The sequence below is a fragment of the Pseudomonas sp. GL-RE-29 genome (genome assembly GCF_019947275.1).
GTDB classification, from domain to species: domain Bacteria; phylum Pseudomonadota; class Gammaproteobacteria; order Pseudomonadales; family Pseudomonadaceae; genus Aquipseudomonas; species Aquipseudomonas fluorescens_A.
Map to the genome: position 1 here is coordinate 57,315 of NZ_JAGYGD010000012.1, position 92,939 is coordinate 150,253.

95 protein-coding genes and 1 pseudogene (1 of these 96 only partly in view) are annotated in these 92,939 nt (G+C 58.8%); 42 read left to right on the forward strand and 54 right to left on the reverse strand.

The window, feature by feature from the left end; all coding sequences use genetic code 11:
- The 8 genes from KGB21_RS12205 to hmpA all read right to left on the reverse strand — a co-directional run.
- Positions 1-451: the 5' portion of a RidA family protein gene (locus tag KGB21_RS12205; RefSeq protein ID WP_034147109.1), read on the reverse strand. Its footprint begins 44 nt before the window's first position; 451 of the gene's 495 nt are visible here — the first part of the coding sequence; the start codon lies at positions 449-451; the stop codon falls past the left edge of the window.
- A gap of 245 nt (positions 452-696) precedes the next feature.
- Positions 697-1,584 carry a heme o synthase gene (cyoE, locus tag KGB21_RS12210; RefSeq protein WP_020796846.1) on the reverse strand — a complete coding sequence of 296 codons (888 nt, stop codon included), beginning with the start codon at positions 1,582-1,584 and terminating at the stop codon, positions 697-699.
- Between the two features lie 10 nt (positions 1,585-1,594).
- Positions 1,595-1,936: a cytochrome o ubiquinol oxidase subunit IV gene (gene cyoD / locus KGB21_RS12215; RefSeq protein WP_034147023.1), complete on the reverse strand. Its 342-nt coding sequence runs from the start codon at positions 1,934-1,936 to the stop codon at positions 1,595-1,597.
- A complete protein-coding gene (locus KGB21_RS12220; RefSeq protein ID WP_034147024.1) occupies positions 1,937-2,563 on the reverse strand; it encodes a cytochrome o ubiquinol oxidase subunit III in 627 nt (208 codons plus the stop codon).
- A gap of 3 nt (positions 2,564-2,566) precedes the next feature.
- Positions 2,567-4,597, reverse strand: a complete 2,031-nt coding sequence (gene cyoB / locus KGB21_RS12225; RefSeq protein WP_034147025.1) for a cytochrome o ubiquinol oxidase subunit I — start codon at positions 4,595-4,597, stop codon at positions 2,567-2,569.
- Between the two features lie 3 nt (positions 4,598-4,600).
- Positions 4,601-5,536, reverse strand: coding sequence for a ubiquinol oxidase subunit II (gene cyoA, locus KGB21_RS12230; protein ID WP_034147026.1), 936 nt, complete (start codon positions 5,534-5,536; stop codon positions 4,601-4,603).
- Between the two features lie 828 nt (positions 5,537-6,364).
- Positions 6,365-6,874: a disulfide bond formation protein B gene (locus tag KGB21_RS12235; RefSeq protein WP_034147028.1), complete on the reverse strand. Its 510-nt coding sequence runs from the start codon at positions 6,872-6,874 to the stop codon at positions 6,365-6,367.
- 227 nt (positions 6,875-7,101) lie between these two features.
- A complete protein-coding gene (hmpA, locus tag KGB21_RS12240) occupies positions 7,102-8,283 on the reverse strand; it encodes an NO-inducible flavohemoprotein (RefSeq protein ID WP_223505245.1) in 1,182 nt (393 codons plus the stop codon).
- 156 nt (positions 8,284-8,439) lie between these two features.
- Here hmpA and norR point away from each other — a divergent pair, with 156 nt between their 5' ends.
- The 5 genes from norR to KGB21_RS12265 all read left to right on the forward strand — a co-directional run bounded on the left by norR (position 8,440) and on the right by KGB21_RS12265 (position 12,832).
- Complete coding sequence (gene norR / locus KGB21_RS12245; RefSeq protein WP_223505246.1) at positions 8,440-9,990, forward strand: nitric oxide reductase transcriptional regulator NorR; 1,551 nt, start codon at positions 8,440-8,442, stop codon at positions 9,988-9,990.
- Between the two features lie 150 nt (positions 9,991-10,140).
- On the forward strand, positions 10,141-11,043 hold the full coding sequence (locus KGB21_RS12250; RefSeq protein ID WP_034147031.1) for a chemotaxis protein CheV: 903 nt from the start codon (positions 10,141-10,143) through the stop codon (positions 11,041-11,043).
- Positions 11,044-11,070: 27 nt separating this feature from the next.
- Complete coding sequence (locus tag KGB21_RS12255) at positions 11,071-11,532, forward strand: GNAT family N-acetyltransferase (protein WP_223505247.1); 462 nt, start codon at positions 11,071-11,073, stop codon at positions 11,530-11,532.
- 146 nt (positions 11,533-11,678) lie between these two features.
- Positions 11,679-11,999, forward strand: coding sequence for a hypothetical protein (locus KGB21_RS12260; RefSeq protein ID WP_034147032.1), 321 nt, complete (start codon positions 11,679-11,681; stop codon positions 11,997-11,999).
- Between the two features lie 83 nt (positions 12,000-12,082).
- Positions 12,083-12,832 (forward strand): YkgJ family cysteine cluster protein, encoded by a 750-nt coding sequence (locus KGB21_RS12265; RefSeq protein WP_034147033.1) that lies wholly within the window; start codon positions 12,083-12,085, stop codon positions 12,830-12,832.
- 157 nt (positions 12,833-12,989) lie between these two features.
- Here the strand turns inward: KGB21_RS12265 and KGB21_RS12270 are convergent, their stop codons facing one another.
- Positions 12,990-13,247, reverse strand: a complete 258-nt coding sequence (locus KGB21_RS12270) for a hypothetical protein (RefSeq protein ID WP_034147034.1) — start codon at positions 13,245-13,247, stop codon at positions 12,990-12,992.
- 201 nt (positions 13,248-13,448) lie between these two features.
- On the opposite strand from KGB21_RS12270, the gene KGB21_RS12275 reads away from it, so the two are divergent.
- Both KGB21_RS12275 and KGB21_RS12280 read left to right on the forward strand, forming a co-directional pair.
- Positions 13,449-14,423 (forward strand): 2-hydroxyacid dehydrogenase, encoded by a 975-nt coding sequence (locus KGB21_RS12275; protein WP_034147035.1) that lies wholly within the window; start codon positions 13,449-13,451, stop codon positions 14,421-14,423.
- Between the two features lie 175 nt (positions 14,424-14,598).
- Positions 14,599-15,108: a DUF2165 domain-containing protein gene (locus KGB21_RS12280; protein ID WP_223505248.1), complete on the forward strand. Its 510-nt coding sequence runs from the start codon at positions 14,599-14,601 to the stop codon at positions 15,106-15,108.
- A gap of 29 nt (positions 15,109-15,137) precedes the next feature.
- Here KGB21_RS12280 and KGB21_RS12285 read toward each other — a convergent pair whose 3' ends face one another.
- Complete coding sequence (locus KGB21_RS12285) at positions 15,138-16,040, reverse strand: DMT family transporter (protein WP_223505249.1); 903 nt, start codon at positions 16,038-16,040, stop codon at positions 15,138-15,140.
- Between the two features lie 276 nt (positions 16,041-16,316).
- On the opposite strand from KGB21_RS12285, the gene KGB21_RS12290 reads away from it, so the two are divergent.
- Positions 16,317-17,192 carry a helix-turn-helix domain-containing protein gene (locus KGB21_RS12290; protein ID WP_034147038.1) on the forward strand — a complete coding sequence of 292 codons (876 nt, stop codon included), beginning with the start codon at positions 16,317-16,319 and terminating at the stop codon, positions 17,190-17,192.
- A 123-nt stretch (positions 17,193-17,315) separates the two neighbouring features.
- On the opposite strand, the gene KGB21_RS12295 is transcribed toward KGB21_RS12290, so the two are convergent.
- The 8 genes from KGB21_RS12295 to KGB21_RS12330 all read right to left on the reverse strand — a co-directional run bounded on the left by KGB21_RS12295 (position 17,316) and on the right by KGB21_RS12330 (position 25,622).
- A complete protein-coding gene (locus KGB21_RS12295; protein WP_223505250.1) occupies positions 17,316-19,742 on the reverse strand; it encodes a TonB-dependent siderophore receptor in 2,427 nt (808 codons plus the stop codon).
- A gap of 197 nt (positions 19,743-19,939) precedes the next feature.
- A complete protein-coding gene (locus KGB21_RS12300) occupies positions 19,940-20,929 on the reverse strand; it encodes a FecR family protein (protein WP_034147040.1) in 990 nt (329 codons plus the stop codon).
- Entirely contained in the window at positions 20,926-21,513 is a 588-nt protein-coding gene (locus KGB21_RS12305; RefSeq protein ID WP_223505251.1) for an RNA polymerase sigma factor, read from the reverse strand. The genes KGB21_RS12300 and KGB21_RS12305 overlap by 4 nt, the downstream gene beginning before the upstream one ends.
- A 4-nt stretch (positions 21,514-21,517) precedes the next feature.
- Positions 21,518-21,844: a DUF3325 domain-containing protein gene (locus KGB21_RS12310; protein ID WP_034147041.1), complete on the reverse strand. Its 327-nt coding sequence runs from the start codon at positions 21,842-21,844 to the stop codon at positions 21,518-21,520.
- Positions 21,845-23,425: a PepSY-associated TM helix domain-containing protein gene (locus tag KGB21_RS12315; RefSeq protein WP_034147042.1), complete on the reverse strand. Its 1,581-nt coding sequence runs from the start codon at positions 23,423-23,425 to the stop codon at positions 21,845-21,847.
- Complete coding sequence (locus tag KGB21_RS12320) at positions 23,422-23,727, reverse strand: hypothetical protein (protein ID WP_034147043.1); 306 nt, start codon at positions 23,725-23,727, stop codon at positions 23,422-23,424. Before KGB21_RS12320 ends, KGB21_RS12315 begins: the two co-directional genes overlap by 4 nt.
- Before the next feature lie 322 nt (positions 23,728-24,049).
- On the reverse strand, positions 24,050-24,460 hold the full coding sequence (locus KGB21_RS12325; RefSeq protein ID WP_034147044.1) for an HPF/RaiA family ribosome-associated protein: 411 nt from the start codon (positions 24,458-24,460) through the stop codon (positions 24,050-24,052).
- A 214-nt stretch (positions 24,461-24,674) separates the two neighbouring features.
- On the reverse strand, positions 24,675-25,622 hold the full coding sequence (locus KGB21_RS12330) for a LysR substrate-binding domain-containing protein (RefSeq protein ID WP_034147045.1): 948 nt from the start codon (positions 25,620-25,622) through the stop codon (positions 24,675-24,677).
- 135 nt (positions 25,623-25,757) lie between these two features.
- On the opposite strand from KGB21_RS12330, the gene KGB21_RS12335 reads away from it, so the two are divergent.
- Both KGB21_RS12335 and KGB21_RS12340 read left to right on the forward strand, forming a co-directional pair.
- Positions 25,758-27,134 (forward strand): L-serine ammonia-lyase, encoded by a 1,377-nt coding sequence (locus KGB21_RS12335; RefSeq protein WP_223505252.1) that lies wholly within the window; start codon positions 25,758-25,760, stop codon positions 27,132-27,134.
- Between the two features lie 392 nt (positions 27,135-27,526).
- The gene (locus KGB21_RS12340; protein ID WP_034147047.1) at positions 27,527-27,841 is read left to right on the forward strand and encodes a DUF3509 domain-containing protein; all 315 of its coding nucleotides are present in this window, start codon (positions 27,527-27,529) and stop codon (positions 27,839-27,841) included.
- Here KGB21_RS12340 and KGB21_RS12345 read toward each other — a convergent pair.
- Positions 27,838-28,338: a phosphate-starvation-inducible protein PsiE gene (locus tag KGB21_RS12345; protein ID WP_008054441.1), complete on the reverse strand. Its 501-nt coding sequence runs from the start codon at positions 28,336-28,338 to the stop codon at positions 27,838-27,840. The genes KGB21_RS12340 and KGB21_RS12345 overlap by 4 nt on opposite strands.
- Positions 28,339-28,629: 291 nt before the next feature.
- On the opposite strand from KGB21_RS12345, the pseudogene KGB21_RS12350 reads away from it, so the two are divergent.
- A pseudogene (locus tag KGB21_RS12350) lies at positions 28,630-28,869 on the forward strand (YebG family protein); the annotation flags it as partial.
- A gap of 235 nt (positions 28,870-29,104) precedes the next feature.
- On the opposite strand, the gene KGB21_RS12355 reads toward KGB21_RS12350, so the two are convergent.
- Positions 29,105-30,124: a Glu/Leu/Phe/Val dehydrogenase family protein gene (locus KGB21_RS12355; protein WP_034147049.1), complete on the reverse strand. Its 1,020-nt coding sequence runs from the start codon at positions 30,122-30,124 to the stop codon at positions 29,105-29,107.
- Positions 30,125-30,307: 183 nt separating this feature from the next.
- Between KGB21_RS12355 and KGB21_RS12360 the strand changes: the two genes are divergently transcribed.
- Complete coding sequence (locus tag KGB21_RS12360; protein WP_223505253.1) at positions 30,308-31,111, forward strand: SirB1 family protein; 804 nt, start codon at positions 30,308-30,310, stop codon at positions 31,109-31,111.
- Between the two features lie 85 nt (positions 31,112-31,196).
- On the opposite strand, the gene maiA is transcribed toward KGB21_RS12360, so the two are convergent.
- The 3 genes from maiA to hmgA are packed head-to-tail and all read right to left on the reverse strand — an operon-like array spanning position 31,197 to position 34,458.
- Positions 31,197-31,832 carry a maleylacetoacetate isomerase gene (gene maiA, locus KGB21_RS12365; protein ID WP_223505254.1) on the reverse strand — a complete coding sequence of 212 codons (636 nt, stop codon included), beginning with the start codon at positions 31,830-31,832 and terminating at the stop codon, positions 31,197-31,199.
- A 13-nt stretch (positions 31,833-31,845) separates the two neighbouring features.
- Positions 31,846-33,150 carry a fumarylacetoacetase gene (gene fahA, locus KGB21_RS12370; RefSeq protein WP_223505255.1) on the reverse strand — a complete coding sequence of 435 codons (1,305 nt, stop codon included), beginning with the start codon at positions 33,148-33,150 and terminating at the stop codon, positions 31,846-31,848.
- Positions 33,151-33,153: 3 nt separating this feature from the next.
- A complete protein-coding gene (gene hmgA / locus KGB21_RS12375; protein ID WP_034147053.1) occupies positions 33,154-34,458 on the reverse strand; it encodes a homogentisate 1,2-dioxygenase in 1,305 nt (434 codons plus the stop codon).
- Positions 34,459-34,623: 165 nt separating this feature from the next.
- Here hmgA and KGB21_RS12380 point away from each other — a divergent pair, with 165 nt between their 5' ends.
- Positions 34,624-35,406, forward strand: coding sequence for an IclR family transcriptional regulator (locus KGB21_RS12380; RefSeq protein ID WP_034147054.1), 783 nt, complete (start codon positions 34,624-34,626; stop codon positions 35,404-35,406).
- A gap of 3 nt (positions 35,407-35,409) precedes the next feature.
- Here the strand turns inward: KGB21_RS12380 and KGB21_RS12385 are convergent, their stop codons facing one another.
- From KGB21_RS12385 to KGB21_RS12400, 4 genes are all read right to left on the reverse strand, one after another.
- On the reverse strand, positions 35,410-36,096 hold the full coding sequence (locus KGB21_RS12385) for a hypothetical protein (protein WP_223505256.1): 687 nt from the start codon (positions 36,094-36,096) through the stop codon (positions 35,410-35,412).
- 215 nt (positions 36,097-36,311) lie between these two features.
- On the reverse strand, positions 36,312-38,858 hold the full coding sequence (locus tag KGB21_RS12390) for a LuxR C-terminal-related transcriptional regulator (RefSeq protein WP_223505257.1): 2,547 nt from the start codon (positions 38,856-38,858) through the stop codon (positions 36,312-36,314).
- Positions 38,859-38,998: 140 nt separating this feature from the next.
- Positions 38,999-40,369, reverse strand: a complete 1,371-nt coding sequence (locus KGB21_RS12395) for a DUF1329 domain-containing protein (RefSeq protein WP_034147057.1) — start codon at positions 40,367-40,369, stop codon at positions 38,999-39,001.
- Between the two features lie 23 nt (positions 40,370-40,392).
- The gene (locus KGB21_RS12400) at positions 40,393-42,186 is read right to left on the reverse strand and encodes a DUF1302 domain-containing protein (RefSeq protein WP_223505258.1); all 1,794 of its coding nucleotides are present in this window, start codon (positions 42,184-42,186) and stop codon (positions 40,393-40,395) included.
- Positions 42,187-43,364: 1,178 nt separating this feature from the next.
- On the opposite strand from KGB21_RS12400, the gene KGB21_RS12405 reads away from it, so the two are divergent.
- A complete protein-coding gene (locus KGB21_RS12405; protein WP_223505259.1) occupies positions 43,365-45,143 on the forward strand; it encodes an S-type pyocin domain-containing protein in 1,779 nt (592 codons plus the stop codon).
- Positions 45,127-45,390 carry a bacteriocin immunity protein gene (locus tag KGB21_RS12410; RefSeq protein WP_223505260.1) on the forward strand — a complete coding sequence of 88 codons (264 nt, stop codon included), beginning with the start codon at positions 45,127-45,129 and terminating at the stop codon, positions 45,388-45,390. Before KGB21_RS12405 ends, KGB21_RS12410 begins: the two co-directional genes overlap by 17 nt.
- Before the next feature lie 47 nt (positions 45,391-45,437).
- Here the strand turns inward: KGB21_RS12410 and KGB21_RS12415 are convergent, their stop codons facing one another.
- The 4 genes from KGB21_RS12415 to KGB21_RS12430 all read right to left on the reverse strand — a co-directional run bounded on the left by KGB21_RS12415 (position 45,438) and on the right by KGB21_RS12430 (position 48,972).
- On the reverse strand, positions 45,438-46,349 hold the full coding sequence (locus KGB21_RS12415; protein ID WP_223505261.1) for an SDR family oxidoreductase: 912 nt from the start codon (positions 46,347-46,349) through the stop codon (positions 45,438-45,440).
- Positions 46,350-46,610: 261 nt separating this feature from the next.
- Entirely contained in the window at positions 46,611-47,513 is a 903-nt protein-coding gene (locus KGB21_RS12420) for an alpha/beta fold hydrolase (RefSeq protein WP_223505262.1), read from the reverse strand.
- The gene (locus KGB21_RS12425) at positions 47,513-48,295 is read right to left on the reverse strand and encodes a class II aldolase/adducin family protein (RefSeq protein WP_034147062.1); all 783 of its coding nucleotides are present in this window, start codon (positions 48,293-48,295) and stop codon (positions 47,513-47,515) included. Before KGB21_RS12425 ends, KGB21_RS12420 begins: the two co-directional genes overlap by 1 nt.
- A gap of 221 nt (positions 48,296-48,516) precedes the next feature.
- Positions 48,517-48,972, reverse strand: a complete 456-nt coding sequence (locus KGB21_RS12430) for a flavodoxin (protein ID WP_034147063.1) — start codon at positions 48,970-48,972, stop codon at positions 48,517-48,519.
- Between the two features lie 103 nt (positions 48,973-49,075).
- Here KGB21_RS12430 and KGB21_RS12435 point away from each other — a divergent pair, with 103 nt between their 5' ends.
- Both KGB21_RS12435 and KGB21_RS12440 read left to right on the forward strand, forming a co-directional pair.
- Positions 49,076-49,552 (forward strand): PAS domain-containing protein, encoded by a 477-nt coding sequence (locus KGB21_RS12435; RefSeq protein WP_034147064.1) that lies wholly within the window; start codon positions 49,076-49,078, stop codon positions 49,550-49,552.
- Between the two features lie 54 nt (positions 49,553-49,606).
- Complete coding sequence (locus tag KGB21_RS12440; RefSeq protein WP_034147065.1) at positions 49,607-50,212, forward strand: hypothetical protein; 606 nt, start codon at positions 49,607-49,609, stop codon at positions 50,210-50,212.
- Positions 50,213-50,215: 3 nt separating this feature from the next.
- Here KGB21_RS12440 and KGB21_RS12445 read toward each other — a convergent pair whose 3' ends face one another.
- Entirely contained in the window at positions 50,216-51,175 is a 960-nt protein-coding gene (locus tag KGB21_RS12445; RefSeq protein WP_223505263.1) for a MerR family transcriptional regulator, read from the reverse strand.
- A gap of 220 nt (positions 51,176-51,395) precedes the next feature.
- On the opposite strand from KGB21_RS12445, the gene KGB21_RS12450 reads away from it, so the two are divergent.
- The 7 genes from KGB21_RS12450 (at position 51,396) to KGB21_RS12480 (ending at position 55,992) form a co-directional block, all read left to right on the forward strand.
- Positions 51,396-51,965 carry an antibiotic biosynthesis monooxygenase gene (locus KGB21_RS12450; protein ID WP_223505264.1) on the forward strand — a complete coding sequence of 190 codons (570 nt, stop codon included), beginning with the start codon at positions 51,396-51,398 and terminating at the stop codon, positions 51,963-51,965.
- A gap of 133 nt (positions 51,966-52,098) precedes the next feature.
- A complete protein-coding gene (gene folM, locus KGB21_RS12455) occupies positions 52,099-52,809 on the forward strand; it encodes a dihydromonapterin reductase (protein WP_034147067.1) in 711 nt (236 codons plus the stop codon).
- Between the two features lie 20 nt (positions 52,810-52,829).
- Complete coding sequence (folE, locus tag KGB21_RS12460; RefSeq protein WP_034147068.1) at positions 52,830-53,408, forward strand: GTP cyclohydrolase I FolE; 579 nt, start codon at positions 52,830-52,832, stop codon at positions 53,406-53,408.
- Complete coding sequence (folX, locus tag KGB21_RS12465; protein WP_008026970.1) at positions 53,408-53,779, forward strand: dihydroneopterin triphosphate 2'-epimerase; 372 nt, start codon at positions 53,408-53,410, stop codon at positions 53,777-53,779. Before folE ends, folX begins: the two co-directional genes overlap by 1 nt.
- Positions 53,780-53,873: 94 nt before the next feature.
- Positions 53,874-54,170: a DUF1244 domain-containing protein gene (locus KGB21_RS12470; RefSeq protein ID WP_223505265.1), complete on the forward strand. Its 297-nt coding sequence runs from the start codon at positions 53,874-53,876 to the stop codon at positions 54,168-54,170.
- Positions 54,163-54,501, forward strand: a complete 339-nt coding sequence (locus KGB21_RS12475; protein ID WP_034147070.1) for a HopJ type III effector protein — start codon at positions 54,163-54,165, stop codon at positions 54,499-54,501. The genes KGB21_RS12470 and KGB21_RS12475 overlap by 8 nt, the downstream gene beginning before the upstream one ends.
- 237 nt (positions 54,502-54,738) lie before the next feature.
- Entirely contained in the window at positions 54,739-55,992 is a 1,254-nt protein-coding gene (locus KGB21_RS12480) for an aspartate aminotransferase family protein (protein ID WP_223505266.1), read from the forward strand.
- Positions 55,993-56,133: 141 nt separating this feature from the next.
- Here KGB21_RS12480 and trxB read toward each other — a convergent pair whose 3' ends face one another.
- A complete protein-coding gene (trxB, locus tag KGB21_RS12485) occupies positions 56,134-57,090 on the reverse strand; it encodes a thioredoxin-disulfide reductase (RefSeq protein ID WP_034147072.1) in 957 nt (318 codons plus the stop codon).
- Between the two features lie 315 nt (positions 57,091-57,405).
- Between trxB and cysZ the strand changes: the two genes are divergently transcribed.
- Positions 57,406-58,158, forward strand: coding sequence for a sulfate transporter CysZ (gene cysZ / locus KGB21_RS12490; RefSeq protein ID WP_223505267.1), 753 nt, complete (start codon positions 57,406-57,408; stop codon positions 58,156-58,158).
- A 40-nt stretch (positions 58,159-58,198) separates the two neighbouring features.
- Positions 58,199-59,398: a glycosyltransferase family 4 protein gene (locus KGB21_RS12495; protein ID WP_223505268.1), complete on the forward strand. Its 1,200-nt coding sequence runs from the start codon at positions 58,199-58,201 to the stop codon at positions 59,396-59,398.
- 114 nt (positions 59,399-59,512) lie between these two features.
- Here KGB21_RS12495 and KGB21_RS12500 read toward each other — a convergent pair whose 3' ends face one another.
- From KGB21_RS12500 to KGB21_RS12510, 3 genes are all read right to left on the reverse strand, one after another.
- A complete protein-coding gene (locus KGB21_RS12500; protein ID WP_223505269.1) occupies positions 59,513-60,616 on the reverse strand; it encodes an NADH:flavin oxidoreductase in 1,104 nt (367 codons plus the stop codon).
- Positions 60,617-60,818: 202 nt separating this feature from the next.
- Entirely contained in the window at positions 60,819-61,301 is a 483-nt protein-coding gene (locus KGB21_RS12505; protein ID WP_034147076.1) for a glutathione peroxidase, read from the reverse strand.
- 122 nt (positions 61,302-61,423) lie between these two features.
- Positions 61,424-61,909, reverse strand: coding sequence for a peptidylprolyl isomerase (locus tag KGB21_RS12510; RefSeq protein ID WP_008054392.1), 486 nt, complete (start codon positions 61,907-61,909; stop codon positions 61,424-61,426).
- Between KGB21_RS12510 and KGB21_RS12515 the strand changes: the two genes are divergently transcribed.
- Genes KGB21_RS12515 through KGB21_RS12525 form a run of 3 tightly spaced genes read left to right on the forward strand, consistent with a single transcriptional unit; the run spans position 61,878 to position 65,270 of the window.
- Entirely contained in the window at positions 61,878-62,204 is a 327-nt protein-coding gene (locus KGB21_RS12515; protein ID WP_034147114.1) for a DUF3565 domain-containing protein, read from the forward strand. The genes KGB21_RS12510 and KGB21_RS12515 overlap by 32 nt on opposite strands.
- Before the next feature lie 60 nt (positions 62,205-62,264).
- A complete protein-coding gene (gene pta, locus KGB21_RS12520; RefSeq protein WP_034147077.1) occupies positions 62,265-64,364 on the forward strand; it encodes a phosphate acetyltransferase in 2,100 nt (699 codons plus the stop codon).
- Positions 64,365-65,270 carry an acyltransferase gene (locus KGB21_RS12525; RefSeq protein WP_034147078.1) on the forward strand — a complete coding sequence of 302 codons (906 nt, stop codon included), beginning with the start codon at positions 64,365-64,367 and terminating at the stop codon, positions 65,268-65,270.
- Positions 65,271-65,429: 159 nt separating this feature from the next.
- Here KGB21_RS12525 and cysN read toward each other — a convergent pair whose 3' ends face one another.
- The 3 genes from cysN to KGB21_RS12540 all read right to left on the reverse strand — a co-directional run bounded on the left by cysN (position 65,430) and on the right by KGB21_RS12540 (position 69,276).
- Positions 65,430-67,328 (reverse strand): sulfate adenylyltransferase subunit CysN, encoded by a 1,899-nt coding sequence (cysN, locus tag KGB21_RS12530; protein WP_223505270.1) that lies wholly within the window; start codon positions 67,326-67,328, stop codon positions 65,430-65,432.
- 9 nt (positions 67,329-67,337) lie between these two features.
- Complete coding sequence (gene cysD, locus KGB21_RS12535) at positions 67,338-68,255, reverse strand: sulfate adenylyltransferase subunit CysD (RefSeq protein ID WP_034147080.1); 918 nt, start codon at positions 68,253-68,255, stop codon at positions 67,338-67,340.
- Positions 68,256-68,517: 262 nt separating this feature from the next.
- Positions 68,518-69,276: a Nif3-like dinuclear metal center hexameric protein gene (locus KGB21_RS12540; RefSeq protein WP_034147081.1), complete on the reverse strand. Its 759-nt coding sequence runs from the start codon at positions 69,274-69,276 to the stop codon at positions 68,518-68,520.
- A gap of 103 nt (positions 69,277-69,379) precedes the next feature.
- Here KGB21_RS12540 and algW point away from each other — a divergent pair, with 103 nt between their 5' ends.
- From algW to KGB21_RS12555, 3 genes are all read left to right on the forward strand, one after another.
- Positions 69,380-70,540 carry a Do family serine endopeptidase AlgW gene (algW, locus tag KGB21_RS12545; RefSeq protein WP_034147082.1) on the forward strand — a complete coding sequence of 387 codons (1,161 nt, stop codon included), beginning with the start codon at positions 69,380-69,382 and terminating at the stop codon, positions 70,538-70,540.
- Positions 70,541-70,670: 130 nt separating this feature from the next.
- On the forward strand, positions 70,671-72,776 hold the full coding sequence (locus KGB21_RS12550; protein ID WP_223505271.1) for a TonB-dependent siderophore receptor: 2,106 nt from the start codon (positions 70,671-70,673) through the stop codon (positions 72,774-72,776).
- A gap of 12 nt (positions 72,777-72,788) precedes the next feature.
- Complete coding sequence (locus tag KGB21_RS12555) at positions 72,789-73,508, forward strand: DUF4198 domain-containing protein (RefSeq protein WP_223505272.1); 720 nt, start codon at positions 72,789-72,791, stop codon at positions 73,506-73,508.
- Between the two features lie 113 nt (positions 73,509-73,621).
- Here KGB21_RS12555 and hisC read toward each other — a convergent pair whose 3' ends face one another.
- The 10 genes from hisC to KGB21_RS12605 all read right to left on the reverse strand — a co-directional run bounded on the left by hisC (position 73,622) and on the right by KGB21_RS12605 (position 81,571).
- Positions 73,622-74,674, reverse strand: coding sequence for a histidinol-phosphate transaminase (hisC, locus tag KGB21_RS12560; RefSeq protein ID WP_223505273.1), 1,053 nt, complete (start codon positions 74,672-74,674; stop codon positions 73,622-73,624).
- Between the two features lies 1 nt (position 74,675).
- Complete coding sequence (gene hisD / locus KGB21_RS12565) at positions 74,676-76,001, reverse strand: histidinol dehydrogenase (RefSeq protein WP_223505274.1); 1,326 nt, start codon at positions 75,999-76,001, stop codon at positions 74,676-74,678.
- 125 nt (positions 76,002-76,126) lie between these two features.
- A complete protein-coding gene (gene hisG / locus KGB21_RS12570; protein WP_034147087.1) occupies positions 76,127-76,762 on the reverse strand; it encodes an ATP phosphoribosyltransferase in 636 nt (211 codons plus the stop codon).
- 127 nt (positions 76,763-76,889) lie between these two features.
- Positions 76,890-78,155, reverse strand: coding sequence for a UDP-N-acetylglucosamine 1-carboxyvinyltransferase (murA, locus tag KGB21_RS12575; RefSeq protein WP_034147088.1), 1,266 nt, complete (start codon positions 78,153-78,155; stop codon positions 76,890-76,892).
- A gap of 22 nt (positions 78,156-78,177) precedes the next feature.
- Positions 78,178-78,417 carry a BolA family protein gene (locus KGB21_RS12580; protein WP_007901566.1) on the reverse strand — a complete coding sequence of 80 codons (240 nt, stop codon included), beginning with the start codon at positions 78,415-78,417 and terminating at the stop codon, positions 78,178-78,180.
- Between the two features lie 114 nt (positions 78,418-78,531).
- Entirely contained in the window at positions 78,532-78,837 is a 306-nt protein-coding gene (locus KGB21_RS12585) for a lipid asymmetry maintenance protein MlaB (protein WP_223505275.1), read from the reverse strand.
- The gene (locus tag KGB21_RS12590) at positions 78,834-79,487 is read right to left on the reverse strand and encodes a phospholipid-binding protein MlaC (RefSeq protein ID WP_034147090.1); all 654 of its coding nucleotides are present in this window, start codon (positions 79,485-79,487) and stop codon (positions 78,834-78,836) included. Before KGB21_RS12590 ends, KGB21_RS12585 begins: the two co-directional genes overlap by 4 nt.
- 10 nt (positions 79,488-79,497) lie before the next feature.
- On the reverse strand, positions 79,498-79,965 hold the full coding sequence (gene mlaD, locus KGB21_RS12595; RefSeq protein WP_034147091.1) for an outer membrane lipid asymmetry maintenance protein MlaD: 468 nt from the start codon (positions 79,963-79,965) through the stop codon (positions 79,498-79,500).
- Positions 79,965-80,762: a lipid asymmetry maintenance ABC transporter permease subunit MlaE gene (gene mlaE, locus KGB21_RS12600; protein WP_034147092.1), complete on the reverse strand. Its 798-nt coding sequence runs from the start codon at positions 80,760-80,762 to the stop codon at positions 79,965-79,967. Before mlaE ends, mlaD begins: the two co-directional genes overlap by 1 nt.
- On the reverse strand, positions 80,762-81,571 hold the full coding sequence (locus KGB21_RS12605; protein WP_034147093.1) for an ATP-binding cassette domain-containing protein: 810 nt from the start codon (positions 81,569-81,571) through the stop codon (positions 80,762-80,764). Before KGB21_RS12605 ends, mlaE begins: the two co-directional genes overlap by 1 nt.
- 272 nt (positions 81,572-81,843) lie before the next feature.
- On the opposite strand from KGB21_RS12605, the gene KGB21_RS12610 reads away from it, so the two are divergent.
- The 10 genes from KGB21_RS12610 (at position 81,844) to KGB21_RS12655 (ending at position 88,872) form a co-directional block, all read left to right on the forward strand.
- Positions 81,844-82,818, forward strand: coding sequence for a KpsF/GutQ family sugar-phosphate isomerase (locus KGB21_RS12610; RefSeq protein WP_034147094.1), 975 nt, complete (start codon positions 81,844-81,846; stop codon positions 82,816-82,818).
- Positions 82,818-83,342, forward strand: a complete 525-nt coding sequence (locus KGB21_RS12615; protein WP_034147095.1) for a KdsC family phosphatase — start codon at positions 82,818-82,820, stop codon at positions 83,340-83,342. Before KGB21_RS12610 ends, KGB21_RS12615 begins: the two co-directional genes overlap by 1 nt.
- Positions 83,343-83,350: 8 nt before the next feature.
- On the forward strand, positions 83,351-83,923 hold the full coding sequence (gene lptC / locus KGB21_RS12620) for an LPS export ABC transporter periplasmic protein LptC (RefSeq protein WP_034147096.1): 573 nt from the start codon (positions 83,351-83,353) through the stop codon (positions 83,921-83,923).
- Entirely contained in the window at positions 83,910-84,458 is a 549-nt protein-coding gene (gene lptA / locus KGB21_RS12625) for a lipopolysaccharide transport periplasmic protein LptA (protein WP_034147097.1), read from the forward strand. The genes lptC and lptA overlap by 14 nt, the downstream gene beginning before the upstream one ends.
- Complete coding sequence (gene lptB, locus KGB21_RS12630; protein ID WP_034147098.1) at positions 84,458-85,183, forward strand: LPS export ABC transporter ATP-binding protein; 726 nt, start codon at positions 84,458-84,460, stop codon at positions 85,181-85,183. The genes lptA and lptB overlap by 1 nt, the downstream gene beginning before the upstream one ends.
- Positions 85,184-85,367: 184 nt before the next feature.
- Entirely contained in the window at positions 85,368-86,861 is a 1,494-nt protein-coding gene (locus KGB21_RS12635) for an RNA polymerase factor sigma-54 (RefSeq protein WP_034147099.1), read from the forward strand.
- A gap of 74 nt (positions 86,862-86,935) precedes the next feature.
- Positions 86,936-87,244, forward strand: a complete 309-nt coding sequence (gene hpf / locus KGB21_RS12640; protein ID WP_007941242.1) for a ribosome hibernation-promoting factor, HPF/YfiA family — start codon at positions 86,936-86,938, stop codon at positions 87,242-87,244.
- A gap of 12 nt (positions 87,245-87,256) precedes the next feature.
- Positions 87,257-87,721: a PTS IIA-like nitrogen regulatory protein PtsN gene (ptsN, locus tag KGB21_RS12645; RefSeq protein ID WP_034147100.1), complete on the forward strand. Its 465-nt coding sequence runs from the start codon at positions 87,257-87,259 to the stop codon at positions 87,719-87,721.
- Between the two features lie 2 nt (positions 87,722-87,723).
- Positions 87,724-88,581 (forward strand): RNase adapter RapZ, encoded by an 858-nt coding sequence (gene rapZ, locus KGB21_RS12650; RefSeq protein WP_034147101.1) that lies wholly within the window; start codon positions 87,724-87,726, stop codon positions 88,579-88,581.
- A gap of 15 nt (positions 88,582-88,596) precedes the next feature.
- Positions 88,597-88,872, forward strand: a complete 276-nt coding sequence (locus tag KGB21_RS12655) for an HPr family phosphocarrier protein (RefSeq protein WP_034147102.1) — start codon at positions 88,597-88,599, stop codon at positions 88,870-88,872.
- Between the two features lie 173 nt (positions 88,873-89,045).
- Here KGB21_RS12655 and KGB21_RS12660 read toward each other — a convergent pair whose 3' ends face one another.
- From KGB21_RS12660 to KGB21_RS12680, 5 genes are read right to left on the reverse strand one after another with little or no spacing between them, the layout of a single operon-like run.
- On the reverse strand, positions 89,046-89,939 hold the full coding sequence (locus tag KGB21_RS12660) for a ZIP family metal transporter (RefSeq protein ID WP_034147103.1): 894 nt from the start codon (positions 89,937-89,939) through the stop codon (positions 89,046-89,048).
- A gap of 30 nt (positions 89,940-89,969) precedes the next feature.
- Complete coding sequence (locus tag KGB21_RS12665; protein WP_223505276.1) at positions 89,970-90,581, reverse strand: superoxide dismutase; 612 nt, start codon at positions 90,579-90,581, stop codon at positions 89,970-89,972.
- A 1-nt stretch (position 90,582) separates the two neighbouring features.
- Entirely contained in the window at positions 90,583-91,023 is a 441-nt protein-coding gene (locus KGB21_RS12670; RefSeq protein ID WP_034147105.1) for a hypothetical protein, read from the reverse strand.
- Positions 91,024-91,053: 30 nt separating this feature from the next.
- Positions 91,054-92,430 (reverse strand): class II fumarate hydratase, encoded by a 1,377-nt coding sequence (locus KGB21_RS12675; RefSeq protein ID WP_223505277.1) that lies wholly within the window; start codon positions 92,428-92,430, stop codon positions 91,054-91,056.
- Entirely contained in the window at positions 92,411-92,818 is a 408-nt protein-coding gene (locus tag KGB21_RS12680; protein ID WP_034147107.1) for a hypothetical protein, read from the reverse strand. The genes KGB21_RS12675 and KGB21_RS12680 overlap by 20 nt, the downstream gene beginning before the upstream one ends.
- Positions 92,819-92,939 lie beyond the last annotated feature (121 nt).

Sequence of the window (92,939 nt, forward strand, 5' to 3'; positions counted from 1 at the left end):
TGGCCGCATTTTTCGGCAATTGATAGACGCCGACCGTGGTGCGCGTGTGTTTACCGGCATCTCCCAACACATGACTGAAGACATCCGACGCGCCGTTGGCCACTTCACTCAGGTCGACAAAATCCCCGGTGGATCTGACGTAAACCGTGACCCGCAGTAGCGACTTGATTTTGTCCAGCGAACCCACGGCATCGACGATCAACGCCAATCCGCGCAGTGCACTGATGCTGGCGGCTTTTTGCGCATCTGCCAGCGACAACTCCTGCCCTACCCGGCCCGGGTACTGAATCTCGCCATTCATCCGCGGTACCAGGCCGCTGATGTAGAGCTCATCGTGATGCCGAATCAGCGGAGCGTAATGCCCGCCAGCGGTATTCTCGCCGTAGATGTCGTAGCCAAGCTCTTTGGCCAGCGCGATGAAGCGTTCATCGCAAGTCTTGTGTCCAGTCATCTGCGCCCCTTGATCGATCATTGGATCCAATGGCTTGACAGATTAGTTCAGATTCACAAGATAAGGTATTCCCCTGTAGGAACTGCCGCACGCTGCGATCTTTTGATCTTAAAAAAACAAGATCAAAAGATCACAGCCTGCGGCAGTTCCTACAGGGTTCGGCGTTGTACTAGCCACTAAAAACCGCCAACAAAAAGCCCCGCTCTTCTCTCGAAGGCGGGGCTTTTCGTTTTTGCATCTGAAGCTTAAGGCGCGTACGTCAGCAGCAACTCGGTTGGCACTTTGAAGTCCAGGGACATCATCACGCTCAACGCGGTAATGGTGAAGATCGAGAACACGAACAGCTTGCGTGCCCAGACCGTGTCATCCACTGCCTTGTAGCCGGTCCAGGCCATGTACAACCAGTACATGCCCATGGCCGCGGCGACGGCGAGGTAGCTCATGCCGGCGTAGCCGCTGAAGGTCAGCATCAAGGTCGCCACGAGGAAGGCCAGGATGTAGATCAGGATGTGCTTCTTGGCCACCTGGATTCCTCGCTTCACTGGCAGCACCGGAATCGATGCGGCCAGGTAATCGTTGAAGCGGAAGATCGCGATGGCGTAGGAATGCGGCATCTGCCACAGGCTGAACATCACCAGCAGGGTCAGCGCAGCCATGTCGAAAGTGTTGCTGACGGCGACGTAACCGATCACCGGCGGCATCGCGCCCGACAGGCTGCCCACCAGCGTGCCGTGAACCGACTTGCGCTTGAGGTACAGGCTGTAGAAGCCGACGTAGATCACGAAGCCGATCACGGCGAACAAAGCGGCCAACGGGTTGGCCACCTTGTACAACAACGCAACGCCGAGAACACCCAGGACGGTCGCATAGATCAGGGCCAGTTTCAGGGAGATGAGGCCCTGGACCAGCACCCGGTTCTTGGTACGTTCCATCTTGATGTCGATGTCGCGGTCGATGCAGTTGTTGAACACGCAACCGGAGGCGACGACCAGGGAAGTGCCGATCATGGCTGCCAGAAACACGGCCAGATCGACATGCCCTTTCGAGGCCAGGAAGAACCCGCCTGCCACAGAAAGCACGTTACCGAAAATGATCCCCGGTTTGGTGATTTGGATAAAGTGCTTGAGCGACATCGGGTCTACCTCACTTCGCCATCATGAACGTGTGGATGCTGAACATGATCCACAGCGACAGGCCAACCAGCAGGACGATCACGATCGCGGCGAAGACAAATGCAATCACGTTGTTACGCTGCGCGGCCGAACGGTCCAGGTGCAGGAAGTACACCAGGTGCACCAGCACCTGGATGATCGCGAAGGCCAGAACGATCAACAGGGTGATCGACTTCGGCAGCGTCGGGTACATCACCAGACCGAATGGAATCAGGGTCAGGATCACCGACAGCACGAAGCCAATGACGTAGGACTTGACGCTGCCGTGACCGGCGTCGTCGTGGCCATTGTGGGAATGAGCTGCGTTAGCCATTTACATAGTCCCCATCAGATAAACAACCGTGAATACGCAGATCCACACCACGTCCAGGAAGTGCCAGAACAGGCTCAGGCAGCTCAGACGGGTCTTGTTGGTCGCCGTCAGGCCGTTTTTCTGCACCTGGTACATCATGATCGCCATCCAGATCAGACCGCTGGTCACGTGCAGACCGTGGGTGCCGACCAGGGTGAAGAACCCGGACAGGAAGCCGGAACGGCTAGGGCCGTAGCCCTCGGAGATCAGCAGGTGGAACTCGTTGATCTCCATGCCGATGAAGCCCAGGCCGAACAGGAAGGTCATGCCCAACCAGCCCAGGACTTGCTTCTTGTTGCCACGGAAGAACGCCAGCATGGCGAAGCCGTAGGTGATCGAACTGAACAGCAGCAGAGCGGTTTCGCCCAGTACGTATGGCAGTTCGAAGATGTCGTGGCCCGACGGGCCACCCGCTACGTTGTTAACCAGTACCGCGTACACCGCGAAGATCGACGCAAACAGAATGCAGTCGGTCATCAGGTAGAGCCAGAAACCGAATACGGTCATCTCGCCCGAGTCGTGGTGGTGGTCATCATGCCCATGTCCATCGACATGGGTGTGTCCAGCATTGGTCACTAAGTTCGACATGGTTTAAGCCTGTTCCAACGAGGTTTCAACACGGGTGGCGGTGGCTGGGACTTTCCCGGCCGCTACCAGACGCTTGTGCTGCTCGGCTTCGATGCGCTCGATCACGTCGACCGGCACCATATAGCCTTGATCATCACGGGCCGCGTGGATCACGAAGTAGATCACGGTGCCGGCCAGGCTAGCGATTGCCAGCCACCAGATGTGCCAGATCATCGCGAAACCGAACACGGTCAACAGAGCACCCATGACCACACCGGTGGCGGTGTTGTTTGGCATGTGGATCGGTTCGTACTTGGCCGGAGCCTGGTACGCGGTACCGTTTTCCTTGGCTTCGGTGAACGGATCGATGCAGTCGGCTTTCGGCAACACAGCGAAGTTGTAGAACGGAGGTGGCGACGAGGTCGACCATTCCAAGGTATGGGCATTCCACGGGTCGCCGTGTTCGCACATGTTCTCTGGCTTCTTGCGGTCACGCACACTCACGTAGAGCTGGATCAGCTGGCAAGCGATACCGACAGCGATCATCACCGCACCGAACATGGCGACGTACAGGTACGGCACCCACTCAGGGTTGGTGGTGGCGTTCAGACGACGGGTCATGCCCATGAAGCCCAGTGCATAGAGCGGCATGAACGCGACGAAGAAGCCCGAGATCCAGAACCAGAACGCTGCTTTACCCCAGCCTTCGTGCAGCTTGAAGCCGAACGCTTTCGGGAAGTAGAACGCGAAACCTGCGATGTAGCCGAATACCGCGCCGCCGATGATCACGTTATGGAAGTGCGCGATCACAAACAGGCTGTTGTGCAGAACGAAGTCAGCACCCGGGATGGCCAGCAGTACGCCGGTCATGCCGCCGATGGCGAAGGTCACCATAAAGCCCAGGGTCCAGAGAACCTGGCTGGTGAAGCGCAGACGACCTTGGTAAATGGTGAACAGCCAGTTGAATAGCTTCACACCCGTCGGGATGGAAATCAGCATCGTCGCCAGACCGAAGAAGGCGTTGACGCTGGCACCGGAACCCATGGTGAAGAAGTGGTGCAGCCAAACCATGAAGCCCAGGATCGAGATCGCGCCCGATGCGTAGATCATCGAGTGGTGGCCGAACAGTTTCTTGCCGGTGAAGGCCGAGATGACTTCCGAGAAAATGCCGAACGCCGGCAGGATCAGGATGTACACCTCAGGGTGACCCCACGCCCAGAACAGGTTGACGTACATCATTGGATTGCCACCAAGTTCATTGGTGAAAATGTGGAAATCCATGTAACGGTCAAGCGTCAGCAGTGCCAGGGTAGCGGTCAGGATCGGGAACGAAGCCACGATCAGGACGTTGGCCCAGGTGCAGGTCCAGGTGAAGATCGGCATGTCCATCAGCTTCATGCCAGGGGTACGCATTTTCAGCACGGTGGCCAGGAAGTTGACCCCCGTCAGCGTCGTACCTAACCCGGATAGCTGTAGCGCCCAGATGTAGTAATCCATCCCCACGCCCGGGCTGTATTGCAGGCCCGACAGCGGCGGATAGGCAACCCAACCGGTCTTGGCGAATTCGCCGACGCCCAGGGACAGGTTGATCAGCACTACGCCGGAAACCAGCAGCCAGAAGCTCAGGGAGTTCAGGAACGGGTAGGCAACGTCACGCGCGCCGATCTGCAGCGGCACTGCAAGGTTCATCAGGCCGGTGAAGAATGGCATCGCCATGAAGATGATCATGATCACACCGTGAGCGGTGAAGATCTGGTCATAGTGTTCAGGTGGCAGGTAGCCAGGCGAACCCTCGGTGGCCATGGCCAGCTGGGTACGCATCATGATGGCGTCGGCAAAGCCGCGCAGCAGCATGACCATGGCGACGATGATGTACATCACGCCGATTTTCTTGTGGTCGACCGACGTCAGCCACTCGGTCCACAGATAGGTCCACTTCTTGAAATAAGTGATACCTGCAAACAGTGCCAGACCACCCAGCGCGATCATGGCGATGGTCACCATCACGATCGGCTCGTGGAACGGGACCGCTTCCCAACTTAATTTACCAAACATCGTTTACTCCTCTGCCCCGGCAGCTGAATGCGAGTCCATGTCCGTAGCGGCCACTTCTTTCTCTTTCTTCTCGTGCTTCACTTTCGGGCCTGGTTTCATGCCTTCGTACTTGTCGACGATGGTCTGGAACAGGTTCGGTGTGACCGAGGAGTAGAGCTCGACTGGGTTGTTCTGGCTCTGCTTGGCAAGGGCTGCGTATTCAGCTTGTTCAAGCTGTTTAGGTGCCTTTTTGACTTCACTGACCCAGGCGTCGAAATCTTCCTGGGAAGTTGCGATCGCTTTGAATTTCATACCGGTGAAACCGGCGCCGCTGTAGTTGGCGGAGATACCGTCCATCTCGGCGTTCTCGTTGGCGATCAGGTGCAGTCTGGTCTGCATGCCCGCCATCGCGTAGATCTGGCCGCCCAGCGCAGGGATGAAGAACGAGTTCATCACGGCGTCGGAAGTGATCCGGAAATTGATCGGGGTGTGCGCCGGGAACACGATCTTGTTGACCGTGGCGATGCCTTGTTCCGGGTAGATGAACAGCCATTTCCAGTCCAGCGCGACCACTTCGATGGTCACCGGCTTGACGTCGGATTCCAGCGGCTTGTATGGGTCCAGAGCGTGGGTCGACTTGTAGGTGACGTAACCCAGGGCAATGATGATCAGAATTGGAACGGCCCACACCGCGATCTCGATCTTGGTGGAGTGGTTCCATTTCGGGGTGTAGGTGGCGTTGGTGTTGGACGCGCGGTATTTCCAGGCGAACAGGAACGTCATGACGATGACCGGAATCACGACCAACAGCATCAGCAGCGTTGCGGTGATGATCAGGTTTCGCTCGTCCAGACCGACCTGGCCCTTGGGATTGAGCAAGGTCATGTTGCAGCCTGACAGCAACAACGTGCCGATCAGCGGCAATAAGCCTAGTAGTCTGGGGTACCTGTTTTTACTCATCTCACGACCTCTAAAGCAGCTTGCGCAATGCAGTTGGGTTTTGATCGCCAACACTTCACCCTGCCAAGGGTTGGCATTTTTCTTGGATTGAATAAGGGCTGGCCCGTCGTGCGTCAGACGCGTTTCGACAAATCCTGGGCTAGCGTTGAGTTCTTATTCGAATTCGTGGTCAAAGGCCTTGTTACAGACCAATTCCATTTGGTGCGGATAGTTGGAGGCACCGACACCAGGGGGTCGCATGAAGCCACCCGGCCTCTCGACACCCGGTTTCTGCTCATGCAACTGAGTGAGAGCGAGCAGAGTCGGGAATTCAGTGCGGGCGATTGTAGATATGTAGCGTTTTATAAACCATGTCTTATCCCGAAATAATTTTTATCCGAACTGGCAACAATGCTTACCGATTTTCGCAAAAGTGGCGCATCTTATCGAAATCGATTCTCAACAAAAACACCAAAAATAGTAGGCCTACCATCCGCAATTCAGACAGCATCGAAGGCTCGACAGCCGTCCCCCACCCGGCCCAAGCCCCGATATGACAAGGGCTCTGGCAAATTGCCAACACCTGTTAAAACTGCCTGCTCCAGCCTTGCAAGTGAAATGCTGCGCACCGCTAAACCTGACCAATTTCTTCCCATGACGTTGTGCCAATCCCGTCTTTGGAAACTCGGTGCGACACCAAAGATGTGACAACATGTCGCACACGTGTCGCACCCCTTCGCTGTCGCACATCACGTTCTTTTTACCTCGGCACTGAAATGAAAAAACGCCCCGCTCCTCTTATCGAGGATCGGGGCGTTTATGTGCACGGCAGCAGTACGGCAAATAGCTTCAGCGCAGCGCTTTGCGATTACGCACAGTGAGCAGCGGCACCAGCACCACAACCAATACGAAGGCCACCAGCGCCCATTGCGCCAGGGACAAACCGAGGATCGGCGGGTATGGCGTCGAGCAGAATCCATCGACCTGGAAACCCAGCGGGAAGATCTTCGCCAGCGGCAGGCCATCGACAATCGGTTGCAGCACATCGATGCCGCAACTCACTGCCGGGTAGAACTGCGTGTAGACGTGATGCCCGGCCACGCCGACGCCTGCCAGCGCGCAGATCACCACCAGGGTTTCAAACACTGTGATGCTGCGGCGGGTGCGCATGGCCGCGCCGATGAAGGCGAAAATCGCGATCAACAACAAGGCATAACGTTGCAGGATGCACAGCGGGCACGGCGCCTCGCCCAGGACGATTTGCATGTACAGGGCGCCGCCGATCAGTGCCAGGCAGATGACGCCCAGCAACACCAGATAGCGTCGTTCACGCCCCAACCGCATTGTTTCCTCGCTCATCGCGTTTCCCTTCAAGATATCGATTGCCTGCCAGTCTACACGCTGGCCCTGACGTTTGAGAGCCTGGCGCGTATCGGCGGGTGTCGGAGGGAATAGACGACAAGACGGTTAAGAAGGGATTAACTTTTAAACAGAAAGAGCAAAAGATCGCAGCCTCCGGCAGCTCCTACAGGGGGATGAATTGCGTCCTGTAGGAGCTGCCGAAGGCTGCGATCTTTTATGAAGTGTTACTCCAGCGCCGCCGCCGGCCCGAAGAACTCGTAACGGCTTTGCTTCTCTGGCACACCCAAGGCTTTGAGGTGACGCTTGATCGCCGCCATGAAGCCTTTAGGCCCCAGGAAGTAAGCATCCACATCGCGCTCTGCCGGCAACCATTCGCCCAATTGCTCCTGGCTCAACAGACCAACCTTGTGCGCCGCCGGGCTGACACCGTCATCTTCGGCATAACAGTAGAAGCGCTTGAGTTGCGGGTGACGCTCGGCCAAGCCGTCGATCCAGTCGCGGAAGGCGTGAACGCTGCCGTTGCGGGCGCAGTGGATAAAGTGCACCGGGCGCTCGGTTTCCAGCGCCGCTTCGAGCATCGCCAAGGTCGGGGTGATGCCGACGCCGCCACTGATCAGCACCAGCGGTTTTTCGCTGGCGGTCAGGGTGAACTCGCCCGATGGCGGAAACAGCTGGATGCTCGAACCTACGTGCAACTCGTCGTGCAGGTGATTGGAGGCGCGACCGCCCGCTTCACGTTTGACGCTGATGCGGTACTGGCCCTTGTTGGCCAAGGCCGACAGCGAGTAGTTACGACGAATTTCTTCGCCATCGAGGATCAGTTTCATGCCGATGTACTGGCCTGGCTCTGCCGCCAGAATTGGACCTTTGTCAGCCGGTTCGAAGTAGAACGAGGTGATTTCCGCGCTTTCCTCGACCTTGGCCGCGACGATGAATTCCCGCGCCCCGCGCCAGCCGCCGGGTGCTTGTTCTTTCTGGTCGTAGATGCTTTTTTCGGCGCCGATCAGAATGTCCGCCAGTTGACCATAAGCTGCACCCCACGCCACGATGACTTCCGGGGTGGCGATTTCTTCGCCCAACACTTCGGCGATGGCACGCAGCAGGCAAGTGCCGACAATCGGGTAGTGCTCCGGCAGAATCTGCAGGGCGACGTGTTTGTTGATGATCTTGGCCACCAGGTCGCCCAACTGGTCGAGCTGGTCGATGTGGCGCGCATACATCAGTACGCCGTTGGCCAGGGCACGTGGTTGGTCACCCGTGGCCTGGTGAGCCTGGTTGAACAGCGGGCGAACTTGCGGATACTCGGAGAGCATCATGCGGTAGAAGTGAGTGATCAGGGCTTCGCCACCGCTTTCCAGCAGCGGCACAGTGGATTTGACGATGGCACGGTCTTGGACGCTAAGCATAAAGTGACTCCTGAGCAACGAGGGTTTCTTAACTATTGCCCTATGCTTATCAGGTTCCGTGCCAGTTTTAATATTCTTATAAATCAATAACCTAAAACACAGATAGTCATATCGACACAGGCTGCTTTATAGTCACACCGACTACATGGAGTCACTATGACTGCAAAATCCCTGCTCACCGCTCTGTTGCCACTGGTCTCCGACCTGTCCCGCGAACTCCCTGAAGGCGAGCGCTACCGCCGTCTGCTGGAAGCCATGCGCGCCCTGCTCCCCTGCGATGCCGCCGCCCTGCTGCGCCTCGACGGCGAATGGCTGGTGCCGCTGGCCGTCGACGGGTTGAGTACCGACACCCTCGGACGACGTTTCAAGGTCAGTGAACACCCGCGTTTTGAAGCGTTGCTCAGCAGCACCGGCCCGACCCGGTTCGCCGCCGACAGTGACATGCCCGATCCTTATGACGGCTTGGTCGATGGCCTGGATGACCATCTGGAAGTCCACGACTGCATGGGTTGCCCTCTGTTTATAGATGAGCGTCCATGGGGCCTTTTAACCCTCGATGCCCTGGATCCGGAGCAGTTTGAACCGATCGAACTGGATGCCCTGGAAGCCTTCGCCAGCCTCGCCGCCGCCACTGTTAATGCCGCCGAGCGCATCGAACGCCTGAACAATCGCGTCGAAGACGAGCATCAGCGTGCCGAGGTCTACCGCCAGGCCAGCGGTCAGCAGAACCGCGAAATGATCGGCCAGAGCAAGGCGCACAAACGCCTGGTGGAAGAAGTCAATCTGGTGGGCGGCAGCGACCTGACCGTGTTGATCACCGGGGAAACCGGGGTCGGCAAGGAACTGGTGGCCCAGGCCATCCACGCCGCTTCGCCCCGCGCCGACAAGCCGATCATCAGCCTCAATTGCGCCGCGTTGCCGGACACGCTGGTGGAGAGCGAGCTATTCGGTCATGTGCGCGGCGCCTTCACCGGGGCGATGAATGATCGACGCGGCAAGTTTGAGCTGGCCAATGGCGGCACGCTGTTTCTCGATGAAGTGGGTGAACTGTCGCTGACCGTGCAGGCCAAATTGTTGCGTGTCCTGCAGAGCGGCCAACTGCAGCGCCTGGGTTCGGACAAGGAGCATCAGGTGGACGTAAGACTGATCGCCGCGACCAACCGAGACCTGGCCGAGGAAGTGCGCAGCGGCCGCTACCGTGCTGACTTTTATCACCGCCTCAGCGTTTATCCGTTATTGGTGCCGGCCCTGCGTGATCGAGGGCGGGATGTGCTGTTGCTCAGCGGCTACTTTCTGGAGCAGAACCGTTCGCGCATGGGCCTCAACAGCCTGCGCCTGAACGCCGACGCCCAGGCTGCGCTGTTGAGTTACGACTGGCCCGGCAACGTCCGGGAACTGGAACACTTGATCGGCCGCAGCGCCCTCAAGGCACTGGGCAATTGCAAGGAACGCCCGAAGATTCTCAGCTTGAGTGCCGCCGACCTCGATCTGCCCAATGGCAGCATCGAAGTCACCGCCGAACAACCGGCCGCCACCGCAATGGCATTGGTAACAGGTGATTTGCGCGAGGCGACCGAAAACTATCAGCGCCACTTGATCGGTGCGTGCCTGGAACGGCACCACAACAACTGGGCGAGCGCGGCCCGTGAGCTAGGCTTGGATCGGGCGAATCTTGGGCGGATGGCCAAGCGGTTGGGCATGAAGTAAGAAAAGATCGCAGCCTTCGGCAGCTCCTACAGGTTCGGTTGTCGATGGGTAATTGACCTAAAGCCTGCCCCCGACAAGTCGATAACCCGGCATTGATAGCTGTTGGCGATCCTTGCGGTCGACCATCACCTTTTTCCATAGAAGGTTTTTATGTCCTCCACCAAAGCCCGCGCAGATTCACTTTCGCTTCTGCTGTTCACCTTGCGCAGTGGCAAGTTGATGGCGATCAACCTGCTCAAGGTCAGTGAAATCATCCCCTGCCCGCCGCTGACCAAACTCCCGGAGTCGCACCCTCACGTCAAAGGCATCGCCACGTTGCGCGGAACCTCCTTGTCGGTGATCGACCTCAGCCGCGCCATCGGCGAGCGTCCTCTGGAAGACCCGAACGGTGGCTGCCTGATCGTCACCGATGTCAGTCGCTCCAAGCAGGGCTTGCACGTTCAAGCGGTAAGCAAGATCGTCCACTGCCTGACCACCGACATCCGCCCGCCGCCCTTCGGCTCGGGCGGCGGGCGCTCGTACATCACCGGCGTGACGTCGGTCGATGGCACGCTGGTGCAAGTGCTGGACATCGAAAAAGTCATCCACGGCATCGCCCCGGCGCAGATTGAAACGGCCCCGACCGAACTCAGCATGGAAGATGCCGAAATACTGGGCAGCGCGCGAATTCTGGTGGTCGATGACAGCCAGGTCGCCCTGCAACAATCGGTGCACACCCTGCGCAATCTCGGCCTGCAATGCCACACCGCGCGCAGCGCCAAGGAAGCCATCGATTGCTTGCTGGATCTGCAAGGCACGGCCCAGCAGATCAACCTGATCGTCTCCGACATCGAAATGTCCGAGATGGATGGCTACGCCTTCACTCGTACCCTGCGTGAAACCCCGGACTTCGCGCACCTCTATGTGTTGCTGCACACCTCTCTGGACAGCGCAATGAACAGCGAAAAGGCCCGCCTGGCCGGCGCGAACGCGGTGCTGACCAAATTCTCTTCGCCCGAGCTGACCCAGTGCCTGATCACAGCAGCCAAGGCTGTTACCGAACAAGGTTACTGAGTTTTGGCCGCGGACTTTTGCTTTCTGATGCGGCGCAACCTGGCTGAGGTTGTGCCGCCAATCACTTGGCCAACCGGCATTCAATTGTCCGAATACCGACCTGAACTTGCGGCTTCGGTGCACCACCTGATGGAAATGGGTTACCGGGAGGGCGGCGGTCGGGTATCGGAGCTGGATGTCTGGCAGCAGCGTTTTGAAACCGATCCGGAGTACGATCCTGGCCTGTGCTTCATCGCCCTGGATGCCGAAGGCATCGTTGCCGTGTGTCAGTGCTGGACCAGTGCCTACATCAAGAACCTGGTGGTGCATCCTCGCGCCCAAGGGCAAGGCCTGGGACGCGCGCTGCTGTTGAATGCATTCAAGGTGTTTCAACAACGCCGGGAAGGATTTGTGGATTTGAAGGTGCTGGAGGACAACGAGCGGGCGCGGCGATTGTATGAAAGTGTCGGGATGTATGCAGTCCGCCGGGAGCTGGTTCCGACCCGCTAAAAGATCGCAGTCTTCGGCAGCTCCTGCGTTGGAATGCATTCTCCTGTAGGCGCTACCGAAGGATGCGATCTTGGCGATGGCCCTCAGAAAATATCCCCTGAGGCATACTCCAACCTTGGCCATTACCCTCCAAGGATGCCTGATCAATGAAAGCCGCAACCCTTACCTTCCTTTGCCTCATCGCCCCCCTGGCCCACGCCTCCAGCCCCGACGCCTGGGCGGCCTACGACAAAACCGTGCTCGCCAGTTGCACCAAGGCCAGTGGCCTGAAGAATGTGAAACCCGTTGGCGACGCCGCTCAGTTCGATGACCGGGTCGGTTACACCGCACTCCTGCTGCAAGGGCAGTACCCGCAAAAACACATGAAAGGCCAGCAAGGCACCGAGCTGTGCCTCTACAACAAGAAAAGCAAAACCGCTTTTATCACCGAGTGGGACTCCATCCGCCCAACTGCCAAGGCGCAATGACTGGCGCATAAGTTGCTTCAACAGCCACCTTCGCGGTGGAATTCTGTCGCCGTTTAATGCCTTTGAAAGCGACTGACTGCTCAATGAATACAAGGTTTTCCTGCGTTGGCTGTGGCAAATGCTGCAATGATCACCATGTGCCCCTGACCCTGCCTGAAGTCCGGATGTGGGCGGCCGATGGTGGCCAGGTGATCGTGCTGGTGGAGGGTTTTCTGGGCACCGGACTGGGGCTGCCGGCACAACAACGAGAACATGCGCTACGCCGTTCGGCGCGGGTTCGCAGCGCCAATGCGGATGCCTACGTCGCTATCACCTTTGCCGCCTACAACGTCGGTGCCTGTCGGAATCTTGACGAAGACAACCTCTGCCGCATCTACGAACGCCGCCCCCTGGTGTGCCGCATTTACCCGATGGAAATCAATCCGCACATCCCCCTCAACCCGGACATCAAGGAATGCCCGTCCGAGTCGTGGGAAAAAGGACCGGAGCTGATTGTTGGCGGCGAGCTAGTGGACCGGGAACTGTCGGAGCTGATCCAGCGCTCGCGTCAAGCGGATCGCGATGATATTCAAGCGAAGGTGGCGATTTGCGCGTCGCTGGGGATTAGGACGACGGCGCTGAAGGGCGATGGGTTTACCGCTTATCTGCCGGATATGAGCAAGTTTGCCAAGATCATCGACGACTTGGCCGGGCAGCCATTACCGCAGTGGGACAACGAATGGCTGTTCCATGTCTCGGGTGGCGATATCGCTGGGCAATTACTGGCAGCCGGCGCGCAAGTGGCGACGGATGTGCCGGTGAACTACGCGTTTATTTCGTTGCGGGCGGTTTGAGCCCGAGGGATTTATCGCCTGTGATGGCTTCATCGCGGGCAAGCCCGGCTCCTACAAGGGTTCGTCGGTGAGCACAGATGTTGTGTACAACCACGATCCCCTGTGGGAGCGGGCTTGCCCGCGATGACGGCAGCACCATCACCGCACAATTTGAACTTTAGCGCTTACCCATCGAACGACGAGTCCCCGGAGGCGCCATACCCGGGGTCTTGGTGTGGCCGTTCTTGGCGCCGTTCTTGTACCACGGCTGATTGGAGTTCTTGCCAGCGGCCAGTTCGCCCGGTTTGAACGGGAACTTGAATGCCGGGATTTCGGCTTTGGTTTCGCTGTCGGCGCTGGAGTCGACGCTGTCTGGCAGCTCTGCCTGCTCGTCGCTCAAGGTGTCGGCGACCGGCGGTTGTTTCGGGGAAGTCATGAAAGCTCCGGGTGATACGTAAAGTGTCGGGCCCGGTCAGCGAGCCACGAAAGGCGGACAGTATAGCGGAACGGCAGCTACAAGCTTCAAGCAGCAAGCTTCTGGTTAAAAGCGATGAGGGACGGCTTTTAACTTGCAGCTTGCCGCTTGAAGCTAGTAGCTTGCTAAGCAATCTCCACCGCCCGACGAGCCCTGCCTCCCATGAAAAAGACTGTCCTCGCCTTCAGCCGCGTCACGCCTGAAATGGTCGAACGCCTGCAACAAGACTTCGACGTCATCGTGCCGAATCCGAAAAACGGTGACATCAGCGCCCAGTTCAACGAAGCCTTGCCCCACGCGCACGGCTTGATCGGCGTCGGCCGCAAACTCGGCCGTGCGCAACTGGAGAACGCATCCAATCTGGAAGTGGTGTCGAGCGTTTCGGTGGGCTACGACAACTATGACGTCGCGTACCTCAGTGAACGCGGAATCATGCTGACCAACACGCCCGATGTGCTCACCGAAAGCACCGCCGACCTGGCCTTCGCCTTGCTGATGAGCAGCGCCCGACGTGTGGCCGAACTCGACGCCTGGACCAAGGCTGGTCAATGGCAAGCCACCGTCGGTGCGCCTTTGTTCGGTAGCGATGTACACGGCAAAACCCTGGGCATCGTCGGCATGGGCAACATCGGCGCGGCTATCGCCCGTCGTGGTCGCCTGGGTTTCAACATGCCGATCATCTACAGCGGCAACAGCCGCAAGACTGCACTGGAACAGGAGTTGGGCGCGCAGTTCCGCAGCCTGGATCAACTGTTGGCCGAAGCCGATTTCGTCTGCCTGGTGGTGCCACTCAGCGAAAAAACCAAACACCTGATCAGCCATCGCGAACTGGCGTTGATGAAGCCCAGTGCCATTCTGGTGAACATTGCCCGAGGCCCGGTGGTAGACGAACCAGCGCTGATCGAAGCACTGCAAAACAACCGAATTCGCGGCGCTGGCCTGGACGTTTACGAAAAGGAACCGCTGGCCGAGTCTCCATTGTTCCAACTGAAAAACGCCGTGACCTTGCCACACATCGGTTCGGCCACCCATGAAACTCGCGACGCAATGGCAAACCGTGCCCTTGCCAACTTGCGAAGTGCCTTGCTGGGTCAACGACCGCAGGATCTGGTCAATCCGCAAGTCTGGAAAGGCTAAAATAAAAACGGGCAGGCGTTATATACGCCTGCCCGTTAACCAAGAATCCATCCTTACCAAATTTTATATATCCCCTACATACCTTGCAACTCAGTTCAGCACCTGACAAACAACCCGCGATATAAACTCTCCAGACTAATCACTCCGATATTAATCGGCTTTGGAGAACAACACGTTGAACAAACTTACTACCAGCCAGGCCATCAAGATCAGTAAGGCCAGCATAATGTTGTTTATCAGTTTCTTCGGCATATTGATGATGTACAGCAACGTTACCGATTACGCTACCAACTATGAGTATCTGGCTCACATCCTGAGCATGGACACGACACGCGACGGTCATAAATACGCTCATCGCGCAATCAACTCGCCAATGATGCATCATCGCATCTACTGGCTCATCATTACACTTGAAGTCATGTTTACAGTATTTTGCACAATGGGAACCATCCAACTATTCAAGAACATGAACACTAACGCGACAGCGTTCCACGAAGCCAAAAAATTCGCGATCATTGGATTATTGATTGCGCTATTTCTCTATTACGTCTGCTTTCAAGTTATCGGGATTGAATGGTTCAACATGGACGAATCGCTACAGTGGAGTTACAAGGATTGGGCCAGACATATAGTTGGCTTCATATTGCCTGCACTGATATATCTGGCGATCAGGATCGAAAACTGAAGGCGAACACTTTCGACCCTGACGCGGTTTCAAGCCAGCTTGCCAGTACCTGCCACTATGGGTGCCTTGGGCTTACGAAACACCAGCACGTTCCCCATCATCACCAGTACCAGCCCCACCAGCGCCGGAGCAGTCCACTGATAGCCCTCGGCAAACGCCGACACATTGAGCGCCACCACCGGGAACAACACGGTGCAGTAGGCGGCACGCTCCGGCCCCATGCGCCCGACGAGGGTCAGGTAGGCGGTAAAACCGATGACTGAGCCCGGGATGACCAGATACAGCAGTGAGCCGATGTAGCGGGCATTCCATTCCATGTCGAACGGAATCCCTTTGACCAGGCACCACACCGACAGCATTGCCGCGCCGTAGGCCATGCCCCAGGCGTTGGTCGTCAGCGGCTTAAGCCCGGCTTTCTGTTGCAGGCTCGAGAGCATGTTGCCCGCCGAGAAACACAAGGTGCCGAGCAACGCCAGGCCCAGACCGAGCAGGGTTTCCGGGCTGGCCGTGTGGCCCGCGAGTTCAGGCCAGAACAGCAGACCCAAGCCCGACAGGCCCAACGCGCCGCCCATTAGCACATTGCGGGCGATTTTCTGGCCGAAGAATACCCGCGCATTGAGCGCGTTCCACAGGGTCGCGGTGGAAAACACCACGGCCACCAAACCACTGGGAATCCACTGGCTGGCCGTCAGGAAGCACATGAAGTTGATGCAGAACAGGCACAAACCCTGCGCCAGGCAGATCAGATGCCCACGGCGGTTCATCACTTGCAGCTTGCGGCTGAGCAGCAACATCACGAACAGCACCAGCGCGGCGAGGCCGAAGCGATAAACGATCGACACGGGAATCGCCACCACGCCCAGTTGCCATTTCAGGGCGATCCAGGTGGTACCCCAGATCAGCACGGTCAGCAGGTACAAAGAAAGGTTCATGGCATGGGCTCCCAAAATGAGGCATGGCAGATTGCTTTTGTGGCGAGCGAGCTTGCTTGCGTTGGGCTGCGCTGCGGCCCTTTTGTGAGCGCTACGCACTCAAGCGGGAGCAAGCTCCCTCGCCACAAAGCCCTGCCTGGTCGAGGATCCAGTGTGCTGCGCCAAACGCGCACGCACTTGCATAAACTTGCGCTTTTGTCAGGCGACGGGCTGGCACGCAGAGGTCTACGGAGTAGGATGCAAGGCGTTGGATGCAGGTGTTAGAGAGCAACAATCATGGCCGCACTGGAAACGCTACAAGTCTTTCAAGCACTTAACCGCTCGCCCAATGCTCGCCTCGAGCACAGCGCCGAGCTTGGTGACGGCTTGTCCGCAGCTTTGTGGAGCAACCATCACGACGCGCAGGATTACGAAGCGCCAAGCCACCATACCCTGTCCTGCTACATCGCCGGCGGCACCGGGACTTTCCGTCGCGACCAGCCCGGCAACAAGGGCGGCCCGGACAAACTGTGCATCCTGCCGGCCGACCATCAGTCCGGCTGGGTGATCAACGGCGACATTCGCCTGGCGCACCTGTATTTCAGCCCCGAACAATTTGCCCTTGGCTGCGTCACGCTGCTCGATCGCGAACCACGAGAAGTGCAGCTACGTGAGCAAACCTTTCTGGATGACCCGCAGCAAGCATCACGCTTCAGGCAGTTGATCAGCCTCAACTGGGACGAGCCGGGTGAGCGTGTGCTGACCAGCAGCCTGGCCCATGAGATGCTCAGCCATGCCTTGCTGAGTCAGGTCAGCAGCCGTCAGGGCCTGCGCCTAAAGGGTGGCCTGGCCGCGCATCAACGAAGGCTGTTGGTGGAGTACATCGACAGCCAATTGGCTGAGGCCATCAGCTTGGGACAATTGGCGGCGTTGTGTTCACTGTCGGAATACCACTTCGCGCGGATGTTCCGGGAGAGCTTCGGCTTGCCGCCGCATCAGTATGTATTGGCGCGGCGTCTGAGCCGGGCGCGGGAGTTGTTGCGCTCGACATCGCAGCCGTTGGGAGAGATTGCGCTGGCCTGCGGGTTTGCCAGTGCCAGTCACTTTACCAATCGGTTCCGGCAGGCGTTGGGTGGGACGCCGGGGGAATATCGGCAGGCGTTTTTGCGCTAGCGCTGAGATTTTCAGTGCCTGCAAGGCCGCCATCGCTGGCAAGCCAGCTCCCACAGGTTTTTGTGTCGACGCAAACCCTGTGGGAGCTGGCTTGCCAGCGATGAACGATGACGCGGTTTAAAGTCAAAACTCCAACGTGCTGGACAACGTCACCTGCCGCGAATCCCCCATCGACACAAAGAACCGGCTCGCCGCCGAGGTGTAGTACGTGCGGTCGAACAGGTTCTTCACATTGAGTTGGAACTTGACCCGCTGCCCGTCGAGTTGAGTGTCGTACGTGGCGAACGCATCGGCGACGGTGTAGCTCGGCAGCTCGAAATCGTTCACCGCATTACCCGCCCGCTCCCCGACATAACGCGCGCCCGCGCCGACCCGCAACTGATCGCCACCGATGACCGAGCCGAAGTCGTACACCACCGACAATGAGCCGCTGTTCTTCGCAACGTTTTGCAGTTTCTTGCCTTTGTAGTCCGGGTCTTCTGTCACTTCGGCATCGGTATAGGCGTAGCTGCCGATCATGCTCCAGCGCTCGCTGAGCTGGCCGCTCAAATCCAGTTCCAGACCTCGGGAGCGCACCTCGCCCGCGGCACTGTAGAGCGTCACCGGGCCTTCCGAATTAGCTACCAACACGTTGCGTTTCTTGATGTCGAACAAGGCGACGTTGCCGGTGACGCGACCCGGCATATCGAGCCTGGCGCCGACTTCCCAGGACTTGGCTTCTTCCGGCGCAACGCTGCCGTCGAGCACCGTGCTGCTGCCACTCAATGGCGCGATGGTCGAGTTGGGTTTGAACGATTCGGTGTAGCTGCCGTAGAACGACAACTCATCGGTGTAGCGATAAACGAGCCCCGCGCGCGGCACCCATTTCTGGCCGTTGCTGTCGGTGTTGGCCTTGAACGGCACACCTTTACCCGCGTACTGGTCGTACTCCTGGAAACGTCCACCGGCCACCAGGATCCATTGGTCGGTGAGATGGATCGAGTCCTGCAGAAAGACCGAATCGCTACGCAGTTTGTCAGTCTGCGCGCTGTCGGCCGGGCTGACCGTGGTGCCGGCGACTTCACGGCCATACACCGGATTGAGATAACTGAACGTGGTCAGGCTTTTCTGGCGGATCAGGTCTTCGCGGTAAATCTTGCGGTACTCGTCATCGATGCCGAACACAACGTCATGGCGCATGCCCGCGACATCGACGTTGCCTTCAAGGCTGGCCGTGGTGAAGCGGTCGGTGCTGAGCGCATTCTGGGTGCCGTCCATGCTGCGGGTCAGGGTGCCTTTATTGGTGTCGATGGCTGTCACGCGCACTTGGCTGGCGTCGTAGGTTTCGCGGTTCCAGCTGTAGCCGAAGTGCGCATTCCAGTTGTCGTTGAGTTGGTGATCGGCTTCGAAGTGATACAGGTCGGAACGCCCTTCCATGTTGTTGAAGGGTTCGTCGAGCCGGCGATCGCGGGGGATGTCCAGCGGATGATTGTCGCGCGGGTCTATCACCGTGCCACGGTCGAACGGGGTCAGGAATTCACGGTGCTCATAGGCGAATAACAGCTTGGTGTTTTCGCCGAACCAAGCCAACGACGGCGCCACCAAAGTCTCGCGATGCACACCGTAGTTACGCCAGTAATCTTCGTCTTCGTGGTCCAGCACCATGCGATAGGCCAGCCCGGATTCCCCCAATGCGCCGGTGCTGTCGAAGGTGCCCCCGCTGCCATTCTTGCCTTCGCCATAGGTCGAGCCGCGCACGGTCAACGCGTTGTATTGCTCAAGCTCAGGCTTCTTGCTGACCATATTGACCACGCCGCCCGGGTCCTGAATCCCGTAGAGCAACGAGGCCGGGCCCTTGAGCACTTCGACCCGGTCCACCGTGGCGTTCATGCCACGGCCCTGCACGATCGGCATACCGTCGCGCATGATCGAACCGTTGCGATTGTCGCCGAAGCCGCGGGTCATCACCGAATCCTGAGTGCTGCCCAGTGTGTTGCCTTGGGTGATGCCACTGACGTTGGCCAGCGCATCGTCGAGGTTGCGCGGCGTCTGATCGCGGATGACCTGGGCCGGGACAATGTTGACGGTCTGCGGAATTTCCTGAAGCGATGCCGAAGTGCGCATCACCGAACTGGTGTCGGGCGGCTGGTAGCTCGTCGACTGATCCATCACTGAAGTAATGGTGGTCGCGCCCAGGTTCAAGGCGCCTTCGGTGGGCAGCGGTTCCAGCACCAACGTGTGGCCGTCGGTACGACGGAAGGTGAAACCTGAACCGGCGAGCAAACGCTGCATCGCCTGTTCGGCGCTGAACTGCCCGCTGACGGCCGGGGCAGTGATGCCGTAAGGCGCTTCATCGGTGTAGACCACGCTGATGCCGGTGATGCGGCTGAAGTCACTCAGGGCCTGGGGCAGCGGTTTGGCAGCCATCGAAAAGCTGAACTGTGTGCGTTCCTGGGCACTGGTTTCTGCCGCCATCGCCACATTCAGCGGCAGCAACGCCAACGCCGAGAAGCTCAACGCAGAAACACCCAACCATTGTTTGACCGAACCCGATTTTGCCCTGGACTTCATCACTCATGACCTGTGTAGAACCGCAACGGATGCGAATGACTCGCAGTTTCAGTCACTACACGGATGGCGCCCGGTTTTACCTCAGCAGAAAGTTGAAAATATTTTGGGAGGATCAAAAGATCGCAGCCTTCGGCAGCTTCTACAGGGGACGTGATCCATGTAGGAGCTGCCGAAGGCTGCGATCTTTTGATTTTGCCTCAGCGCAGAATAATCAGACGCCCCAACACCTGATGCTGTTCAAACCCCAATACCCCCTGCAAAGAATTCAGCACCGCTTGCGGGTCCTTGCTCGGAAAGCTGCCGCTGACCCGGCGCTGGGCCAGTTCATCGTCAAGCAACACGATCCGCCCCGGGTGATAGCGGCGTAAATCCTCCACCACATCGGCCAGTGTCGCCTTGTAGTAATTGAGCCACCCTTGACGCCATGCCAACTGCGCTTCGCTGTCCACCGCGTGAAGCTTTTCCGCTGAGCCTTCGCCGTACGCCACTTGCTGGCCAGCGGTGAGAATTTGCTGCTCGGCATTCTTGCCAGCCGTTACGCCAACCCGACCAGACAACACCGTGACCTGCGCCCCATGGGGCCGCAGGCGCACCTCAAACTGCGTGCCCAACACCCGCGCCTGGCCGTTCTCGGCATCCACCACAAACGGCTCGCCAGTATGGGTCACGCTGAAAAATCCGGCACCGCGACGCACCTGCACATGCCGCTCACCACGACTGAAATCCACGGCAATTGCACTATCGGCATCAAGAGTAACTTGCGACTGATCGGCCAAAATGACGGTGCGGATTTCCCCCGGCGCCGACACATAATCGGCGCCCAGATCGTCGATCCAGCGCGATGGCTGCCAACCGCTGCCGAGGCTGACCATCAGCAGCAAACACGCAGCCATAACCAGCGCTGCGGACCAACGCCGGACACTGCCGCGGCGTGAGCGGTTCATCGCATTGAGGTAACCCTGCAGAGCCAATGCGTCTTCATCGGCGAGCGTGCGCGCCGGCCCTTCGCTCAATTCCCATAGCACCTGCGCACGGGCATACGCCTCGGCATGGGCCGGGTCAGCCTGCAACCACTGGCTGAACGTGGCCTGATCGCCGCTGCTCGGCTGGTCATGCAAGAGACTCAGCCAGGCCAGCGCAGCCTGCTCCTGAGCCGGCGTCGGGGTGACGCGTTCCAAGTTGTTCACAGTGCTTTCCCTGGCATGCGCGGGTCGGGTTCCCGCAGGCTGGCCTTGCAGGCCTCGAGCGCGCGCATCATATGTTTTTCCACGGCACTTTGTGACAGGTCCATGGCCTTGGCGATTTCAGCGTATTTGCGGCCATGGATGCGATTGAGCAAAAAGATCTGCCGCGTGCGCTCGGGCAATGCACGCAATGCCGCTTCGACATGACGTAAATCGTTGCCCGCCTCCAACGCCGCTTGCGGTTCGCCGCCCACGCTGTCCGACGGCTCCGCCATCAAGCCTTCGTTGGCGCGGACCCGCGTGCCTTCACTGCGTAAATGATCGATCGCGATGTTGCCGGCGCAGCGCAACAGGTAGGTGCTGAGCTCTTCGACCTGCACCAGCGGCCGTCGCCAGAAACGCAGGAACAAGTCCTGCACCAGGTCCGCGGCGGTCGCCCGGCACCCCACGCGGCGACTCACCAGCGCTTCCATTTGCGACCGCTGCGAGAGGAACACTTGGAGAAAATGCGCACGGTCGCCGCGCGGTTCATCGCGCTCACCTTCACAGGGCTCTTTTTCACAGAGTCGGGGCGGACGACTGATCATCGATTCAAAACTGCGCCAACGCGGCAATCGGGCTGGCCACCAGGCTCAACCCGGCCAGCGACAACGCCAGACGCGGGCGATAGGGCATCAGCAACACCAGAAGCAAGGCGCTGAGCATCAACACCGCGCACCACTCCACCAGTCCCAGCCCCCAACCGGTGCTCGACACTGCCGCCCACAACGACAAGGCAAGCAGCAACCAGCCCGCGAGCTTCAGCCATGGGCGCAGGCGCGGTGAAAGTTTGCGCCCCAGCAGATCAGCATGATGTCGATCCATGGATAAGCAGAGCGCAGTGAACGCGCCGTAGCAGAGCAAACAGGCGAGCAGCATTCAGTTCGCCTCCTGCTCTGGGATGACGGCGCGCGCACGTTGCTGGCCGGTGAGTTCAGGCTGTCCGGCGCGCTGCATTTTCCACGCCGCCCAACCGAGGAACAGACCGCTTCCCAGGCACGCCAGATCGAAACCGGCCATGGCCCAATCGCCCTGGACCAGCGTCACGCCCAAGTGATACGGCGTGGTCACGGCGTTCAACAACGGCACCGCAGCAAACAGCAACGCCGCCAGCGCCAGTTGCTCCACCCACGCGGTACGACCGCGCCGGAGCATGGCATGCAGCAGGCACAGGCCCCAGACGATAAAGAAGCTGTTGACCTCCCAATCCGCCCGGCCGTCCAGGTCGACCGGCAGCAAACGGTTAGCCCAGAAGAACACCGCCACCGCGACCACCAGACCCGACATGCTGGCGATGTTCAGCACTTCCACCAATCGCAGTTCGAACGGCATCACGCCGCTCTTGGCGTGCTTGAGTTGACGCTTGCCGAGCCAGATCACCAGCCCGGTGCCGATCATCGCCGTGCTCGCCAGCCCGCAAATAAAGTACAGCCAGCGCAACACCGGCCCGGCGAAATGGCCCATGTGCAAGCCGTAGAAACTGCCGGCAATCGCCATCGGTAACGCTTGTTCAGGTGTCGCACCCAGCAATTGACCAGTCACACCGTTGAAGGTCACGGCGCTACCAAGGTCGTGAACCACGCGATCCGCGCCATCGCGGGCCAGCACCACCGTGGCATTCGCATCGCCCGGATTGTTCACGGTCAATCGTCCGACTCGCCCGCCCGACCACTGCTCGCGAGCCTTTTCCAGCAACGGCGCCAATGGCAACAACGGCGCAACGTCGCCGGAGGCTTTTGCGGTATTGCCCGCGGGAAACACCTCGCTGAAGAACGCCTGCGCATCACCTTTGTACGAGGCCAGGATGCTTGCCGGCATGACCATGGACATGAAAATCACGAGGCTGCTATAGGTGATCATCAGGTGAAACGGCAGCACCAGCACGCCTACCGCGTTGTGCCCGTCGAGCCAGGAGCGCTGGCCCTTGCGTGGACGGAAGGTGAAAAAGTCCTTGAAGATTTTCTTATGGGTGATGATCCCGCTGATCAGCGCGACGAACATCACCATGGCTGCGATAGTCGACAGCCAGCGGCCCCACGGATAAGGCATTTGCAGCTGAAAGTGGAAGCGGTAGAAGAACTCGCCGCCGCGCGTATCCCTGCCGTGCACTTCACTGCCGGTTTGTGGGTCGAGGAGTTTTTCCGTGAGCTGGCCGCGCTCGCCGGGTTTGGCCGGGGTTTGCTGCCAGCGCACCGAAAGACCGGGCTCACGGGAGTCGGGCAAATCGATGATCCAGCGCGAGGCATTTGGGGCGTTTTGCTGGAGATAGCCTTGAGCCAGCGTCAGGCTGGCTTCGGAAGTCACCGAACGCGCAGGGATTTCCGGCTGCATCCAGTGATTGGTCTCGTCCTTGAAATAGGCGAGCGTGCCAGTCAGAAAAATCGCAAACAGCAACCAGCCGAAGGTCAAACCGGCCCAGGTGTGCAACCAGGCCATCGCCTGGCGAAAGCCCTCTTTCATGACCGTTCCATCCAGTACGCCAGCCCCGCTGCCGCCGTCAATACCAGGCTCGTCGCGATCAACCCGAACCAGGCCCGCCAAGCCGTGCGACAGGCGAAACACCAGATCACCGCCACCAGATAGACCAAGAACGAGCTCATCATTCCGGTCACTACCGCTTCGGTGCGGGCCATGGGTACCCAAAGCGTCAGGCAAACGCTGGCCAACGCCGTCACGAAGTACCCGCCGAACACAGCCGCCAGCACCCGCGAAGTGACCGCCAGTCGATAGGAAACGGGGAGCGTGGCGCTTTTGGCTTTCATGTCGCGACCTTGAAACCGGGTGAGGCCGCATGAACGTCACGGGCCAGCAAGGCGCAATATTAATGATAAATATTCTCATACGCAAAAGAAGCGGATGATTGATCGCTAAATCAGTGGTGAGGGAGCTCGCTCCCGCTGGGGGTGCGAGCGCCCCCCAAAAACATCCAGCGCGTTGTGTCAGGTAAATCTGATTAGCCGGGCTTGCGACTGCTGCGCAGTCGAGCGGGAGCAAGCTCCCTCAGGGGTATCAACGAACTTCAGAAACAAAACGGGCCTGCAATGCAGGCCCGTTTGAGTGGGAAGGTAAAAAGTGAATCAGGCTTCAGCCGTTTTGCGCAGCCTGTTCGTTTTCAAGAAACTCTTCTTCCAGTAGCACATCGGCATGAGCCCTGCGCTCGAACGGCACCACGGCGGCGCGTGGTTTGCCTCGCAATTTGCCGAACAGATGTTCCAGCGCATGCTCGAGTTTCTCGGCGGCTCCATCGATCGCCAGTTCCAGGCTGGCGGCTTTATGGGTGACAGAAATCGGTTGGTGGCCTTTTGGCCGCGCTTCCAGTTGGCAGCGCAAATCGTGGGGACCGGGCTTGTCGCCGTTCTCGTCCCTCAGGTGTACCTCGACACGAGTCAGGTCTTCTTCGTATCGTTCGAGCGTGCTCTCAATGGTAGTACGTACCCACTCCTCCAGTCGGATGCTGCTTTGAATATGGTTATCGCTATTGACTTGGATTTGCATAGTTCATCCCTTATTTCAGCTAGCTCGCGAGAGGCCGGTCAGCTAAGCCCTTGGGCGTCATCACCGTGACCTCTTGTTTACACAATCGGTCTGTACGCTGAACAATTCAACCCCTAAAAAAAGATAAATTTGTAATCGCAAAAAAAGCCGGACAACCGGCAAAAGCGCTGTTAAGGTCGGGAGTTGAGTCGCCCAGCTTCTCTGTCACAAATTCTCACATCTGCTGGTCCGCCAGCGGGTGCAAGCCACGAAAAATCCCCGCTTCTTCCACCAGCCAGTCATGCACCGCACGCACGCCCGGATGGCTCAGCGCACCCGGCGCATAAAGCACCATGTAGCGCTTGTGATTGGGTACCGCCAAACCAAACGGCACGATCAACGCCCCGCGCTCCAGCTCATCGTTGAGCAGCGTTCGCCGCGCAATCGCCACGCCCATCCCGGCGATGGCCGCTTCGATGGTCAAGTGATTGCGATTGAAGGTGTGTCCACGCCGAACATCCGCGCCTTCGAAGCCGATGGCATTCAGATAGAACTCCCATTCCGCGTATTCGTAACTGCCGCGCCAGGCGGTGATGTCGTGCAGCAGCGGGAAATGCATCAGGTCCGCCGGCCCATGCAAGGGCGGACGACCGCGCAACAGCCCCGGCGCACACACTGGGAAAATCTGCTCGTCGAGCAAGGCTGTGGATAACAATCCGGGGTAGCTGCCGTCGTTCAGGTCGATGGCCAGATCGAAGTCGCCCTCGTGCAACGGCACGCTGCTGTCCTCGGCCACCAGGCGCAGTTGAATGTCCGGGAAACGCTGCTGCAAACGCGGCAGGCGCGGAGTCAGCCACTTGCTCAGGAACGACGGAATCGACCGCACCCGCAACGTGCCGCTGATCATGCCGGCATCCAGCCGGCGCAACTCCGCATCGATGCTGCCATAGGCCTCGTTGACGGTAACGGCCAACCGCTGGCCTTCGGCACTCAGCTCCACTCCCCGCGCCCGCCGATGAAACAAGCGAAAACCCAAGCGCTCTTCCAGTTGGCGGATCTGCTGGCTGACCGCTCCGGGCGTGATGTGCAGCTCTTCAGCGCAACGGGTGAACGACAAGTGCCGCGCGGCGCAGGAAAACACCTGCAGCCACACATAAGTCTGGGCGTGCAATTGACGGCTCATCGTTTAGTCCTGCTAAAGGCTGTCTTAGGAAGTTTCGTTGGTCACGTAGGACCGAGAGAGGCAGTATCGCTGAAAGTGCGCTTGTCCTACAGAAATGGCAGCGATTTATCTTCCATTGCAGGAATAGGCTTTAGCATGGCTATCAGTGTTTTCGATCTCTTCAAAGTCGGCATCGGTCCATCCAGCTCCCATACAGTTGGTCCGATGCGTGCCGCTGCGACCTTCGCCCAAGCGCTGGTTGACCAGCGGTTGGTCATTGACGTTCGACGAGTAGAAATCCGCCTCTACGGCTCCCTGTCGGCCACGGGTGTCGGTCACGCCACCGACCGCGCCTGTGTCATGGGCTTGATGGGCGAATGGCCGGATCGTATCGATCCAAGCACCATCGACAGCCGTATCCAAACCCTGCGTGAAACCGGTGAACTGTCTCTGGCAGGCCAAGTAACCATTGCCTTCAACTGGTCGCGCGATCTCCTGCTGCTCGACGAGAGTTTGCCCTACCACCCCAACGCCATGTCCCTGACGGCCTTTGGCGAAACCGGCGAACTGTTCGAGCAGACGTACTACTCGGTCGGCGGGGGTTTCATCATCGAAGCCGCCGAGGCCGAATCCGGTGTTGCACCCGCCAGCGACGTTGTGCTGCCGTACGATTTTTCCAGCGCCGCCGAACTCCTCAAGCTCTGCAATCAGCACGGACTACGGGTTTCCGAACTGATGATGGCCAACGAACGGGCCTGGCGCAGTGACGAAGAAATCCGCCAGGGCCTGCTGAACATCTGGTCGGTAATGCGCGAATGCGTCGAGCAAGGACTGGAACACGAAGGGATCTTGCCCGGCGGTCTGAATGTGCCGCGCCGCGCGGCGAAATTGCACCGCAGCCTGTTGGAAATCGGCAAGCCGAACGTCATCACATCGACCCTGTCGGCCATGGAGTGGGTGAACTTGTTCGCCCTCGCCGTCAACGAAGAAAACGCCGCCGGCGGGCGCATGGTGACGGCACCGACCAACGGCGCGGCAGGGATCATTCCGGCGGTGCTGCACTACTACATGAAATTCAACCCGGACGCGTCGGACGATGACGTCGTGGCGTTCTTCCTCGGCGCGGCAGCCGTCGGCATTCTCTGTAAGAAAAATGCTTCGATCTCCGGTGCTGAAGTCGGCTGCCAGGGCGAGGTTGGCTCGGCCTGCGCCATGGCCGCCGCCGGATTGGCCGATGTGCTCGGCGCAACGCCGGAGCAGTTGGAGAACGCCGCTGAAATCGGACTTGAACACAACCTCGGCCTGACCTGCGACCCTGTCGGCGGCCTGGTGCAAGTGCCCTGCATCGAGCGCAACGCGATTGCCGCCGTGAAGGCGATCAATGCCACGCAAATGGCCCTGCGTGGCGACGGCAAACACTTTATTTCGCTGGATCGGGTGATCCGCACCATGCGCGATACCGGCGACGACATGCACGACAAATATAAGGAAACGTCACGGGGCGGCCTGGCAGTGAACTGGGTGGAGTGCTGATCGCTTAGGAGGCACGGCCAAGCGAATTGCCCTGGAACGGGCAAAAAACTGTAGGAGCCGGCTTGCTGGCGATAGCGGTTCATCGGTCGCCATTTGTGGCGGTTGTTAGCACGCTATCGCCAGCAAGCCGGCTCCTACAGGGTAAGCGCACGCGAATCCGATATAGCGCCCACGTTATTTTCACGCCCTTGATTGTCCGACAATCTTTCCGGCATGCCCCTTGCTACACCTCCTGCAGGGGCTGCCGCAGGCTGCGGCAGCCCCTGCAGGAAATCGATTGCGCAAAAACGATGATGGCGATGTGGCCAGGAAAAGGCCGATGGTCTGGAGTTGCGAACTAATCCCGATCACGGCCGTCAACAACTGCACGTTCAATCAGGCGGTGACGCATCATGGACAACCCTTTTCAGCTCATTACCGATGCTTTTGCAGCGGATTATCAGATCAACCTGAGCATTCAGGGTCTGGATGGCAGCATCATGCTGACCCTTTCCAACAGTGGCCGCGTAGTAGCCAAGCGGATGATCAGCAGCGAACAACGTAATGACCCCGAGCGCCTCAAACGTCTGGTGCAAAGCATTCAGTTCGGCATTGCCATCGAACAGGGCCACAGCGCCGTGGCCATCCTTGAAGCCATGACCGATGGCAGCACCCGCAACCTGCCGCCACCTGTCAAAGGCCGGCCACGACCGGCCATGGGGCTTTAAAGCTCGCCCTTCTCCACTTCCGGATGTTCACCTGAACCCGCGCCAGTCTTACGGTGCGGGTGTTCGATCTTCACCGAGGGGAATTGCGACGAGGCGTAACGCACCACCAGGATTGCAAACGCCAACAGCAAGATTCCGCCGCACAGGTAGATGATCCCCAAGTCAGGCGGATTGTGGTGCGATACGTTGGAGATCAGCAGGCGTGTCAGCGCGGTGATCGCTACGTAGATCAGGAACCGCACCGGCATGTGGTTGGTCTTGAAATAAATCCCGACCATCGCACCCAGTTCCAGGTAGATGAACAGCAACAAGATGTCATCGATCTTGATGTGTCCCTGTTCGAGCATCCCGAGAAACTCCATCACCGCCGCCCATGCGGTCACCGCACCAATGGCGAAGAGCGCCAGGTAGTGGAAGGTTTCGACGAACAGGTTGCCGAGGGATTCAGCCAGCTCATGCACGTTCTGCCGCAGCTTTTCGGCCCAGTTGATTTTCACGATGATGCTTCCTTAGGTCGGCTCGACCGGATAATGCAGGGTGGACGTGACGATTGTTCTGCATGCAGAAACAAGGCCACGCCATGATGGCGAGCCGCCGTAAAATGCGCTCCGTGGCGTTTGGTCGCACCCGAGCGAACCTGCTCGCGATGGATTCACCTGACAAACCCTGAATCCGGTCTACATTAAAAAGCCACTACCCAAACCCCGAGGATTCGCTTATCCTTTTCGCTGTATATAAATACAGTAGTCGAAAACGACAACCAAATGTGAAGGCATGTGAGGTGGTGAATGGCCGTCGAAGTGGTATACCGCAGCAGCCGAGATCTGGAGCGCTTGTTCATGGATAAAGCCGAAGCTGACCGTCATGACAAAATGCTCGAACTGGCCGAGTTGCTGGCTGAAGTGTTGCAAAAAGCCGTTCCGTCCCTGACCGAGCAGCAAGTGGAAGAAGCCGGGATCTACATGGCGAAAAACCGTGATGTGTTTGCCAAGGCATTCAAGAGCCAGCCGGACGCCTTGTCCGAATTGCTCGCCGCCCCTGTTGAGGTCGCGGAGCCGGTTGCAGTAGCCGCACCTGTGGAAGAGGCAAACGTTGAGCCAGTTGCTCCGGCCAAGCCTGCGAAGGCCGCCAAAGCAGCAAAGTAGGCAACGCCCGAATTGAATAGGCCCTGAGTCCATTGGACTCAGGGCCTTTTTCATTTATGGAATTCACAAGATCCCAGCCTCTGTAGGAGCTGCCGCAGGCTGCGATCTTTTGATCTCGCTATCGGTACAACACTTTCTCCGCCAACTCATCCGCCACCCGCGCCGGCGACCGTTTTTCCGCCTGGGCGTGGGCGAAAACCTCGGTGAGTCGCGAACTGATTTTCGACAGGTGCGCGGTGATAGTCCCCAGCTCTTCGCCCCGGTGCTTGAGCGAAACGTAGATCAACCCGCCGGCATTGATCACGTAGTCCGGCGCATAAAGGATGCCCCGCCGTTCCAACTGATCGGCAACGTCCAGATGAGTCAGCTGATTGTTCGCCGAACCGGCCACTGCCGAGCAGCGCAGTTGCGTCACGCTGTGGCTGTTCAGCACCCCGCCCAGACCGCATGGCGCGAGAATGTCACAAGGCGTGCTGAGCAGAGCGTCGTTGGCAATCGGGTGCGCGCCGAGTTGCTCCATCGCCAATTGCACCTTGCCGTGATCGATATCGCTGACCAGCAGTTCAGCGCCCGCGGCGTGCAACTGTTCGGCCAAGGCAAAACCGACATTGCCCAGGCCCTGGATGGCCACACGCAAGCCTTCGAGGTTATCGCTGCCCAGTCGCGCCATCGCCGTGGCGCGAATGCCGGTGAACACGCCCATCGCCGCATGCGGCGCAGGGTCGCCCGCCGAGGTGGTGCTGGTGACGTGTTGGGTCTGTTGGGCGATGCAATCCATGTCCGCCACCGAGGTGCCACTGTCGATAGCGGTGATGTAGCGCCCGTCGAGCTGATTGATGCAGCGCCCGAAGGCTTCGAACAACGCAGCACGATTGGCCACGTGAACGGGTCGAACAATCACCGCCACACCGCCACCCTGGGCCAGACCGGCCAGTGCCGCCTTGTAACTCATGCCTTGGGCAAGGCGCACTGCATCCTCGACCGCGGACTCGTCGCTGGGATAGGCAAGGTAACGACACCCGCCCAGGGCAGGCCCCAAACGGCTGTTATGAATGGCAATGACCGCCTTCAACCCGGTGACCGGGTCGACGCTCAGATGCAGCGATTCAAGGCGAGTGCTTTGCATGAGAGCGAACATCGTAAGGCTCCCGAATCACTTCTTGTAGTCGCCAGTATAGGCTTGCGCCCGAAAATTGCAGAAGCACACCGGAATAAGCGGCGCCGCCAATCAGGCTTTCGGAAATAACTCCGGTACTCGCCTTTATGGCACTGGACGAATGCTGGAGACGGGGCTAAAACGAGGCATTGCCCGGAGATTTTGATGACACCGCGCCAATCGTTTTTCGCTTGCCTGCAACGTTCACCGTCCGCGCTGTTCGAGGCGGCGCTATGGATTGCAGTCGAGCATGACAAAGAGGTGAACCCGGAAGCGGTATTGAAAGATTTCAAGGAACTGCAACAGCGGGTCAGTTACGGTTTGCCAATGCTGCCGGTGAGCGAATTGGCGCAACCGTTGTTACGGCGCTTGAATGATCTGGGTTTCGCCCAGGACGACTTCACGCCCTTGCGCCCGCAAGCGGCGTTAATCGATAAAGTCCTTGAACGCCGGCGTGGTCAGCCACTGGCGTTGGGGATGATTGCACTGGAGTTGGCCAAAGGCCTGGAAATCCCCATGGTCGGAGTCAACTTCCCAGGCCATTTTCTGTTGCGGGTGCCGGGCGCCGATCACCTGCTTGACCCGTGCGGCGGCAGGCGGCTGTACCCCAATGATTGCCGGGAATTGCTGCATCGGCAGTACGGCCCGAACATGAAGCTCAGCGCCGAACACCTGGTCACCGCCGAGCCTGTGCAAATGCTCCAACGCCTGTCGCGCAACCTGCGTCAGCTGCACCTGTCCCATGACGACTACATCGGCGCCTTGATCGACGCCGAACGCGTGCTGGAACTGGGCAACGCCAATGCCGCCGATTACCTGGCCCGGGCCAGCCTCTACCAACGACTGGAATGCCCCAATGCCGAGCGTTTCGACCTGGAACATGCCCTGCTGCTGAGCGACGACCCGATCCAGCGGCTTCGGTTGACGGAACGACTGGGGCATTTGCCGCCCAATTCCATCGTCCATTAAAAGCAAAAGATCGCAGCCTGCGGTAGCTCCTACATTGATTCCCTGTAGGAGCTGCCGCAGGCTGCGATTTTTGATCCTGCTCTTATCAAGGCGTATCTGGCTGATTCGCCGGATGCGCCTCGATGAACGCCGGATGCGTCGCCGCCAGCGCCGCCACCCGCCGGATTCGCGGATAGCCCTCAAGAGAAATATTGAAACGCTCGGCCGCGTACAACTGCGGGATCAAGTAGACATCCGCCAAACCTGGCTCAGGTCCGAAGCAATATCCTTCATCACCAATCAACTGTTCAACGGTCGCCAGACCCTGGCCGATCCAGTGCCCGATCCACTCCACCACCTGTGCCTCATCGTGACCCAGCGCACGCAGTTTGTTTAGCACACTGACGTTGTGCAGCGGGTGCACATCGCAGCCAATCACCGCCGCTACGCCACGCTCATGGGCGCGAGCAGCGAAGTCTTTGGACAGCAGCGGCACCTGTGGATAACGCTCCTCCAGGTACTCGATGATCGCCGGTGACTGGATCAGCAGCTCGCCGTCCTCGGTGCGCAAGGCCGGTACGCGACCTTGCGGGTTGATCGCCAGGTACGGCGGCTGACGATGTTCACCACTTGGCGGCGCAATCAGGTTGATCGGCAGCGCCTGGCAATCCAGCCCCTTCAACGCCAACGCGATCCGCACCCGATAGGACGAGGTCGAACGGTAATAGGTATAGAGCTCCATGACCCGGATCCTCTTAACGCGCCGACACGACTTTGCCACGGCATTCGCCGAAACCGATGGAGGCAAAACCGTCGCGGCTGCAACGGCCACGCAGAATGATTTCATCACCGTCTTCGAGGAATTTGCGCACCTCGCCCGATGCCAGTTCAATCGGTTTTTTACCGCCCTCGGTGATTTCCAGCAGGCTGCCGAACTGACCGTTTTCCGGCCCGGACAAGGTACCCGAACCGAACAGATCACCGGCCTGCAGCTGGCAGCCGTTGACGCTGTGGTGCGCGACCATTTGCGCCACGGTCCAGTACATGTGTTTCGAGTTGCTCAGGGTCAGGCGATGGGCTGGCAGGTTCTGCTCGCGCATCGTTTCGGTGAGCAGCAGCACTTCCAGTTCGATATCGAATGCGCCCGCAGCTTGATCGCGTTTATCAAACAGGTACGGCAGCGGCTGTGGATCGCCTTCCGGGCGTACAGGCTGGGCGCGACGGAACGGCTCCAACGCTTCAGCCGTTACCACCCAAGGCGAAATGCTGGTGATGAAACTCTTCGACAGGAACGGCCCCAGTGGCTGGTATTCCCAGGCCTGGATATCGCGCGCCGACCAGTCATTGAGCAGGCAGAAACCGGCGATATGATCGGCGGCGTCGCCAATGGCGATGGAGTCGCCCATGTCATTGCCCTGACCGATCCAGATGCCCAGTTCCAGTTCGTAGTCCAGGCGTGCGCACGGCCCGAACGTCGGCTCGGTCTGACCGGCCGGCAGGGTCTGGCCTTTCGGGCGGCGCACGTCGGTGCCGGACGGGCGAATGGTCGAAGCGCGGCCGTGGTAGCCAATCGGCACGTACTTATAGTTCGGCAGCAGCGGATTGTCCGGGCGGAACAGTTTGCCGACGTTTTGCGCGTGCTCGATGCCGACGTAGAAGTCGGTGTAGTCGTTGATTTTCGCCGGCAGGTGCATTTCACAATCCGCCGCCAGTGGCAGCAATTTTGCGCCTTGGGCTTCGATCTTGCCGTGCAGGGTGCTGCCTTCCTTGAGCAGTTCGATCAAACGTTCACGCAGGGCCACGCGAGCCTCGCGGCCCAGTTCGAAGAACGCGTTCAACTGGCCGTTACGGGTGGCTTGGACGGCGGTTTTTGCAGCGCCATCGAACAGGCCGGCCTCAAGCGCCGCTTCAAGATCAAAGATATGTTCGCCAATCGCCACGCCACTGCGAGGTGCGCAACCCTTCATGCTGAACACGCCCAGCGGCAGGTTTTGCAGCGGGAAATCCGCGTGGTCGTTGGCGCAAGCAACCCAGCTGCGAGGGATGGAAGTCTGCGTCATGGGTTATCTCCGGGTCGGGTCGAAAGTGGCGGGCAGCGTGGCCCAGCAAGCATCGTAGTTGGTTTGCAGCTGCGGGCAATCGAGGGCGTAGCGGCTCGGTCGCAGCACTTGGCTGGTCTCGAACATGAAGGCCATGGTGTTGTCGATTTTCGCCGGTTTGAGCTCGGCGTTGATCGCTTTGGTGCAAGTCTCGCCGTCCGGCCCGTGAGCGCTCATGCAGCTGTGCAAGGACGCGCCGCCGGGCACAAAGCCTTCGGCCTTGGCGTCGTATTCGCCCTGGATCAGGCCCATGAATTCGTTCATCAGGTTGCGGTGGAACCACGGTGGACGGAAAGTGTTCTCGGCCACCATCCAGCGTGGCGGGAAGATCACGAAGTCGAGGTTGGCCAGGCCGTGGACGCTGGTCGGCGAGGTCAGAACAGTAAAGATCGATGGGTCCGGGTGATCGAAGCTGACCGTGCCGATGGTGTTGAAACGGCGCAGATCATACTTGTAGGGCACGTTATTACCGTGCCAGGCGACCACGTTCAATGGCGAATGGTTGAGCTCGCAGCCCCACAATTGGCCAAGGAATTTCTGCACCAGGGTCGTCGGTTGCTGGAGGTTTTCGTAAGACGCCACCGGGGTCAGGAAGTCCCGCGGATTAGCCAGGCCGTTGCTGCCAATCGGCCCCAGGTCCGGCAGCCGCAATGGCGCACCATGGTTCTCGGCGATGTAACCGCGGGCTTGCGAGTCGAGCAGTTCAACGCGGAATTTCAGCCCGCGAGGTAACACGACAATCTCCAGCGGCGCGACTTCCAGCACGCCCAGTTCGGTGGCGATGCGCAGACGGCCCTGTTGCGGCACCAGCAGCATTTCGCCGTCAGCGTTGAAAAGCACGCGCTCCATGGAGCGATTGGCGCGGTATTGGTAGATGCTGATCCCCGCCGGCTTATCCGCGCCGGAGTTAGCCGCCATGCTCACCAGGCCGTCGATGAAATCAGTCGGTTCGGCGGGAATATCCAGCGCGTTCCAGCGCAGGCGATTGGGGGTCACTTCACCCAATGGACCGCCGGCCAATTGCCGATCGAGTTTGACGAACGCCGGGTGATTGGCCGACGGCTGAATGCGGTACATCCACGTCCGCCGCGCTTCACTGCGGGCCATTGTGAACGCTGTGCCGGAGAACAGTTCGGTGTAGAGACCGTAAGGGGCTTTTTGCGGGGAGTTCTGGCCGATGGGCAATGCGCCAGGCAGCGCTTCACTGCTGAATTCATTGCCGAAGCCTGACTGATAGGCCAGTGCTGGCGTCGTTGAATCGGAGTTCATGGAGCCTCCTGAACAGGGAGTCGACAGTGGCCCGTCGCTCTGTTGCAGAGTTCGTGGCACGCCGGGGTTATTTTTATCGTAATTCGATTACGCATAACGTAATTTGATTGGTATTGACCGTCAAGCTATAAAGACGCCCATTCGTCCCGGGATCACACTGCCTCCATGGAAAAGCCTGAAAGCAACGGTAAACAGAAAGTCCGCTCGGCCGAGGTGGGTACTGACATCCTCAAGGCTTTGGCGCAGTTGTCACCCTCGACTTCGCTCTCGCGCCTGGCCGAACACGTGCAGATGCCGGCGAGCAAGGTTCACCGCTATTTGCAGGCGCTGATCGCCAGTGGTTTTGCCGAACAAAATGCCGCGACCAACCATTACGGCCTGGGTCGCGAGGCCTTGCGCGTGGGCCTGGCAGCACTCAACAGTATGGACGTGCTGAAAGTATCCGCCCTGCCGCTGGCCGAACTACGCGACGATTTGAACGAAACCTGTTTTTTGGCGGTGTGGGGTAACCAGGGTGCGACCGTAGTGCATATCGAACCGGCGGTGCGAGCGGTGACGGTGGTCACGCAATTGGGCTCGGTGTTGCCGTTGCTCAGTTCCTCGACCGGGCTGGTCTTTGGTGCGTACCTTCCCAAGCGCGAAACCGTGGATCTGCGCGAGCAGGAATTACAAGGTCATGCAGCCCACGCGCTGGCGGACGATCAAGTCTATGCGGCCATCTGCGAGCAAATCCGCGCACGGGGCCTGCATCATGTGCATGGTTTGCTGATGCCCGGCGTTGATGCGTTGTCGGCACCGGTGTTCAACGCCATGGGCAATGTGGTGGCCGTGCTGACGGTGGTCGGCCCGACATCGTTGTTTCATGCCGATGAAGACGGCCCGGCGGCGCAGCGATTACTCGCGGCAACGCGGGCCGTCAGTTGGCGGATGGGCTACGAGGAACAGTGAAGATCAGATCAGGAAATCCGGAACAATTTCGATCACTAGATGAGTGATATCCCGTGCCATGAGCTGCGGATGCAGATGATCTTCCTCAACGCTGTGAGCGACCGTATAAACGCCAAAATCGCCATAGTAGTAAGGAATTTCATCGTGTTGCAGAGACTCAAATAAATCTTCCGCCAAACGTCGAGACTTGTATATTTTGCGCTCACCGCGCTCCATGAAAAAACTGGTGAGATACACTTCATCAAAGTTAATATCGGCCACACTTTTCTGTAGCGCAGCACGCACATCTTCAAGATCAAGCGAACCAATCGAGCGTTTGGCAAGATTGATTGACGGCTCAGCCGTCAGCAGCTTTACCAGATCAATGACAATTCGCTCAAACTCCACCATTCCCAGTCCGCTTACTTTATCTTTCGGATCAAATGAAAATCGGCGAATGAAGACATCAGTGAGGCGCTGTACGTAATTAGGCACGGCCTCACTCTCCACCCACTCCAGGGTTTCTTCAAACAACGTCCTGGAAGTTTCAACTTCGTAGTCCACAATATCAACCACGGTATTGATATAGGTTTTAAAAGGATTAACTCCAAACTTTTGCAGGCGCTCCGTCAGTAGTACCTCTACCGCAAAGTCTGCACGAATACTCTTCAGCAATTGAATCTTGCCGTGATTAAAAAAACTGTCACTCATAAAAACTTCCTGTCAAAAAATAAGACTCGAACATCCTGTGCGAGCCGTCGATTAAATTCATAAAACCTGGATTACTCCATACCACCCACTCAATCGACACTATTAAAAACTATTTAATACTGCAGCATCGCGAGCCAATGCAACTGTACAGCGTTTAACTAAAAATAAAACAACAAACATGTATTCAATCGTAAAGCCATAAACACACCAACAAATTAATTAACCACTCCCATTGCTTTAGCTTTAGCCACGGCCTGGGTACGGCGCTCCACACCCAACTTGCTATGAATTCGCCGGGCGTGGGTTTTTACCGTATGCAATGAAATAAACAGTTGTTCGGCGATTTGTTGATTTGAGTTGCCTTGGGCGATCAGGCTGAGCACCTCCAACTCTCGAGCACTCAACGGGTTGGCCTCCAGGGTCGACGGCGTCAGGTGGTGCTCTTCACCCAAACGACTGAGCAATGTCGGCTGGCGCAGGCGCAGTTCGCTCAAGGCTTGTTGCAAATGGCAACGCCGCACCAACTCCAGCCCCGCCTGCAAGGCCGACTTTGCCAGTGCTGGATCGCCGGTCAGGTCTGCCACTTCGCAGATGGCCAACTGAAGCTCCGCTTCCAACGCCAGCATCCCGTGCTGTTGCGCGTGATCGAGCAAGGCATTGAGTCGTTCCAGCGGTTGTTTCGCCTGTTGCAGATGAGTCTCTGCGAGCACCAACAAGTATTCGATCCGTGCGATCAGTTCCAGCGTGGCCGGGGGTGCTTGACGGGCATTTGGCCCGCGGTAATGACGCAGCACACGGGTCAGCGCTTCACGGGCGAGTTGCGGCCGACCTTGTTGCAACCAGAAATGACTGCTGACTTGCAGCAGTACACCGCGATAAACCGTGTCGGGAATTTGCCGCTGCTGCATCAGCCGCTCGGCGTCGCGCAGCCGGTCGAACGCGAGTGCGTAATCATGCTGATTGGCCGCCACCTGCGCCTGTCCGAGAAAACCATACAACGCACGTTTGTCCTGACTGTGCAGGCAATCGCGCAGGCCGCTCTGAAAGAATTCGCTGGCCGCCTCATCCTGTCCCTGCCAGAGCGCCAGACGTCCACGCCGCAAGGCAATTCGCCCCAGCAGCGGCGTCGGGCGATCCGCCTGCCGACACAGCAACTCATGGATATCGGCCAGCAAACTCTCGGCGCGCCGGGGCGCGCCGCGCTGCTCCAGCAACTGCGCATGATCGAGTTCGAGCAATCCTTCGAACAGCAGCGAACCTTGCGCGCGCGCCAGGCACAGCGCCTCGCGATTGAGGGCCAGCGCGGCGTCGCAATCGGCAGTAAGCAGCGCTTGTTGCGTCAGGCCGGACAGACACAACAAGCGCGCTGCCCAAGCGTCGTTCCCCAGTTCGGCCAGCGCTTCGAGAAAGTGCGCTCGTGCCGCTTCCATGCGCCCCTGCAGATGCAGCAGCCAACCTTGCTGCGCCTGCCAGCGAGCCAGCAGTTGACGCTGCAGGATCGCCGTCGGCTGCGGGGTGAACCGGACCATTTGCTCAATGCACACGGCGGCCTGATCGAAACGTCCGGCAAATAATAAAGCCGCGGTAATTAACCCCACCAATTGCGGCGATCCGAGGGTCAACTCTTCACCCTGGCGCTCATGCAGGTTCAGCAACAAGCGCACGTTCTCCCGACGGAACAAATGCTCAAAGCTGAAGTGCTGCAACAAACTGACCGCAACCTCGAACTCTTCGGCTAACAACGCCTGCTCGAACGCGCCCTGCCAGTCCTCCTCGGCGGTGAACCATTGGCAGGCGCGGCGGTGCCAGGAACGCCCCGCCGAACCTTGTTCATCACGCATGGCGCGGGCCAGTGGCACGAAGACTCGCAACCAATCGGCGGAGTCCTCCCACGGTTCGATGAAACACCCCATGTCCTGCAAGTCGTGCAAGCACTTCGCGCCTTCGCCAGCACCGAAAAGATGCTCGCACAGGCTGGCATTGAATCGCGGAAGATGGGCCAGTACCTGCCAGGCTTCAACCAATTCCGGCGACAACGTGTTGAACAGTTCATGCTGCAAATAATCGAGCAGCGTCGCCGAACGTTCCTGTTTGTCTTCCCCGGCCGCCCACTGACATCCATCGAGCAAGGCAATACGCACACCGGCGCACCAACCACCGCTGCGCTGAATGATCCGCCGGGCCGTACCCGCGGCCTGCGACGGCGCGACATGGACGAGCAGCAGTTCGATGTCGTGTTCATTAAACGCCAGCGAACGCCCCTCGCATTCGTACAACTCATCATCGAGCAACAACCGGGGCCAGTTGCATTGCGGGCGCCGACGCGTACCCAGCCACCAATTCAACAACGGGTTTCTGACAGCCAGTAAACGGTCCAGCAAGCGATCGAGTTCAGGATTGGGCACGCGACAGTAATCATCGAGAAACAGCCAGGTCGGCACCTGTAACAGGGCCAGTGATTCCAGCAACGTTTGCTCATCCGATGAAGACAACCCGAGCGTATGCGCCAGTCGCCGCTGGAATTCAGCCACACCCAACGACTCACCCAACAAGGGCAGCCAGTACGCCCGACAGTCCGTGGGCGCACGCAACAGGCACTCAGTGAGCAACGCACTTTTGCCGCTGCCGGCCGGCGCACAAAGCAACTTCACCCGCGCCGTCGAGGCCAGCAATGGCTCGATCAAGCGCTCGCGGGACAGGTGATGGGACGACAAACGAGGCAGGAGTCCAGGACGGTCCAGACACAGCGTCATGGCAGTCATAGTGATGCGCCTTTTTATAGTTGTGGCGCCACCCTAGTCCTCTCTTGAGCGCTTGTTGAAGAAGTATTCAGCACGCTGATCTGCAGCCATAAAAAAGGTGACCGCGAAGTCACCTTTATGTGTAAGAGCCTGTAGGACGATTACCTCACACCCGTACTCCGCAGGGCTGCTGGCGTGTAGTCCCCGGCTTTTGCCGCGATGTTGAATTCGAAGCTGCGCTTCTCTTCGTTCTTCATACCCAGTGCGATGTAACGACCGGCAATCAGGTCGTACAGCGCTTCGACGGTATAGGCCGGCACCTGGTGATCGTAGTAGAACTGCGCATGCCCTTCGGCCACACGCCAGAGTTGGCCGCGACCGTCATAGTGATCGGCCAGCGCCACCTGCCAGGTGTCTTCGTCGATGTACATGTGGCGCTTTGCGTACACGTGCCGCTCGTTGGGCTTGACCGTGGCGACAACCTCCCAGACCCGGTGCAACTCATAGCGTGTCAGGTCCTGATTGATGTGCCCGGCCTTGATCACGTCGGTGTACTTCAGGTCGGGCGAATCGAGTTTGTAGCTGTTGTACGGGATGTACATTTCCTTCTTGCCGATCAGTTTCCAGTCGTAGCGATCCGGTGCGCCGGAAAACATGTCGAAGTTGTCGGTGGTGCGCAGACCATCGGACGAAGTGCCGACGCCGTCGTACGCTACTTGCGGAGCACGCCGCACACGGCGCTGGCCGGCGTTGTATATCCAGGCCTTGCGCGGTTCCTGGACCTGGTCGAGGGTCTCGTGCACCAGCAGCACGTTGCCCGCCAGTCGCGCCGGCGCCGTCACTTCCTGTTTGAAATAGCTGAGGACGTTGTCATCGCTGCCCGGTTTCAAATCCCCCAGCAGGGACGGCACGGCCACCTCATCCTTGAAGCGGATGACGGTGAAATCGCCATTGGATTGAGGGGTTGCCTGGGTGATGGTGCGCCGCAGATTGCCGCCGTGGTAACGGGTGATGTGGTTCCAGATCACCTCGACACCGTTCTTCGGAATCGGAAAAGCGTAGTAACGATTGCCGGTGAAATTGGCCAGACCGTTACCGTCGTTGATCGGTGTTACGTTCAGCGCACTGCGTTTGGCCGACTCATAGATTTCCGCCGGCAGAGCCGCGGTGCGGTGCGTCGGATAGACCGGGATTTTGTAGGTCTCCGGGTAACGCTTGAACATCGCCAGCTGTCCGTCGGAGAGCTTGTCCTTGTACTTGTCGACGTTTGCCGCCGTGATGATGAACAGCGGTTTTTCATTGGCGAACGGATCGGCCAGGAAGCCTTTGCTGTCCACCGCCCCGGCATTTTTCGGGATACCACCGGTCCAGGCCGGTATCGAGCCATCGGCGTTACCGGCCTTCTCCCCGCCCAAAGGCGTGAGGCTGGTGCCGAGCTTGTTCGCCTCTTCCGCCGAAACAGCTGCCATCACGTTGACAGCGAGCAGACTCAGGGCCAGGGCGGTGCCAAATTGCAGAATCATCTTGCGCATTGAATTCATCCTTTTCAGCCAGATCAGAAGTTCACGCCGAAGCTCAGCGCCACGAAGTCACGGTCTTCGAGCACGTTGTAGTCACCGCCGAAGAAATCGGTGTAACTGAGACTGGCGGTGTAGGTGTTGCGATAGTCCGCATCGACGCCGAGGCTGACGGCCTTGGCGCCTTCGTTGAACAGCCCGTTGGGGCCATAACCGGCGACGTCGTGGGACCACGACAGGTTGGGTTTGAAGTTGATCCCGGCGATGACGTTGTTGTAATCGAGGATCGCCCGGGCGCGATAACCCCACGAAGTCGAGGTTACGAAACCGTCGGTATCGCCAGCAAAGCCATACTGCCCGTACACCGAGTCGCGGCCATAACGCAGCTTGCTGCGAGACTCCAGGCCACCGACGCGAACCACACCGGCTTCGCCCACCAGGGTCAGGCGATCAGCGCCGGCGACCTGATCGAAGAAGTGCGTCAGGGTGCTCTGGATCTGGGTCACTTCCTTGCGCCGATAGCCTTTGTTGTCCGCGCCGGGTGAGGTCGCAATTGGCGATGCTGCGCCACCGGCAATCGGGTTGAGCAGCGCCAGCGTCAGGTCGTTGGTGTTGACCTGCACCGGTGCGTTGGGGCGGTAGCTGATCTCACCGGTCCACGCGGTGCCGGTGGACAACGTGGTGGAGAAACTGGCGCCGTAGAGACGAATGTCTTCCGGGTACTCGAGGTAATACTGACCACGCCCGAGCATCACACTTTGCGCCAGACCTGCGCCGCTACCCGGTGCGATGCGGTTGGCCGTGGTCACGATTCCCGGAATGCTCGCCAGCGTACTGAGACCGGCAGTGGTGGTGCCGACCGTCGGCGTGCGGCTGTGGTAATTCATGAAATACAGGCCGTACTCGGTATCGTCCCCCAGCCAGCGCAGCGCGGTGCCCCACTGGCCCGAATCCCGGGCATCGCGGTCGCCACCACGGGGAACCACCACACCTTCGCTGGTGACTTCGAAACCCTGGCCGAACGCAGCGGCAATCGGCTGCAACGGTGCGATGGCCGGGTTGGCAACGGTGTAACCCTTGTTGCAACCGTCCGCCACTACGTCGACACCGAAAAAGGTGCCGCAGTTATCGACGACGGTCTGATCCCACTCCAGTTGATAGAAGCCTTCCACGGTCAACTTGTCGGTCAGCCCTTGGGAAGCAAACAGCATGTTCACCGGAATCAGGCCTTCCTTGATCTCGGCACCAGGACGGCGGAACGCGGAAACGTCGACCGGGTTGATGCTGTTGATCGAGTTGCCGATGAAGGTACTTTCACCCCAGCTCACGACTTGTTTACCGGCGCGCGCGGTCCCTGGCAGATCGGCAATGGAATAGTTGTGATAGACGAAGGCATCGAGGATCTGCCCGCCGGATGACTTGGCGCCCTCCTTGCGATTGTGATCGCTGATCGGCTTGAACGGCCGGTCTTCGTCCTTCAATTCGAAGTCGTACCAATATTTGCCACGGACAAACACACCGGTATCGCCGTACTTCAGTTCGAGGTCGTGAATGCCCTTAAAGATCTTCGAGAAGGTTTCGCCCTTCTTGAAATTCTGACGCCCGTCGTCACCGGTCGAAGCCTGCCCGCTACCGCCGTTGACGGTGCCTACCAGTGCATCATCGGCATCGCGCATGCCCCAACTTGCGCCCACTGAAAGCGATGAATCGAACGTCCCCTCGATCTCGCCAATGTTGAATGAAACAGCCTGCGCCTGGGCACAGCAGCCCAAGGCAACCGCGGCGGCCAGCGCCTGCGGTGTGAAGATGGCGCGCATTGTTGTTTTTGTCATGCGTCTTCCCCGGTGAGTGACAGAAGGCCTCACCCTACTGCCGCCTACCGGGGGTGATAAGCGCACCAAGGAGGTATTCGTGGTGTACCTCTTAAGGATTACCGGGGACTTGGAACGGGGGATTGCGCAAGGCATGAATGGGCTGGATTGGGTGCTATCAGCGATGCGCATGTTGTGCGTGCATGATTTCAAGGACTGTTGCGCAGGCTGTAACACTGCATGTCGCGAATCACTGTTTTTCCTTTGCCGGCAACCACTTATCCTTGCCTGGCTTTCAAGGAAAACAGCTTGTAAGCACGAAGCAACGGCGCGTGATTCACCGTGCCGCTCGCGACAGATTTCAGATGAGATTGAAGACTTCGACTCGTCGCCCCGTGTACACCGACGTTGATTTGTAGCTCCTGGATCCAACGTCTACTTGGCCGCTGCGTTTGCAGCGGCCTTTTTTATGGGCGGGATATTTGTCGACTTCGCGCTCAGTTAGATGTTTAACAAAGTCCTACAAGAAGTTCCCTGTAATTTCGTAAGAAATCTCTTTCTTTTACAAAGGATAACTTTGACCCATTGCCCTCCCCGCAGAATCCTCTCTCACTCCCATATGTAAAGACCCACACGCGTTTCGGATCATTCCTTTTGCGTTTCGCTGTAACTTGAAATGGCAAGTAGCAATAGTTTGCGGCCAAATCCATGGCTGGCAATAAGCGGAAGCACTACGCAAATTCATAAGGATACGAATATGCAAAACCCTCCGAAACCACCGCAAAAAAGAACACAAGACCTGGATTTCTTGAAATAGATACGCCTATCGAGACGATAGGAGCCGCACCCGATCATTACATTCCCCCGCCTCGTACAAACCCTAACTTACAACCCGGCCCCTTTGGACGCGGAGTTTCGACTTATTATCAGAATCAAGGAACCGTAAAAAATACAATTCGGGCTCTTGAAGAGGAATACCAGGCCAGATCCATCCAATTACCCAAAACCATCGAGGAAGAACTGGCAGCGACCCGTTATGAGGGGCCAAAAAATCCAGTCCCTCCATTGCAATCAATTGCCCGTGAATTAGACGTACTTAATAAACTTACACAACGTAAAACTGCAGAACTCCATACAAAACCGCAACTGCCAATGCGTTTTATGGAGGAGACCCATTTAATCGGCATATCAACGAGTTTATGTTGAAAGCCACGAAGATGGAGAAATGGCCAGGACCCCATGGCATAGCCATGCAGGCTTTAAATGACTCACTTAGAGCCGCAATCGACACCAGATTGCTGTCTCAAACCTTACAGTCGCTCCACCAGAGAACCGTCAGTCTGCAACACTCTTTCAATGTCATGCAGGCCGCTGAACAAGCACGATTAGCAGCGGAACAGGAAGCTCAACGCGTCGCGGTTGAACAGGCACGTATCCAGGCTGAAGCTGAAGCACTAGCCCACGCGCAAGAGCAGGCCCGGTTAGCCGCAATGGCAGAAGCCGAGCGAGTGGCCGCCGAACAAATACGCGTAAAGGCAGAAGCTGAAGCTCTCGCCCACGCACAAGAGCAGGTCCGGTTAGCCGCGCTGGCAGAGGCCGAGCGAGTGGCGGCCGAGCAAGCGCGGATTGCCGCTGAAGCCGCCGCACGTTACATCGCTGCAGAACAGGCTCGTCTCGAAGCCGAGGCCGAAGTGCAGCGTCAAGCCGAGCGATTGCGCCTCGAAAATCAACGGAAAGCAGAGGAAGAAGCGCGGGAACACAAGCGCCAATTAGCGCTTTTGCAAGCCCAGGCCGAAGCCTTGTGGCAGGCAGAGCAAGCACGCCTGGACGCGCAGTTGCGGGCAGAAACTCAGGCACGGTGGCAACGTCCAGAATTTTCACATGCCGGCTCGATGGCGGCATTCGGCGTAGCAGCTTCCGGTACCCACGGAACCATCCATGTTGGACCGGCGGGCGCCCTGGCGCTGAGATCCGCGCTACGCGCGGCGATAGCCACAATCACCGGATTTGTCACGACTGCCGCCGCGCCAATCCTCGTTGGATTCGCCGCCCTGCTGGCGCCCTCGAGACTTGGCAACGGTGATCTGTATTCCCTGAGCGTTCCGTTATCGGAACTCACGACTGTCTCGAACGCCGATCTGTACGAACTCGCAGTCGTCGGTGGAGAGATCGACCTGCCAGTTACACTCGGCTCGAAGACAATAGGCAACCGGGTAGAGATCGTCGCCGTTGCTACAAACGGTATGACATCTTCCGGAAAAGTGCCCGTAAGGCTTGCCCACTTTGATTCACAGAAAAATGTTTACGCTACTGGCGGCACCGATGTTCAACCCGCCACTATCACCTGGACCCCACTGTTAGAACCGCAGAATCCGTCCATCGGTTTTCCAGTGACCGAAACGGATCTTCCAATCTACGAAGGTGCCACCCTCTCCCCCAACGAGGGGCGGATCGATACATTCCCACAACTGGATACGTATGGTTTTGATGGCTTCATCACTGTCTTCCCCATTGAGTCCGGCATTCCGCCGCTCTTCATTTTACTCAGGGATCGGCGACAAGATCCCGGTGTCGCTAGCGGTATCGGACAGGAGATTTCGGGAAACTGGTTGGGAACAGCTTCAAAGCCGGAAGGCGCGCCGATTCCCGCGGAAATTGCAGATACGCTTCGAGGGAGGGAGTTTTCGAGTTTCAGAGCGTTTCGCAGAGCATTTTGGAAGGCAGTTGCTAATGATGAATACTTTTTTGAGCAATTCAGCCGTTTAAACAAAACCAGTATTAGTCATGGATTGTCGCCAAAATCTCTCCAAAATGAGCATGTTGGCCAAAGGCGCAAATACGAAATTCACCATGTAATACCGATCGAGAAAGGAGGAGCAGTCTACGACATAGATAATCTTCGCATATTAACTCCAAAGCAGCACATTCAAACCCACTCTAAAAAAGCACAGGGGATTAAATATGAACTTAAAGACTAAATTCGAGGATTACACAGAACTTGAGTATCTCACCCTTGTAAGCTCGCTATTTGAGGGAACCTACTCATCAGAGGAAGAGCAGGACAATATTTTTGAAAATATAATCAGCACCTCTGAGCACCCCACTGCCTCCGATGTTTTATGCCACCCAGGAGACGGAATTGAGGACAGTCCGCATGGCGCAGTAAGAATATTTAAACAATGGCGAGCGGCCAACGGAAAGCCAGGCTTTAAACCCGAAAGTTAAAAAAAGGGGGCAAGCATTTCATGCTCCCTCCCTCCTTCCATTCGCTTTTACAACGAATACTTCTGCAAATTCCCCATCATTTCCTTCAGCGCTTCAATGTTGTCCTTCGGATGCGCCGCGCCCTCGAAATCACAGATCTGCTGCCAGTGCGCCGCCACGTCTTCCGGGGAGAAACCGACCCGTGGATCGAACCCGGCGCCTAAGCTGCGCTCCCAGCGCACTTTGCCCATCCAGCCGCCGCCCACTTCGAACAGGCCAGAGGTTTCCTGGCAGTTTTCGCTGGCCAGGTACACCACCAGCGGGCTGACCAGTTCCGGTTTGAGTAGTTCGAACACTTGTGGCGGGATCAGGCCTTCGGTCATGCGGGTGCCGCCGGTGGGGGCGATGGCGTTGACCAGGATGTTGTTCTTGCGACCTTCGATGGCCAGGGTGCGGGTCAAGCCGTAGAGGCCGAGTTTGGCCATGCCGTAGTTGGATTGGCCGAAGTTGCCATAGATGCCTGAAGTGGACGCGGTGAAGATCACCCGGCCGTAGTTTTGCTCGCGCATGTGCGGCCAGGCGGCGCGGGTGACTTTGTAGGCGCCTTCGACGTGGACGCGGTAAACCAGGTCCCAGTCGCCGTCCTCCATTTTGTGGAAGGTTTTGTCGCGCAGGATACCGGCGTTGTTGACCACCACATCGACACGGCCGAAGACGTCGAGGGCATGTTGAACGAGTTTGTCACCGTCGGTGACCGTGTCGTGGTTGGCCACGGCGGTGCCGCCGGCTTCACGAATTTCCGCGACCACGCGGTCTGCCGCCGATGCGTTGGCGCCTTCGCCCTGGGCGGAGCCGCCGAGGTCGTTGACCAGCACTTTAGCGCCCTGTTTGGCGAACAACAGTGCGTGCGCCCGTCCCAGGCCGCCACCTGCACCGGTGATGATCACGACTTTATCTTCGAAGCGCACAGACTCATTCATGGGGAACTCCAGCAGGCCAGGGACATTGCCTTGGAGTTTCAGGCACGGGGCTGCGGGTCACAATGAACAGGGGGGAGGCTGAATGGTGTGCGATAAGGCTGGGGGATGATGAGTGCATCGGACATCGGCGGGACTTTGTGGCGAGGGAGCTTGCTCCCGCTCGGCTGCGCAGCAGTCGTCTATCCCGGATAAATCAAGGTCCGCTTCGCGGCCCAGCGGGAGCAAGCTCCCTCGCCACAGGTGTTCAGCGCTCAGGAGATATCAGGAACAGGCCACCTTGAGCGAAGGTGATATCTGCCGGTCGCGAAATTCCAGGTAATGCTTGAGCACCTGGCACGGCGCCTCGATCTGCGGGTAATGACCGATACCGCTCAACAACACCGCATCCGGGTTGGGAATCAACTCTCTATAGCGCGCAACCATGTGCGCACCGGAGATCGGATCGACCTCGCCATCGATCACCCGCAAAGGCACTTCACCACGTTGCATCGCGCCGACCCAACGCTCGCGCTGTACGCGGCGCTCGGGAATGTAGGTGATCAACTTGTGCATGATCCGAGGCCCGTGATTGCTTTCGATCAGGCTCCAGAAATCATCCATCTCGCTTTCGGTGGGAAGGGTCTTTGGGCCGAAGATCTGGTTGAAGCTCTTCACCAGGCCATCCCGACTGAAAGCGCGCCCAATCATCCAGCCCAACGGGCTGAGCAGCAGCTTCTGGATCAGCACTGGACGGTGGGTTTCCGGGAACAACCCGCCATTGAGGAATACACAACTGGCGACCTGGATACTTGATTCGTAATGCCGGGCCAGCAGCTCCTGGGCCACGCTGTCGCCGTAGTCGTGGGCCAGCAGGTGAACCGGCTGCGTGACGTTCAGGTGTTCCAGCAACGCCTGTTGCAGATCGGCTTGCTCCAGCAAGCTGTATTCATGGTTCACCGGTTTGGCCGAGTCGCCGAAACCCAGCATGTCGCAGGCAATCACCCGGTAGCGCTGAGCCAGCGGCTGCCACAGGTAATGCCAGTCCCAACTGGCGCTCGGGAAGCCATGAATGAGCATCAGCGGCTCACCCTGCCCCGCCGTCCAGTAACGGATGGTCTGGCCACGAAAGTCGAACGTCTGGGCGCGCTTGCGCCAGATGCACAGAGGGATCTCGGCGAGTGCCATCAGAGTTTATAACCCGGGTCTTGTTTATCGAGTTTGCGCAGCAGCGCCGGCCAGGCCAGCGCTCCGCCCATGCCTTGAGCACTTTTGGTAACACCGGCGATCATCGCCTTGGCACCCGCCAGAATCTGCGGTTCGATGGCGATCAACTCGGCACCCCCGGTCTGCGCCATGACCTGGATATCGCAGGCGCGCTGGAAGGTGAACATCATCAGGAACGTGTCGGCAATGGTGCTGCCGCAGGTCAGAAGTCCGTGGTTATGCAACATCAGGAAATTGTTTTCACCGAGGTCGGCTTGCAGTCGCGTCTTTTCTTCGTGGTTCAGCGCGACGCCTTCATAGGCGTGATACGCGAGGCTGGACAGGACAAACAACGACTGCTGGCTGATCGGCAAAATGCCTTGTTTCTGCGCCGACACCGCCACCCCGGACGCCGTGTGGGTGTGCAACACGCAGACGACGTCATGACGAACCTCGTGCACCGCGCTGTGGATGGTGTACCCCGCCGGGTTGATCTCGTAAGGGCTGTCCATCAGCTTGTTACCGGCCTGATCGACTTTGACCAGGCTCGATGCAGTGATTTCGTGAAACATCAGCCCGAACGGATTGATCAGGAAATCTTCGGTGCCCGGCACCTTGGCTGAAATGTGGGTAAAAATCAGATCGTCCCAGCCATGTTGGGCGACCAGGCGGTAACAGGCAGCGAGGTCGACACGAGTCTGCCACTCGGCAGCACTGACCAGGTCTTTGACACTCTGTGGAGATTGGATGGGGGCTACGCTCACGACCAGGAACCTCGGTTTTTTATTATGGAGTGTTTCCAATGACTACCGAGTCTAGTCACCCCCTGCGTTCGCGTAGTTGCATTGGCAGCCAGCTTGATGGCCTAACGAGTCAGGGGGTCAACAAGTTTGGATCCGTGTCAAACGGCCGCCGCCAGACGGGTGACGGAGCGCACATTTAAACGCTCTGTCAGAACCATGGCGATCCCGTTGAGAGGTGCCAATCAGCCTTTCAACGCGCCGACCAATTCCGCCAGCCAAGGCTCGGCATCCGCTTCCGGCGTCACGCTTTCGCTGGCGTCCAGGCGCAACATCGGCAGGACTTCGCGGATGCCCAGCTCACCGAACAACTCACGCATCAGCTCACCGCCGCCGCAGAAGGTATCGCCATAACTCGCATCACCCAGGCCGATCACGGCGCCCTGCAAGCCACGCCAGGCAGCAGGCAAAACGTCACGAATCGAGAAATACAGCGGTTGCAGGTTGTCCGGCAGCTCGCCCATTCCAGTGGTCGAGGTCACTGCAAGAAAGGCTTCAGGACCAAAGGCCTGAATATCGGCCAGGCTGGCACGCGGGTTATGGAAGGTTTCGAAACCGGCGGCTTTCAAAATGCTTGCGGCGTGGCGGGCGACTTCTTCAGCCGTGCCGTACACCGAGCCGGAAATGATGGCGACTTTCATCAATCTTGATCCTGAAGCTGAGTAAAAGACCCGGATATTAACAGCACGGTCCGTATTGTTCTTTTAGAATCCAGCAGACAACCAACAAGGAAGGGTTACGCCGATGATCAACGCAAAACTGCTGCAACTGGCTATCAATGCCTCCAACGACGGCATCGTGATTGCCGAAAAGGAAGGCGATCAAGACAAAATCCTGATTTACGTCAACCCGGCCTTCGAACGCCTGACCGGCTATACCAGCGAAGAAATCCTCTATCAGGATTGCCGTTTCCTGCAATCGGGCGATCGCGATCAGGAAGCCCTGGTGAAGATTCGAGCGGCGCTGAACAGTGAAGGCGCGTGCCGTGAAATTCTTCGTAACTACCGCAAGGACGGCACACCGTTCTGGAACGAACTGTCCCTTTCGACGGTGAAAAACCCGAACGACGGCCAGGTTTATTTTGTTGGCGTGCAGAAAGACGTCACGGTTCAGGTCAAGGCGTTGCAGCGAGTGGCGCAGCTGGAAGCACAACTGGCGGAGGTCCAGTCAGAGCTTGCCGCACTGAAAGCGACGAACGGTCAAAACAAAACGGCGAATTAAAGGTCATTAACTACAATCACCGAACAGTTTGTAACTATTTCTTTCGAGCTAGCCATGCATCGCGACGCGCTCCTGACCCAGGATGAACTTGATTTCATCCAAACCATGCAGCACAACCCGCAGCTCAATGTGCGGGATGCGACGTCGAGCCTGCTCGTGAACGGTGGTTCACAAATCCGTGACCTGCTTACGCGCCTCGCCGCGCATGAGCAGGTCACCATTCAAGCCAACTTCGAAAATCAACAAATGACCTTCCCCCTGCACTTGGTGGAAGACGAGTTTCATGCGATGCATTTACGCCTTGGCGTACCGAGCATTTACGAAGACGGGCCTCTGGTCCGTCCTTGGCGACTGGTGCTCGACGAGCCCGTAGCGCTGGAAAATGCACAAGGCCAACCCGGCACGATGTGGGTGCACGAAATTTCGTTTAAAGGTGCCTTGATCGAAGTACGCAACAAAACCAAGGCACCGAAGCATTTTGCCTTGTGGTTCAGCCCTTCAGGCTATGAACGAATTGCGCTGCGCGGCACGTTCGAGAAAGAAACCGAGCAAGGTTTCTACGCTTATCAGCTGAGCCAGAGCGACACGGATGAAACCGAGCGTCTGCGCCAATTCATCCTGCAACAGCATCGGTTGACGCATCCCGCCCTGCACCTCTGACGCTCAAGTATCCAGGCCACCGGCCAGAAATTGTTGCAGTCGCTGGCGCATCAGCAATCCCTCGTTACCCAGGCATCCGATCGATGACCCCGCCAGGCTGTCCTGCGCCAGATCGGACGCGTCTCCCGCCAACAGCAACGGACACTCCAGGCTCATCGCCAGGCGATTCAAGCGCCGCGGCAGTTCGGGGGTGGGCACATGATTGGAAAACAACACCAGCGCCTGGGGCTTGATCCTCTCGCAAACCAGGGTCAACTCTTCGAACGGCTGGCCAACTGTCAGCACGCGCACCCCCGTTTGCCCATTGCTCAGGAACAACGCGGCAATCAGCAACTCAAGTTCCCGGCACTGCCCCGACAGGGCGCTGACGATGACTCGCCGTTGCGGCTTGTCACGGATCAGCAGCAGGCGTTGCAATACCCGTGAACGCAGAAACCCGTCCAGGAACAACCACTCGCTGGTCACGCCGAATGAGTCCTGGCGTTGCAGGAGTTGCTTCCAGAGCGGGATAAGGATGTCCTGAAACACAACCGACTGCGAGTAAGTGGAAAATATATGGCCGTAGACCTGATCCAGCTGTGCATCGTTAAAGGCAAAAACAGCTGACTGAACCTGCTGCTGCCATTGAGCGTAATCGGCTTGAACCAGGTCATTGGGAATGATGTGCGACAGGGCCTGCAGGGGTTCGGACTTGGCCAGTATCTTGCCGATCTTGCTGACGGCAACGCCGCGTTCGAGCCAGGAAAGAATGCTGCGGACGCGCTCGATATCGGTCATCGAATACAGGCGATGCCCACTTTCGGTGCGCGCTGGCACGATCAGCCCGTACCGGCGCTCCCATGCACGAAGGGTCACCGGGTTGACGCCGGTTAGACGCGACACCTCGCGAATGGGAAAGAGCTCATCCTGCTCTAGTGTGACGCCCTGGCGGGAATCCGAAGCGATGTCAGTGAGTACGGGCATCTGGTTAAACATCCTTGTATCGTTCGAGCCCCATTCTAACTCCCCCGCCCCGTAAAATTTCCGTAAAAATTCAAGACCGCCAGCAGGAAAAAATGTCACAGACGCTCGGGGCAGAATCAGGAATAATCCTTGCTTGTCCCAAGACGCAGCCCACTACCCCGGCGTTGCGCCTGGCGAAACTCCTACCCGGAGTGACGCAATCGTTATACGGAGATACATAATGTCTACCTCACCCGTCACGCTGATGGTTGCGCGCCGCGTCGCCAATGGGCGTTATCAGGACCTGATCGCCTGGTTGCGCGAAGGCGAACAACTGGCCACCGACTTCCCCGGTTATCTCGGCTCAGGCGTGCTCGCTCCGCCGCCCGACGATGACGAATTCCAGATTATCTTCCGCTTTGCCGACGAGCAGACCCTGCACGCCTGGGAGCACTCCGCCTCGCGTACTGCCTGGCTCGTCCGTGGCAGCGACTTGTTTGCCCACCCTACGGAGCATCGGGTCAGTGGCATCGAAGGCTGGTTCGGCGCTGCCGGCCAACGCCCGCCACGCTGGAAACAGGCCGTAGCGATCTGGTTGGCATTCTTCCCGGTTTCGTTGCTGTTCAACTTCGTGCTTGGGCCATTGCTGGGGGAGATGACGCTGCTGCCGCGCGTGCTGATCAGCACCCTGTGCCTGACGCCGTTGATGGTTTATCTCTTCATTCCTTTATCAACCCGATTGCTGGCCAATTGGCTGAACAGCACCCCTGCACGAGCGATACCCGCCGAGCCTTCCACGCAAAACCGCTAAAAGATCGCAGGCTCCAACAGAAAGCGGGAACCTATCCCATCCTGTAGGAGCTGCTGAAGGCTGCGATCTTTTCAGAGGCATCGCACGGCTCCTCGCTGTTATAGTTTTGCTCTCACTGCGACGCGAGCCGTTCATGACCTTTACCTCCGCCCCGATCCTCATCACCGGTGCCGGCCAGCGTGTCGGCCTGCACTGTGCGCAGCGGTTGCTCGAAGACGGCCATCGCGTGATCTTCAGCTACCGCAGCGAACGCCCCGGCGTGCAGATCCTGCGCGATCTGGGGGCGACTGCGGTGTTCGCCGATTTCGCCAGCGAGGCCGGAATTTTCGCCTTCATCAACGAACTGAAAACCCACACCGACAGCCTGCGGGCGATTATCCACAACGCTTCCGAATGGCTGGCCGAAACCCCGGACACCGACGCCGAAGCGTTCACCCGCATGTTCAGCGTGCACATGCTGGCGCCATACCTGATCAACCTGCATTGTGCCGATTTGCTCGAACGCTCAAGCCCCGCCGACATCGTGCACATCAGTGATGACGTGACTCGCAAGGGCAGCAGCAAGCACATCGGCTACTGCGCCAGCAAAGCCGGGCTCGACAGCCTGACCCTGTCCTTCGCCGCGAAATATGCGCCGGCCATCAAGGTCAACGGGATCGCGCCAGCCCTGCTACTGTTCAACCCTGATGACGACGCGGCCTACCGCGCCAAGGCGCTGGCCAAATCCGCACTGGGCATCGAACCCGGCAGCGAAGTGATCTATCAGAGCCTGCGCTATTTGCTCGACAACCCTTATGTCACCGGCACGACCCTGACCGTCAACGGCGGAAGGCACATCAAATAAGTGTCCCGCGAGGATCTTCCATGACGTTATCCCTGCCTCAGAACGCCCTGTCCGAGAGCTATCGCGAGATCCTCATCGGTCTCGGGGAAAATCCGGACCGCGAAGGGCTGTTAGACACCCCGGTGCGCGCAGCCAAAGCCATGCAGTACCTCTGTCATGGTTACGACCAGAGTGTCGAAGAAATCGTCAACGGCGCGCTGTTCGTCTCCGACAACGATGAAATGGTGATCGTCGACAACATAGAGCTGTACTCGCTCTGCGAACATCACCTTTTGCCCTTCATCGGCAAGGCGCATGTGGCTTATATTCCAACGGGCAAGGTGTTGGGCCTGTCGAAGATTGCGAGGTTGGTGGACATGTTCGCCCGGCGCCTGCAAATCCAGGAAAACCTCACTCGGCAAATTGCCGACGCGGTACAACAAGTGACCGGCGCGGCAGGCGTTGCCGTGGTTATCGAAGCCCAGCACATGTGCATGATGATGCGCGGCGTCGAGAAACAGAATTCGACCATGAACACCTCGGTGATGCTCGGCGCCTTCCGCGAATCGAGCAACACTCGCCAGGAGTTCCTGCAATTGATTGGACGGAGCAAGAAGTAATGCCACAACTTCAACCAGGCATGGCACGCATTCGGGTCAAGGACCTGTGCCTACGCACCTTCATCGGCATCAACGAGGATGAAATCCTCAACAAGCAGGATGTGTTGATCAACCTGACCATCCTCTACGCGGCCCAGGAAGCGGTGCGTGATAACGACATCGACCACGCGCTGAACTACCGGACCATCACCAAGGCGATCATCGCCCACGTGGAGGGCAATCGCTTTGCCCTGCTCGAACGCCTGACCCAGGAAATACTCGACCTGGTCATGGCCAACGAGTCGGTGCTGTACGCCGAAGTCGAAGTGGACAAACCCCACGCCCTGCGGTTTGCCGAGTCGGTGTCGATTACGCTGGCAGCGAGCCGTTAGCTTCAAGCTTCAAGCGGCAAGCTGTAAACTTCACCGCACCGCAATCCATCTTGCAGCTTGAAGCTCACCGCTTGAAGCTGGCTCAGAGAGACCTATGACCGATCAACAACGCCTGGAACTTGAAGCCGCCGCCTTTCGCCGGCTGGTCGCGCACCTGGACAGCCGCAAGGATGTGCAGAACATCGACCTGATGAACCTCTCGGGTTTCTGCCGCAACTGCCTGTCCAAGTGGTACAAGGCCGCTGCCGACGAGCGCCAGATCGACGTCAGCATCGACGATGCCCGCGAAGTGGTTTACGGCATGCCGTACGCCGAATGGAAAGCCCAATACCAGCAAGAAGCCAGCGCCGAACAACAGGCGGCGTTCGCCAAAGGAAAACCCAATGAGTGATTTGAACACCCTGCGCGCCAGCCTCAAGAGCGGCGAACACGCTTTCGCCGATACCCTGGCTTTCATTGCCGCTGGTTATGAGTATCAGCCTCAGGCTTTCAACAACGGCGGTGTGGAAAACGCTGCCGGGCAGAACGAAGGTTCGTGCAAGACGTTGGGTCTGGCGCTGCTGGAAGGCTTGAGCGATGAAGAAGCCCTACTGGCCTTCGGCGAGCATTATCGTTCGGTGCTGGCGACGCCTGAAGGCAGCGATCATGGCAACATCCGCGCGTTGATCACCCATGGCCTGGCAGGGGTGAAGTTCACCGAGCAGCCCCTGACTCGCCGCTGATTCACCCATAATCAAAAGCAAAAGATCGCAGCCTTCGGCAGCTCCTACAGGTTGGCATTCATTAGCAACATTTGCGGTGATCCTGCACCTGTAGGAGCTGCCGAAGGCTGCGATCTTTTGATCTTCCCCGCACATTCCGACTTTTAAGATTGACCCGGCAACTTTATTTCGTTTGCCCGTCACCCCTGCTCACGGCTTAGATAAAAGAAGCGTCCCCTTCTTCAGAGTCGGTCATCCATGAGCAGCGAATCCATCAGTCAGTCGATCAACATCGTTCACCCCGTCACGCTCAGCCACGGCAAAAACGCCGAGGTCTGGGACACCGATGGCAAACGCTACATCGATTTCGTCGGTGGCATCGGCGTACTGAACCTCGGCCATTGCCACCCACGCATCGTCGACGCCATTCGCGACCAGGCCACCCGGCTGACCCATTACGCATTCAATGCCGCCCCTCATACCCCCTACCTCGCATTCATGGATCGCCTCAGCGCGTTTATCCCGGTGGATTACCCGGTCAGCGGCATGCTCACCAACAGCGGTGCCGAAGCGGCGGAGAACGCCCTGAAGATCGTTCGTGGAGCGACCGGCCGCACCGCCGTCATCGCCTTCGACGGCGCTTTCCACGGCCGCACACTGGCGACCCTCAACCTCAACGGTAAAGTCGCGCCGTACAAACAGAAAGTCGGTGTGTTGCCTGGCCCGGTCTATCACCTGCCCTTCCCGAGCAAGGACAACGACGTAACCTGCGCCGACGCCCTGAAGGCCATGGAGCGTCTGTTCAGCGTCGAGATCGATGTCGACGACGTAGCCTGTTTTATCGTCGAACCGGTGCAGGGCGAAGGCGGTTTCCTGGCGATGGACGTGGAGTTTGCCCAAACGCTGCGACGCTTCTGCGATGAGAAAGGCATCGTACTGATCGTCGATGAAATCCAGTCCGGCTTCGGTCGTACCGGCCAGCGTTTTGCGTTCTCGCGACTGGGCATCGAGCCGGATCTGATTCTGCTCGGTAAAAGCATCGCCGGTGGGGTTCCGCTGGGCGCGGTGGTCGGGCGCAAGGCACTGCTCGACAACTTGCCAAAGGGCGGCCTCGGTGGCACCTATTCGGGCAATCCCATCGCTTGCGCTGCTGGACTGGCGACCCTCGACGAAATGACCGACGCGAATCTGCAAGCCTGGGGTTCGCAACAGGAAGAAGCGATTGTCAGTCGCTATAAAACCTGGCGCGTGAACGAACTGTCGCCCTATCTGGGCCGCTTGACCGGTGTCGGAGCGATGCGCGGTATTGAGCTGATCAAGGCCGATGGCTCACCGGCTTCGGCGCAGTTGACGCAACTGCTAGCCTTGGCGCGGGACGCGGGTTTGCTGCTGATGCCTAGCGGTAAATCGCGAAACATCATTCGGCTACTGGCGCCGTTGACGACTGAGGCCGCGGTGCTGGAGGAAGGCCTGGACATACTTGAGGCGTGCCTCGCCAAACTGTCCCTGTAGGAGCCGACTTGCTGGCGATGGCGGCGTATCTATCAATATTGATGTCGCCGACACACCGCAATCGCCAGCAAGCCGGCTCCTACAGGTCTGCGTTGACCATAAAAAAACCGGCCGAAGCCGGTTTTTTTTATGAACGCAGAATCAAGCGTTTTTCAGATTGTCGAGGTAGCGCTCAGTATCGAGTGCTGCCATGCAACCGGCGCCGGCCGAGGTGATGGCCTGACGGTAAACGTGGTCAGCCACGTCACCGGCGGCGAAGATGCCTTCGACGCTGGTGGCAGTGGCGTTGCCGTCACGGCCGCCCTGCACCACCAGGTAACCGTCTTTCAACGTCAGCTGGCCTTCGAACAGCGAAGTGTTCGGGGTGTGGCCGATGGCGATGAACACACCGTCGACTGTCACTTCGTCGAAGCTGCCGTCGTTGTTCTTCAGACGCGCACCGGTCACGCCCATGTTGTCGCCCAGGACTTCGTCCAGGGTCGCGTTGAGCTTCAGGATGATCTTGCCTTCGGCCACGCGGGCATTGAGCTTGTCGATCAGGATCTTCTCGGCGCGGAAGGTTTCGCGACGGTGAATCAGGGTCACAGTGCTGGCGATGTTGGCCAGGTACAGGGCTTCTTCGACAGCGGTGTTGCCGCCACCGACTACAGCCACTGGCTTGTTGCGATAGAAGAAACCGTCGCAGGTCGCGCAGGCCGAAACGCCTTTGCCCATGAACGCTTCTTCCGATGGCAGGCCCAGGTAACGAGCGCTGGCGCCGGTAGCGATGATCAGTGCGTCGCAGGTGTAAGTCGCGCTGTCACCGATCAGGGTGTAGGGCTTGGCAGCGAAGTCCACGGCGTTGATGTGATCGAAAACGATCTCGGTTTCAAAGCGCTCGGCGTGCTCTTTCATGCGTTCCATCAGCGCCGGGCCGGTCAGGCCGTGGACGTCGCCCGGCCAGTTGTCGACTTCGGTGGTGGTGGTCAGTTGACCGCCGGCCTGCATGCCGGTGATCAGCAGTGGCTTGAGGTTGGCACGGGCGGCATAGACCGCAGCGCTGTAACCGGCAGGGCCGGAACCAAGAATAATCACACGCGAATGACGGACTTCAGACATGACCTGCTCCTGTTGACCGGCCCGGAACACCTGGCGCGGAACGCCGGGTTGCCGGCGGGAATAAAAAAGAACGGTGTAAAGCACTTGGGGAAGGCTTGAACCCGACCGTCCTGTAAAAAGATTGGGTGCAGCGTATCGAGGGGGCGAAGATTAAGGAAATACGGATTAACAATCCAGCTCATAGGTGGTCTCTATCCCGTCAGCGTGATTATCAGGACGCCTTTGTTACAGTTAATGTCGATGCCGCTACTGCGCTTTCACCTCTTAGGTAAAGCCGGTAAGGTCGGCGCGTTTACCCTCTGCTCGGAGCACGTTATGCCCGCCCCTGTTCTGTCCGGCCCGCAATACCTGCGCGAAGGCCTGAAACTGGTACTCAGCCCCAGCCTGCGCCTTTTTGTATTACTTCCACTTCTGATTAACCTGGTGCTGTTCGTCGGATTGATCTATCTGGCCGGTCATCAGTTCAGCCTGTGGGTCGATACGCTGATGCCGTCGCTGCCTGAATGGCTGAGTTTCCTCAGTTACATCCTGTGGCCAATCTTTGTGGTGCTGGTGGTATTGATGGTGTTCTTCACCTTCACCATGCTCGCCAACGTCATCGCCGCACCGTTCAATGGTTTCCTTGCGGAAAAAGTCGAGGTCGTGGTGCGCGGCACCGACGACTTCCCGGCCTTCAGTTGGGGCGAACTCGTTGCCATGATCCCGCGGACCCTCGCCCGGGAAATGCGCAAACTCGGCTACTTTTTGCCACGTGCGATCGGCTTGTTCATCCTCTCGTTCATCCCCGTGGTGAACATCATCGCCGCGCCGCTGTGGTTGTTGTTCGGGGTGTGGATGATGGCGATTCAGTACATCGACTACCCGGCGGACAACCACAAACTCGGCTGGAACGAGATGCTCGCCTGGCTGCGCGAGAAGCGCTGGCAGAGCATGAGTTTTGGCGGCAGTGTTTATCTGGTGTTGCTGATACCGGTGGTCAACATTTTGATGATGCCTGCAGCGGTGGCTGGGGCGACCTTGTTCTGGGTTCGCGAACGCGGGGCGGAAAATCTGGTGACCCAACGCTAAGCCGGTCACAAATCCATCATCTGAACGTCACAACGCCGACATGGCCTCAGCCGACACTGAGGTCATGACGACAGCTCTGCATATCACCCTGATCACCGAAACTTTCCCACCTGAAATCAACGGCGTGGCCAATACCCTTGGTCGTTTGTGCGACGGTTTGCGCGCGCGCGGGCATCAGGTGGAATTGGTGCGGCCGCGTCAGGACTGTGATCAGCAGAACTGCAGTGACAACGAATTGCTGTTGTGTCGCGGCTGGCCGCTGCCGGGCTACCCCGGCTTGCAATGGGGCCAGTCGTCGATGCACAAGTTGCTGCGGCGCTGGAAGCGTCATCGCCCGGACGTGTTGTACATCGCCACCGAAGGACCGTTGGGATTGTCGGCATTGCGTGCGGCCCGGCGTTTGGGGATTTCGGTGGTCAGCGGCTTTCACACCAATTTCCAGCAGTACTCCAGTCAATATGGGCTCGGCTTGCTGACGCGTTTGCTCACTCATTACCTGCGCTGGTTTCACAATCGTTCGACGCTGACGCTGGTGCCAAGCGTGAGCCAACAAATGGAACTGGAACGCCGGCATTTCGAGCGTCTGGCGTTGCTCTCCCGAGGGGTCGACAGCCAATTGTTTCACCCGACCAAACGGGTGAATGCGCTGCGTGAACAGTGGGGCCTGGGCGAGAAAGACATTGCCGTCATTCATGTAGGGCGTCTGGCACCGGAAAAAAATCTCGGCTTGCTCAAGCGTTGTTTCGAGACGCTGAAAACAACTTATCCACAGCGCAATCTGAAACTGATCGTAATCGGCGACGGCCCACAACGTGCTGTCCTGGAAAAGGATCTGCCCGAGGCGATTTTCTGTGGCTCACAACGGGGCGAAATTCTCGCCAGCCACTATGCCTCCGGGGATGTATTCCTGTTTCCGAGCCTGACTGAAACCTTCGGCAATGTCGTGTTGGAGGCATTGGCTTCAGGGTTGGGCGTGGTGGCCTACGATCAGGCGGCAGCGGCGCAGCATATTCGTCATGGCTACAACGGCGTGCTGGCGATGCCGGGGGATGAGGAAGCGTTCTGCGACGCCGCGGTGTGGTTGTTGGAGAAACGCGAAACCTTGCGCTGTGTGCGGCTCAATGCGCGTCAGCATGCCAGTCGGCAGGGTTGGGCAGCGATTATCGAACAGTTCGAGGGGCAGTTGCGGGGGGCTTGTGCCGGGGAGATGGTGGTGCCGAATGCACCGACCTTGCCTTGAGTTTTTTGTGTTTTTGAGATCGCCATCGCCAGCAAGCCGGCTCCTACAGGTGTCGCGATTTCTCAGAACCTGTAGGAGCCGGCTTGCTGGCGATTGAGTCAGTCCAGACGCCGCTTAAACCAGCGTCATCAACGCCTCACGGCTGAAGGGCAAGATGTCTTCCTCACGACCGTCACGCACTTTCTGCGCCCAGTCCGGGTCCACCAGCAGCGCACGGCCGACCGCTACCAGGTCGAACTCGTCATTGTTCAAACGCTCAAGCAGTTTTTCCAGACTGGCCGGTTGCGCGACCTTGTCGGTGTTGACCATAAACTGCAAGAACTCGCCATCCAGGCCAACGCTGCCCACGGTGATGGTCGGCTTGCCCGTCAGTTTGCGCGTCCAGCCTGCCAGGTTCAGCTCGGAGCCGCCGAACTCCGGCTCCCAGAAACGACGTGTCGAGCAGTGGAAAATATCCACGCCCGCGTCAGACAGCGGCTTGAGGAATTCGCCCAAGGCTTCCGGGGTTTGCACCAGGCGTGCGGTGTAGTCCTGCTGCTTCCACTGCGAGAAGCGGAAGATGATCGGGAAGCCTTCACCGACGGCGGCACGCACCGCCTGAATCAGCTCGATGGCGAAACGTGAACGGTTGGCCAGGCTGCCGCCGTATTCGTCGTTACGCTGGTTGCTGCCTTCCCAGAAAAACTGGTCGACCAGATAGCCATGGGCGCCGTGGATTTCCACGCCGTCCATGCCAATGCTCTGGGCATCCTTCGCGGCTTGGGCGAACGCGGCGATTACGTCCTGAATATCTTGTTGGGTCATGCCGTGAACCACGACCTGGCCGTCCTTCACTTTTTCCGACGGACCGTAGCCCGGCACGCTGGCGTCCGGCTCGGTGCCGATGCGACGCACGCTGCCGACATGCCACAACTGTGGAACGATCTTGCCACCTTCGGCGTGTACAGCGTCGACAACTTTTTTCCAGCCGGCCAGTGCAGCTTCACCGTAGAAATGCGGCACGTTCGGATAGCCGTTGGAAGCCTGGTGACCGACGGTTGTGCCTTCAGTAATGATCAGGCCTACGCCGGCCGCGGCGCGACGACGGTAGTATTCGATCACTTTGGAATTCGGTACGCCGCCCGGCGAAAAGGAGCGGGTCATCGGCGCCATGACGACGCGGGTCGGCAATTCGAGGGTGCCGAGGTGGAACGGTTTGAACAAGGCTTTTACAGGCATGGGACGCTCCACGAAGGATGACTTTATGACGGCGATAATATGGAGGTTCGTGCGCGCTGAAAAGCACTATTGATTTGAATGATTAAGGATCAAAAGGTGGGGAGCCTGTAGGAGCCGGCTTGCTGGCGATCCAGGCACCGCGGTGTTCCTGATACACCGCGTCGCCTGGATCGCTAGCTTGCCGGCTCCTACACAGGAAGCTTCAGCTCAGGGCTTTTTCAATCGCCTGAATCACAGAGGGATCATCCGGCGCCGTACGTGGCGAGAATCGCGCCAGCACACGCCCGTCTTTACCCAGCAAGAACTTTTCGAAGTTCCAGGTGATGTCACCGGGGAACTCCGCACCCTCGCCCGCCAGCAATTTATACAGCTGGTGACGCTCGTGCCCGTTGACTTCCAGCTTGCTGGACAACGGAAACGTCACGCCATAGTTGAGGCTGCAAAACTCCATGATCTCTTGCTCGGTGCCTGGCTCTTGCCCCGCAAACTGGTTGCACGGCAGGCCCAGCACGCTGAAGCCTTTACCTTTGTATTGCTGGTAGAGGTTTTCGAGGGCCGCGTACTGTGGGGTCAAGCCACATTTGGAGGCAACGTTGACCACCAGCACGACGTGCCCCTTGAACGGTGCCAGAGGTAGCGCCTGCCCATCCAGGGCTGTCAAATTAAGGTCGTGAAAAGCACTCATGACGTACTCCAGATTCCAGTGTTCTTCTCGAAACAGCCGCTTGGCGGTGTCGACCGGGACAGCCGCAACTAAAAAGGCGCCCTCGGGGCGCCTCTCCAGTTATCGAAGCTTAGCGCAGAAAATCAGTGGTGATGGCCACCTTCGCCATGGACGTGGCCATGAGCGATTTCTTCCTGACTGGCGTCACGGATGTTGATGATCTTGACCTGGAAATTCAGGCGCTGACCGGCCAACGGGTGGTTGCCGTCGACGGTAACGTCGTCGCCGTCCAGATCGCGGATGGTCACGATCTGCATCTGGCCGTCCGGAGCGGAAGCGTGGAACTGCATGCCAACTTCCAGTTCATCGACGCCTTCGAACATGCTGCGGCTCAGGGTGCTGACCAGTTCGGCAGCGTATTCGCCGTAGGCATCTTCAGGTTCAACGGCTACGGTCAGCTCGTCGCCGACTGCTTTGCCTTCCAGTGCCTTTTCCAGGCCAGGGATAATGTTACCTGCGCCTTGCAGGTAAACCAGCGGCGCGCCGCCGGCGGAGCTGTCGATGACCTCACCAGCGTCGTTGGTCAGGGTATAGTCGATGGAGACAGCCTTATTGGCGGCGATCAGCATGGGGCGAGACCTTTTGCAGAAGAATATTGAAAGGCCAAGTTTAGCGAAGCAATCGCCTGAAAGCGAACACAACCCGGACAGACGGGTTGTGACGATCACGGGCTTCCATCAGGACGAGGACGGACACTGGGTGGCCGAGCTTTCCTGCGGCCATACCCAACACCTGCGACACCAGCCGCCATGGCAGTCGCGTGCCTGGGTCATGGATGCCGCGCAACGTCTTGAAAAAATAGGCCAGCCCTTTGATTGCGGTTGGTGCGCACAAGGCTCGGTTAGCGCTAACCTTGGCGACTGAATTTCGGTAGAAGACCAGCCATAGGTCCTCACCATTGCCATGCTCCTTCAGAGAATCCGCATGCAAACTTTTTTTATCGCGCCCACCGATTTTGGCGTGGGTCTGACCTCCATCAGCCTCGGGCTGGTACGTACCCTTGAGCGAGCCGGCCTCAAAGTCGGCTTTTTCAAACCGATCGCCCAGCCGCATCCGGGTGACACGGGCCCGGAGCGCTCCACCGAACTGGTGGCCCGCACCCACGGTTTGAAACCGCCGCAGCCGTTGGGCCTGGCCCATGTCGAGCGCATGCTCGGCGATGGACAGCTCGACGAACTGCTCGAAGAGATCATCACGCTTTATCAGCAAGCCGCCATTGGCAAGGACGTGCTGATCGTCGAAGGCATGGTCCCGACCCGCAGCGCCAGTTATGCCGCACGGGTCAACCTGCACCTGGCCAAGAGTCTCGACGCCGAGGTGATCCTGGTCTCGGCACCGGAAAACGAAGTGCTGACCGAGCTCTCCGGTCGCGTGGAGTTGCAGGCGCAATTGTTTGGTGGCCCGAAGGATCCGAAAGTCCTCGGCGTGATCCTCAACAAGGTCAAGACCGACGAAAGCATGGAAGCCTTCGCCGCGCGCCTGAAGGAACATTCACCGCTGTTGCGCAGTGGCGATTTCCGCCTGCTCGGCTGCATTCCTTTCCAGCCTGAACTGAACGCGCCGCGCACCCGCGACGTCGCCGATCTGATGGGCGCTCAAGTCCTGAACGCCGGCGACTATGAAACCCGGCGCATGACCAAAATCATCATTTGCGCGCGCACCATGCGCAACACCGTGGAACTGCTCAAGCCCGGCGTGCTGGTGGTGACCCCCGGCGACCGCGACGACATCATCCTCGCCGTCAGCCTTGCGGCCATGAACGGCGTGCCCCTGGCGGGCCTGCTGCTGACCAGCGACACCCTGCCCGACCCGCGCATCATGGACCTCTGCCGTGGCGCCTTGCAGGCCGGCCTGCCGGTGTTGTCGGTGAGCACCGGTTCCTACGACACCGCCAACCAGTTGAACGGCCTGAACAAGGAAATCCCGATCGACGACCGCGAACGCGCGGAGATCATCACCGATTTCGTCGCCAGCCATCTCGATGCCAACTGGCTGCACCAACGCTGCGGCACGCCTCGGGAAATGCGCCTGTCGCCAGCGGTGTTCCGCTATCAATTGATCCAGCGCGCGCAAGTCGCCAACAAGCGCATCGTCCTGCCCGAGGGCAGCGAGCCGTTGACCGTGCAAGCGGCGGCGATCTGTCAGGCTCGCGGCATCGCCCGTTGCGTGTTGCTGGCGAAACCGGCGGACGTCGAAGCCGTGGCCCGCGCCCAAGGCATCGAGTTGCCACCGGGCCTGGAAATCCTCGACCCGGACCTGATCCGCGAACGCTATGTCGAGCCGATGGTCGCCCTGCGCAAAAGCAAAAGCCTCAACGCGCCAATGGCCGAGCAGCAACTGGAAGACACCGTGGTGATCGGCACCATGATGCTGGCGCTGGATGAAGTCGACGGCCTCGTGTCCGGGGTCATCCATTCCACCGCCAACACCATCCGCCCGGCCCTGCAACTGATCAAGACCGCGCCAGGCTGCACGCTGGTGTCGTCGGTGTTCTTCATGTTGTTTCCGGAAGAAGTGCTGGTCTACGGCGACTGCGTGATGAACCCGCACCCAAGCGCCAGCGAACTGGCCGAGATCGCCCTGCAAAGCGCCGATTCGGCGGCCGCGTTCGGCATCACCCCGCGCGTCGCGATGATCAGCTACTCCAGCGGTGAATCGGCCAGCGGCGAAGAAGTCGAGAAGGTGCGCGAGGCGACGTTGCTCGCCCATGAACAACAGAACTCGCTGCTGATCGACGGCCCGTTGCAATACGACGCCGCCGCCAACGAAACCGTGGCCCGGCAACTGGCGCCGAACAGCCAGGTTGCGGGTCGGGCCACGGTGTTTGTGTTCCCCGACCTCAACACTGGCAACACCACGCACAAAGCGGTGCAGCGTAGTGCCGACTGCGTGAGTCTCGGGCCGATGCTGCAAGGCCTGCGCAAACCGGTGAACGATTTGCCGCGCGGCGCGCAAGTCGATGACATCGTCTACACCATCGCGTTGACCGCGATCCAGGCAGCCAACCGACCTATGGATGTTTAAATGCTGGATTTTCTACCTGCCGCTGTACGCGGTGTGATTGCGTCGCTTTTGCTGGCCCTGAACACGATTTTGCTTTGCTCGTTTCTGTTCTGCGTGGCGCTGCTCAAAGTGTTGCCGTTCGCCCTCACCCAGCGCTTCACACTTTGGCTGATGAACCATATCCATGAAGCCTGGATCAGCAACAACAAAGGCTGGATGAATCTGGTCAGGCGCACCCGCTGGCACATCAGCGGCCTGCAAGGCCTCGACTACCAACACTCGTACCTGATCACCAGCAATCACCAGAGCTGGGTCGACATTCTGGTGCTGCAATACGTGCTCAACCGGCGCATACAGCCGCTGAAGTTCTTCCTCAAGCAAGAGCTGATCTGGGTCCCGGTGATTGGCCTGGCGTGGTGGACGCTGGGGTTTCCGTTCATGAAGCGCTACTCCAAGGCGTACCTGGAAAAGCACCCGGAAAAGAAAGGTAAAGACCTGGAAACCACCCGCAAGACCTGCGCGAAATTTCGCAACAACCCGGTGGGCATTTTCAATTTCGTCGAAGGCACGCGTTTCACCGAGGGCAAGCATGCCCAGCAGAAATCACCGTTCCGTTATTTGCTCAAACCCAAGGCTGGCGGTATTGCGTTTGTGCTGGACGCCATGGGGGAACAACTGGAATCCATCGTCAACGTGACCATTCACTACCCGGCCGGACGTCCCGGCTTCTGGGATTTGCTGTGTGGGAATGTGACAGATGCGGTGGTGCATTTTGAGGAGCTGAAGATTCCGCCGCAGTTCATTGGCAAGAATTACGATCAGGATGGTGAGTACCGCTTGCAGTTCCAGGGCTGGATCAATCAGTTGTGGGAAGACAAGGATGCGTTGTTGGGGCAGATGCATCGCGAGTATCCCGCAAAGTTTTGAGGTGTCTGTACCGGCCTCATCGCTGGCAAGCCAGCTCCCACAGTGGTAGGGGCGCTCACAAAACCTGTGGGAGCTGGCTTGCCCGCGATGGCGTCCCAACAGGCACAAAAAACCCGCCGATGATCACTCATCGGCGGGTTTTTCATTTGCGGCTAATGCTTAGATCGCGCCACGGCTACGCAGCAGATCCAGCACTTGCTTCACACCTTCTTCCAGCGACACGGACTGGGTGTCGATCACCAGATCGGCATCCAGCGGCACGTCGTACGGGAAGGATTCACCCGGGATGTTATCCCCGGCTGCCGCGTACAAGCCTTGCGGATCACGTTCGGCACAGACCGTTGGCGAGGCCTGGACGTAGACCGTCAACAGACGCTCCTTGCCGATCAGTTCCTTCGCCTGCTCACGACCTTCGGAACTCGGCGCAACGAACGCCGCCAGGGTCAGCAAGCCAGCCTCGTTGAACTGACGTGCCACGTGCGCGGCACGACGCCAGTTCTCGGTACGCCCGGCGCGATCCTGTGGCAGACCTTTGTTGAGGTCATGACGCAGGTTCTGGCCATCAAGCACAAACACTGCACGGCCCAGGTCGAACAACTTGCGTTCAACGGCGTAGGCCAGCGTACTTTTGCCCGCGCCCGACAAGCCGCTGAACAACACCGTGGCCGGTTGCTGGCCGAAGCGCTGAGCACGCTCTTCGGTGGCGACGTGCGCCAGTTTGCCGTGGTGGGTGCTCGTGCCGTGCGCCAATGGTTGAGCGACGATCATGCCGGCGCCGACGGTGCCGTTGGTCAAGCGGTCGATGATGATGAACGCGCCGGTGGTGCGGTTGCTTTCGTAACCGTCGAGGGCAATCGGCGCGTCGAGCGCGATCTTGACCTTGCCGATTTCGTTCAGCTGCAACGCGCTGGCCGGGCCTTCTTCAAGCGTGTTGACGTCGACCTTGTTGACGATGCTGGCGATGGAGCCCGGCACGTAACTGGTGGCGCGTTTGATGTCGTATTTCTTGCCTGGGAGCATCGGCTCTTCAGCCATCCACACCAGCATCGCTTCGAAGCTGTCGGTCACCGGCGGCACGTTGTCGGCATGCACCAACAGATCGCCACGGGAAATGTCGATTTCGTCTTCCATGGTCAGCGTTACCGCTTGGCCAGGACCGGCATGCTCCAGCTCACCTTCGAAGGTGACGATGGACTTCACGCGGCTGCTCTTGCCCGACGGCAGGACCACGACTTCGTCGCCCTTCTTGACGATGCCGCTGGCCAGGGTGCCGGCGAAACCGCGGAAATTCAGGTTCGGACGGTTGACGTACTGCACCGGGAAACGCAGGTCGGTGAAGTTGCGGTCGCCCGCCACTTCCACGGTCTCGAGGATTTCCATCAGCGACTGGCCGGTGTACCACGGCGAGCGCTCGGACTTGTTCACGACGTTGTCGCCCTTGAGGGCAGACATCGGCACGAAGTGCATGCTGGTCGGCTTGAGCTTCAAGCCTTCGGCGAACTTCAGGTAGTCGGCCTTGATCGACTCGAACACACCCTCATCGAAGTCCTTGAGGTCCATCTTGTTGATGGCAACGACGATGTGCTTGATGCCCAGCAACGAGGCAATGAAGCTGTGGCGACGGGTCTGCGTCTGCACGCCGTAACGGGCGTCGACCAGGATGATCGCCAGGTCACAGGTGGATGCACCGGTGGCCATGTTGCGGGTGTACTGCTCATGGCCGGGGGTGTCGGCGATGATGAACTTGCGCTTGGCGGTGGAGAAATAGCGGTAAGCGACATCGATGGTGATGCCTTGCTCACGCTCGGCCTGCAGGCCGTCGACCAGCAATGCCAGGTCGATGTCTTCGCCGGTGGTGCCGACTTTTTTCGAGTCGCGGGTAATGGCTTCCAGGTGATCTTCGTAGATCATCTTGGAGTCGTGCAGCAGGCGCCCGATCAGGGTGCTCTTGCCGTCATCGACGTTACCGCAGGTCAGGAAGCGCAGCAGCTCTTTACGTTCGTGCTGGCCCAGATAGGCGAGGATGTCCTCGCTGATCAAATCAGATTGATGCGACATGACAGCCCCTTAGAAATAACCTTGACGTTTTTTGTCTTCCATCGAGCCGGCGCCATCGTGGTCGATGACGCGGCCCTGGCGCTCGGAAGTTCGCGTCAGGAGCATTTCCTGAATGATGTCTGTGAGGCTTTCGGCCTCGGACTCCACCGCGCCCGTCAACGGGTAGCAGCCAAGGGTGCGGAAACGCACTTTCTTTTTGACGATGCGGGCTTTGTCTTCATCGCTCAGGTGTTCGAGGATGCGCTCGTCGTCGATCATGATCAGCGTGCCGTTCTTCTCGATGACTTCACGCTCGGCGGCGAAGTACAGCGGGACGATCGGGATGCCTTCAAGGTAGATGTACTGCCAGATGTCCAGCTCGGTCCAGTTGGACAACGGGAACACACGAATGGATTCGCCCTTGTTGACCTTGCCGTTGTAGACGTTCCACAACTCTGGGCGCTGGTTTTTCGGATCCCAGCGGTGCTTGCTGTCGCGGAACGAGTAGACGCGCTCTTTGGCGCGGGATTTCTCTTCATCGCGACGGGCACCGCCGAAAGCAGCATCGAAACCATATTTGTCGAGTGCCTGTTTCAGGCCTTCGGTCTTCATGATGTCGGTGTGCTTGGCACTGCCGTGGGTGAACGGGTTGATGCCCTGCGCCACGCCATCGGGATTGACGTGGGTGATCAGGTCCAGGCCCAGCTCGGCGACCATCTTGTCGCGGAACTTGTACATCTCCTGGAATTTCCACCGGGTGTCGACGTGCATCACCGGAAACGGCAGCTTGCCAGGGAAGAATGCCTTGCGTGCCAGGTGCAGCATCACGGCGGAGTCTTTACCGATCGAGTACAGCATCACCGGGTTGTCGAACTCGGCGGCCACCTCGCGGATGATGTGGATGCTTTCCGCCTCCAGCTGTTTCAGATGCGTCAGTTTGTCGACCATGGCTACTCACGAAATCTTTCTTATGAACGGCCAGCGGGCCGTGTTCGAGCGGGGAATCCTAGCACAGCGACCTCTTCTAATCAGGACGCCAGCTAGATCGAAAGGGTATATGAATATGCCCCCGCGTTTGGGCGAAACGCGTTCCCCCTGTAGGAGCGAGCCTGCTCGCGATGAACCTGAGAACGCCGCGGGGTGTCAGGCTCCCAGCGTTATCGTTGACGACCATCGCGAGCAGGCTCGCTCCTACAAGGGTGGCGTTTCGTCAGATCGGGTTTGGGCAATCGATGAAAATGTGCTCGAGGGCAAAGCGCCGGGCCAGATAGTCGCCCAGCGCCTGAACGCCATAGCGCTCGGTGGCGTGGTGACCGGCGGCGATGAAGCTGATGTCATTTTCACGGGCGCTGTGGAAGGTTTGCTCGGATGCTTCGCCGCTGAGGTACAGATCGACACCCGCCAACACGGCTTGATCGATATAGCCTTGACCGCCACCAGTGCACCAGCCGACCCGGCGAATCATCGCACTGCCTTCAATGAGCAACGGCTCGCGGCCCATGACTTCCTGCACACGGCGGGCGAAATCACGCGGGGTGACCGGCTCATTCAACGAGCCGACCAGACCGACAATCTTCAGGTTGTCCGGGTCCAATGGCCCCTCGACGGTGATGTCGAGCTGACGCGCCAGTTGCACGTTGTTGCCGACGTCCGGGTGCAGATCCAGTGGCAGGTGATAGGACAGCAGGCTGATATCGTGCTTGAGCAAAGTCTTCAACCGGCGCTGTTTCATGCCGGTGATGCAAGGGTTTTCGCCCTTCCAGAAGTAACCGTGGTGCACAAGGACAAGATCAGCGTTAGCTTCAACCGCAGCATCAAGCAAAGCCTGGCTGGCAGTGACGCCACTGACAATGCGCATCACCTGCGGCCGGCCTTCGACCTGCAAGCCGTTGGGGCAGTAATCGGCGATTTTCGAACTGTTGAGGTAACGGTCGGCTTCTTCGACGAGTGTGCTCAGGGCGACGGCCATAAAAGACTCCTAAATATCCCGTTCAGAGGCGCGCGCGGCCTCGTATAATGCGCGACATTATGGGCGGTCTCATACCGCCTGCAACCCTCTCAGGACGTGCTTAATGCTCAAGGCGCTGCGTTTTTCCGGCTGGCCGCTGTTGGCCGGCGTGCTTGTCGCTCTGTTGATAATCCAGCGTTACCCGCAGTGGGTCGGGCTTCCAAGCCTCGACGTCAATCTGCAGCAGGCCCCGCAAACCACCACCATGCAGCAGGGTCCGGTGTCTTATTCCGACGCAGTGACCACCGCCGCGCCGTCCGTGGTGAACCTGTACACCACCAAAGTCATCAACAAACCCAGCCATCCGCTGTTTGAAGACCCGCAATTCCGCCGCTTCTTCGGCGACAACTCGCCCAAGCAGAAGCGCATGGAGTCGAGCCTCGGTTCCGGCGTGATCATGAGCCCGGAAGGCTACATCCTGACCAACAACCACGTGACCAGCGGTGCCGACCAGATCGTGGTGGCGCTCAAGGACGGTCGTGAAACCCTGGCCCGGGTGATCGGCAGCGACCCGGAAACCGACCTCGCGGTACTGAAGATCGATCTGAAAAACCTGCCATCGATTACAGTCGGCCGTTCCGACAACATCCGCATCGGCGACGTCGCGCTGGCCATCGGCAACCCGTTCGGCGTCGGCCAGACCGTGACCATGGGCATCATCAGCGCCACCGGGCGCAATCAGCTGGGCCTGAACAACTACGAAGACTTCATCCAGACCGACGCCGCGATCAACCCCGGCAACTCCGGCGGTGCGCTGGTGGACGCCAATGGCAACCTGACCGGCATCAACACGGCGATCTTCTCCAAATCCGGCGGCTCCCAGGGCATCGGTTTCGCAATTCCGGTGAAACTGGCGATGGAAGTGATGAAGTCGATCATCGAACACGGCCAGGTGATTCGCGGCTGGCTGGGCATCGAAGTGCAGCCGTTGACTCAGGAACTGGCGGAATCCTTTGGTCTGTCCGGACGTCCGGGGATCGTCGTCGCAGGGATTTTCCGCGATGGCCCGGCGCAAAAGGCTGGCTTGCAACTGGGCGACGTGATTCTGTCCATCGATGGCGAGCCGGCCGGCGATGGCCGCCGCTCGATGAACCAGGTTGCGCGGATCAAGCCGACCGACAAGATCTCGATCCAGGTGATGCGCAACGGCAAGGAGCTCAAACTCAGCGCGGAAATCGGCTTGCGTCCGCCACCAGCGCCGGTGAAGGAAAAAGAAGAAAACTAGCTGTAGGAGCTGCCGTAGGCTGCGATCTTTTCGCGGCATAGGCAGCCCCACAAAGCCAAAGCCTTTAACAGCAGACATTCTCATTGGGCATGTTATATTGTTTCAATTCTAGCAATTGGAACAACATAACATGTCGTCTCGAACAAAGGCCTCCGTGGCAAGTCTTGCCCTCGGTCTGCTGGGGATTCCAGTCTTCGCCGATGAGCCTCGAACCCTCGAACTGGACGCGATCAGCGTCACCTCCGACTACGAATCCCCTGCCGGCCCGGTCGATGGCTACCGCGCCACCCGCTCTTCCAGCGCGACCAAAACCGACACCGCCATTCGCGATATCCCACAATCGATCAGCGTTGTTCCCGTCAGTGTGCTCAATGACCTGGGCAGCACCAGCGTCGAGCGCGCGCTGGACTTTGCTGGCGGTGTGTCGAAGCAGAACAACTTCGGCGGCCTGACACTTTACGAATACAGCGTGCGCGGCTTCACCACGTCGGAGTTCTATAAGGACGGTTTCAGCGCCAATCGCGGTTATCCCAGCACGCCGGACGTGTCCAACATCGAGCGCATCGAAGTGCTCAAAGGCCCTGCTGCCAGCCTGTATGGCCGAGGTGATCCGGGCGGTACGGTGAACATCGTCACCAAGAAACCCCAGCCCGAGGCCTTCGCGACCCTGAACACCAGCGCGGGCAGTTGGGATCGTTATCGCACGGCGCTGGACGTCAACACGCCACTGGATGACCAAGGCAACGTGCTGTCGCGGGTCAACCTGGCTGTCGAGGACAACCACAGCTTCCGCGATCACGTCGACAGCCAGCGTGTGTTTGTCGCGCCCTCCTTCAGTTGGCAACTGAACCCGGACACCAGCCTGTTGGTGGAGAGCGAATTCGTTCGCCACAGCTCGACCTTCGATCGCGGCATCGTCGCACCCAACAACACCTGGAGCGGTGTCTCCCGTTCGACTTTCCTCGGCGAACCCGACGATGGCGACATCGACAACCATAACAACATGCTGCAGGCCGCCCTCGAGCATCAGCTCAGCGACAGCTGGAAGTTGCGCCTGGCCAGCCATTACAAGGAAGGCAAACTCTGGGGCTTCGCTTCCGAGGCGCGCCCGCTGAATGCCGACGGTCATACTGTCAACCGCCGCTATCGCGAGCGTGACAACGATTGGCACGACAGCATTACCCAACTCGAACTGCGCGGCTTTTTCGACACCGGCAGTTTGCAGCATGAACTGTTGATCGGCAGCGAATACGAGAACTACCGCAAAAACGAACGGGTGACGACCATTGCCGGCAGCCCCTACGCCATCGACATCTACCAACCGGTCTACGGCCAGCCAAAACCCGACGGCGCACGCTCTGGCACGGACTTCTTCGAACACGTCGAAAGCCATGCACTGAACCTGCAGGACCAGATCATCTTCACCGACAAGCTGCGGGGCATGCTCGGTGTGCGCTTCGAACATTTCGAGCAGAGCATCGACGATCACACCCGTGGCGCCACCAGCACTCAGAGTCACGATGCGCTGACCCAACGGGCCGGTTTGCTTTATCAGCTGATACCTGAAGTCGGTCTGTTCGCCAACGCCTCGACCTCGTTCAAACCGACCAACGGCCTGGACGCAGCGGGCAAATCCTTCGATCCGGAAGAAGGTGTTGGCTACGAAATCGGGATCAAGAGCGAGCTGTTCGACGACCGCGTGAGCAGCACCCTCGCCGCTTTCCACATCGAAAAGGAAAACGTCCTTGCTCTCGACCCGGGCACCGATACCAGCCGCGCCATGGGCAAGGCACGCAGTCAGGGTTTCGACTTGCAAGTCACCGGGCAAGTGACCGACGCCGTGCGGGTGATCGGTGCTTTCGCCTACATCGACGCTGAAGTCACCGAGGGCGACAAGGTCATTCCCACCGGCAGCCGCATTCTCGGCGTGGCCAAACGCAGTGGCAGCCTGTTGGGCGTTTATGAGTTCCAGGACGGTCGACTGCGCGGTTCGGACCTTGGCGCCGCGTTCACTTATGTCGGCGATCGCTCGGGCGAAGCGGGCAGCGACTTTGAATTACCGGCGTATCACACCGTCGATCTGCTGGCCCATTACAAGGCCAGCGACAACATCACGGTGGGCCTCAACCTGAACAACATTTTCGACGAGAAATACTTCGAGCGCTCCTACAGCAACTACTGGGTCAACCCCGGCGAGCCGCGCAATTTCACTGTCAGCCTGACACTCACTCTGTAAAAGGACGTCCTCATGCACCCACTCAAACCCCTGGCACTGCTCGGCTTGCTGTTTGCCACCGAGGTCTCGGCCCATGGCCTGTGGACCGAACAACGTCGCGGCAACATCGAGGTCATTTACGGGCACGGCGCCGAGGACAATGCCTTCAAGGCGCAGAAAATCAGCGGCGCCTGGGCTTTTGACATCAGCGGAAAAATGATCCCGGTGACCGTGCAGCGCCTGGCGGATCACGCGCGCCTGCAACCGCTGAAACCGCCAGCGGTGATGGCGGTGGCTTTGGACAACGGCATGTGGTCGCAGACTGCCGACAAAAAGTGGATCAACGAAGGACGCAGCAAAGTACCGGGCGCCATTGAGGCGACTCAAACGTTCAAGTACAGCCTGGCGATTTATCAGCCGGGGGCAAAGTTGCCCAAGCTGGATCAAATAAAATTGCTGATTCTGCCTGAGGTCGATCCGCTGACCGTAGGTCCTGGCAAGTCGCTGTCGGTCCGCGTGCTACTGGATGGCAAACCGGCGGCGGGTGTGAAGTTGGTGGGCGATTATCGCAGCGCGCCGAATACACTGAGCACTGAAACGGATGCAAACGGACGGGCGCAGGTGCTGGTGCGTAATGAAGGGTTGAATGTGATTTCGGCGCAGGTGGAAGTGCCGGTGAAGGACAGCGTTGACGTGAATAGTCGCGGACTGTTCAGTTCGCTGACATTCCTGGGCGAGCCGCATCACGAATAAGCCACACCACAAAACACTGTAGGAGCCAGCCTGCTCGCGATAGCGGTGTGACATCCAGCAAAGATGTTGAATGTCAGATCGCAATCGCCAGCAAGCCGGCCCCTACAGGTGGTTTAGAGATCGCCGAGGCCGTCGATCAACGCCCGATTTTGTTCTGGCGTACCGATGCTGATCCGCAGGAACTGCGCAATCCGCTCCTGCTTGAAGTGCCGAACGATCACGCCTTGCTCACGCAATTTCGCCGCCAGCCCTGCCGCGTCGTGCTGCGGGTGACGGGCGAAAATGAAGTTCGCCGCCGACGGCAACACCTCAAAGCCCTTCTCCTCCAACTGTGCAACGACCTTCTCACGACTCTCGATCACCAAACGGCACGTCTTGTCGAAGTACTCGCGGTCCTCGAATGCGGCCGCGGCGCCGACATTCGCCATGCGATCCAGCGGATAGGAGTTGAAGCTGTTCTTGATCCGCTCCAGCGCCTCGATCAGGTCCGGATGGCCGACCGCCAGACCCACCCGCAGACCGGCCAGCGAACGGGATTTGGACAGGGTCTGGGTCACCAGCAGGTTCGGATAACGGTCCACCAAGGTGATCGCCGTTTCGCCGCCGAAGTCGATGTAAGCCTCATCCACCACGACCACCGAGTCCGGGCTCGCCTTGAGAATCTGCTCGACCGCTTCCAGTGCCAGCAGGCAACCGGTAGGCGCGTTCGGGTTGGGGAAGATGATCCCGCCGTTTGGTTTGGCGTAGTCCGCCGGGTTGATGCGGAACTGCTCGTCCAGCGGCACCGCATCGAACTTGATACCGTACAGACCGCAGTAAACCGGATAGAAGCTGTAGCTGATGTCCGGGAACAGCAGCGGCTGATCGTGCTGCAGCAAACCGTGGAAAATGTGCGCCAGGACTTCATCGGAACCGTTGCCGAGGAACACCTGATTGCACTGCACGCCGTAATACTGGGCGACGGCGTTCTTCAGCAGATCGCTGTTCGGGTCCGGGTACAGGCGCAGGTTGTCGTTCAACTCGGTCTGCATCGCGGCCAAGGCTTTCGGCGATGGACCGTACGGGTTTTCGTTGGTGTTGAGCTTCACCAGTTTTGCCAGTTTCGGCTGCTCGCCCGGCACGTAAGGCACCAGATTCTTGACGAACGGGCTCCAGAATTTACTCATCTCAGTTCGCCTTTTGTTCGTCAACGATACGGTATTCAGCGCTACGGGCGTGGGCAGTCAGCGACTCGCCGCGGGCCAGTACGGAAGCGGTCTTGCCCAGTTCGGAAGCACCCTGCTCGGAGCAGAAGATGATCGACGAACGCTTCTGGAAGTCGTAAACACCCAGCGGCGAGGAGAAACGCGCAGTACCGGAGGTCGGCAACACGTGGTTCGGACCGGCGCAATAATCGCCCAGCGCTTCGGAAGTGTGGCGACCCATGAAGATCGCACCGGCGTGGCGGATCTGCGGCAGCCAGGCTTGCGGATCGGCGACTGACAACTCCAGGTGTTCCGGTGCAATGCGGTTGGCCACTTCCATGGCCTGCTCCATGTCGCGGACCTTGATCAGAGCGCCACGGCCATTGATCGAGGTTTCGATAATCGCGGCGCGCTCCATGGTCGGCATCAGTTTGGCGATACTCGCGGCAACCTGGTCGAGGAACTCGGCATCCGGGCTGACCAGAATTGCCTGGGCGTCTTCGTCGTGCTCAGCCTGGGAGAACAGATCCATGGCGATCCAGTCCGGATCGGTCTTGCCGTCACACACCACGAGGATTTCGGATGGACCTGCGATCATGTCGATACCGACCTGGCCAAATACGTGGCGCTTGGCAGTGGCGACATAGATGTTGCCGGGGCCGACCACTTTATCAACCTTCGGTACGCTTTCGGTGCCATAGGCCAACGCGGCGACGGCTTGAGCACCGCCGATGGTGAACACCCGGTCGACGCCGGCGATGCAGGCGGCGGCCAGCACCAGTTCGTTGATTTCACCGCGCGGGGTAGGCACAACCATGACCACTTCGGTCACACCGGCGACTTTGGCCGGAATCGCATTCATGAGGACAGACGACGGATACGATGCCTTGCCGCCCGGTACATAAAGGCCGGCGCGGTCGAGCGGCGTGACCTTCTGGCCCAGCACGGTACCGTCAGCTTCGGTGTAGCTCCAGGAATCCTGCTTCTGCTTTTCGTGGTAGCTGCGCACACGGGCGGCAGCGACTTCCAGCGCTTCGCGCTGAGCCACGGTAATGCGCGTCAGTGCCAATTCCAGGCGCTCGCGCGGCAGGATCAGGTCGGCCATGGACTTCACGTCCAGGCCATCGAACTGACGGGTGAAGTCCACCAGTGCCGCGTCGCCACGCTCACGCACAGCCTTGATGATGTCCAGCACGCGCTGATTGACCGAGTCGTCAGACACACTTTCCCAGCTCAGCAGATGATCCAGATGATGCGCGAAATCCGGGTCAGCAGCGTTGAGTCGGCGAATTGCAGTCGGTGCGGTCATAGCGAGAGCCTCATAGGATTGGCAAAAAACTCAGGCGCCCGAAACTAACATTCGATCCGCTTGGGCACCTGAGAATTCTGGCTATGAGGCGGATAGACGGCGCGCCTTGCGGGCGCGCAGGTGAATCAGCCGCGGTGTCGAGACTCCACTGCCGTGCGCAGGGTGTCGATCAACGCCTGGATACGGGCGTGCTGCATTTTCATCGAAGCTTTGTTGACGATCAGCCGGGAGCTGATGGCCGCAATGAAATCCTGTGGCTCCAGGCCGTTGGCCCGCAGCGTGTTACCGGTGTCGACGACGTCGATGATCTTGTCGGCCAGGCCGATCAGCGGTGCCAGTTCCATCGAACCGTACAGCTTGATGATGTCGACCTGACGGCCCTGTTCGGCGTAGTAGCGCTTGGCAACGTTGACGAACTTGGTGGCGATACGCAGGCGGCCCTTGGGCTCGACCGCGCCAACCTTGCCGGCGGTCATCAACTTGCACTGAGCAATTTGCAGGTCCAGTGGCTCGTACAAGCCCTGGCCGCCGTATTCCATCAGCACGTCTTTACCGGCGACACCAAGGTCAGCGGCACCATGCTCGACATAGGTCGGCACGTCGGTGGCACGCACGATCAACAGGCGTACATCTTCCTGGGTCGTGGGGATGATCAGCTTGCGGCTCTTGTCCGGATTCTCGGTCGGCACGATGCCCGCTTCAGCCAGAAGCGGCAGGGTGTCGTCAAGGATGCGGCCCTTGGACAGTGCGATGGTCAACATGGGAAACGTCAGTCCTTATCAAGGTACTCATGTCCGGTCGCAAACGGCGCCGGACACACATCGAGCCGGAAACCGGCTCGACTTGAAACAAACCAATGGGCACGTCCCTGTGCCCCATCTGCAACTACTAGCCCGGAACGCGACGGATCTTGGCGCCCAGCATCTGCAGTTTCTCTTCGATGCACTCGTAACCACGGTCGATGTGGTAGATGCGGTCGATCAGGGTGTCGCCTTCGGCGATCAGCGCCGAGATCACCAGGCTGGCCGAAGCACGCAGGTCGGTGGCCATCACTGGCGCGCCCTTGAGCTTTTCGGTACCGGTAACGATGGCGGTGTTGCCTTCGACCTGGATCTTGGCGCCCATGCGGTGCAGTTCGTAAACGTGCATGAAGCGGTTTTCGAAGATCGTCTCGATCACCGCACCAGTGCCTTCGGCAATGGCGTTGAGGGAGATGAACTGCGCTTGCATGTCAGTCGGGAACGCCGGGTACGGAGCGGTGCGCACGTTGACGGCTTTCGGCCGCTTGCCATGCATGTTCAGCTCGATCCAGTCGTTGCCGCAGGTGATTTCAGCGCCCGCTTCCCGAAGTTTTTCCAGGACGGCTTCGAGGATGGTCGGATCGGTGTCCTTGACCTTCACACGACCGCCAGTTACGGCAGCGGCGACCAGGTAGGTGCCGGTTTCGATACGGTCAGGCATCACTTTATAAGTGGTGGTGTGCAGACGCTCGACGCCATCGATGGTGATGGTGTCGGTGCCAGCGCCGGAAACCTTGGCACCCATGGCGTTCAGGAAGTTCGCCAGGTCGACCACTTCCGGCTCGCGCGCGGCGTTAGCCAGAACGCTGCGGCCTTTGGCCAGAGCAGCGGCCATCATGATGTTTTCGGTACCGGTCACGCTGACGGTGTCGAAGAAGAAGTGCGCACCGCGCAGGCCGCCTTCAGGCGCCTTGGCCTTGATGTAGCCGCCTTCGACGTCGATGACCGCACCCATGGCTTCGAGGCCGCGGATGTGCAGGTCAACCGGACGCGAACCGATGGCGCAACCGCCAGGCAGCGCCACTTCGGCTTCACCGAAACGGGCAACCATCGGGCCCAGTACCAGGATCGACGCACGCATGGTTTTAACCAGTTCGTACGGAGCGATCAGGGTCTTGATGGTACGCGGGTCGATTTCGACGGCCAGCTTCTCGTCGATCACCGGCTCGATCCCCATGCGACCGAACAGCTCGATCATGGTGGTGATGTCGTGCAGGTGCGGCAGGTTGGCCACGGTTACCGGGCCATCGCACAGCAGGGTTGCCGCCAGGATCGGCAGGGCAGAGTTCTTTGCCCCGGAGATGCGGATCTCGCCGTCAAGACGAGCACCGCCAGTAATAATCAATTTATCCATAAGAATCTCGACGCCCTTGGGCTCAGGTGCGCTCGGCCCAGGCCGCGCTGCTGAAAAATTTCATAGTGACCGCATGGATGCTGCCATCGGTGATCCATGGGTTCAAATGGGCATAGACCTGCTGCTGACGCTTCACCGGGCTCAACGCCGCCAGTTCATCGCTAATCACGTTCAGCTGGAAATTGCAGCCTTCGCCTTCAACTTCCACCTTGGTATTAGGCAGCTTTCCTTCAAGGAAGCTTTTAACTTCTACGGCCTGCATGCTCAACCTCAATCGGCGCCCTGTGTGCGCGGGTCGGACATCATACAAAAAAGCCCCGCGCCTGCGAACCCCGCGAAGCAGGACTCTGACGGGGGGCTTCTTTATCGATGTGGATTAGGGATGCGCCAACAGCTCGGTCAGCTCACTGACCTGAGCGATTTCGCGCATGTCTTCTGGCATGGCACGGATGCTCAGCGCCTTGCCGGCCGCCTGCGCATCGCGCATGAAGCACAGCAGCAGGGACAACCCGACGCTGCTGGACTTCGTCACTGCCGAACAATCGACCACCAATGCCGCTGCCTTGCTGGCCTTGATCAAGGCCTTACCCTGCTCACGCAAGCCAGGGCCGGTGCGGTAATCCAGCACGCCGCAGAGCCGCAGCTCGCCGGCTTCGTCCATCTGGATGGCCGACTCACTCATTGCGCTGACTTCTCGTCGGCGTTTTCGGTCGAGGCCTTGGCCTTGGCAACTTCCCCGGCCCAACCGTTGATGGTCTTGTCCAGGTCGTTGCCATTGCGCTGCATCGCGTCGGCGAACTGATCACGGAACAGCTTGCCAATGTTGATGCCGTTGATGATGACGTTGCGCAGCTTCCACTCGCCGCCGACCTTTTCCAGAGTGTAGGACACAGGATAGATCGCACCGTTGCTGCCTTTGACCGTCATGCCGACACTGGTGCGGTCGCCCGACTCGTCTTTGGCAGGATCAACGGTGATGCCCTGATTGTTGTACTCCAGCAAGGCATTGCCATAGAACTGGAACAGGCCCTTTTTGAAGTTTTCTTCAAAGGTCTTCATTTGCGCAGGGGTGGCTTTGCGCGAGTACTTGACCGTCATGATGCTCTTGGAAATGCCCTCGGCATCCACGACAGGCCCGACAATGCTGTTCAGCGCCGCATAAAAGTCCTGCGGATCCTGCTTGTACTTTTCTTTGTTGGCGGCCAGGTCGGCCAGCAAACGGTTGGTCGTGTCCTGTACCAGTTCGTGCGCGGAAGGCGCCGCCACGGCGTTAGCCACCAACGGCAGGGCCGCGAGCAATACCAACAGGCCACGTCGCAAGGTAGAGATCATTTAAAAATCCTCATTTGGCGTCTTTGCTAACCGTATTAAGCAGGAATTTACCGATCAGGTCCTCTAGCACCAGCGACGACTGGGTGTCGTGGATGGTCCCGCCATCCTTGAGCAGGGCTTCTTCCCCGCCCACGCTGATACCGATGTACTTCTCGCCCAACAGGCCAGCGGTCAGGATAGATGCAGTGGAGTCGGCCGGCAGGTTATCTACACGCTTTTCCAGCTGCATGGTCACTCGACCGGTGAAACTGTCGCGGTCCAGATCGATCGCCGTCACCTTGCCGATGGTGACACCGGCCATGGTCACCTTGGCTCTGACCGTCAAACCGGCGATATTGTCGAAGTACGCATAAAGTTTATAGGTTTCGGTATTCGGGCTCGGGGACAGGCCACTGACCCGCAGCGCCAGCAGCAGCAAAGCCAGGATGCCAGCCAGCAAGAAAAGGCCGACACCGATTTCCAGGGTGCGGTTTTGCATCAGAAATCTCCAAACATCAAGGCGGTCAGAATAAAGTCCAGGCCGAGTACTGCCAAAGAGGCATACACCACGGTCTTGGTAGTGGCACGACTGATCCCCTCGGAAGTGGGCTCGCAGTCATAGCCTTGGAATACGGCAATCCAGGTGACGACAAAGGCGAAGACGATGCTTTTGATGATGCCGTTGAGCACATCGTCGGCGAAGGTCACGCTGTTCTGCATGTTCGACCAGTAGGACCCTTCATACACGCCCAGCCAGTCGACGGCCACCCACGAACCACCCCAGATCCCCACCACGCTGAAAATCATCGCCAGCACCGGCAGGGAAATGAAGCCGGCCCACAGGCGCGGGGCGATGATGTACTTGAGCGGGTCGACCCCGATCATCTCCAGGCTGGACAACTGTTCGGTGGATTTCATGTTGCCGATTTCCGCCGTCAGCGCCGAACCGGCACGCCCGGCGAACAGCAACGCGGTCACCACCGGCCCCAGCTCTCGCAGCAGCGTCAGCGCAACCATCTGCCCGACCGCCTGCTCGGAACCGTAGCTGGACAGGATGTTGAACCCCTGCAGCGCCAGCACCATGCCGATGAATACCCCGGAAACCACAATGATCACCAGGGACATCACGCCAACCGAATGCAACTGCTTGACCAACAGGCCAAAGCCGCCGCCAATGCCACCGCGACCCAGCAACGCGTGAAACAGGAACAGCGCCGAACGCCCGAACACCGCCAGCACATCGATGCCGGCGTGGCCGAAGCGGCGCACTCTTTCTATTAGTGAAGTCTTGCGCATCAGCGCTTCCCCAGGAGATCTGCGCGGTAATCCGTCGCTGGAAAGTGATAGGCGACCGGACCGTCGGGCTCGCCTGTCATGAATTGACGGATACGCGGTTCGTCCGAGTTCATCAGCTCTTGCGGCGTGCCCTGCCCCAGCACCTGCCCGTCGCCGACCACATAGATGTAGTCGGCAATGCTCGCGGTCTCGGCCAGGTCGTGGGAAACCACGATGCTGGTAATGCCAAGCGCATCGTTGAGCAAGCGGATCAGGCGCACCAATACGCCCATGGCGATGGGGTCCTGGCCGACAAAGGGCTCGTCATACATGAGAATCTGCGGGTCGAGCGCAATCGCCCGCGCCAGCGCGACACGACGCTTCATGCCGCCGGACAGTTCGTCAGGCATCAGGTCGATGGCGCCACGCAAGCCCACGGCCTGCAATTTGAGCAGGACGATATCCCGGATCATTTCTTCCGGCAGCTCGGTATGAACGCGCAAAGGAAAGGCGACGTTCTCGAACACATCGAGATCGGTAAACAGTGCGCCACTCTGAAACAGCACGCCCATGTGCTTGCGGGCATCGAACAGATCGCTGCGCGACAGCTGCGGCAGGTTCTGGCCATTGACCCAGACTTCGCCGCTGGATGGACGCAGCTGTGCGCCCATCAACCGCAACAGCGTGGTCTTGCCACACCCGGAAGGCCCCATGATGCCGGTGACCTTGCCGCGGGGAATACGGATATCGACGTTATTGAAAATGCTGCGCGCACCGCGCTTGAAGGTCAGTCCCTTCAGCTCGACCGCGTAGGCGTTATCGGCACTCATCTAAACTCCTTGCGATGCAGCCTCACACTCGGACGCCTGGCTTCCTGACAAAAGCACATCCCCGGGCGGGCCGAACTGGCGGCGAACTATATCACTGCAAACGCCACGGGCCCAAGGCCAATGCCGGGCCATGCGCTGCAACATGACAGGTAAAAAGCTTCATTTAGAGTGATTAGGTAACAAGGAATGACAATGCGCGACGAACTTGCGTGAGGGTTTCGATCATAACCGCTATAATCGCCGCCTTTTCATCAGGCTATACGATTTCCGACATGAGCCAATCCAGCGAGCTGATTCAATCCGCACAACGCACCATCCGCCTCGAAATGGAAGCCGTACAAGGCTTGCTTCCCCAAATCGACGCAGATTTCGTACGCGCTTGCGAGATGATTCTGGCCAGCAAAGGCCGCGTAGTCGTGGTCGGCATGGGCAAATCGGGGCACATCGGCAACAAGATCGCCGCCACCCTGGCCAGCACCGGCACCACGGCGTTTTTTGTGCACCCGGCCGAAGCCAGCCACGGCGACATGGGCATGATCACCCGCGACGACATCATCCTCGCGCTGTCGAACTCCGGCTCGACCAATGAAATCGTCACCCTGCTGCCGCTGATCAAACGCCTGGGCATTCAGTTGATCAGCATGACCGGCAACCCGAATTCGCCTCTGTCCAAGGCCGCCGAAGTCAACCTGAACGTTCACGTCGAGCACGAAGCCTGTCCGCTGAACCTGGCGCCGACCTCTTCGACCACCGCAGCGCTGGTCATGGGCGACGCCCTGGCCGTTGCCCTGCTTGAAGCCCGCGGCTTTACCGCTGAAGACTTCGCCTTTTCCCACCCTGGTGGTGCACTGGGTCGACGCCTGCTGCTGAAAGTGGAAAACGTCATGCACGCCGGGCAGGAACTGCCGCAGGTGCAACGCGGCACCCTGCTCAAGGACGCGCTGATGGAAATGACCCGCAAAGGCCTGGGCATGACCGTAATCCTTGAAGCCGACGGCAAACTCGCCGGGATCTTCACCGACGGCGATTTGCGCCGCACCCTGGATCGCAGCATCGATATCCACAGCGCCACGATTGACCAGGTCATGACCGCCCATGGCAAGACGGCCCGCGCCGAAATGCTCGCCGCCGAGGCCCTGAAAATCATGGAAGACCATAAAATCAACGCACTGGTCGTGGTCGACAGCGAAGACCGCCCGGTCGGCGCCTTGAACATGCACGACTTGCTGCGTGCGGGAGTAATGTAATGAGCGCAGACCTTCTGCAACGCGGCCAACAGATCAAACTGGCGGTATTCGACGTCGACGGCGTACTGACCGATGGTCGCTTGTACTTCCTCGAAGACGGCAGTGAATTCAAGACCTTCAACACTCTCGACGGCCAAGGCATCAAGATGCTGATGGCAGCCGGCGTGCAGACCGCGATTATCAGCGGTCGCAAAACCCCAGTCGTAGAGCGACGGGCGAAGAATCTGGGCATTCCGCACCTTTACCAGGGTCGCGAAGACAAACTGGTGGTGCTCGACGAGCTTCTGGGCCAACTCAACCTAAGCTATGAACAGGTCGCCTACCTCGGCGACGACCTGCCCGACCTGCCGGTGATTCGCCGCGTCGGCCTGGGCATGGCAGTGGCCAACGCCGCCAGCTTCGTACGTGAACACGCTCACGGCGTGACTCAGGCCCGCGGTGGCGAGGGTGCCGCCCGCGAATTCTGCGAATTGATCCTGCGCGCCCAGGGCCGTCTCGATGCGGCCAACGCCGCGTACCTGTGAGCCAAACCATGTTGAGCAAAAAGATTCGCAACATACTGGTGTTCGGTTCCATCACGGCGATTTTCGCTGCGGTCGGCTACTGGAACATCAGCCCGGAACGCTTCCTCGACAAGCCAGTGGTGAAAGTCGACGAAAGCGCGATCGACTATTACGCCATCAACGCCCACAGCGTGCAGTTCCTGCCGGATGGCAAACTGCAATACGAGATGACGTCCGATAAAGTCGAACACCTGAAAGCAACCGAAGTGACGCTGCTGACCAACCCCGACCTGAACATGTTCCGCGGTACGGAGTTCCCGTGGCACGTCCAGAGCGAAAAGGGTGAAGTCAATCCGGACGGTACACAGGTTGAACTGATCGACTCGGTACGCATCACGCGTTTCGACGAAAAAAACCGCAGAACCCTGATCACCACCACTCGCATGACCGTGTTCCCGCAACAGCAATATGCGCAGACCGAGCAACCCGTTAGAATCGACGGCGCTGGCGGTGTATCGACTGGTAACGGAATGAAAGCGTATTTGAAAGAAAGCAGGATACACCTGCTATCGAACGTAAGAGGACAGTATGAGGCTCGTTAAAACCCTCCCTATTTTGCTCAGTCTGGGCGCAGCACTGGGAAGCGTGAGCGCCTGGGCTCTGCCGGACGATCAACAACAGCCTATCCGCATTCAGGCCGACGACGCCCAACTGGACGACAAGAACGGCATTGCCACCTACACCGGTGACGTGATCATCACTCAGGGCTCGATGAAGGTTACCGGCAACAAGGTGACCATGACCCGCACCCCGAACGGCGATATCGACGTGGTGACCTCGGTGGGCAACCTGGCTTACTTCGAGCAGTTGCAAACGGCAGGCGACACCAAGCCGGTCCAAGGCTACGGCGTCACCATCCAGTATCACGCCTCGCAAAATCGCGTCGTGCTGATCGATCGCGCCAAAGTGATCGACAAGGACAACAACGTCACCCAGGGCGAGAAAATCGTCTACGACACCGAGAAAAAGCTCGCCAGCGCCGGTCGCGCTACCGGCAGCAAGGTGACCGAGTCGCGTCCGCGCATCGACATGGTGATCCAGCCGAAAAAGAAAACCGACGAGCAAAAGGCCCAGTAATGGCAACTCTGAAAGCTCAGCATCTGGCCAAGAGCTACAAGAGCCGTCAGGTCGTGCGTGACGTCAGCCTGTCCATCGACAGCGGTCAGATCGTCGGCCTGCTTGGCCCCAACGGCGCCGGCAAGACTACTTGTTTCTACATGATCGTCGGCCTGGTACAGGCCGATCAGGGCCGCGTCCTGATCGACGACCTGGACGTCAGCCACCAGCCGATGCATGGCCGCGCAAAGGCCGGGATCGGCTATCTGCCGCAAGAAGCGTCGATCTTCCGCAAGCTTTCAGTAGCGGACAACATCATGGCAATCCTCGAGACCCGCAAGGAACTCGACAAGGCCGGTCGTCGCCAGGAGCTGGAAAGCCTGCTGCAGGAATTCCACATCAGCCACATTCGCGACAACCTTGGCATGAGCCTGTCCGGTGGTGAACGCCGCCGCGTGGAAATCGCCCGGGCGCTGGCCACCAACCCGAAATTCATCCTCCTCGATGAACCTTTCGCCGGCGTGGACCCGATTTCGGTAGGCGACATCAAGCAGATCATCTACCACCTCAAGGCCAAGGGCATTGGCGTGCTGATCACCGACCACAACGTCCGTGAAACCCTGGATATCTGCGAAACCGCCTACATCGTCAACGATGGTCAACTGATCGCCGAAGGCGACTCAGAAACCATCCTGGCCAACGACCTGGTTAAAGAAGTGTACTTGGGCCATGAGTTCCGCCTGTAAGCGCTGAGGTGTCTGGCAGGTCGCGAAAGCGCTTGTTGCGATAAAAAATCAACATTTTTTTATTGTTACAGCGCTCTAGGCAAACGCTGCAGTTTCGGGCATATAATTTGCTTATGTTTGGCGCTCCGGCGCCCTGTAGTGGATGGCGCATGTGCGCCGGCGAATAAGGTGTTAAGCCCCTGCCATGAAACCATCGCTAGTCTTGAGAATGGGCCAGCAGCTGACGATGACACCGCAGCTGCAACAGGCCATCCGCCTGCTCCAATTGTCGACCCTGGACCTGCAACAGGAAATCCAGGAGGCCCTGGAGTCCAATCCGATGCTCGAACGCCAGGAAGAAGGCGACGACTTCGACAACACCGACCCCTTGGCCGACAACGCCGAACAGAAGCCCAACAGCGACATTCAGGAACCCTCCTACCAGGAAAGCGCCCCGACGGTGGATAACCTCGAGGAAGGCGACTGGAACGAGCGCATACCCAATGAGCTGCCCGTCGATACTGCCTGGGAAGACGTCTACCAGACCAGCGCCAGCAGCCTGCCGAGCAACGATGACGACGAGTGGGATTTCACCACCCGTACATCCGCCGGGGAGAGCCTACAAAGCCACCTGCTCTGGCAACTGAACCTGGCGCCGATGTCCGACACCGATCGCCTGATCGCCGTGACGCTGATCGATTGCATCAACAATCAGGGCTACCTGGACGAGACGCTCGAGGAAATCCTCGAAGCCTTCGATCCGGAACTGGACATCGAGCTCGACGAAATCGAGGCCGTCCTGCACCGCATCCAGCAATTCGAACCGGCCGGCATCGGCGCTCGCAACCTGGGCGAATGCCTGTTGCTGCAATTGCGCCAGTTGCCCGCCAAGACCCCTTGGCTGGCTGAAGCCAAGCGCCTGGTCACCGATTACATCGACTTGCTCGGCAGTCGCGACTACAGCCAGCTGATGCGCCGCATGAAGCTTAAGGAAGATGAACTGCGCCAGGTCATCGAACTGGTCCAGAGCCTCAACCCGCGCCCTGGATCGCAAATCGAGTCCACCGAAGCCGAGTACGTCGTTCCCGACGTGATCGTGCGCAAGGACAACGAACGCTGGCTGGTGGAGCTCAACCAGGAATCGGTGCCACGTTTACGGGTCAACGCTCAGTACGCCGGGTTCGTCCGTCGTGCCGATACCAGCGCCGATAACACCTTCATGCGCAATCAGCTGCAAGAAGCCCGCTGGTTCATCAAGAGCCTGCAAAGCCGCAACGAAACCCTGATGAAAGTGGCCACCCAGATCGTCGAGCATCAGCGCGGCTTCCTGGAGTACGGCGACGAAGCGATGAAACCGTTGGTCCTGCATGACATCGCCGAAGCGGTCGGCATGCACGAGTCGACTATCTCGCGGGTGACTACGCAGAAATTCATGCATACCCCGCGGGGCATATATGAACTGAAATACTTTTTTTCCAGCCACGTCAGCACCTCCGAAGGCGGCGAATGCTCGTCCACGGCGATCCGCGCGATCATCAAAAAACTGGTTGCCGCGGAAAATCAGAAAAAGCCGTTGAGTGACAGCAAGATCGCTGGTTTACTGGAGGCACAAGGCATTCAGGTGGCTCGCCGCACCGTCGCCAAGTACCGCGAATCCCTCGGGATCGCGCCTTCGAGCGAACGCAAGCGGTTGATGTAGAGCCACGCCACAGCGTTCCAGTGGCAGATCATCTGATCTGCCGCTTTATGCACTGGCAACGAAGGAGAAGCTGTATGCAAGTCAACATCAGTGGACACCAACTGGAAGTGACCGAACCTCTTCGCACCTACATCGGCGAAAAACTCGAACGATTAGAGAGGCATTTCGACAAGATCACCAACGTGCAGGTCACGATGACGGTCGAAAAGCTGAAGCAGAAAATCGAAGCCACGCTGCATATTCCCGGGAATGAAGTGGTCGCCAACGCGGAGCATACCGACATGTACGCGGCGATCGACGCACTCACCGACAAGCTTGATAAACAACTCAAAAAGCATAAGGAAAAGACCCAGAGCCTCCTCCAGGGCGCTACCGGTCGTTAACACTCCCAACCCATGATCCGACTTGAAAGCATCCTGACCCCCGGCCGTTCCCTGGTGAACGTGCCGGGCGGCAGTAAAAAGAAAGCCCTCGAGCAAATTGCCAACCTCATCCATCGCGAAGTGCCGGATCTGGAGATGCAAGATGTCTTCGAGGCTTTGATTGCCCGTGAAAAACTCGGATCCACCGGTTTTGGTAACGGCATCGCCATTCCTCACTGCCGCCTCAAGGGCTGTGATTCACCCATCAGTGCCTTGATGCACCTGGACGCCCCAATCGATTTCGACGCCATCGACGGCGCGCCGGTTGACCTGCTGTTCGTTCTGCTGGTCCCCCAAGCCGCTACCGATGCGCACCTGGAGCTGTTGCGCCAGATCGCCAGCATGCTCGACCGCAAGGAAGTGCGCGAAAAACTGCGCAGCGCTCCGAGCAATGAAGCCTTGTATCAGGTTGTCCTGGACGAGCAAAACGGGCACTAATCATGCGCTTGATCATCGTCAGTGGCCGTTCCGGCTCGGGTAAAAGTACCGCCCTCGATGTACTCGAGGACAATGGCTACTACTGCATCGACAACCTGCCTGCCGGGTTGCTGCCGGAATTGGCCGAGCGCGCACTGATTCACACCGAGTTGTCTCAGCCACTGGTTGCCGTGTCCATCGACGCGCGTAACTTGCCGAGCCATCTGACTCGTTTTCCTGACCTGCTGGAAGAAGTCCGCAGCCGGCACATCCAGTGCGATGTCTTGTACCTGGATGCCGACGACGAAACGCTACTCAAGCGATTCTCGGAAACCCGTCGACGTCACCCATTGAGCAACGCCAACCGATCGCTCGCCGAAGCAATCAGCGTCGAGAGCACTCTGCTCGGACCGATTGCGGACCTCGCCGATCTCAAGATAAACACCACCAACCTGAACCTGTATCAGCTGCGCGATACCATCAAGCTGCGCCTGCTGAATCAGCCGGAGCCGGGAACTGCGTTCCTGGTGGAGTCTTTCGGGTTCAAGCGTGGCATGCCAGTGGATGCCGATCTGGTGTTCGACGTGCGCTGCCTGCCGAACCCATATTGGAAGCCGGAGCTTCGTGAACAGTCCGGACTCGATCAACCGGTTGCCGAGTACCTGGCGGCACAACCGGATGTCGAAGAGATGTATCAGGACATATCCACCTATCTGCTCAAATGGTTGCCCCGCTTTGCCGCCAGCAACCGCGCCTATGTCACCATTGCCATTGGCTGCACTGGCGGCCATCACCGCTCCGTTTACCTGACTGAACGCTTGGCCAAGACCCTGCAACAATCCCTGAAGAACGTCCAGGTCCGCCACCGCGACCTCAGCTAAAGGATTCACACCGCGATGCCTGCTCTGGAAATCGAAATCATCAACAAGCTGGGCCTGCACGCCCGCGCGTCCGCAAAATTCGTTGGAGTTGCCGGGCAGTTCAAGGATTGCACGATCAGGGTAGGACGCACGCCAGAGACCACAGTCGACGGTAAAAGCATCATGGCGATGATGATGCTGGCGGCCGGCAAGGGCACAAAGATTTATCTAAGCACGGAAGGCGAGCAGGAGCAGGAAGCGCTGGATGCACTGGTGGCATTGATCAACAACTACTTCGACGAAGGCGAGTAACACCCGCTTTTTTGTGGCGAGGGAGCTTGCTCCCGCTGGGCGGCGAAGCAGCCCCAAAACCTGTCGTCACAATGAATCTGACACTCCGCGCCGGCTGATATTACGGCTGCTGCGCAGTCGAGCGGGAGCAAGCTCCCTCGCCACAAGTGTTCCTTCTGCTTTTTGCGCCCAGTTCAAGCCAACGCCGTATCCATCACCATCATCAAACAAAACCCGATCAACAACCCAAGACTGGCCAACTTGTCGTGACCGTGTCGGCGCGACTCTGGAATGACTTCATGGGTTACCACCAGAAGCATTGCTCCCGCCGCCAGCGCCAATCCCAAAGGCAATAACAGTTCGGCCAGGCTCACCAGCCAGGCGCACAACAGTGCGAACACCGGCTCGACCAATCCTGACGCCGCACCGATCAGGAATGCCTTGAAGCGCGACATCCCTGCTCCCGCCAGCACCAACGCAATCACCAGCCCTTCCGGCACATCCTGCAGGGCGATGCCCATCGCCAAACTGTCTGCATCAGGCATTCCACCCCCAGCCGAAACACCGACCGCCATGCCTTCGGGAATGTTGTGGGCAATGATGGCGAATACGAACAGCCAGATCCTCGGCGGAATCACCGGATGTTCAACAGTGCCTACGAGCATTTCCGGCGAAGCCCCGGAGACCTTGCGATCAACCAGAAACAGGCCGAACGCGCCAAGCATGATGCCAAAACAGATAAGGCTGCTGGCTGCCCATGGGGTCATGCCAAGATTTTCTGCCGCCGCAATGCCCGGCACGATCAACGAAAACGCGGTCGCCGCCAGCATCACTCCGGCACCAAACCCCAACAGCGTATCGCTGAGTGCCTGGGGCATGCGCCGGATCACCAGCACCGGCACCGCCCCGAGCGCGGTGCCGAGGGCGCAGATCGCACCGCCCTGCAACGCTCGAGACAGCTTCGGCTCCAGATCCAGCCATTCCAGCCCATGCGCAACCAGCAAGCTCATGCCCGCCAGCAGTAACAGCGACCCAAATGCGTAACGAAACATTCGTCCATTTCCGATCGCCAGTGTTTCAGTGCCCATAGTCAGCCTTGGATTGTTTTTGCAGAAGACTTAAATCAGCGCGGCCTGATAGCGCGCGGCAACTTCTGGCCAATTGATCACGTTGTAGAACGCGCTGATGTATTCCGGGCGACGGTTCTGATATTGAAGGTAGTAGGCGTGCTCCCAGACATCCAGGCCGAGGATCGGCGTGTTGCCGTTCATCAACGGGCTGTCCTGGTTGCCGCAGCTCTCCACGATCAAGGTCTTTTGTGACGTGACGCTCAGCCAGGCCCAGCCGCTGCCGAAGCGCGTCAGCGCAGCTTTGGTGAATGCCTCTTTGAAGCTGTCGAGTCCGCCCAGTTGCTCATCGATGGCCGCAGCCAGTGCGCCTTCCGGTTTACCGCCACCACCTGGCGTCATGACTTCCCAGAACAACGAATGGTTGGCGTGCCCACCGCCCTGATTGATCACGGCAGCGCGCAGTTTCTCCGGAAGTTGCTGCACGGCAGCCACCAGTTTTTCCACCGGCCATTCAGCAAACTCGGTGCCTTCAACGGCGGCGTTGAGGTTGTTGATGTAGGTCTGGTGGTGTTTGGTGTAGTGAATCTCCATGGTCTGCGCATCGATATGCGGTTCCAGGGCGTCGTAGGCGTACGGCAAGGCAGGCAAGGTAAAAGCCATTTCAATGGACTCCATGATGATGAGGCGCAGCAGGGTGCGACGGTGCGGCGGCATCGATGTGCAGCAAGCGATGAGTGCGCGGGTATTCACCGTGTTCGCTGATGAAACTCAGCAATTCGACGTAGGTTTTGCTGCTCTGGCGCATCGCGGCTTCACGCAGGGCCGGTGCCAGTCGCGGATCCTGCATGGTCTGCAACAGCCGCTGATGGATAGCACACAGATACTCGGCGCTCTCCTCCGGCTGGTTCAGACGCAAATGCAGATCCGCCAGGTTGTGGTGGGAAATCACGCAGGCCGCCACCGCTTCATCGGCATCTGGCCAGCGCTCGAACAACACTTGGGCCAAGGCCAATGCCTGCAAGTAAGCCTCGCGAGCATCGACCAGTTCGCCCAGCATGAAACAGCGATTTGCTCTTTCGATCGTGCGTTTCCAGTGCTCCATGGTGAGCCTCCAAAGCGCTAGCGGTGTTTATTACACGCCGCCTGCGGTGAGTTTTTCCGGGTTGAGCAACTCTTCCAGTTGGCTGCGTGACAGCTCGGTGTGTTCCAGCGCCACGTCGATCACCGGACGGCCTTGTTGATAGGCCTTCTTGGCGATCTCGGCGGCTTTCTGATAGCCAATGATCGGGTTGAGTGCGGTCACCAGAATCGGGTTGCGGGACAGGGCTTGCTTGATGCGGTCTTCGTTGACCTTGAAACTGGCGATGGCCTTTTCACCCAGCAGACGGCTGGAATTGGCCAGCAATTCGATGCTGCTCAGCAGGTTCTGGGCGATGATCGGCAGCATCACGTTCAATTCGAAATTGCCCGACTGACCGGCGATGGTGATCACCGTGTCGTTGCCGATCACCTGGGCGGCGACCATGGCAGTAGCTTCCGGGATCACCGGGTTGACCTTGCCAGGCATGATCGAAGAACCCGGTTGCAAGGCTTCGAGCTCGATTTCACCCAGGCCGGCCAACGGACCGGAGTTCATCCAGCGCAAGTCGTTGGCGATTTTCATCAACGATACGGCGGTGGCCTTCAGTTGCCCGGAGACGGCAACGGCGGTGTCCTGAGAGCCGATCAATGCAAACAGATCCACGCCTGGCGTGAATTGCACCTGGGTCAGCTTGCTCAATTGTTGACTGAAACGTGCGGCGAACTCCGGATGCGCATTCACGCCGGTACCCACCGCCGTACCGCCCTGGGCCAGGGATTGCAGGCTGGGTTGCAGATCCTGCAAATGGCCGATGTTGGCTTTGAGCTGTTGCGCCCACCCGTTGAGCACTTGGCTCATGCGCACCGGCATGGCATCCATCAAGTGGGTACGACCGGTTTTGACGTGGTGATGCACCTCTTCAGCCTTGCGCTCGATTACTTGCACCAACCCGTTCAGCGCCGGCAGTAGCTGCTCGTGCAACGCAAGCGCCGCACTGACGTGAATGGTGGTAGGAATAATGTCATTGCTGCTTTGACCGCAGTTGACGTGATCGTTGGGGTTAACCGGCTCGCCGAGTAGACGGCTGGCCAGGGTGGCAATCACTTCATTGGCGTTCATGTTGGAACTAGTGCCTGAACCGGTCTGGAAAATATCCACCGGGAAGTGCCGCATGAAGTCACCTTCAAGCAAGCCCTGGGCCGCATCGACAATGGCTTTGCCTTGGGCTTCGCTGACCTGCTTGAGTTCGATGTTGGCGCGGGCAGCGGCGGCCTTGGCCAGGATCAGCGCACGGATGAATTGCACCGGCATCGGCTTGCCGCTGATTGGGAAGTTATCCACCGCACGTTGAGTCTGTGCGCCGTAGAGGGCGTCTTCCGGGACCTGAAGCTCGCCCATGCTGTCGCGCTCAATACGTGTCTTGGTCATCTGAAAATCCTTGCACCAGTTCTATGAGAGGAATCGAGGGTTGCAACTCGCAGCTCGCCAGTTGCCAGGTGTAGCTCTGCCAGCGCTTGAGGCGGCATTTGCAAAGAGAGAGGCGTTCCAGCTCGCGCAGTGGTCGCCAGGCCTGGTCGAGGCAGTACGTGCGCCAATGCCACGGCAGCGCGACATCGGCGGCGGTGTCGAGCAACAGGCGCAAAGAAGTTTCAGCAATGGTCCAGGGAGAGGTCGCCGTGCAACAGGCCAGATACCGGCCTTCGGCCAGGTAATGATCGATAAGGCGCGGTTCGTCGGGATTCATCGCGCAACGGATCTGGCGACTCATCCAGCGCCAGCTTTCGAGGTAAGGCTGCTCGTGCAAGGCAGAACTCATGATCCGCGGCTCATTCGGTAATGAGATTTATTATTAGATGATAATGAGAACCAAAACAAGAGCAGTGCAGCGAGCAAAATCTTTTGTAGGAGCCGGCTTGCTGGCGATGGCGGCTCTGAAA

Bases quoted from the DNA above. Each gene is read 5' to 3' on its own strand.
- cyoB (WP_034147025.1), bottom strand. From the start codon at position 4,597: ATGTTTGGTAAATTAAGTTGGGAAGCGGTCCCGTTCCACGAGCCGATC.
- algW (WP_034147082.1), top strand. From the start codon at position 69,380: ATGCTCAAGGCGCTGCGTTTTTCCGGCTGGCCGCTGTTGGCCGGCGTG.
- cysN (WP_223505270.1), bottom strand. From the start codon at position 67,328: ATGTCGCATCAATCTGATTTGATCAGCGAGGACATCCTCGCCTATCTG.
- fahA (WP_223505255.1), bottom strand. From the start codon at position 33,150: ATGACGCAGACTTCCATCCCTCGCAGCTGGGTTGCTTGCGCCAACGAC.
- lptB (WP_034147098.1), top strand. From the start codon at position 84,458: ATGGCAACTCTGAAAGCTCAGCATCTGGCCAAGAGCTACAAGAGCCGT.
- KGB21_RS12680 (WP_034147107.1), bottom strand. From the start codon at position 92,818: ATGAGTTCTGCCTTGCACGAGCAGCCTTACCTCGAAAGCTGGCGCTGG.
- KGB21_RS12585 (WP_223505275.1), bottom strand. From the start codon at position 78,837: ATGAGTGAGTCGGCCATCCAGATGGACGAAGCCGGCGAGCTGCGGCTC.
- KGB21_RS12445 (WP_223505263.1), bottom strand. From the start codon at position 51,175: ATGCCCGTACTCACTGACATCGCTTCGGATTCCCGCCAGGGCGTCACA.
- KGB21_RS12360 (WP_223505253.1), top strand. From the start codon at position 30,308: ATGACACCGCGCCAATCGTTTTTCGCTTGCCTGCAACGTTCACCGTCC.
- KGB21_RS12250 (WP_034147031.1), top strand. From the start codon at position 10,141: ATGTCCTCCACCAAAGCCCGCGCAGATTCACTTTCGCTTCTGCTGTTC.
- KGB21_RS12470 (WP_223505265.1), top strand. From the start codon at position 53,874: ATGACCGATCAACAACGCCTGGAACTTGAAGCCGCCGCCTTTCGCCGG.
- KGB21_RS12380 (WP_034147054.1), top strand. From the start codon at position 34,624: ATGGAAAAGCCTGAAAGCAACGGTAAACAGAAAGTCCGCTCGGCCGAG.
- KGB21_RS12355 (WP_034147049.1), bottom strand. From the start codon at position 30,124: ATGTTCGCTCTCATGCAAAGCACTCGCCTTGAATCGCTGCATCTGAGC.
- hpf (WP_007941242.1), top strand. From the start codon at position 86,936: ATGCAAGTCAACATCAGTGGACACCAACTGGAAGTGACCGAACCTCTT.
- cysZ (WP_223505267.1), top strand. From the start codon at position 57,406: ATGCCCGCCCCTGTTCTGTCCGGCCCGCAATACCTGCGCGAAGGCCTG.
- KGB21_RS12405 (WP_223505259.1), top strand. From the start codon at position 43,365: ATGTTGAAAGCCACGAAGATGGAGAAATGGCCAGGACCCCATGGCATA.
- KGB21_RS12305 (WP_223505251.1), bottom strand. From the start codon at position 21,513: ATGATCAGTCGTCCGCCCCGACTCTGTGAAAAAGAGCCCTGTGAAGGT.
- mlaD (WP_034147091.1), bottom strand. From the start codon at position 79,965: ATGCAAAACCGCACCCTGGAAATCGGTGTCGGCCTTTTCTTGCTGGCT.
- KGB21_RS12330 (WP_034147045.1), bottom strand. From the start codon at position 25,622: ATGAGCCGTCAATTGCACGCCCAGACTTATGTGTGGCTGCAGGTGTTT.
- KGB21_RS12500 (WP_223505269.1), bottom strand. From the start codon at position 60,616: ATGCCTGTAAAAGCCTTGTTCAAACCGTTCCACCTCGGCACCCTCGAA.
- KGB21_RS12395 (WP_034147057.1), bottom strand. From the start codon at position 40,369: ATGCGCAAGATGATTCTGCAATTTGGCACCGCCCTGGCCCTGAGTCTG.
- KGB21_RS12435 (WP_034147064.1), top strand. From the start codon at position 49,076: ATGATCAACGCAAAACTGCTGCAACTGGCTATCAATGCCTCCAACGAC.
- KGB21_RS12525 (WP_034147078.1), top strand. From the start codon at position 64,365: ATGCTGGATTTTCTACCTGCCGCTGTACGCGGTGTGATTGCGTCGCTT.
- cyoA (WP_034147026.1), bottom strand. From the start codon at position 5,536: ATGAGTAAAAACAGGTACCCCAGACTACTAGGCTTATTGCCGCTGATC.
- KGB21_RS12315 (WP_034147042.1), bottom strand. From the start codon at position 23,425: ATGAAAGAGGGCTTTCGCCAGGCGATGGCCTGGTTGCACACCTGGGCC.
- KGB21_RS12660 (WP_034147103.1), bottom strand. From the start codon at position 89,939: ATGGGCACTGAAACACTGGCGATCGGAAATGGACGAATGTTTCGTTAC.
- KGB21_RS12615 (WP_034147095.1), top strand. From the start codon at position 82,818: ATGAGCGCAGACCTTCTGCAACGCGGCCAACAGATCAAACTGGCGGTA.
- murA (WP_034147088.1), bottom strand. From the start codon at position 78,155: ATGGATAAATTGATTATTACTGGCGGTGCTCGTCTTGACGGCGAGATC.
- KGB21_RS12325 (WP_034147044.1), bottom strand. From the start codon at position 24,460: ATGCAAATCCAAGTCAATAGCGATAACCATATTCAAAGCAGCATCCGA.
- KGB21_RS12475 (WP_034147070.1), top strand. From the start codon at position 54,163: ATGAGTGATTTGAACACCCTGCGCGCCAGCCTCAAGAGCGGCGAACAC.
- KGB21_RS12605 (WP_034147093.1), bottom strand. From the start codon at position 81,571: ATGAGTGCCGATAACGCCTACGCGGTCGAGCTGAAGGGACTGACCTTC.
- norR (WP_223505246.1), top strand. From the start codon at position 8,440: ATGACTGCAAAATCCCTGCTCACCGCTCTGTTGCCACTGGTCTCCGAC.
- folM (WP_034147067.1), top strand. From the start codon at position 52,099: ATGACCTTTACCTCCGCCCCGATCCTCATCACCGGTGCCGGCCAGCGT.
- KGB21_RS12580 (WP_007901566.1), bottom strand. From the start codon at position 78,417: ATGCAGGCCGTAGAAGTTAAAAGCTTCCTTGAAGGAAAGCTGCCTAAT.
- maiA (WP_223505254.1), bottom strand. From the start codon at position 31,832: ATGGAGCTCTATACCTATTACCGTTCGACCTCGTCCTATCGGGTGCGG.
- pta (WP_034147077.1), top strand. From the start codon at position 62,265: ATGCAAACTTTTTTTATCGCGCCCACCGATTTTGGCGTGGGTCTGACC.
- mlaE (WP_034147092.1), bottom strand. From the start codon at position 80,762: ATGCGCAAGACTTCACTAATAGAAAGAGTGCGCCGCTTCGGCCACGCC.
- KGB21_RS12670 (WP_034147105.1), bottom strand. From the start codon at position 91,023: ATGGAGCACTGGAAACGCACGATCGAAAGAGCAAATCGCTGTTTCATG.
- KGB21_RS12385 (WP_223505256.1), bottom strand. From the start codon at position 36,096: ATGAGTGACAGTTTTTTTAATCACGGCAAGATTCAATTGCTGAAGAGT.
- KGB21_RS12310 (WP_034147041.1), bottom strand. From the start codon at position 21,844: ATGCTGCTCGCCTGTTTGCTCTGCTACGGCGCGTTCACTGCGCTCTGC.
- KGB21_RS12440 (WP_034147065.1), top strand. From the start codon at position 49,607: ATGCATCGCGACGCGCTCCTGACCCAGGATGAACTTGATTTCATCCAA.
- KGB21_RS12220 (WP_034147024.1), bottom strand. From the start codon at position 2,563: ATGTCGAACTTAGTGACCAATGCTGGACACACCCATGTCGATGGACAT.
- trxB (WP_034147072.1), bottom strand. From the start codon at position 57,090: ATGTCTGAAGTCCGTCATTCGCGTGTGATTATTCTTGGTTCCGGCCCT.
- KGB21_RS12270 (WP_034147034.1), bottom strand. From the start codon at position 13,247: ATGACTTCCCCGAAACAACCGCCGGTCGCCGACACCTTGAGCGACGAG.
- KGB21_RS12235 (WP_034147028.1), bottom strand. From the start codon at position 6,874: ATGAGCGAGGAAACAATGCGGTTGGGGCGTGAACGACGCTATCTGGTG.
- KGB21_RS12515 (WP_034147114.1), top strand. From the start codon at position 61,878: ATGGAGACAGCCTTATTGGCGGCGATCAGCATGGGGCGAGACCTTTTG.
- KGB21_RS12505 (WP_034147076.1), bottom strand. From the start codon at position 61,301: ATGAGTGCTTTTCACGACCTTAATTTGACAGCCCTGGATGGGCAGGCG.
- cyoD (WP_034147023.1), bottom strand. From the start codon at position 1,936: ATGGCTAACGCAGCTCATTCCCACAATGGCCACGACGACGCCGGTCAC.
- KGB21_RS12420 (WP_223505262.1), bottom strand. From the start codon at position 47,513: ATGGCACTCGCCGAGATCCCTCTGTGCATCTGGCGCAAGCGCGCCCAG.
- KGB21_RS12340 (WP_034147047.1), top strand. From the start codon at position 27,527: ATGGACAACCCTTTTCAGCTCATTACCGATGCTTTTGCAGCGGATTAT.
- KGB21_RS12590 (WP_034147090.1), bottom strand. From the start codon at position 79,487: ATGATCTCTACCTTGCGACGTGGCCTGTTGGTATTGCTCGCGGCCCTG.
- KGB21_RS12275 (WP_034147035.1), top strand. From the start codon at position 13,449: ATGAAAAAGACTGTCCTCGCCTTCAGCCGCGTCACGCCTGAAATGGTC.
- hmpA (WP_223505245.1), bottom strand. From the start codon at position 8,283: ATGCTTAGCGTCCAAGACCGTGCCATCGTCAAATCCACTGTGCCGCTG.
- KGB21_RS12495 (WP_223505268.1), top strand. From the start codon at position 58,199: ATGGCCTCAGCCGACACTGAGGTCATGACGACAGCTCTGCATATCACC.
- KGB21_RS12290 (WP_034147038.1), top strand. From the start codon at position 16,317: ATGGCCGCACTGGAAACGCTACAAGTCTTTCAAGCACTTAACCGCTCG.
- ptsN (WP_034147100.1), top strand. From the start codon at position 87,257: ATGATCCGACTTGAAAGCATCCTGACCCCCGGCCGTTCCCTGGTGAAC.
- folX (WP_008026970.1), top strand. From the start codon at position 53,408: ATGCCACAACTTCAACCAGGCATGGCACGCATTCGGGTCAAGGACCTG.
- cysD (WP_034147080.1), bottom strand. From the start codon at position 68,255: ATGGTCGACAAACTGACGCATCTGAAACAGCTGGAGGCGGAAAGCATC.
- KGB21_RS12410 (WP_223505260.1), top strand. From the start codon at position 45,127: ATGAACTTAAAGACTAAATTCGAGGATTACACAGAACTTGAGTATCTC.
- KGB21_RS12320 (WP_034147043.1), bottom strand. From the start codon at position 23,727: ATGAAAGCCAAAAGCGCCACGCTCCCCGTTTCCTATCGACTGGCGGTC.
- KGB21_RS12610 (WP_034147094.1), top strand. From the start codon at position 81,844: ATGAGCCAATCCAGCGAGCTGATTCAATCCGCACAACGCACCATCCGC.
- KGB21_RS12550 (WP_223505271.1), top strand. From the start codon at position 70,671: ATGTCGTCTCGAACAAAGGCCTCCGTGGCAAGTCTTGCCCTCGGTCTG.
- KGB21_RS12285 (WP_223505249.1), bottom strand. From the start codon at position 16,040: ATGAACCTTTCTTTGTACCTGCTGACCGTGCTGATCTGGGGTACCACC.
- KGB21_RS12415 (WP_223505261.1), bottom strand. From the start codon at position 46,349: ATGAATGAGTCTGTGCGCTTCGAAGATAAAGTCGTGATCATCACCGGT.
- KGB21_RS12335 (WP_223505252.1), top strand. From the start codon at position 25,758: ATGGCTATCAGTGTTTTCGATCTCTTCAAAGTCGGCATCGGTCCATCC.
- hisC (WP_223505273.1), bottom strand. From the start codon at position 74,674: ATGAGTAAATTCTGGAGCCCGTTCGTCAAGAATCTGGTGCCTTACGTG.
- KGB21_RS12480 (WP_223505266.1), top strand. From the start codon at position 54,739: ATGAGCAGCGAATCCATCAGTCAGTCGATCAACATCGTTCACCCCGTC.
- hisD (WP_223505274.1), bottom strand. From the start codon at position 76,001: ATGACCGCACCGACTGCAATTCGCCGACTCAACGCTGCTGACCCGGAT.
- KGB21_RS12635 (WP_034147099.1), top strand. From the start codon at position 85,368: ATGAAACCATCGCTAGTCTTGAGAATGGGCCAGCAGCTGACGATGACA.
- KGB21_RS12450 (WP_223505264.1), top strand. From the start codon at position 51,396: ATGTCTACCTCACCCGTCACGCTGATGGTTGCGCGCCGCGTCGCCAAT.
- KGB21_RS12540 (WP_034147081.1), bottom strand. From the start codon at position 69,276: ATGGCCGTCGCCCTGAGCACACTCGTCGAAGAAGCCGACCGTTACCTC.
- KGB21_RS12400 (WP_223505258.1), bottom strand. From the start codon at position 42,186: ATGACAAAAACAACAATGCGCGCCATCTTCACACCGCAGGCGCTGGCC.
- lptA (WP_034147097.1), top strand. From the start codon at position 83,910: ATGAGGCTCGTTAAAACCCTCCCTATTTTGCTCAGTCTGGGCGCAGCA.
- folE (WP_034147068.1), top strand. From the start codon at position 52,830: ATGACGTTATCCCTGCCTCAGAACGCCCTGTCCGAGAGCTATCGCGAG.
- KGB21_RS12675 (WP_223505277.1), bottom strand. From the start codon at position 92,430: ATGACCAAGACACGTATTGAGCGCGACAGCATGGGCGAGCTTCAGGTC.
- hisG (WP_034147087.1), bottom strand. From the start codon at position 76,762: ATGTTGACCATCGCACTGTCCAAGGGCCGCATCCTTGACGACACCCTG.
- KGB21_RS12265 (WP_034147033.1), top strand. From the start codon at position 12,083: ATGAATACAAGGTTTTCCTGCGTTGGCTGTGGCAAATGCTGCAATGAT.
- KGB21_RS12260 (WP_034147032.1), top strand. From the start codon at position 11,679: ATGAAAGCCGCAACCCTTACCTTCCTTTGCCTCATCGCCCCCCTGGCC.
- KGB21_RS12510 (WP_008054392.1), bottom strand. From the start codon at position 61,909: ATGCTGATCGCCGCCAATAAGGCTGTCTCCATCGACTATACCCTGACC.
- lptC (WP_034147096.1), top strand. From the start codon at position 83,351: ATGTTGAGCAAAAAGATTCGCAACATACTGGTGTTCGGTTCCATCACG.
- KGB21_RS12390 (WP_223505257.1), bottom strand. From the start codon at position 38,858: ATGACTGCCATGACGCTGTGTCTGGACCGTCCTGGACTCCTGCCTCGT.
- KGB21_RS12430 (WP_034147063.1), bottom strand. From the start codon at position 48,972: ATGAAAGTCGCCATCATTTCCGGCTCGGTGTACGGCACGGCTGAAGAA.
- KGB21_RS12295 (WP_223505250.1), bottom strand. From the start codon at position 19,742: ATGAAGTCCAGGGCAAAATCGGGTTCGGTCAAACAATGGTTGGGTGTT.
- cyoE (WP_020796846.1), bottom strand. From the start codon at position 1,584: ATGTCGCTCAAGCACTTTATCCAAATCACCAAACCGGGGATCATTTTC.
- KGB21_RS12555 (WP_223505272.1), top strand. From the start codon at position 72,789: ATGCACCCACTCAAACCCCTGGCACTGCTCGGCTTGCTGTTTGCCACC.
- KGB21_RS12255 (WP_223505247.1), top strand. From the start codon at position 11,071: ATGCGGCGCAACCTGGCTGAGGTTGTGCCGCCAATCACTTGGCCAACC.
- rapZ (WP_034147101.1), top strand. From the start codon at position 87,724: ATGCGCTTGATCATCGTCAGTGGCCGTTCCGGCTCGGGTAAAAGTACC.
- KGB21_RS12655 (WP_034147102.1), top strand. From the start codon at position 88,597: ATGCCTGCTCTGGAAATCGAAATCATCAACAAGCTGGGCCTGCACGCC.
- KGB21_RS12665 (WP_223505276.1), bottom strand. From the start codon at position 90,581: ATGGCTTTTACCTTGCCTGCCTTGCCGTACGCCTACGACGCCCTGGAA.
- hmgA (WP_034147053.1), bottom strand. From the start codon at position 34,458: ATGAACTCCGATTCAACGACGCCAGCACTGGCCTATCAGTCAGGCTTC.